The 115,343-nt window shown below is 32.6% G+C and carries 117 protein-coding genes and 1 other RNA gene (1 of these 118 only partly in view); 28 read left to right on the top strand and 90 right to left on the bottom strand.

Going from position 1 to position 115,343, the window contains the following annotated elements; all coding sequences use genetic code 11:
• Positions 1 to 117: 117 nt before the first annotated feature.
• The 7 genes from LQ679_RS05100 to LQ679_RS05070 all read right to left on the bottom strand — a co-directional run bounded on the left by LQ679_RS05100 (position 118) and on the right by LQ679_RS05070 (position 4,752).
• Positions 118 to 609: a hypothetical protein gene (locus LQ679_RS05100; protein WP_239762220.1), complete on the bottom strand. Its 492-nt coding sequence runs from the start codon at positions 607 to 609 to the stop codon at positions 118 to 120.
• Between the two features lie 25 nt (positions 610 to 634).
• Entirely contained in the window at positions 635 to 916 is a 282-nt protein-coding gene (locus LQ679_RS05095) for a hypothetical protein (RefSeq protein ID WP_239762219.1), read from the bottom strand.
• Positions 917 to 1,226: 310 nt separating this feature from the next.
• Positions 1,227 to 3,605, bottom strand: coding sequence for a phage/plasmid primase, P4 family (locus tag LQ679_RS05090; RefSeq protein WP_239762218.1), 2,379 nt, complete (start codon positions 3,603 to 3,605; stop codon positions 1,227 to 1,229).
• Positions 3,606 to 3,652: 47 nt separating this feature from the next.
• Entirely contained in the window at positions 3,653 to 3,844 is a 192-nt protein-coding gene (locus tag LQ679_RS05085; RefSeq protein ID WP_239762217.1) for a hypothetical protein, read from the bottom strand.
• Positions 3,837 to 4,130 carry a type II toxin-antitoxin system toxin TscT gene (locus LQ679_RS05080; protein ID WP_239762216.1) on the bottom strand — a complete coding sequence of 98 codons (294 nt, stop codon included), beginning with the start codon at positions 4,128 to 4,130 and terminating at the stop codon, positions 3,837 to 3,839. Before LQ679_RS05080 ends, LQ679_RS05085 begins: the two co-directional genes overlap by 8 nt.
• 1 nt (position 4,131) lies before the next feature.
• Positions 4,132 to 4,527, bottom strand: a complete 396-nt coding sequence (locus tag LQ679_RS05075; protein WP_239762215.1) for a TscA family type II toxin-antitoxin system antitoxin — start codon at positions 4,525 to 4,527, stop codon at positions 4,132 to 4,134.
• 12 nt (positions 4,528 to 4,539) lie between these two features.
• On the bottom strand, positions 4,540 to 4,752 hold the full coding sequence (locus LQ679_RS05070) for a helix-turn-helix transcriptional regulator (RefSeq protein ID WP_037588763.1): 213 nt from the start codon (positions 4,750 to 4,752) through the stop codon (positions 4,540 to 4,542).
• 182 nt (positions 4,753 to 4,934) lie between these two features.
• Between LQ679_RS05070 and LQ679_RS05065 the strand changes: the two genes are divergently transcribed.
• Both LQ679_RS05065 and LQ679_RS05060 read left to right on the top strand, forming a co-directional pair.
• Entirely contained in the window at positions 4,935 to 5,483 is a 549-nt protein-coding gene (locus LQ679_RS05065) for a helix-turn-helix domain-containing protein (RefSeq protein WP_239762214.1), read from the top strand.
• Between the two features lie 12 nt (positions 5,484 to 5,495).
• The gene (locus LQ679_RS05060) at positions 5,496 to 6,602 is read left to right on the top strand and encodes a tyrosine-type recombinase/integrase (RefSeq protein WP_239762213.1); all 1,107 of its coding nucleotides are present in this window, start codon (positions 5,496 to 5,498) and stop codon (positions 6,600 to 6,602) included.
• 130 nt (positions 6,603 to 6,732) lie between these two features.
• Here LQ679_RS05060 and ssrA read toward each other — a convergent pair.
• The 13 genes from ssrA to LQ679_RS04995 form a co-directional block, all read right to left on the bottom strand.
• Positions 6,733 to 7,089, bottom strand: a transfer-messenger RNA (tmRNA) gene (gene ssrA, locus LQ679_RS05055).
• Between the two features lie 79 nt (positions 7,090 to 7,168).
• Positions 7,169 to 7,636, bottom strand: coding sequence for an SsrA-binding protein SmpB (smpB, locus tag LQ679_RS05050; protein WP_037560253.1), 468 nt, complete (start codon positions 7,634 to 7,636; stop codon positions 7,169 to 7,171).
• 10 nt (positions 7,637 to 7,646) lie between these two features.
• Positions 7,647 to 9,995: a ribonuclease R gene (gene rnr / locus LQ679_RS05045; protein WP_239762212.1), complete on the bottom strand. Its 2,349-nt coding sequence runs from the start codon at positions 9,993 to 9,995 to the stop codon at positions 7,647 to 7,649.
• A gap of 35 nt (positions 9,996 to 10,030) precedes the next feature.
• Positions 10,031 to 10,771: an alpha/beta hydrolase gene (locus LQ679_RS05040; protein ID WP_025906374.1), complete on the bottom strand. Its 741-nt coding sequence runs from the start codon at positions 10,769 to 10,771 to the stop codon at positions 10,031 to 10,033.
• A gap of 89 nt (positions 10,772 to 10,860) precedes the next feature.
• Complete coding sequence (gene secG / locus LQ679_RS05035; protein ID WP_025906376.1) at positions 10,861 to 11,094, bottom strand: preprotein translocase subunit SecG; 234 nt, start codon at positions 11,092 to 11,094, stop codon at positions 10,861 to 10,863.
• Positions 11,095 to 11,163: 69 nt separating this feature from the next.
• The gene (aroA, locus tag LQ679_RS05030; RefSeq protein WP_204170657.1) at positions 11,164 to 12,507 is read right to left on the bottom strand and encodes a 3-phosphoshikimate 1-carboxyvinyltransferase; all 1,344 of its coding nucleotides are present in this window, start codon (positions 12,505 to 12,507) and stop codon (positions 11,164 to 11,166) included.
• A 1,146-nt stretch (positions 12,508 to 13,653) separates the two neighbouring features.
• On the bottom strand, positions 13,654 to 14,958 hold the full coding sequence (gene eno / locus LQ679_RS05025; RefSeq protein WP_025904549.1) for a surface-displayed alpha-enolase: 1,305 nt from the start codon (positions 14,956 to 14,958) through the stop codon (positions 13,654 to 13,656).
• Positions 14,959 to 14,989: 31 nt separating this feature from the next.
• Positions 14,990 to 16,522, bottom strand: coding sequence for a 2,3-bisphosphoglycerate-independent phosphoglycerate mutase (gpmI, locus tag LQ679_RS05020; protein ID WP_239762211.1), 1,533 nt, complete (start codon positions 16,520 to 16,522; stop codon positions 14,990 to 14,992).
• Positions 16,522 to 17,283, bottom strand: coding sequence for a triose-phosphate isomerase (tpiA, locus tag LQ679_RS05015; RefSeq protein WP_025904547.1), 762 nt, complete (start codon positions 17,281 to 17,283; stop codon positions 16,522 to 16,524). The genes gpmI and tpiA overlap by 1 nt, the downstream gene beginning before the upstream one ends.
• A 22-nt stretch (positions 17,284 to 17,305) precedes the next feature.
• On the bottom strand, positions 17,306 to 18,496 hold the full coding sequence (locus tag LQ679_RS05010; protein ID WP_239762210.1) for a phosphoglycerate kinase: 1,191 nt from the start codon (positions 18,494 to 18,496) through the stop codon (positions 17,306 to 17,308).
• Positions 18,497 to 18,610: 114 nt separating this feature from the next.
• The gene (gene gap / locus LQ679_RS05005; protein WP_025904545.1) at positions 18,611 to 19,621 is read right to left on the bottom strand and encodes a type I glyceraldehyde-3-phosphate dehydrogenase; all 1,011 of its coding nucleotides are present in this window, start codon (positions 19,619 to 19,621) and stop codon (positions 18,611 to 18,613) included.
• Positions 19,622 to 19,669: 48 nt separating this feature from the next.
• Positions 19,670 to 20,686, bottom strand: coding sequence for a sugar-binding transcriptional regulator (locus tag LQ679_RS05000; RefSeq protein ID WP_048539903.1), 1,017 nt, complete (start codon positions 20,684 to 20,686; stop codon positions 19,670 to 19,672).
• A 150-nt stretch (positions 20,687 to 20,836) separates the two neighbouring features.
• The gene (locus LQ679_RS04995) at positions 20,837 to 21,082 is read right to left on the bottom strand and encodes a glutaredoxin family protein (RefSeq protein WP_107565252.1); all 246 of its coding nucleotides are present in this window, start codon (positions 21,080 to 21,082) and stop codon (positions 20,837 to 20,839) included.
• A 177-nt stretch (positions 21,083 to 21,259) separates the two neighbouring features.
• Between LQ679_RS04995 and LQ679_RS04990 the strand changes: the two genes are divergently transcribed.
• Together LQ679_RS04990 and clpP are read left to right on the top strand one after the other, a co-directional pair.
• On the top strand, positions 21,260 to 21,430 hold the full coding sequence (locus LQ679_RS04990; RefSeq protein WP_159315299.1) for a hypothetical protein: 171 nt from the start codon (positions 21,260 to 21,262) through the stop codon (positions 21,428 to 21,430).
• 94 nt (positions 21,431 to 21,524) lie between these two features.
• The gene (gene clpP / locus LQ679_RS04985; protein ID WP_025904542.1) at positions 21,525 to 22,115 is read left to right on the top strand and encodes an ATP-dependent Clp endopeptidase proteolytic subunit ClpP; all 591 of its coding nucleotides are present in this window, start codon (positions 21,525 to 21,527) and stop codon (positions 22,113 to 22,115) included.
• 50 nt (positions 22,116 to 22,165) lie between these two features.
• On the opposite strand, the gene whiA is transcribed toward clpP, so the two are convergent.
• The 24 genes from whiA to LQ679_RS04865 form a co-directional block, all read right to left on the bottom strand.
• Entirely contained in the window at positions 22,166 to 23,110 is a 945-nt protein-coding gene (whiA, locus tag LQ679_RS04980; RefSeq protein WP_025904541.1) for a DNA-binding protein WhiA, read from the bottom strand.
• A 130-nt stretch (positions 23,111 to 23,240) separates the two neighbouring features.
• Positions 23,241 to 23,393 carry a hypothetical protein gene (locus tag LQ679_RS04975; protein ID WP_185805774.1) on the bottom strand — a complete coding sequence of 51 codons (153 nt, stop codon included), beginning with the start codon at positions 23,391 to 23,393 and terminating at the stop codon, positions 23,241 to 23,243.
• Positions 23,394 to 23,538: 145 nt separating this feature from the next.
• Positions 23,539 to 24,525, bottom strand: a complete 987-nt coding sequence (locus LQ679_RS04970) for a gluconeogenesis factor YvcK family protein (protein ID WP_191836336.1) — start codon at positions 24,523 to 24,525, stop codon at positions 23,539 to 23,541.
• Positions 24,522 to 25,427, bottom strand: coding sequence for an RNase adapter RapZ (gene rapZ / locus LQ679_RS04965; RefSeq protein ID WP_037588755.1), 906 nt, complete (start codon positions 25,425 to 25,427; stop codon positions 24,522 to 24,524). The genes LQ679_RS04970 and rapZ overlap by 4 nt, the downstream gene beginning before the upstream one ends.
• A 527-nt stretch (positions 25,428 to 25,954) precedes the next feature.
• Positions 25,955 to 26,902, bottom strand: a complete 948-nt coding sequence (gene trxB / locus LQ679_RS04960; protein ID WP_025904538.1) for a thioredoxin-disulfide reductase — start codon at positions 26,900 to 26,902, stop codon at positions 25,955 to 25,957.
• Between the two features lie 63 nt (positions 26,903 to 26,965).
• Positions 26,966 to 28,402: a hypothetical protein gene (locus LQ679_RS04955; RefSeq protein WP_204188842.1), complete on the bottom strand. Its 1,437-nt coding sequence runs from the start codon at positions 28,400 to 28,402 to the stop codon at positions 26,966 to 26,968.
• 8 nt (positions 28,403 to 28,410) lie between these two features.
• Positions 28,411 to 28,893 carry a DapH/DapD/GlmU-related protein gene (locus LQ679_RS04950; RefSeq protein ID WP_204188843.1) on the bottom strand — a complete coding sequence of 161 codons (483 nt, stop codon included), beginning with the start codon at positions 28,891 to 28,893 and terminating at the stop codon, positions 28,411 to 28,413.
• An 18-nt stretch (positions 28,894 to 28,911) separates the two neighbouring features.
• Complete coding sequence (gene lgt / locus LQ679_RS04945) at positions 28,912 to 29,730, bottom strand: prolipoprotein diacylglyceryl transferase (protein ID WP_037588753.1); 819 nt, start codon at positions 29,728 to 29,730, stop codon at positions 28,912 to 28,914.
• Positions 29,730 to 30,662 carry an HPr(Ser) kinase/phosphatase gene (gene hprK / locus LQ679_RS04940; RefSeq protein WP_025904534.1) on the bottom strand — a complete coding sequence of 311 codons (933 nt, stop codon included), beginning with the start codon at positions 30,660 to 30,662 and terminating at the stop codon, positions 29,730 to 29,732. The genes lgt and hprK overlap by 1 nt, the downstream gene beginning before the upstream one ends.
• Before the next feature lie 132 nt (positions 30,663 to 30,794).
• Positions 30,795 to 31,121, bottom strand: a complete 327-nt coding sequence (locus LQ679_RS04935) for an SHOCT-like domain-containing protein (RefSeq protein ID WP_126476656.1) — start codon at positions 31,119 to 31,121, stop codon at positions 30,795 to 30,797.
• A gap of 17 nt (positions 31,122 to 31,138) precedes the next feature.
• A complete protein-coding gene (gene uvrA / locus LQ679_RS04930; protein ID WP_037588752.1) occupies positions 31,139 to 33,973 on the bottom strand; it encodes an excinuclease ABC subunit UvrA in 2,835 nt (944 codons plus the stop codon).
• Positions 33,974 to 33,978: 5 nt separating this feature from the next.
• Positions 33,979 to 35,961 carry an excinuclease ABC subunit UvrB gene (gene uvrB / locus LQ679_RS04925; protein ID WP_037588751.1) on the bottom strand — a complete coding sequence of 661 codons (1,983 nt, stop codon included), beginning with the start codon at positions 35,959 to 35,961 and terminating at the stop codon, positions 33,979 to 33,981.
• Between the two features lie 132 nt (positions 35,962 to 36,093).
• Entirely contained in the window at positions 36,094 to 36,324 is a 231-nt protein-coding gene (locus LQ679_RS04920) for a DUF2198 family protein (RefSeq protein ID WP_025904530.1), read from the bottom strand.
• Positions 36,325 to 36,332: 8 nt separating this feature from the next.
• Positions 36,333 to 36,983 carry an HD domain-containing protein gene (locus LQ679_RS04915; protein ID WP_025904529.1) on the bottom strand — a complete coding sequence of 217 codons (651 nt, stop codon included), beginning with the start codon at positions 36,981 to 36,983 and terminating at the stop codon, positions 36,333 to 36,335.
• Positions 36,983 to 37,558 (bottom strand): TlpA family protein disulfide reductase, encoded by a 576-nt coding sequence (locus LQ679_RS04910; protein WP_037588750.1) that lies wholly within the window; start codon positions 37,556 to 37,558, stop codon positions 36,983 to 36,985. The genes LQ679_RS04915 and LQ679_RS04910 overlap by 1 nt, the downstream gene beginning before the upstream one ends.
• Positions 37,559 to 37,681: 123 nt before the next feature.
• Positions 37,682 to 38,566 (bottom strand): CHAP domain-containing protein, encoded by an 885-nt coding sequence (locus LQ679_RS04905; RefSeq protein ID WP_204188844.1) that lies wholly within the window; start codon positions 38,564 to 38,566, stop codon positions 37,682 to 37,684.
• 319 nt (positions 38,567 to 38,885) lie between these two features.
• Positions 38,886 to 39,206, bottom strand: coding sequence for a cytochrome c551 (cccB, locus tag LQ679_RS04900; RefSeq protein WP_025904526.1), 321 nt, complete (start codon positions 39,204 to 39,206; stop codon positions 38,886 to 38,888).
• 142 nt (positions 39,207 to 39,348) lie between these two features.
• A protein-coding gene (gene prfB / locus LQ679_RS04895) for a peptide chain release factor 2 (RefSeq protein ID WP_126476659.1) occupies positions 39,349 to 40,459 on the bottom strand; the annotation gives its coding sequence in 2 pieces (ribosomal slippage) (positions 39,349 to 40,386 and positions 40,388 to 40,459; 1,110 coding nt in all).
• Between the two features lie 12 nt (positions 40,460 to 40,471).
• The gene (secA, locus tag LQ679_RS04890; RefSeq protein WP_037588747.1) at positions 40,472 to 43,003 is read right to left on the bottom strand and encodes a preprotein translocase subunit SecA; all 2,532 of its coding nucleotides are present in this window, start codon (positions 43,001 to 43,003) and stop codon (positions 40,472 to 40,474) included.
• Between the two features lie 166 nt (positions 43,004 to 43,169).
• On the bottom strand, positions 43,170 to 43,742 hold the full coding sequence (hpf, locus tag LQ679_RS04885) for a ribosome hibernation-promoting factor, HPF/YfiA family (protein ID WP_037588746.1): 573 nt from the start codon (positions 43,740 to 43,742) through the stop codon (positions 43,170 to 43,172).
• A 48-nt stretch (positions 43,743 to 43,790) separates the two neighbouring features.
• Positions 43,791 to 44,324, bottom strand: a complete 534-nt coding sequence (locus LQ679_RS04880) for a ComF family protein (RefSeq protein ID WP_204173367.1) — start codon at positions 44,322 to 44,324, stop codon at positions 43,791 to 43,793.
• Between the two features lie 146 nt (positions 44,325 to 44,470).
• Entirely contained in the window at positions 44,471 to 45,757 is a 1,287-nt protein-coding gene (locus LQ679_RS04875; protein ID WP_239762209.1) for a DEAD/DEAH box helicase family protein, read from the bottom strand.
• A gap of 54 nt (positions 45,758 to 45,811) precedes the next feature.
• Positions 45,812 to 46,678 carry a fatty acid kinase binding subunit FakB1 gene (gene fakB1 / locus LQ679_RS04870; protein WP_037588743.1) on the bottom strand — a complete coding sequence of 289 codons (867 nt, stop codon included), beginning with the start codon at positions 46,676 to 46,678 and terminating at the stop codon, positions 45,812 to 45,814.
• A 132-nt stretch (positions 46,679 to 46,810) separates the two neighbouring features.
• Complete coding sequence (locus LQ679_RS04865; protein WP_239762208.1) at positions 46,811 to 47,266, bottom strand: hypothetical protein; 456 nt, start codon at positions 47,264 to 47,266, stop codon at positions 46,811 to 46,813.
• Positions 47,267 to 47,346: 80 nt separating this feature from the next.
• Between LQ679_RS04865 and LQ679_RS04860 the strand changes: the two genes are divergently transcribed.
• Complete coding sequence (locus LQ679_RS04860) at positions 47,347 to 47,997, top strand: YigZ family protein (protein WP_025904518.1); 651 nt, start codon at positions 47,347 to 47,349, stop codon at positions 47,995 to 47,997.
• A gap of 6 nt (positions 47,998 to 48,003) precedes the next feature.
• Here the strand turns inward: LQ679_RS04860 and LQ679_RS04855 are convergent, their stop codons facing one another.
• Positions 48,004 to 49,059, bottom strand: a complete 1,056-nt coding sequence (locus LQ679_RS04855; RefSeq protein ID WP_037588739.1) for a glycosyltransferase family 4 protein — start codon at positions 49,057 to 49,059, stop codon at positions 48,004 to 48,006.
• A gap of 256 nt (positions 49,060 to 49,315) precedes the next feature.
• Between LQ679_RS04855 and gdpS the strand changes: the two genes are divergently transcribed.
• From gdpS to pepT, 4 genes are all read left to right on the top strand, one after another.
• Positions 49,316 to 50,386 carry a GGDEF domain-containing protein GdpS gene (gene gdpS / locus LQ679_RS04850; RefSeq protein ID WP_037588737.1) on the top strand — a complete coding sequence of 357 codons (1,071 nt, stop codon included), beginning with the start codon at positions 49,316 to 49,318 and terminating at the stop codon, positions 50,384 to 50,386.
• 98 nt (positions 50,387 to 50,484) lie between these two features.
• Complete coding sequence (locus LQ679_RS04845; RefSeq protein ID WP_037588735.1) at positions 50,485 to 51,252, top strand: threonine/serine exporter family protein; 768 nt, start codon at positions 50,485 to 50,487, stop codon at positions 51,250 to 51,252.
• Between the two features lie 13 nt (positions 51,253 to 51,265).
• Positions 51,266 to 51,730 (top strand): threonine/serine exporter family protein, encoded by a 465-nt coding sequence (locus LQ679_RS04840; protein WP_025905428.1) that lies wholly within the window; start codon positions 51,266 to 51,268, stop codon positions 51,728 to 51,730.
• A 36-nt stretch (positions 51,731 to 51,766) separates the two neighbouring features.
• Complete coding sequence (pepT, locus tag LQ679_RS04835; protein ID WP_159315305.1) at positions 51,767 to 52,993, top strand: peptidase T; 1,227 nt, start codon at positions 51,767 to 51,769, stop codon at positions 52,991 to 52,993.
• 49 nt (positions 52,994 to 53,042) lie between these two features.
• Here the strand turns inward: pepT and LQ679_RS04830 are convergent, their stop codons facing one another.
• Entirely contained in the window at positions 53,043 to 54,164 is a 1,122-nt protein-coding gene (locus LQ679_RS04830; protein ID WP_037588731.1) for a glycerate kinase, read from the bottom strand.
• Positions 54,165 to 54,265: 101 nt separating this feature from the next.
• The gene (ytxJ, locus tag LQ679_RS04825) at positions 54,266 to 54,586 is read right to left on the bottom strand and encodes a bacillithiol system redox-active protein YtxJ (protein ID WP_025905425.1); all 321 of its coding nucleotides are present in this window, start codon (positions 54,584 to 54,586) and stop codon (positions 54,266 to 54,268) included.
• 176 nt (positions 54,587 to 54,762) lie between these two features.
• Here ytxJ and LQ679_RS04820 point away from each other — a divergent pair, with 176 nt between their 5' ends.
• Positions 54,763 to 54,996 (top strand): hypothetical protein, encoded by a 234-nt coding sequence (locus tag LQ679_RS04820; protein WP_025905424.1) that lies wholly within the window; start codon positions 54,763 to 54,765, stop codon positions 54,994 to 54,996.
• 43 nt (positions 54,997 to 55,039) lie between these two features.
• On the opposite strand, the gene LQ679_RS04815 is transcribed toward LQ679_RS04820, so the two are convergent.
• A complete protein-coding gene (locus LQ679_RS04815; protein WP_037588729.1) occupies positions 55,040 to 55,927 on the bottom strand; it encodes an EMYY motif lipoprotein in 888 nt (295 codons plus the stop codon).
• Positions 55,928 to 56,023: 96 nt separating this feature from the next.
• On the opposite strand from LQ679_RS04815, the gene LQ679_RS04810 reads away from it, so the two are divergent.
• Positions 56,024 to 56,545 carry a GrpB family protein gene (locus LQ679_RS04810; RefSeq protein WP_037588727.1) on the top strand — a complete coding sequence of 174 codons (522 nt, stop codon included), beginning with the start codon at positions 56,024 to 56,026 and terminating at the stop codon, positions 56,543 to 56,545.
• A 69-nt stretch (positions 56,546 to 56,614) separates the two neighbouring features.
• Positions 56,615 to 57,532 (top strand): UDP-N-acetylmuramate dehydrogenase, encoded by a 918-nt coding sequence (murB, locus tag LQ679_RS04805; protein WP_025905421.1) that lies wholly within the window; start codon positions 56,615 to 56,617, stop codon positions 57,530 to 57,532.
• Between the two features lie 44 nt (positions 57,533 to 57,576).
• Here murB and LQ679_RS04800 read toward each other — a convergent pair whose 3' ends face one another.
• The 8 genes from LQ679_RS04800 to nrdI form a co-directional block, all read right to left on the bottom strand.
• Positions 57,577 to 58,614 carry a ferrated catecholamine ABC transporter substrate-binding lipoprotein SstD gene (locus LQ679_RS04800; RefSeq protein WP_159315307.1) on the bottom strand — a complete coding sequence of 346 codons (1,038 nt, stop codon included), beginning with the start codon at positions 58,612 to 58,614 and terminating at the stop codon, positions 57,577 to 57,579.
• Between the two features lie 102 nt (positions 58,615 to 58,716).
• Positions 58,717 to 59,517, bottom strand: a complete 801-nt coding sequence (locus LQ679_RS04795) for an iron ABC transporter ATP-binding protein (RefSeq protein WP_037588723.1) — start codon at positions 59,515 to 59,517, stop codon at positions 58,717 to 58,719.
• A complete protein-coding gene (locus LQ679_RS04790; RefSeq protein ID WP_037588720.1) occupies positions 59,514 to 60,479 on the bottom strand; it encodes an iron chelate uptake ABC transporter family permease subunit in 966 nt (321 codons plus the stop codon). Before LQ679_RS04790 ends, LQ679_RS04795 begins: the two co-directional genes overlap by 4 nt.
• Positions 60,469 to 61,440 (bottom strand): ABC transporter permease, encoded by a 972-nt coding sequence (locus LQ679_RS04785; protein WP_025905417.1) that lies wholly within the window; start codon positions 61,438 to 61,440, stop codon positions 60,469 to 60,471. The genes LQ679_RS04790 and LQ679_RS04785 overlap by 11 nt, the downstream gene beginning before the upstream one ends.
• 126 nt (positions 61,441 to 61,566) lie before the next feature.
• Positions 61,567 to 61,983: a FixH family protein gene (locus LQ679_RS04780; protein WP_025905416.1), complete on the bottom strand. Its 417-nt coding sequence runs from the start codon at positions 61,981 to 61,983 to the stop codon at positions 61,567 to 61,569.
• 150 nt (positions 61,984 to 62,133) lie between these two features.
• A complete protein-coding gene (gene nrdF / locus LQ679_RS04775; protein ID WP_025905415.1) occupies positions 62,134 to 63,105 on the bottom strand; it encodes a class 1b ribonucleoside-diphosphate reductase subunit beta in 972 nt (323 codons plus the stop codon).
• Positions 63,106 to 63,133: 28 nt separating this feature from the next.
• Positions 63,134 to 65,239 (bottom strand): class 1b ribonucleoside-diphosphate reductase subunit alpha, encoded by a 2,106-nt coding sequence (nrdE, locus tag LQ679_RS04770; protein WP_126476669.1) that lies wholly within the window; start codon positions 65,237 to 65,239, stop codon positions 63,134 to 63,136.
• A complete protein-coding gene (nrdI, locus tag LQ679_RS04765) occupies positions 65,202 to 65,600 on the bottom strand; it encodes a class Ib ribonucleoside-diphosphate reductase assembly flavoprotein NrdI (protein WP_037588716.1) in 399 nt (132 codons plus the stop codon). The genes nrdE and nrdI overlap by 38 nt, the downstream gene beginning before the upstream one ends.
• Positions 65,601 to 65,975: 375 nt before the next feature.
• Between nrdI and LQ679_RS04760 the strand changes: the two genes are divergently transcribed.
• From LQ679_RS04760 to LQ679_RS04745, 4 genes are all read left to right on the top strand, one after another.
• On the top strand, positions 65,976 to 66,860 hold the full coding sequence (locus LQ679_RS04760) for a DMT family transporter (protein WP_037588714.1): 885 nt from the start codon (positions 65,976 to 65,978) through the stop codon (positions 66,858 to 66,860).
• Positions 66,860 to 67,360: a preQ(1) synthase gene (queF, locus tag LQ679_RS04755; protein ID WP_037588713.1), complete on the top strand. Its 501-nt coding sequence runs from the start codon at positions 66,860 to 66,862 to the stop codon at positions 67,358 to 67,360. Before LQ679_RS04760 ends, queF begins: the two co-directional genes overlap by 1 nt.
• Before the next feature lie 298 nt (positions 67,361 to 67,658).
• Positions 67,659 to 69,173, top strand: a complete 1,515-nt coding sequence (locus LQ679_RS04750) for a peptide MFS transporter (protein ID WP_239762207.1) — start codon at positions 67,659 to 67,661, stop codon at positions 69,171 to 69,173.
• A 982-nt stretch (positions 69,174 to 70,155) separates the two neighbouring features.
• On the top strand, positions 70,156 to 71,658 hold the full coding sequence (locus tag LQ679_RS04745; protein WP_037588709.1) for a peptide MFS transporter: 1,503 nt from the start codon (positions 70,156 to 70,158) through the stop codon (positions 71,656 to 71,658).
• Between the two features lie 39 nt (positions 71,659 to 71,697).
• Here LQ679_RS04745 and LQ679_RS04740 read toward each other — a convergent pair whose 3' ends face one another.
• From LQ679_RS04740 to LQ679_RS04715, 6 genes are all read right to left on the bottom strand, one after another.
• Positions 71,698 to 72,279 carry a 5' nucleotidase, NT5C type gene (locus tag LQ679_RS04740; protein ID WP_025905408.1) on the bottom strand — a complete coding sequence of 194 codons (582 nt, stop codon included), beginning with the start codon at positions 72,277 to 72,279 and terminating at the stop codon, positions 71,698 to 71,700.
• A 64-nt stretch (positions 72,280 to 72,343) separates the two neighbouring features.
• Positions 72,344 to 73,411, bottom strand: coding sequence for a histidinol-phosphate transaminase (hisC, locus tag LQ679_RS04735; RefSeq protein WP_126476671.1), 1,068 nt, complete (start codon positions 73,409 to 73,411; stop codon positions 72,344 to 72,346).
• Between the two features lie 102 nt (positions 73,412 to 73,513).
• A complete protein-coding gene (locus LQ679_RS04730) occupies positions 73,514 to 75,028 on the bottom strand; it encodes an ABC transporter permease/substrate-binding protein (RefSeq protein ID WP_037588706.1) in 1,515 nt (504 codons plus the stop codon).
• On the bottom strand, positions 75,025 to 75,987 hold the full coding sequence (locus LQ679_RS04725) for an ABC transporter ATP-binding protein (protein ID WP_191836349.1): 963 nt from the start codon (positions 75,985 to 75,987) through the stop codon (positions 75,025 to 75,027). Before LQ679_RS04725 ends, LQ679_RS04730 begins: the two co-directional genes overlap by 4 nt.
• A gap of 88 nt (positions 75,988 to 76,075) precedes the next feature.
• Positions 76,076 to 77,854: a DNA helicase RecQ gene (recQ, locus tag LQ679_RS04720; RefSeq protein WP_025905404.1), complete on the bottom strand. Its 1,779-nt coding sequence runs from the start codon at positions 77,852 to 77,854 to the stop codon at positions 76,076 to 76,078.
• 22 nt (positions 77,855 to 77,876) lie between these two features.
• Positions 77,877 to 79,748 carry an ABC-F family ATP-binding cassette domain-containing protein gene (locus tag LQ679_RS04715; RefSeq protein WP_107576943.1) on the bottom strand — a complete coding sequence of 624 codons (1,872 nt, stop codon included), beginning with the start codon at positions 79,746 to 79,748 and terminating at the stop codon, positions 77,877 to 77,879.
• An 85-nt stretch (positions 79,749 to 79,833) separates the two neighbouring features.
• Between LQ679_RS04715 and LQ679_RS04710 the strand changes: the two genes are divergently transcribed.
• Positions 79,834 to 80,649 carry a ZIP family metal transporter gene (locus LQ679_RS04710; RefSeq protein ID WP_037588700.1) on the top strand — a complete coding sequence of 272 codons (816 nt, stop codon included), beginning with the start codon at positions 79,834 to 79,836 and terminating at the stop codon, positions 80,647 to 80,649.
• Positions 80,650 to 81,083: 434 nt separating this feature from the next.
• On the opposite strand, the gene LQ679_RS14785 is transcribed toward LQ679_RS04710, so the two are convergent.
• From LQ679_RS14785 to LQ679_RS04680, 7 genes are all read right to left on the bottom strand, one after another.
• Positions 81,084 to 81,212 (bottom strand): hypothetical protein, encoded by a 129-nt coding sequence (locus LQ679_RS14785; protein WP_275589892.1) that lies wholly within the window; start codon positions 81,210 to 81,212, stop codon positions 81,084 to 81,086.
• A 101-nt stretch (positions 81,213 to 81,313) separates the two neighbouring features.
• Positions 81,314 to 83,254 carry a polyglycerol-phosphate lipoteichoic acid synthase LtaS gene (gene ltaS / locus LQ679_RS04705; protein WP_025904763.1) on the bottom strand — a complete coding sequence of 647 codons (1,941 nt, stop codon included), beginning with the start codon at positions 83,252 to 83,254 and terminating at the stop codon, positions 81,314 to 81,316.
• A 200-nt stretch (positions 83,255 to 83,454) separates the two neighbouring features.
• The gene (locus tag LQ679_RS04700; protein WP_239762206.1) at positions 83,455 to 84,459 is read right to left on the bottom strand and encodes a 5-oxoprolinase subunit C family protein; all 1,005 of its coding nucleotides are present in this window, start codon (positions 84,457 to 84,459) and stop codon (positions 83,455 to 83,457) included.
• A complete protein-coding gene (locus LQ679_RS04695) occupies positions 84,450 to 85,151 on the bottom strand; it encodes a carboxyltransferase domain-containing protein (protein WP_239762205.1) in 702 nt (233 codons plus the stop codon). The genes LQ679_RS04700 and LQ679_RS04695 overlap by 10 nt, the downstream gene beginning before the upstream one ends.
• Positions 85,152 to 85,191: 40 nt before the next feature.
• Positions 85,192 to 85,404 carry a hypothetical protein gene (locus tag LQ679_RS04690; RefSeq protein ID WP_025904760.1) on the bottom strand — a complete coding sequence of 71 codons (213 nt, stop codon included), beginning with the start codon at positions 85,402 to 85,404 and terminating at the stop codon, positions 85,192 to 85,194.
• A gap of 61 nt (positions 85,405 to 85,465) precedes the next feature.
• On the bottom strand, positions 85,466 to 87,214 hold the full coding sequence (locus LQ679_RS04685; RefSeq protein WP_239762204.1) for a bifunctional chorismate-binding protein/class IV aminotransferase: 1,749 nt from the start codon (positions 87,212 to 87,214) through the stop codon (positions 85,466 to 85,468).
• Entirely contained in the window at positions 87,192 to 87,794 is a 603-nt protein-coding gene (locus LQ679_RS04680) for an anthranilate synthase component II (protein WP_204173358.1), read from the bottom strand. Before LQ679_RS04680 ends, LQ679_RS04685 begins: the two co-directional genes overlap by 23 nt.
• Before the next feature lie 203 nt (positions 87,795 to 87,997).
• On the opposite strand from LQ679_RS04680, the gene queC reads away from it, so the two are divergent.
• The 3 genes from queC to queE are packed head-to-tail and all read left to right on the top strand — an operon-like array spanning position 87,998 to position 89,800.
• Positions 87,998 to 88,666: a 7-cyano-7-deazaguanine synthase QueC gene (gene queC, locus LQ679_RS04675; RefSeq protein WP_239762203.1), complete on the top strand. Its 669-nt coding sequence runs from the start codon at positions 87,998 to 88,000 to the stop codon at positions 88,664 to 88,666.
• On the top strand, positions 88,666 to 89,097 hold the full coding sequence (gene queD / locus LQ679_RS04670; protein ID WP_048539957.1) for a 6-carboxytetrahydropterin synthase QueD: 432 nt from the start codon (positions 88,666 to 88,668) through the stop codon (positions 89,095 to 89,097). Before queC ends, queD begins: the two co-directional genes overlap by 1 nt.
• Positions 89,090 to 89,800: a 7-carboxy-7-deazaguanine synthase QueE gene (gene queE / locus LQ679_RS04665; protein ID WP_119493789.1), complete on the top strand. Its 711-nt coding sequence runs from the start codon at positions 89,090 to 89,092 to the stop codon at positions 89,798 to 89,800. The genes queD and queE overlap by 8 nt, the downstream gene beginning before the upstream one ends.
• Positions 89,801 to 89,896: 96 nt before the next feature.
• Here the strand turns inward: queE and LQ679_RS04660 are convergent, their stop codons facing one another.
• Positions 89,897 to 90,565, bottom strand: a complete 669-nt coding sequence (locus tag LQ679_RS04660; protein ID WP_185805776.1) for a DUF1129 family protein — start codon at positions 90,563 to 90,565, stop codon at positions 89,897 to 89,899.
• Positions 90,558 to 90,896, bottom strand: coding sequence for a PadR family transcriptional regulator (locus LQ679_RS04655; RefSeq protein ID WP_025904753.1), 339 nt, complete (start codon positions 90,894 to 90,896; stop codon positions 90,558 to 90,560). Before LQ679_RS04655 ends, LQ679_RS04660 begins: the two co-directional genes overlap by 8 nt.
• Before the next feature lie 184 nt (positions 90,897 to 91,080).
• On the opposite strand from LQ679_RS04655, the gene LQ679_RS04650 reads away from it, so the two are divergent.
• A complete protein-coding gene (locus LQ679_RS04650; RefSeq protein WP_037589261.1) occupies positions 91,081 to 91,722 on the top strand; it encodes a hypothetical protein in 642 nt (213 codons plus the stop codon).
• A gap of 51 nt (positions 91,723 to 91,773) precedes the next feature.
• Entirely contained in the window at positions 91,774 to 92,022 is a 249-nt protein-coding gene (locus tag LQ679_RS04645) for a GlsB/YeaQ/YmgE family stress response membrane protein (RefSeq protein ID WP_025904751.1), read from the top strand.
• Between the two features lie 55 nt (positions 92,023 to 92,077).
• Here LQ679_RS04645 and LQ679_RS04640 read toward each other — a convergent pair whose 3' ends face one another.
• The 9 genes from LQ679_RS04640 to LQ679_RS04600 all read right to left on the bottom strand — a co-directional run bounded on the left by LQ679_RS04640 (position 92,078) and on the right by LQ679_RS04600 (position 101,208).
• Positions 92,078 to 92,809, bottom strand: coding sequence for a YwiC-like family protein (locus tag LQ679_RS04640; protein ID WP_239740035.1), 732 nt, complete (start codon positions 92,807 to 92,809; stop codon positions 92,078 to 92,080).
• 76 nt (positions 92,810 to 92,885) lie between these two features.
• Complete coding sequence (locus tag LQ679_RS04635; protein ID WP_107596457.1) at positions 92,886 to 93,713, bottom strand: aldo/keto reductase; 828 nt, start codon at positions 93,711 to 93,713, stop codon at positions 92,886 to 92,888.
• Positions 93,714 to 93,726: 13 nt separating this feature from the next.
• Positions 93,727 to 94,449 carry a pseudouridine synthase gene (locus LQ679_RS04630; protein WP_239762202.1) on the bottom strand — a complete coding sequence of 241 codons (723 nt, stop codon included), beginning with the start codon at positions 94,447 to 94,449 and terminating at the stop codon, positions 93,727 to 93,729.
• A gap of 245 nt (positions 94,450 to 94,694) precedes the next feature.
• Positions 94,695 to 95,012: a DUF3817 domain-containing protein gene (locus tag LQ679_RS04625; RefSeq protein WP_025904747.1), complete on the bottom strand. Its 318-nt coding sequence runs from the start codon at positions 95,010 to 95,012 to the stop codon at positions 94,695 to 94,697.
• A 3-nt stretch (positions 95,013 to 95,015) separates the two neighbouring features.
• Positions 95,016 to 96,362: a hemolysin family protein gene (locus LQ679_RS04620; RefSeq protein ID WP_025904746.1), complete on the bottom strand. Its 1,347-nt coding sequence runs from the start codon at positions 96,360 to 96,362 to the stop codon at positions 95,016 to 95,018.
• 234 nt (positions 96,363 to 96,596) lie between these two features.
• Positions 96,597 to 97,385: an alpha/beta fold hydrolase gene (locus LQ679_RS04615; protein WP_239762201.1), complete on the bottom strand. Its 789-nt coding sequence runs from the start codon at positions 97,383 to 97,385 to the stop codon at positions 96,597 to 96,599.
• A 203-nt stretch (positions 97,386 to 97,588) separates the two neighbouring features.
• Positions 97,589 to 99,520, bottom strand: a complete 1,932-nt coding sequence (locus LQ679_RS04610) for a PTS fructose transporter subunit IIABC (protein ID WP_037589266.1) — start codon at positions 99,518 to 99,520, stop codon at positions 97,589 to 97,591.
• A gap of 18 nt (positions 99,521 to 99,538) precedes the next feature.
• Positions 99,539 to 100,450 (bottom strand): 1-phosphofructokinase, encoded by a 912-nt coding sequence (gene pfkB / locus LQ679_RS04605; RefSeq protein ID WP_204258764.1) that lies wholly within the window; start codon positions 100,448 to 100,450, stop codon positions 99,539 to 99,541.
• Entirely contained in the window at positions 100,447 to 101,208 is a 762-nt protein-coding gene (locus LQ679_RS04600; RefSeq protein WP_126476684.1) for a DeoR/GlpR family DNA-binding transcription regulator, read from the bottom strand. The genes pfkB and LQ679_RS04600 overlap by 4 nt, the downstream gene beginning before the upstream one ends.
• Positions 101,209 to 101,381: 173 nt before the next feature.
• On the opposite strand from LQ679_RS04600, the gene LQ679_RS04595 reads away from it, so the two are divergent.
• Positions 101,382 to 102,575, top strand: a complete 1,194-nt coding sequence (locus LQ679_RS04595; protein WP_232193858.1) for a M20 metallopeptidase family protein — start codon at positions 101,382 to 101,384, stop codon at positions 102,573 to 102,575.
• Between the two features lie 70 nt (positions 102,576 to 102,645).
• On the opposite strand, the gene LQ679_RS04590 is transcribed toward LQ679_RS04595, so the two are convergent.
• A complete protein-coding gene (locus LQ679_RS04590; protein ID WP_025904740.1) occupies positions 102,646 to 103,554 on the bottom strand; it encodes an aldo/keto reductase in 909 nt (302 codons plus the stop codon).
• Between the two features lie 11 nt (positions 103,555 to 103,565).
• Positions 103,566 to 104,495, bottom strand: a complete 930-nt coding sequence (locus LQ679_RS04585) for a CobW family GTP-binding protein (RefSeq protein ID WP_239740032.1) — start codon at positions 104,493 to 104,495, stop codon at positions 103,566 to 103,568.
• Positions 104,496 to 104,696: 201 nt separating this feature from the next.
• Between LQ679_RS04585 and LQ679_RS04580 the strand changes: the two genes are divergently transcribed.
• Positions 104,697 to 105,143: a MarR family winged helix-turn-helix transcriptional regulator gene (locus tag LQ679_RS04580; RefSeq protein WP_025904738.1), complete on the top strand. Its 447-nt coding sequence runs from the start codon at positions 104,697 to 104,699 to the stop codon at positions 105,141 to 105,143.
• A 95-nt stretch (positions 105,144 to 105,238) separates the two neighbouring features.
• Here the strand turns inward: LQ679_RS04580 and cydC are convergent, their stop codons facing one another.
• A complete protein-coding gene (cydC, locus tag LQ679_RS04575; protein WP_239762200.1) occupies positions 105,239 to 106,906 on the bottom strand; it encodes a thiol reductant ABC exporter subunit CydC in 1,668 nt (555 codons plus the stop codon).
• On the bottom strand, positions 106,903 to 108,516 hold the full coding sequence (locus tag LQ679_RS04570) for an ABC transporter ATP-binding protein/permease (RefSeq protein ID WP_239762196.1): 1,614 nt from the start codon (positions 108,514 to 108,516) through the stop codon (positions 106,903 to 106,905). The genes cydC and LQ679_RS04570 overlap by 4 nt, the downstream gene beginning before the upstream one ends.
• A 160-nt stretch (positions 108,517 to 108,676) precedes the next feature.
• Between LQ679_RS04570 and LQ679_RS04565 the strand changes: the two genes are divergently transcribed.
• The 3 genes from LQ679_RS04565 (at position 108,677) to LQ679_RS04555 (ending at position 110,898) form a co-directional block, all read left to right on the top strand.
• The gene (locus LQ679_RS04565; RefSeq protein ID WP_025904735.1) at positions 108,677 to 109,522 is read left to right on the top strand and encodes an undecaprenyl-diphosphate phosphatase; all 846 of its coding nucleotides are present in this window, start codon (positions 108,677 to 108,679) and stop codon (positions 109,520 to 109,522) included.
• Between the two features lie 84 nt (positions 109,523 to 109,606).
• Positions 109,607 to 110,443 (top strand): hypothetical protein, encoded by an 837-nt coding sequence (locus LQ679_RS04560; protein WP_239762194.1) that lies wholly within the window; start codon positions 109,607 to 109,609, stop codon positions 110,441 to 110,443.
• The gene (locus LQ679_RS04555; RefSeq protein ID WP_239762241.1) at positions 110,443 to 110,898 is read left to right on the top strand and encodes a YaiI/YqxD family protein; all 456 of its coding nucleotides are present in this window, start codon (positions 110,443 to 110,445) and stop codon (positions 110,896 to 110,898) included. Before LQ679_RS04560 ends, LQ679_RS04555 begins: the two co-directional genes overlap by 1 nt.
• Positions 110,899 to 110,916: 18 nt before the next feature.
• On the opposite strand, the gene LQ679_RS04550 is transcribed toward LQ679_RS04555, so the two are convergent.
• Positions 110,917 to 111,168: a hypothetical protein gene (locus LQ679_RS04550; protein ID WP_078099953.1), complete on the bottom strand. Its 252-nt coding sequence runs from the start codon at positions 111,166 to 111,168 to the stop codon at positions 110,917 to 110,919.
• Between the two features lie 74 nt (positions 111,169 to 111,242).
• On the opposite strand from LQ679_RS04550, the gene LQ679_RS04545 reads away from it, so the two are divergent.
• A complete protein-coding gene (locus LQ679_RS04545; RefSeq protein WP_107576896.1) occupies positions 111,243 to 111,812 on the top strand; it encodes an LOG family protein in 570 nt (189 codons plus the stop codon).
• Here the strand turns inward: LQ679_RS04545 and LQ679_RS04540 are convergent.
• The 5 genes from LQ679_RS04540 to LQ679_RS04520 form a co-directional block, all read right to left on the bottom strand.
• A complete protein-coding gene (locus tag LQ679_RS04540; RefSeq protein WP_126476690.1) occupies positions 111,787 to 112,257 on the bottom strand; it encodes a 2-thiouracil desulfurase family protein in 471 nt (156 codons plus the stop codon). The two genes, LQ679_RS04545 and LQ679_RS04540, sit on opposite strands and share 26 nt — an antisense overlap.
• Positions 112,258 to 112,269: 12 nt before the next feature.
• Positions 112,270 to 112,809 (bottom strand): GNAT family N-acetyltransferase, encoded by a 540-nt coding sequence (locus LQ679_RS04535; protein ID WP_037589273.1) that lies wholly within the window; start codon positions 112,807 to 112,809, stop codon positions 112,270 to 112,272.
• Between the two features lie 68 nt (positions 112,810 to 112,877).
• Positions 112,878 to 113,210, bottom strand: coding sequence for a DUF779 domain-containing protein (locus LQ679_RS04530; protein ID WP_025904728.1), 333 nt, complete (start codon positions 113,208 to 113,210; stop codon positions 112,878 to 112,880).
• Positions 113,211 to 114,731 carry an acetaldehyde dehydrogenase ExaC gene (gene exaC / locus LQ679_RS04525; protein WP_103362177.1) on the bottom strand — a complete coding sequence of 507 codons (1,521 nt, stop codon included), beginning with the start codon at positions 114,729 to 114,731 and terminating at the stop codon, positions 113,211 to 113,213.
• A gap of 504 nt (positions 114,732 to 115,235) precedes the next feature.
• A protein-coding gene (locus LQ679_RS04520) for a GldG family protein (RefSeq protein ID WP_239762192.1) crosses the window boundary here: on the bottom strand, positions 115,236 to 115,343 show its final stretch. Its footprint extends 1,464 nt past the window's final position; only the last 108 of its 1,572 coding nucleotides appear in the window; its start codon lies beyond the right edge, outside the window — the gene reads right to left on this strand; its stop codon occupies positions 115,236 to 115,238.

Below are 115,343 nucleotides of genomic sequence, written 5' to 3'. Positions count from 1 at the left end.
TGCTTGCTTTTTGGTGTATTTCCTGATCTGCTTATTAATATAAGTATCGTTAGTATATTCAACATGAACTGGCAACCTTCTTATAATCATTAACGCTACCTTTTTGTGATTCACTGTTTATAACTCTCCTTTTAATTCCTTATACACTTTCGCTCGTTTCAACCTATCTCTTAAAACGTCATTATCCTTATCTCGATTTCTTTTTTCTCTTTTATCTTTAGCTACTTGAAATATGTTATGTCTCAATCCATTAATGATTTCCTCTGGATAATACTCACCATCTGTTTGAAAAAATTGATATATTTCTTGTCTTTCAGATTCATCGTAATTTTCCATAACAATGTTAAGAACTTCTAAATTAATTTTTGAACGTTTGATATATTTTTCTAAACTTTGCTTTTTTTCTATAATTGATAAAGCTAATGTTTCAATATGAACAGATTCAAAATAAATTCTATGCTCTATTAGATCACCCACTTGATGTGGATAATGATAGTCGTACATACTTTCTATATACATATTAGTGCTATTTATTTTCTGTTCTATAAAGTAAGGATTGTAAAATTTCAGTAATTCATAATCACTTATTTTATTTTTAAAATCTAACACTCTATCACCCACCATGAACTCTTGTTTAAGTAGCTTTTTCTACTGCTTCTTTTATTGCTTCCAGCGTTAAATCAAACTCCGGAATATACAATCTAGGTGCAATCAACTTTAAAATACTGATTACTTCTTCTGTATACTTAGTTGGTTTATCAATATTCCTATCGAATATTAATTGCTTTAAATGGTACTCACTATTTATAATTCTGTTTTTGTGTATAAAAGTTAATCCTTTAAAAGTTATAACCACATTCAATTTCTTAATAGTTGCTAACGCAGTATAGTATTCATCAGTTCCGACTTTTTTCATTATTAAATCCTCCTAATTTTGCTTTTGGTAACTGAAAAAGTCCTAAAAGTTACTGAAATAGATTTTTTCGGTTACCCTATTGAGCCTTACAGCCACATATTTTTAAATGACTTTGGTAACTGGTAACCGAAATTATCCACAAACTTCTATACCTTTTGTTACTCCTATATATTTAGGTATTACTTTTTTATAAGTACTTTATAAAAATTCAGTTACTCGGTTACTTTTATAGTCAAAACCCTTATATATCAATGTTTCAATGTGGTAACTGAAATAATTTTTGCAGTTACTTTCAGTAACTTCAGTTACCCTAAATAATTTTTAGTTTTTCATTCTCATATGATTTATAGTTTTTATTCTTTTCTGGAAAATCTAAATATGTTCTCATATTATTTAAATCTCCTATTTGTTCACATAAAACTTCCCAATCATATTTTCCTTGTGCATCTGTATTCCAACTGTCATCAAGATAGGCTTTAAATTGCTTATGGAATTTGCGATCAGATAAAGGATAATATCCATTATCATTACAGAAATCTTTGTAAAAACCATATACTATATATTTTGGTATCTTTCTTATATGCCATTCATCAAATACATTTAACTTGAAGTCATACACTGGATCATTATCTTGTTTATATAATTCCACCATGTCTAATGATGCCTTTGGTGTTATAAACTTATCAAAGTCTAAATTGATAGCCTTAAATAGTACATATTCAAGTACCTGCGTATCTTTTAGGTATTTCTCTTTAATATCTGTATTCTCAATTAAACCGTTAAAATCTGCCTTAAAAGGTACTATAAGAAGTCGTCTGTTTGTTCCTCCTGTTTTGTCTTTAAATCTAGGCATACCATTAGTTGATTGAATGACTGTACACCTAAATTCTGCTCGATATGGCTGTTTATTCTTCACATTTACAAGTACGGAATCACCTGTTACTACACTCTTAAAATTAGATGAATCCTCGATATTAATACCTACTGGCACATCATCACCAATAACAGCAGTTTTACCTTCTAAAACACTTAACTTAAATTCTTGTTCAAACTCATTAGCTTTCAAACCTGCAATGTTATTAAACCCTATTAAATTAGATAACAGTTGTTGGAATGAGCCTTTACCGTTATTGCCGTCACCAACTAGAAATATGGCTTTCTTTCTTGTGTAATTGCCATTCATAGCATCATTGATAACCTGCCATAACAAAGTGATGATTTCAGAATCACCACATGCTATTTCACTTAACCATTTATCAAAGTCCCAGTCTTTAATATTTGGTTGTTTAGCATTGTGAACATAGTTTGTTGATATTTTCGAAGTAAATACATAGTTAGGAGTAAAAGGTTCAAGTATGCCTGTTTCTCTGTTAAACACACCATTATTAACCGGTATTAAGTGTGGTTGTTCTGTTTGTCTAGTAACTTTTGCAGTGTTAGTTAAATGATAAATAACTTCTTCTGCTTTTCTCTCATTTAGTCTAGGCTCTAACCACGAAATGACTCTTTTTATTATCGTCCTGTTACGTGTATAAATACCTTCTTCTTCTTGATACATAGCTAATTTAGTATTTTCTTCTAAATCAAAAAGTCTAAATGTAAGTAAATCGTCCAATATATAAGCACATCTATTTGTCCCAATTGATGTTGGCTTTCGTCCGTTTTTACCTTCTTCTTCCCATACACTTATTAATCTTTCACGTTCTTGTTTACCAGCTTTCATCAACATATCTTTAACTGTAAATTCTTCATTCAAAATAATGTCAAAATCTGCGATAGCACTCTTATAATTTGGATCATAAACATTTTTACAACCTGCTATTGCTTTTTCTAAACTCATTTGACCGTAAGTTTTAGCACCTCTTAACTCGTCCCACTTCTCACGTAATAAGTCTGAATTTCTGAATATTCTGTCCATTTGAACTATATTCTTTTGTGTATAAAAAGCTAATGCATTTAAAAGTGATAAATCTGCCTCCGATTGTGAATCAAATAATTCTTGCCAGCCACCACTCATTAATTTACTTAACTTATCAGCTTCTTTACTTTTAGCCATTAATTGTAGAACTTCCGTATCATTAAGATTAGAAGGTGTTACATCGTCAATGATGGTGTCATTAGTAATGACTTCACGCTTGAAATATCGTTCTACTAATGTATTGATATATGATTGATCGCTTGAAATTTCTCTTGTGATACCGTCATTTACACCTGTAAATGTCATGAATCTTGAATGTGAGTATAATTCCAAATGTTCACTTTTATTTTTACGCTTAACTTCATCTGGTAAAGTACCTTTAAAATAAGCATGTATTCCAGTTCCAGATGGTGATACTTCCCACCATGTCTTGTCCATTACTTCTCTTGCGATATCCGTCAATGGCTCGTAAGTTTCACTGTCTATGTGGATATCGTCCAAATCTAAAACTATATAATCATCATCTTTAGTTAGTACAAATCCCACACCATCATAATCATTGAGATTTTCAACTGACTTTTCAAAATTTGACCATGAACTAGGATTGACTGATGATGCTTTTAATCCAATTAACTGATAAGGTATTTTATCGTATCCATTCTTTTCATTTAGTTCTGCCTGCCATAACACCCACTGTTCTAGGTGAGCCATTTCTGTTGGTACATTCTCAGTATTTACTTTTAAAATCTTTTCTTTTGTTGTGATTGCCACTATAACACCACCTCACTTTGTGTTAAAATTAAATTACATATAAATTTTTAATTATTTCTTGCCTTTTGTTGATTGCCGTCAACATTAGGCTTTTTTAATTCCAAAATATTCACGTATAAGTAAGCCAACATGCCTGTAATCAATACTGCGAAATAACATGCCGTTACAAAATCCACGCCCTTATAAATGAGTATCATTCCACTTAATAATATGAAGTACATCAAACCTATCTCACGCATTAGAATCACCTTCTTTAATCTTGATTAATTCTTCATCAAGTCGTTTAACTAATTTAGTCATTTCTTCTTGATATATGAGCAATAATTCATGAGATTGATTCGTTTTAATCCTCAATTCTAGATAAGATAGCCCAAATCTTTCAACATCTTCTTTATCTTCTAGATGTTCATCTTGAAAATAATCTTCTGTGATATAGAAATTACTTTGTACTAGATCACTGATTTTATCTTTTAAAATATTCAAGTCACTTTTGATATTTTCAATTTTCCATAAGTTATATTGCATTTTATTCAGCCTCCATATCAATATTTCCAGCTATTTGATCTAATGCCCACTCAAGTATTCCTATCAAATGTCTTTTGCGATCTATTTCGTGCCTTACTTCACCGTTTGCGTTAACTACGCTAAACTCGTATATTTCTTTTTTATCTTTTAATACGTTTTTAAAAGAGATTGTCACATCATCTAATATTTTAAATTCTTCACTCTCACTATCTAATTCGCATAAAATGTTTAATAATTTCTCTCTAAAAAGTTTTATCGCAATCTCTATAACCTGTGTTTCAGCTAGTCCGATTTCTGTAATAATGTTATAGCTTAGTGTAATATCTTCACTATGATTAATTACTTTATCCATATTTTTTAATACTTTTGATAATTGATTCCTTTGATTAGTTTTCATTTTTAAGTCCTCCTATGATCCAATTTTAATTTCATTACTAAATAATTCATCAAGTGTCATACCATATAACTCTGATAAAATCTTGCCTTCTTCGATAGTAAAACCAGCTTTACCTGATTCCTTCAATTGGAATCTCTGTGGAGATATCCCTAATTTTTTTGCCACAAATGCTTGTGATTGTTTTGCTTCATTTCTAGCAATATAAATATTCCAATTCTTTGTCATGTTAATTCCTCCCATCATTTATAACGCCGTTAGAGATATTTCAGTTTAAAAAATAAAACGATTAAATATCGCTATCAGCTATATAATGTAATAATAACACTTATTCTTTAAATTGCAATCATTTTATTTATTTTAATGTGTTTTTTGTTTTGTTTCTGTTATTATAATTAGGAGGTGAAAATATGACTATCGGTGATAATATAAAAAAAATAAGAAAAGAAAAAGGTTTTACTCAACAACAGTTTGCAAAAGAAATAAATATTTCTCAATCATATTTAAGCGATTTAGAAAACAATAGAAAAAATATAAGTACCAAGACACTAGAACTTCTTTCTGAAAAACTTAATATTAGTATGAATTATCTAACCACTGGTGAAAAAATGCTAAGAGATTTAACCGAAGATGAAATAGCAACCGAATTTTTTAGTTGGTCAGAAAAAATGAATGAAGATAAAAGGAGTAAAGTTCAAAAAATCTCGAATTTTTTTAATAATATTGATAATACAGATTTATCATTAATAGAAGTACAGTTTTTAAATAATTCTATTAAGTTTTTCCAAAATGCAACAAGTGATGAAATAAATTTCATGCAAGTTTTACTATTAAAATTAAATGAATATTACGATGCTAAATATCATGATAATTATGATAAAAATGAAATAGATAATGTGTACAACGATATAAAAAATAGTTTCGATGATTTCTTAAAAAAATACTTAAATGTTGAGTAGGAGTGATATTTATTGAATCACGATTTAAAAATTTCACACAACATATATAAAGATGCTAAACGTGGTACTTATTACTTTCGTATCAAATACTATGATGAAACAAATACACGTCAAGAAATAAGGCGCAGTGGCTTTTCGCAACGTAAAGAAGCAGTTAAGAAGTGCAATGAACTATTAGATGAATTAGAGGGCATAGGCAATATTGACACGTTGCCATTTGATGAATTGGTAATTGAATATGCTGATTGGTATTCAGCAAGACGTAAGCAGTCCAGCTATAAGGCACTAATGACACACGTTAATAATCATCTACTACCACACTTCAAGAAAACAGACGTATATCAACTTGATACAAAAGCAATTATGAAATTTCAAAATAAGAAATTAAAAGAGGGACACTCTGGGGAATATTTAAAGAAGATGCATGTATTTCTTGTATCTATTCTTAACCATGCTATGAAGTATCACGATCTAAAACAAAATGTAGCATCTCTTGTAGGTAATTTTGAGATAGAATCAAACAAACGATTGAACTATTGGACTGTTGAACAATTTAATGAGTTTGTGGAAGTATTGCCAACTATTCAACAAAAACTTTTCTTTAAACTGTTATTTTATACTGGGGCTAGAAAAGGAGAAATAAGGGCTATTACATGGCGTGATATTAATTTTAACGAGAACTACATACATATAGATAAAACTGATTATCATGGTACTGTAACAACGCCTAAAACTAAAGCAGCGATACGTGATATATATTTGCCACAACATGTTATGGACGATCTAACAGAATATCAGTCATGGTATAAGGATAATAATGTTTATAAAGATGATTATGTATTATTTGGAACGTTCTTTAAGTCATTCAGTGAATCTACTATTGATAGATGGTTTACGACTGCACTTAATATATTAGATGATAACCTACCAGACGGGCAAACATTCCCACGTATTGTTATCCATGAATTAAGACACAGTCATGCATCACATTTAATCAATCATGGTGCTAATATAATGATAATAGCCCAGCGATTAGGACATGCTGATACAACCGAAGTAATGAACAGATACGGACATTTATACCCTAGTACACAAAAAGAAATAGTAAAATATTTATAATTAATACACTCTAAAATCTAATATGATTTAGGGTGTATTTTTATGTGCTGTGCACTTTTTGTGCACTTTTTGTGCACTTTTTGTGCACTCAAAAATAAAAAGCCCATAACCACAAGGGTTATAGGCTATATAATGGAGACGGCGGGAGTTGAACCCGCGTCCAGAGATCCTGATACAAATGTTTCTACGTGTGTAGTCTAGTCGTTAAGGTTTCGCGTTGTCTCAGGGGACTGACACCCGAAGACAATGCTAGCTTGATTAATCTCTTCTCGTCAGACTTCAAACGGCAGTGACGAGCGTATCCTACTTAAGTTGAATCACGTTAACGGCACATAGGCGATGCGGTTAGGTGATGCAGAGTGCTATTACGCAGCTACTGCTAAATTATCTTGTTTGCCAGTTATTATAACTGTTGTGTTGATGACGAAGACAACCCTCCGACACGCTTCATAAGCTCGGGGACCCCTGTCGAATCCGTAACGTCCCCTCAATAAGAAATATACTTCCTTTTAACAGAAGTATATTTAATCTTAACAATTTTTGATTGATTTTTCAATACAAATTGCTTAATATCGTTGTTTCATTGCTCTTTCAACGTCACGTTTTGCTTCTTTTGCTTTTAATGCATGTCGCTTATCATAGTCACGTTTACCTTTAGCTACACCTAAAAGAACTTTACAGTAACCGTTTTTAATGTAGAGTTTAAGTGGGATTAATGCATATCCTTTTTCTCTTGTAATGCCAAAGAGTTTATCGATTTCTTTTCTTTTTAAAAGTAATTTTCGGTTTCTCAATGGATCATGATTAAATCGGTTACCTTCTTCATATGGCGCGATATGCATGTTATATACATACATTTCTCCATTAAATACACGCGCATATGAATCTTTTAAGTTTGCACTACCTCGGCGAATGGATTTGATTTCAGTACCTTGAAGTACAATACCCGCTTCAACCGTATCTTCTATTGTGTAATCATGGCTTGCTTTACGATTTTGTGCTAATGGTTTACTTTGAACTTTTGGCACATCCATCACCTACTTTCTATTTTTTCTTTCGTCTTGCTTTGTTTTTCACAGCTTTTGCTTTGTAATAAGGCTTTTTATTTTTCTTACCTTGCTTACCTTGATTGCCACCTTGTTTACCTTTAGCTCTACCTTTTTTATGCTTATTAGGTTTATCTTGTTCTTTAACTGTACCACGTTTTTTTGCTTTGATTGTTTTTTCTCTTGCTAAGCGTTCTCTATTCTTTTCAGCTATTGGCATTCCAACAATTTGAAAATCAATCATACGCTCATCAACGTTAACATTAATTACTTTAACTTCGACTTTGTCACCAATTCTAAATACTTTAGCTTGGCGCTCACCTATAATGGCCATATTACGCTCATCAAAGTTGTAATAGTCATCTGTTAAGTTAGAGATATGCACCATACCTTCAATTGTGTTCTCTAGCTCTACAAACATACCAAAGTTCGCTACTGAACTGATAATACCTGTAAACACTTCTCCAACGTGTTGAATCATATACTCTGACTTCTTCAAGTCATCTGTATCACGTTCAGCATCAATTGCTCTTCGCTCACGTTTAGATGTATGGTCAGCGATGTCTGGCAACATTTCTTCCCAATGTCTAATTTGTTTGCTGTTCATAGATTTTTCAATTAAATATTTACGAATTAATCTATGCACAATCAAGTCAGGATATCTTCTGATTGGAGATGTGAAATGTGTATAGTAATCTGCTGACAAGCCAAAGTGACCTAAATTATCTTCACTATATCTAGCTTGTTGCATACTTCTTAACATTAAAGTAGAAATAACCATTTCTTCTTTCTGTCCAGCAACTTCTTCTACAATTTTCTGTAATGTTGCAGGGTGTATGTCTTCACTTGAACCTTTAACAGCAAGTCCAAAGTTTGAAATAAATTCAAAGAATTGGTTTAATCTTTCTGCTTTTGGATTCTCATGGACACGATAGATAAATGGCACTTCGAGTTTACTAAAGTGTTCAGCAATCGTTTCGTTAGCAGATAACATAAAGCTTTCGATTAATCGTTCTGCATCATTTCTTTCTCTCACTTTAATGTCTGTAGGTATACCATCTTCATCTACCAATACTTGTGCTTCTTTAATATCAAAATCAATTTCCCCACGTCTTTTACGTTTAGCGATTAATTGTTTTGATAGTTGTTGTGCTAAATCAAGCATTGGTGTGATTTCTGAATACTGTTCACGAATGTCTTGATCGTCATTTTCAATAATGGCATTTACATCTGAATATGTCATTCTATAATCTGAGTGAATAACACTTTCAAAGATATCATGTCTGATGACTTCACCTTGTTGGTCTATTTCCATTCTACAACTCAATGTTAATCTATCTTCATGAGGGTTTAATGAACAAATACCATTACTTAATCTATGCGGAATCATAGGGATTACTCTATCGACAAGATATACACTTGTTGCTCTGTCATATGCTTCTTTGTCTAACTCACTATTTTCTGTTACATAGTAGCTGACATCAGCAATACTAACTGTAAGTTCTGTTAAGCCATTGTCTAAAGCTTTTACAGAGACAGCGTCATCTAAATCTTTTGCGTCTGCACCATCTATCGTGATTGTAAGTTCATCTCTTAAATCTCTTCTACCTTTAATTTCGTCTGGACTGATTTGATCTGGTACATTTTCAGCTTCTTGAATAACATTGTCAGGAAATTCAATATTAATACCATGTTGATATATGATAGATAAAATATCGACACCTGGATCATTCTTATGACCAAGAATCGCTTTAACATGACCTTCAGGATTATGCGTACCATCGGCATATTCAGTAATTTCTACTAATACTTTATGACCTTCAATTGCACCAAGATTTTTACCTTTAGGAATAAAGATATCTTGTGTAATACGTTTATCATCAGGTAATACGAAACCGAAATGTTTCGCTTCTGTATAAGTACCAACAACTTGCGTAATATTACGTGTCGTAATTGCTTTAACTCTACCTTCAATCTTACCTTTATGATCTCCACGAGATGGCACAACTTCTACTAATACTTCATCGCCATCCATCGCTTTATTAATTTGATTAGGTGGGATAAAGATGTCTTCTATTGTGTCATCTTCCGGTCTTAAAAAGGCAAATCCTTTTTTGTGTTGACTTAAAGTACCTTTTACAAGGTCTGATTTCTTACTTTTCTTCTTATATCTATCCGTTTTTGTTCTTTCTAGTTGACCCGTTTGTTCTAAATCAACTAGAACTTTAATTAATTCTTTAAATGAATCAGCATTACTAAGTCCTATTGCATCTTGAAATTCACTTACGGTCATAGGACTGTATTCTTTATCATTGATGATTTCTTCAACTTCTTCTCTTAGATTCATAGTGGGCCTCCTTTCTCGTTTATATTATGTGTGTCTTACTCGGACCAATCTAATGATTCTAAGAATTGATATACGTCTTCAAATACTTGTTCTTTTTCTTGTCCGATTGTTATAACATGACCAGATTCTTCATACCATTTAATATTTTTGTCATCAGAAGATGATTCATTATAAATAATATTAGCTGAATCAGGGTTAATCATTTCATCTAGTCTACCTTGTACAACAAACAATGGATCAAATACTTCGTCTACTTGATCTCTCACACCTTGAATTGTTTCTTGTAAATCTTTCAAAGTATTCGTAGGATGAAAATGTTTCATTTCTTCTTCAATTTGTTCAGGTGTTTTGCCTTCATATTTTTTAAATTCTCTAGCATAATCTAACACACCTTCAAACATCGTGCCTTCAGTTTTTATATACATAGGTGAGCACATTGTTACAATACCTTTTACATCTCTGTTTAAACTTAATTTTAAACTAAATACGCCACCTAGTGATAATCCAGCTACTGCTATTTCAGTATATCCTTTTTCTTCTAAAAAATCATATGCATCTAAACAGTCTTTAAACCATACATATGGACTTGATTCCAATATCTCTTCTGGTGGTCTACCATGACCTTCATAATGCGGAGCATATGATGTATACCCTTTTTTCTGTAAGTAACGTCCTAATTGTCTAACATCTGATGAATTACCTGTAAATCCATGTAAAAGTAATACTGCTCTTTTTCCTTCTTCAAAAAAGAAAGGTTTAGGTAATTGAATTCTCATGAATGACCATCCTTTAACATAATCTAGTTCTATTGTATCGTTTTTTTACTTGTATATAAATAAAAAAGTCCGACAATACAGTCGGACCACTACATTTTGAAGTAAGTAATTGCTAACATTAATAAGAAAAATAAAATTGCTAAAATAATTGTAACTCTGTGTAAAATTAAATCTATTCCACGTTGTTTTTGTTTTCCAAATAATTGTTCTGCTCCGCCACTAATTGCACCAGATAAACCAGTACTCTTACCTTCTTGAAGTAATACGACGGTAATCAATGCAATACAAACGATGATTAATAAGACGATTAAAAATGTATGCATGGACTCGGTCCTCCTGTCTATTATAACAGTAGCATTATAGCATATTTACAATATGCACTCAAGTTTTCATTAATGATACTCAACCGATATACCTAACGATGCTAACATTTCAAAATATGTTGGGCAAGTCTTTGATACACATGAAGGATCTAATAATTTAATCCCATCAACTTTAGTACCCATTAAACTTAATGACATTGCAACACGGTGATCATCATAAGTATCTAGAGTTGCTGCCTTTACATCACCTGGCGTAATAGTCCAACCATCTTGATGTTCAGTAACTTCAATACCTAATTTTGTTAAACTTTCTGTTAATGCAGATACACGATTACATTCATGATGACGTATATGTTCTACACCTGTAATTGTAATTGGACCATCAGCAAATACAGCTAAACTGCCAATTGTTAAAGCTTGGTCTGAGCAAGCATTCATATCAATTGTTAAGTTCCCTTTTAATTGTTCAGGACCAGAAATCACAACATAATCAGGACCTTTTTCAACAGTTGCACCCATTCTTTCAAGAATATCGACAACTTCTAAATCAGGTTGATGACTTTCCATATTTAAATGATTAATTTTAATCGTAGACTTATTAAGTGCTGCTAATGCCATGAAATAGCATGCTGTAGATAAGTCAGCTTCTAATGGTAAAGTAGCTGCTTCATACTCACCTTGTTCTACTTTCATATGTGTATAATCATCTGATACATCTACATGTATGCCAAATTGTTTCATCATTTCAATTGTAATATCCACATAAGCGCTTTGAACTATCTTAGTCGTAAGTTCTATTTCAGTTGGTTTGTTAAATAAAGGTGCCGCCATTAATAAACCACTGATAAATTGACTTGATTGATTACCAGCAATTGAAACTTTTCCACCCGTTTCCGGTGCACCTTTTATAGTTACTGGTAACTGACCTTCTTTTTCAAGATACGTTAATTGAACACCTAATTGTTTTAATGCATCATGTAAAGTCTTGTGAGGTCTACCAGCAAGTTGTTCAGTTGAAGTAATAGTGATTTCACTTTTCTCTTGAGTTCCTAAAATACCTGGTAAGAATCGAGCAGTCGTACCAGCAGAACCAATAAATACTTGTTGTTTCTCAGGTAACTCTGAACGATTAATACCTGTAATATGAAGTTCATCACCTACAGCTTCAACAGTCGCACCTAGTTTTTTAATTGTTTCCATACACCAGTATGTGTCATCACTCTTTAAGTATCCAGATAATTTAGAAGTACCCTTACTAAAACCAGCCAAAATAAAAGCACGATTCGTTACACTCTTACTACCCGGAATCATGACTTCTTTATTAAATGCTTCTTTAATAGGATGAAGAGATAATTGATCCACACCATCTAAACTAGACCAAGGTGATTTTGCACTTTTTAAATTAATCGTCATTATGATCCTCCTATAAAATTCATTGCCTCTATTATAGAACATTTTCAAATAGAATGAAATGATAAAATAGTATTGATTTAAAGCGTTAAAGAATTTGTTTGGTAATGTAGTTGTAGGAGATGAGAGGTATATAGTTTGTGGTTTAAATGTGTAGTGTGGGATTTAATTGTGTAGAGTAGGATTTCTTGGCTTTAATCGGTGAGAGGATACGATTTGGGGGAACTCTTGGCTTAAGTTAGAAGTTAAGCTATGAGTTAGGCGATCTCTTGGCTTTATTCAAAAGTTAAGCTACGACTTGGGCTATCCCTTGGCTTAAGTTAGAAGTTAAGCTACGACCTGAGGCATCTCTTGGCTTTATTCAGGAGTTAAGCTACGACTTGGGCTATCTCTTGGCTTAATTTAGAAGTTAAGCTACGACTTGGGCTATCTCTTGGCTTTATTCAGAAGTTAAGCTATGACTTGGACCATCTCTTGGCTTTATTAGGTAGTTAAGCTACGACTTGGGCCATCTCTTGGCTTTATTTAGGAGTTAAGCTACGACTTGAGGCATCTCTTGGCTTTATTCAGGAGTTAAGCTATGACTTGAACCATCTCTTGGCTTTATTAGAAAGTTAAGCTATGACTTGGACCATCTCTTGGCTTTATTAGGAAGTTAAGCTACGACTTGGACCATCTCTTGGCTTTATTAGGAAGTTAAGCTACGATTTGGGCTATTTCTTGGCTTTATTAGAAAGTTAAGCTACGATTTGGGCTATCTCTTGGCTTTATTAGAAAGTTAAGCTACGACTTGAGACATCTCTTGGCTTTATTAGGAAGTTAAGCTACGACTTGAGGCATCTCTTGGCTTTATTGGGTAGTTAAGCCATGACTAGTCAATTTTTTAAGCAATCAAAAATGTTCATTCCCAAAAAATCATATTTTTTTTGAAAAGATGTGTGTTTACTCCACCTTTAACTCACATATCCCGATAATCCACTCCGATAATCACCCAACCGCTCCGACCACTCCAGCCTTCCTCTATCCATATTCTCCACCAAACACCTCCCTACTTTACCCACCAAAATTTCTATAGCAACTATAAAAAGCCCAAAAGATGTGACGACATCTTTTGGGCTTTATGTGAACCATTTTTATTTATATGCTCAATTATTTTGATAAGTTATAGAAAGCTTTGATTCCTTCGAATTTACCTGTTTCGAATAATTCATCTTCGATACGTAATAATTGGTTGTATTTAGCAATACGGTCAGTTCTTGATAATGAACCTGTTTTGATTTGGCCAGCGTTAGTTGCTACTGCGATATCAGAGATTGTAGTATCTTCTGTTTCACCTGAACGGTGTGATACAACTGCAGTGTAACCAGCTTTTTGAGCCATTTCGATTGCTTCGAATGTTTCTGTTAAAGTACCGATTTGGTTAACTTTGATTAAGATTGAGTTACCGATACCTTTTTCGATACCTTCAGATAATTTTTCAGTGTTTGTTACGAATAAATCGTCACCTACTAATTGTACGCGGTCGCCGATACGGTCAGTAAGAAGTTTCCAGCCGTCCCAGTCATTTTCATCCATACCGTCTTCGATAGTGATGATTGGGTATTTGTTTACTAATTCTTCAAGGAAGTCTACTTGTTCTTCAGAAGAACGTTTAGCACCATTTTCACCTTCGAATTTAGCATAGTCATATACGCCGTTTTCGTAGAATTCTGATGCTGCACAGTCGAATCCTAAGAATACATCTTTACCTGGTTCTAAACCAACTGCTTTGATTGCTTCTAAAATTGTTTCAACACCGTCTTCAGTACCTTCAAATTTAGGAGCGAAACCACCTTCGTCACCTACTGCAGTTACTAAACCACGAGATTTTAAGATTTTAGCTAAGTTATGGAAGATTTCTGCTCCCCAACGTAAAGCTTCTTTGAATGATTCAGCACCTACTGGTAAAATCATGAATTCTTGGAATGCGATTGGTGCGTCTGAGTGAGAACCACCGTTAACAATGTTCATCATTGGTACTGGTAATTGAACACCGTTGAATCCACCAAGATATTTGTATAATGGTTGACCTAAGAAGTCAGCTGCAGCACGAGCTACTGCGATAGAAACACCTAAGATAGCATTAGCACCTAATTTAGCTTTGTTTGGTGTACCGTCTAAAGCGATCATTAATTTGTCGATAGAAACTTGTTCTAATACTGAGAATTCACCTTCAATGATTTCAGGTGCAATGATTTCGTTAACGTTTTCTACAGCTTTAAGAACACCTTTACCTAAGTAACGATCTTTGTCTCCGTCACGTAATTCTACTGCTTCATATTCACCTGTTGAAGCACCTGATGGTACTAAAGCTCTACCAAAAGCACCGCTTTCAGTTAATACTTCTACTTCTACTGTTGGATTACCACGAGAGTCTAATACTTCGCGTGCATAAATATCTGTAATAATTGGCATAATTAAAACTCCTTTATAAATTTATAATTTATTATTTAATTAATGATTCACCAGTCATATCTTCTGGTTTTTCTACTCCAAGTAAGTCTATAAGTGTTGGTGCTAAGTCTGCTAAGCGACCTCCACTTCTTACTTCTACCCCTTCTTTTGTCACAATAACAGGAACAGGGTTTGTTGTATGAGTTGTCATAGGTGATTCGTCATCTGTTAACACTTCATCAGAGTTACCATGGTCTGCTGTAATGATAGCTGTACCATTCATTGATAAAATTTTATCAACAACTTCACCTAAACATTCATCTACTGCTTCAATTGCTTTAATTGTTGGTTCAAGCATACCACTATGACCAACCATATCAGGGTTCGCAAAGTTTAAGATAATTAAATCTAAATCACCTTTATCTAACTCACTGATTAAAGCATCTTTTACTTCATATGCACTCATTTCAGGTTTCAAGTCGTATGTTGCAACTTTTGGTGAATCGATTAATACTCTTCTTTCACCTTTAAACTCTGCATGATTACCACCGCTCATGAAATAAGTAACATGAGGGAATTTTTCTGTTTCAGCAATTCTTAATTGATTTAAATTATTTTTCTCAGCTACTTCACCGATTGTATTTTTGATATCAACTGGTTTAAAAGCAACTTCGGCAATAACATCATCACTATAGTTTGTAAAAGTAACAAAGAATAAATCATCTAGTTTACGTTTAATTTCAAAACCTTCAAATTTTTCATTTGTATATACTTGGCTAAGTTGTGCCGCTCTATCTGGACGGAAGTTAAAGAATACCATAGCGTCATGGCTATTTACGCCAGTGTTTTCTACACCTTTTTCTTCGTCTTTAACGATAAATGGAACAACAAATTCATCTGTTAGACCTTCTTGATAATTAGCTTCTACACCTTCAACTGCAGTTGCATATACATGTCCAACGCCATTAGACATTGCATCGTAAGCTTTTTCTTCACGATCCCAACGTTTATCTCTATCCATAGCGTAATAACGACCAGAAATAGAAGCAAATTGACCTATACCTAGCTCTTTAAATTTATTTTCAGTTTCTTCAATATATTTAAGTGCTGATTTTTGATCAACGTCACGTCCGTCTAAGAATCCGTGAACATAAACTTTTTTAACACCTTGTTTTTTGGCCAATTCTAATAGTGCAAATAGATGTTTGTAGTGACTGTGAACACCACCATCTGATAAAAGTCCCATTAAATGTAGCGTTGAATCATTTTTTACAACGTGATCCATTGCTTGTTTAAGTGCGTCAATTTCAAAGAAATCGCCATCTTCAATTGATTTATTGATTCTAGTTAAACTTTGATAAACAATTCTTCCTGCACCAATGTTTAAGTGACCTACTTCAGAGTTACCCATTTGACCTTCTGGTAGACCTACATCTAAACCACATGCTGATAATTCGTTATGTGGATATTTGTTGTAATATCTATCAAAATTTGGTTTGTTGGCTTGTTTTACCGCATTACCATGCTCTTCTTCACGATTAGCAAAACCATCAAGAATGATAAGTGCTGTTGGTTGTTTAGCCATTATTTAGCACCTTCTAATAATGCTACGAATGAATCAACTTTTAATGAAGCGCCGCCAACTAATGCGCCATCGATATCTGATTGAGCCATATATTCTTTAATGTTTTCTGGTTTAACACTACCACCGTATTGTACACGTAAAGCATCAGCAGCTTCTTGAGAGAAAGCACCTGCAACAACGTTACGTACGTGTGCACACATTTGGTTAGCATCTTCAGAAGTTGAAGATTTACCAGTACCAATTGCCCAGATAGGTTCATAAGCGATTACTGTCGCTTTAACTTGATCTTCTGTGAAACCTTTAAGTGCTGCTTCAACTTGACCACCTACTACTGATTCAGCTTTACCTGCTTCTCTTTCTTCTAATGTTTCACCAACACAAATAATTGGTGTCATATTATGAGAAAATACAGCTAATGCTTTTTTATTAACATCTTCGTCAGTTTCGTGGAAGTATTCACGACGTTCAGAATGTCCTAAAACGACATACTTAACACCTAAATCTTCAAGTGCTGCTGGAGATGTTTCACCAGTGAAAGCACCATTATCTTCAAAGTATGCATTTTGCGCACCAATTTGTAAGCCTTGTGCTACGCCTTCTTTAGTTAAGTTAACAAGTGCATCTAATTGTAAAGTTGGTGCACAAATTACTGAATCTACCTCATTAGTATCTGGTAATGCTGGAAGTTCATTAACAAAGTCTTTTGCTTCTTGAACTGTTTTATTCATTTTCCAGTTACCTGCGATAATTGGTTTTCTCATGATATATAAACTCCTTTTATGATTATTTTTCAGAAATTGCTTCGATACCTGGTAATGCTTTACCTTCTAGATATTCTAGAGAAGCTCCGCCACCTGTAGAAATGTGTGTGAAATCATCAGCAAATCCTAAGTCCATCGCTGCTGCAGCTGAATCTCCACCACCGATAATTGTTGTAGCATCTTTTAAATTAGCGATTGCTTTACATACGCCAATTGTACCTTGTGCAAAGTTACTAAATTCGAATACGCCCATTGGACCATTCCAAACAACTGTATTTGAACCTTGTAGAGCTTCACTAAATACTTCAACTGATTTAGGACCGATATCCATTGCTTCTTGATCAGTAGGAATTTCATCAGCAGAAACAACTGTAATTTCAGCGTCATTTGAAAATTCTTTAGCTACTTTACAATCAACCGGTAAAATAATTTTATCGCCAGCACGTTCAAGTAAATCTTTAGCAAAATCTACTTTGTCTTCTTCAAGAAGAGATAAGCCGATTTCTTTACCTTGTGCTTTGAAGAATGTATATGCCATTCCTCCACCGATGATAACTTTATCAGCAATTGTTAATAAGTTTTCGATAACACCAATTTTATCAGACACTTTCGCGCCACCTAAAATTGCTACTAAAGGACGTTCAGGTTCACTTACAACGCCGCCGATAAATTTAATTTCTTTATCCATTAAGAAACCTGATGCTGTTTCAATATTAGATGCAATACCTACGTTAGACGCATGTTCACGGTGAGCTGTACCGAATGCATCATTGATAAATACATCACCTAATGAAGCCCAGTATTTACCTAATTCAGGATCATTTTTAGATTCTTTTTTACCATCAACATCTTCAAAACGTGTATTTTCAAATACTAATACATCGCCTTCAGATAATCTGTCGATTGCGCTTTCTAACGCTTCACCACGAGTTTCTGGTACGAATGTTACTTCTTTATTTAATAATTCACTTAAGCGTTCTGCTACTGGTTTAAGTGACAATCCTTGTTTATCTTCTTCAGTTTTCACTTTACCTAAATGTGAGAATAAAATAACTTTACCGCCTTGTTCGATAATGTATTTTATTGTAGGAAGCGCTTGAACGATTCTGTTATCGTTTGTAATTGCACCATCTTTCATTGGTACATTAAAATCTGCTCTTACAAGTACTTTTTTACCTTTTAATTCTACGTCTTTAACATTCTTCTTTGCCATGACTTGTCTTCCTCCTCTAGATAATAGAAAATACTTTACGATTAAAAATAAGCGGAGAAGCGTTGTGCTCCCCGCTTACTCATAAGCATAACCTATTTAGTTCAATTATTTAAATTATTTGTTAGCTTGAGCTGCTAAATATTCTAAAGTACGAACTAATTGTGAAGTGTAAGACATTTCATTGTCATACCAAGATACAGTTTTAACTAATTGACGATCTCCAACTGTCATAACACGAGTTTGAGTTGCATCGAATAATGAACCGTAAGTGATACCAATGATATCAGAAGATACGATTTCGTCTTCAGTGTAACCGAATGAATCATTTGTAGCATTTTTCATTGCTGCATTGATTTCTTCAACTGAAACTTCTTTGTCTAATACAGCTGTTAATTCTGTTACTGAACCAGTTGCTACTGGAACACGTTGAGCTGATCCATCTAATTTACCTTTTAATTCTGGAATTACTAAACCGATTGCTTTAGCAGCACCAGTTGAGTTAGGTACGATGTTTTGAGCAGCTGCACGAGCACGACGGAAGTCACCTTTAGCATGTGGAGCATCTAAAGTATTTTGGTCACCAGTGTAAGCGTGAATTGTCATCATTAAACCTTCAACGATACCGAATTCATCATTTAATACTTTAGCCATTGGAGCTAAACAGTTAGTTGTACAAGATGCACCTGAAACGATTTCTTCAGATCCGTCTAATTCGTCATGGTTAACGTTATAAACGATAGTTTTTAAGTCACCTGATGCTGGAGCTGAAATTAATACTTTTTTAGCACCTGCTTCGATGTGAGCTGAAGCTTTGTCTTTGTCAGCGAAGAAACCAGTACATTCTAGTACTACATCGATATCTAAATCGCCCCATGGTAATTCTTTAGGGTTAGGATTTTCAAAAGTTTTGATTTCTCTACCGTTTACGCGGAATCCGCCTTCGATAACTTCTACTTCGTCTTTGAAACGACCTTGTGTTGAATCATATTTTAATAAATGAGCTAACATTGCGTCATCTGTTAAATCGTTGATTGCTACTACTTCGATATTTTCAACTTCTTGTAATCTTCTAAATGCTAAACGACCTATTCTACCAAAACCATTAATTGCTACTTTAGTTGCCATTATGATGGCCTCCTTTTTATTTTTTATTCAAAAAGGTTAAATAACCTTTTATTCCAAATTGATTATTGCTTTTGCAGCACCTTCGTCGGTGATAAGAATTGTATTCTTTGGCGCAATCTCAAGATAAGCTTTTATCGCTTCTGCTTTAGATGTCCCACCTGCTACTGCAAAAATGTTTGTCTTTGTTGTTAAGTCTTCTAGTTGCAAACCGATTGTCTTAACACGATGCACGACCTCACCTTTGTCATTGAAATAATAACCAAAAGCTTCTCCGACAGCATGATGATGTTTCAATTGGCTTAATACTGCTTCAGAAGTCTTCCTTCTTTCCGCCATCTTCAGCGCATCACCAATACCGTGAATAATAAAATCTGAACGACGTATTGCATCTAGCACCTCAATAACTGCAGGTTCTTTCAGCAAAGTTTCGTATGAACTTTCACTCACTTGGTCTGGAACATACAAGACTTTATATGACCCACCTGTACGATTTGCCATGCTTGCGCAAATTGTATTCGCTTGAAACACAACGTTTTCACCCAAACCACCACGCGCTGGCGTGAACAAAATGTCTTTATCTAATGGATGTAATGACTCACTCACTCTTGCCATTGTTGAACCACCAGTTACTGATACTGAAGCATGATCGTATAATGACTGTTCTAGTAATTCAGCAGTAACATTACCCATTTCTGCTTTAACCATCTCATCTAAATCCGAATTACCTCTCACTATATGAGCTTTCACACCATATCGATTAAAAATTTCTTCTTCAATATGATTAAAACTAGAATAAAGTGTTAAATAATGTGATAAAGAATCAAGCGTTTGCTCGCCTGTTTCAGTCAATTTCATACCAGTTGACCGAACGCTGATTAAATCTTGTTGTTTTAAAATTTCTATCTCAGTTCTCAATACCCGTTCAGTGACATTCATAACATCACTCAACGTTCTTCGACCTATAGGCTGCTTCTTCTCGATTGTCGATAAAATATTAAAGCGTCGATACATCTTGTCAATCAAATCAGGAACTAGTCTATGTTGTACTTTTAGTAAATCTTCCATAAACAAGTCGCCTCCTCAAAGATTAACAGATGGGCAATATCTAACCTGGGTTAGACGTTTTTCGTCCCATGCGGGTCAAAAAAATAATATCTGTTTACAGTTTTATAATACACCCCTTATATATAGAATGCAAGTTAAAAGCGTTTCCTATTATTTCAATTGATTATATGCCTCTGTCAATGTGATGAAATCAATATTTCCTTCTTGTAGAACTTGTCCATCATATTCAACAACTGGAATTCTTAACATATATTTTTCAAGTAATGTATCATCTTCTTCAATATTAATAGTATCTATTTTTATTTCATGATCGTACGATTCTTTAAAAAATTCAATTTGAATCTTAGCATCTTCACATAAACCACAATTTGTTCCAACATAAAATTTAATTGTCATCCAAATCATCCTTTACAAAGTAAGCCTCCCCGAGACGAATCGAACGCCCATTTCAAGAACCGGAATCTTGCGTGTTATCCGTTACACTACGGAGAGATAAGTCTTAATAAACACTTTATATCTACTTAATATATTGTCGATATAATAGAATTATCAACTATTAAGGAGTGAAGCAAAATGAATACAACTCAAAGAGAGTATTTCATCAGAAAAAGATGTGACTATTTTAATATAGAAGTCACACAAATTCACTGCACACAGCTCGTTGATTACGGAAACTATTATATCATTTATGCTAACATTGACAACTCATATCACAAATTCCCAGTGTATAAATCAGCTATTTAAGTTATAATATTCATCAGTAGGTCATATTTTTTGACCATGTTTGACTTTGTAGTGTATGATATGGTCATTAAGATATTCAAAGGAGGATTAACTGATGAATTTAATACCAACAGTTATTGAAACAACAAACCGCGGAGAACGCGCTTATGATATTTATTCACGTTTATTGAAAGACCGCATTATTATGTTAGGGTCAGCTATCGATGACAATGTAGCTAACTCAATCGTTTCACAATTACTATTCTTACAAGCTCAAGATTCTGAGAAAGATATTTACTTATATATCAACTCTCCAGGCGGTAGTGTAACAGCAGGATTTGCGATTTACGATACAATCCAACACATCAAACCTGATGTTCAAACTATTTGTATCGGTATGGCAGCATCTATGGGTTCATTCCTACTAGCAGCTGGTGCTAAAGGTAAACGTTATGCATTACCAAATAGTGAAGTTATGATTCACCAACCACTTGGCGGTGCACAAGGACAAGCTACTGAAATTGAAATTGCAGCTCGTCATATTTTACGTACACGTGAGAAATTAAATAAAATTTTATCTGAAAGAACTGGACAACCAATTGAAAAAATTGAAAAAGACACTGATCGTGATAACTTCTTAACAGCTGAAGAAGCTAAAGAATATGGTTTAATCGATGATGTTATGCATCCAGAAGATATTAAATAAATATATTAATAAAGAAGCACCTGAGACATGAATTGTCCCAGGTGCTTTTTTTATTGTTGAATTGTCTCGCCGTTTCTAATTTTTTCAGCCATTTCATTTAATTTACGTAATCTATGATTAATACCTGATTTAGAAATTTTACCTGTGCTTACCATTTCACCTAATTCTTTAATTGAAACATCTTGATTATCTATTCTAAGTCTTGCAACTTCTCTTAAACGATCTGGCAAGTTATCAATACCAATTTCTTTATCGATGAGCTGAATGCTCTCAACTTGTTTCATGGCGGCACTCACTGTTTTGTTTAAGTTAGCCGTCTCACAATTGACTAATCGGTTAACTGAATTTCTCATATCCCGAATAATTCTTACATCTTCAAACTTCAAGAGTGCTTGATAGCCACCTATCAAACTTAAGAAATCGGAAATCTTTTCAGCTTCTTTCAAATAACTGATAAACCCTTTTTTGCGCTCTAATAATTTAGCATTTAAATCATATTGATTCATGAGTGCGGTTAAATCTGCTGAATGTTCTTCGTATAATGAAAAGATTTCAAGATGATAAGAAGAAGTCTCTGGGTTATTAACAGAACCCCCTGCTAGAAATGCACCTCTTAAATAACTTCTTTTACAACAATCTTTTTGTAAAATATCTTTATCTATTTCATGTTTAAACATGCCATCTTGTAAAATACCAAGCTCATCTAATATTTCTTTAGCTTTTACTTTTATTCGACTAATATATATATTATTTTTCTTAAGTTTCATTTTCTTTCTCACTAATAATTCAACTTCAACACCGAAGCATTTTTTTATTAATGAAAATATTCGACGTGCTATCGCTGCATTTTCAGTTTGTACATTTATAACAAATTGCTGATTAGATATGCTTAAATTACCGTTCATCCTAATCAAAGCTGAAAGTTCTGCCTTGGCGCAACAATCATCTACTTCAATTCTTGTTAATTCATTTTTCATTTCTGAAGCAAAGCTCACAGCAGATCATCCTTTCTTAGTTTATACGCACATAAAAATAATGATATGCCAAAAGACATATCATACGTTTTGCATCTATTTCATATTACATGGAATAGCCGGGCGTATCAAGTTTTTAAACTTGAACTTTTTATGTTTTACTTGAAGGTTCTTTAATAACTCCAAATAAAATCATCGCCAAACCAATGATTAAAAATGAAATACCTATCTGCTGATTTGCGATTAAACCTATGAGTAAAAATATACAACCTAATATCACCATTAATATTTGAACACTTTTCATGACCCATCACCCCGAATTGAAAACCCTTACATTTATATTACTCGATTTCCATAAAAAAATGAAGCAAATTGGACATGAATGAGTGTCTCATTTGCTTCATTAAAAATCATTATTTTCGTTTGTCTGTTTTCTCTTGAGTATACAATTATTTATCTTTCTTATATTGAATTGTACTGATTTCTCTTAAGGCTATTTCGTAAATGAGTTGTGCCAACACTTTATTGTTATGTCTAATGTATTGATGAGGTGTGATACTTACTAATTCATTATCATGAATACATTGTACACCCATTTCTTTCAATTTCTCACCATCAAATTCAACTTGTTTAGCTTCTTCTTGTTCATATCTTAATAAGATATCTTTATCGAAACGCTTATTTTGACATATTACAAAGTCAATAAATGATGCGCCTACATGGTCATGAATAGCTTTAACATGATCACTTACTGAATAACCTGTTGTTTCACCTTTTTGAGTCATAAGGTTACATACATATAATCTTTCCGCTTCAGTATTAACTATTGCATCTTTAACTTTATTCAAAATTAAATTAGGCATTATACTTGTATATAAAGAACCTGGTCCCATTACAATTAAATCCGCTTCTTCAATTGCATCTATTGCTTCTTTCATCGGTTCAATATCTTGAGGGGTTAAAAATACTTTTTCAATTTTCTTATCTGTCTTAGGAATTTTAGATTCTCCGACAATGATTTCACCATCTGACATAACTGCATTCAGCACAACACTTCTCGTTGTTGATGGAATGACTTGTCCTTTAATATTCAATAGCTTACTTAATTCTTTTACAGCATGTCCAAAATCATCCGTAATATTTGTCATTGCTGCTAACAATAAATTTCCGATTGAATGACTGCCAAGTTCTTCTTCTTCAAAACGATATTGGAATAACTTTTCAAGCATTGGTTCAGTGTCACTAAGTGCCGCTAATACATTTCTGATATCGCCAGGAGCAGGTATATCCATCACATCACGAATTTTACCAGTACTACCACCATCATCTGCTACAGTTACAATGGCGGTAATATCTATTGGATATTCCTTTAACCCTCTTGCTAATACAGAAAGACCGGTTCCTCCGCCAATTAAGACGACTTTTAATCTTTTCATGTTCTTGGCTTACTTTCAATATGTGCATCGCGATGTGATGTATACACAACATAGTCAAAGTTCTCTTTAATATCTTCCCCTAAACGTTTCGCAAGTGCTACAGATCTATGTTGACCACCCGTACAACCGATTGCAATCGTCAATTGGGATTTCCCTTCTTTCTTATAACCTGGCAACATAAACATTAACAGATCACTAAACTTTTTATAAAATGTATTCGTCTCTTTCCATTTCATCACATATTGATAAACTTCATCGTCGAGACCAGTCATAGGTCTTAACTCTTCAACATAATATGGATTTGGCAAAAATCGTACATCAAAAACTATATCTGCATCAATAGGCATACCATGTTTGAATCCAAAGCTCATCACTCTTACTTGAAATGTTGTAGAAGGATCTTCTTCAAATGCTTCTACAAGTTCTTGTTTCAATTCTTTAGGTTTCTTTTCAGTCGTATCAATCACAAAGTTACTGATACCTTTAATATCACTTAATAAAGATCTTTCTCTTTCAATTGCAGATAATAAACTACCTTCCTCACTTAAAGGATGTGTTCTTCTTGTTTCTTTATATCTAGAAATTAATTTTTTATCGCTCGCTTCTAAAAACAAAATATCTACTACTACTTTTTTCTCACTTTGTATATAATCTAATTCATCTCTTAAATTTCCAAAGAAATCCTTACCTCTTAAATCGATACCAATTGCAACTTTTGATAAAGAAGGATTACCCTGATCCATTAAATCAACAAATTTTTGCAATAATATAGGCGGTAGATTATCAACACAAAAATATCCTAAATCTTCTAAAGCTTGTAGCGCGACTGATTTACCCGCACCGGACATTCCTGTAACCACGAGAAGTTCATTTTTTACATTAGTTTTGTCGATAGGTTGCATAACAGTTCTCCTTTAACGATCATATATACTTTTATCTTACATGATTACACCACAAAAAACATTAAATAAATGGCCAATACTAGTGTATCTTTCCCGTAATATTAAGGTAATAATCACTTATGAAATAGCATCGATTATATTGATGTTTCGTTTTTGGGTCGATATTTATTTTTATCGGACTGAAAATCCTGTTTTCGGGTCGGTAAATTTTTTTATCGGTCCATATTCTCTATTTCTGGACCGGTAATTTTATTTATCGGTCCATATTTTCCGTTTCTGGACCGGTAATTTTATTTATCGGTCCATATTTTCCGTTTCTGGACCGGTAATTATTTTTATCGGTCCATATTCCACATTTCTGGACCGGTAATTTTCCGTATCGGTCCATATTCCACATTTCTGGACCGGTAATTTTCCGTATCGGTCCATATTTTCCACATCCGGACCTACCGATAATCACATTCCGCACCTACCATCCACATAAAAAAAGAGGCGGGACATGTGTCCTCGCCTCTTCACTACTCAAATTATATTAATTGTTCTTCGTCTTCTAATGATTCGATATATGCTTGTGCATTTTGTGCTGCGATACTGCCGTCACCTGTTGCTGTAACGATTTGACGTAATGTTTTTTCACGAACATCGCCTGCTGCATATACACCTGGTACTTTAGTTTCCATTTCATCATTTGTTTCGATATAGCCATTTTCATTTAAAATGCCTAATGATTCAAATGGTTTAGTTAATGGTTTCATACCGATATAGATGAATACACCATCAGCTTGGTGTTCTGACTCTGATCCGTCTTCAGTTGAAACTAATGTTACTGACCCTACTTTACCATCTTTTTCATTAATTGTTTTTAATGTTGTGTTCCAAATGAAATCAATTTTTTCATTTTTAAATGCACGGTCTTGAATAATTTTTTGAGCTCTTAATTCGTCTCTTCTGTGAACAATTGTAACTTTGTCTGCAAATTTAGTTAAGAAAATACCTTCTTCGACAGCTGAATCTCCGCCACCGATTACGTATAAGTTTTTCCCTTTAAAGAATGCACCGTCACATACTGCACAGTAACTTACACCACGTCCACCTAATTCTTGTTCACCTGGTACACCAATTTTTTTGTACTCTGCACCAGTTGCAATGATAATTGCACGAGCTGTTAATGTTTTGTCACCCATATTTACAACTTTATAAGAACCTTTATCTTCTATTTCTTTAATGTCACCATATTCATATTTAGCACCAAATTTTTGTGCATGTGTAAACATTTTAGTTGATAAGTCTGGACCTGTTATTAAATCAAAGCCAGGGAAGTTCTCTACATCTTCAGTGTTTGCCATTTGTCCACCTGGCATACCTCGTTCTATCATTACAGTTGATAAATTTGCTCTTGAAGCATACACTGCAGCAGTCATTCCTGCTGGTCCTGCCCCAACTATAATTACATCATAATCTACTTGTGTAGTCATTTATAAACTGCCTCCTCTTATTAATTCAGTAGAATTGTACATCATAATCATTACTATTCATAACTATATGCTCAAAATAGCATTGATCGCTTTATTCAAGCGATACGTCGTAATATGAAATGTATCTTTAATCTCTTTTTTAGTTATTTTTTTATTTAACATCTTTAAATAAATATAAATTGATGCTGCAACATAATGTTCAACTTGTTCAATCGATTCATTATCTGCAATGAGCATTTCTGCATGTTCAATCCATGATACAAAAATCTCTTTACCATATTTTTGATATGTGGATTGTTCGATAAGCTTCATACCTTTATCAATAAAGCCTAACTTGTTTAAATGTAAATCTTGAAAAGTATACGTTATATATAACCTTTCATAGTCTGGTAAACTTTCAAGAACTTCCCATATTTCATGAGACATAACGAGTTCTCTATGTTTCATATGCCCTAATAAAAAGATGCCATATAATCTATATCGATAGTCTTCGTCTTTTAATAAAGGTAACACATGACGGTCTAACATATCTTTGAGTTCATCAATTTTCCAAGGTGGCAATTGACTATGATATTGTACACTATCTTCAAATCTTTGCCAATGTCTTTTCGCTTCATCTAAATATCCTAAATGATAGAAGTTGTAACTTAAGGCGTGGTGTAATTGTGGCGTAGCAGCTTGTGCTTTTTTTAGAAGAGGCACTAATAATTGATTAGAAGGTTTATGCTTTCCTAAATAGCTTAGAACAACACCCAATTTAAAAGATTCTTCATCATTAATAGGATGTAATTTACTTAATTGATTCAGATATTGCTCATAACGTTCTAGCTGTTGCGTGTTGTATAGCAATAACGTCATATGACATAAAGCGTAAATATCAGAAGGATTATCTTCCAATATCGTTTGTAACAATATCTCCGCTTCGTCATATTGACTATTGTATAACATAGACATCGCTTTTAAATTCATAATATGTTTATCTTCTTGTAATTTAGCACGTTGTCTATCAATATATTCATTCGCTTCTTGTAACCTGCCATGTGAAAATAAGTATTGAAAAATATGTTGAATCACAAATCTTTCCGCTTCTTCTTCCACAATTGTTTGATCATTATACTTTACTTCAAACATTTGAATCATTTCTTCAAAATAATCTTGGTCGTCCTCTTCTGTTACATATCTCAACCCAAATAAAAATGCTTTATTAGGTTCATTCGTCTTTATATACATTTGACTTAAATAAAAATAATAATCTGTCACAAAATTTTCTTTCACAATTTGATCGAACATCATTTCTTCAGCTTGAGTATTTTTATTTAGCTCTACAAGACATTCAGCATAAGGCGGTATAATCACAAAATCATTAGGTGATAGTTCAAGCGCTTTTTTAAATAAAGACTCGGCATATCCGAAATCTTGTTCTCTCATTTTTTCCATTGCTTTATGATAATAGAAGTCTTTATCAAACTTTACGTGTATGACATTTGAATTTTCTCCCAACGACTGACTCACCGCCTTTTTTTAAGTTCCATAGGATTGCCATATGCCATCATATCATTAGGTACATCTTTCGTCACGATTGTACCACTTGCTATAACAGCATTATCACCTATACTCACGCCTGCAAGTATAGTGGCATTTGCACCAACTAAGACATTATCTCCAATGTTTACACGGCCAATTCTATATTCTTCGACTAAATATTCATGACATAGAATGGTTGCATTATATCCTATTACACAGTTTTTACCGATAGTGATAAGTTCAGGATACATAATATCAGGCGTTGCTTTATATGCGAAAGCTGTCTTTTGCCCAACTTTCATCTTAAGCCCTTTTCTGTATAGAAAATGTTTCCATTTAACACTCGGTAAATATCTACTAATTTCAATGATAATAACATTTTTAAACACTTTTATAAAACGTACTGTTTCATACATTTTCCATAATGGATTCGCACCATCTACTTTTTTAGTCTTTAATGCTCTCACATAAACACTTCTTTCACATTAGTTATGATAATAACCTTTAACATCTCTAAATTTTTTCGGATTATAACGTACTCTTCTATAAATAATACAAATAATAGAAACGACAATAATCACAATCGATATAACTTGAGCAATTCTTAAATGTTCAGTAAGCATCAAGCTATCCGTTCTTAAACCTTCTATATAGAATCTACCAATTGAATAATAAATTAAATAAGCAAAGAATGTCTCACCAATTTTCAAGTTTGGTCTAATGAGTAATAAAATAACAAAACCAATTATATTCCAAATTGATTCATATAAAAATGTTGGTTGATAATAAATACCGTCTATTTGCATATGGTTAATAATAAATTCAGGTATATGTAAATTCTCAAGAAAACTACGTGAAACAGGTCCACCGTGCGCTTCTTGATTCATAAAGTTACCCCATCTACCAATTGCTTGTGCCAAAATGATGCTTGGCGCGACAATATCAACCATTTGGAAGAATGACAAATTCTTTTTACGACAAATGATGAACCCTGTTAAAAAGGCACCAATCAATCCACCATGAATAGCTATACCACCATTCATAATAAGTGGTATTTCTGCTAAATGTTGACTGTAATAATCCCATTCAAACGCTACGTAATAAATACGTGCACAGATAATTGCCATTACGACACACCATATAATTAAATCTATAAGAGATTCTTCTTTTATTCCAACTTTTTTAGCAGTTCTTTGTGCGATTAGATATCCAATTAATATACCGGAAGCAATGATAATACCATACCATCGTATTGCTAGCGGTCCTAATTGTATCGCTACGGGATCAATGCCTAACACTTCCATTATTCATTCTCCTTACGTGCATTTTTCAAAATTTCTGCATTAAGACGATTATTAAACTCTTCAGCAGTATTAATTCCCATGTTGTTTAATCGATAGTTCATCGCAGCAACTTCAATAATAACTGCTAAGTTTCTACCCGGTCTAACAGGAATCGTCTTTTTAGTTATTTTTGAGTCTAAGATTTTTAAAGTTTCTTCATTCAATCCAACTCTGTCATATATTTTTTCTTTGTTCCATGTTTCTAAATTGATGTTTAACTTGATTCTTTTCTCCATCAAGATAGATCCCGCACCAAATAAAGTCATAACGTTGATAATACCAAGACCTCGTATTTCAAGTAAATGTTCAATGATTTTCGGTGCTTTACCGATTAATTCGTTTTTATTAATTTCTTTAATTTCAACATTATCATCGGCAACAAGTCTGTGACCACGTTTAACAAGTTCTAATGCCGTTTCACTTTTACCGACACCACTATCACCTGTAATTAATACACCTACGCCATAAACATCGACGAGTACGCCATGCAATGATGTTTCAGGTGCTAGTTCACGCTCTAAATATCCGGTTACTTGTCCCATCAATTTAGTCGTTGAAGACTCACTTTTTAAAAGTGGTGTATTATTTTCATTACAACTTTGAACGAGTTCTTCTGGTGCATCTAGACCTCGTGTGATAATAATAGCTGGTGTTTCAGGTCTACATAATTTAGCCATTCTACCTTTTTTCTCTTCATCAGGCAACAAATTATAAAACGACAACTCAGTTGTGCCTAATACTTGAATTCTATCTGATGAATAATGCGAAAAATACCCAGCCATTTCTAGACCAGGACGTGATATATCCGTTTCTGTTATTTTACGATGTAAGCCATTTTTCCCGGCAATAACTTCCAAATTAAATTGCTCTATTAATTTACTACTTGATATCATAGGGTTCACCTCTAGGTTAATATATATTAATTCTAATGAACTTTAACCTTAACTGCAATCATTATCAATATTACAACAGTTTCTGCAAATATAAAAACCCTAGAAACGTTTTATCGTTTCTAGGGAATAAATTTAAATATCTTTATTTTGGTCGTTATTTTTATTGAAATTTCTAATGATATTTCTTAAAGATTCATCTAATTGTTGAATAGGATCTTGACCTGTTCCTTCATTATCCTTAAACTTCTTTTCAAATTCAGTTTTCCCTGATTTGGCAGTTGTCTTAAATTTATCTAATAAGTCTTCAAATAAATTTTCAACATTTTCTTTAGATTTCTTATCAAATGGTGATGATGATTTTTGATTATGAGATGTTGCATCAAGTAATTTTACCGCTTCATCAACAGTAATTTTCCCACCTTCAATAAGGTCTAAAATTTTTAATTGTACTTCGTTCATAAATAACCCCTCCTGGTTTATGATCGATCTCGTTCTAAAATTGGTTTTAAGTATTTACCAGTGTAAGATGCTTCAACTTCTACAATGTCTTCTGGTGTTCCAGTAGCTATAATTTCACCGCCACCATCTCCACCTTCTGGACCTAAATCTATAATATAGTCTGCTGTTTTAATGACATCTAAATTATGTTCAATAATGATGACAGAGTCGCCATTTTCAACGAGTCTATTTAACACACTTAATAAACGTTTAATATCATCTACGTGTAAACCTGTTGTTGGTTCATCAAGTATATATAATGACTTACCATTAGATCGTCTATGAAGTTCAGAAGCAAGTTTCACACGTTGTGCTTCACCGCCTGATAAAGTTGTTGCGGGTTGACCTAGTTTAACATATCCTAAACCAACGTCTACTATTGTTTTTAATTTTCTATTTATCTTAGGTAAACTTTCGAAAAAGTGATAAGCATCTTCTACTGTCATTTCTAATACATCAGAAATACTTTTTCCTTTATAAGTTACTTCTAATGTTTCTCTATTATAACGTTTTCCATCACAAACTTCACATGGTACGTATACATCTGGTAAGAAATGCATTTCAATTTTAATGATGCCGTCACCTTTACAAGCTTCACAACGGCCACCTTTAACATTAAAACTAAATCTACCTTTTTGATAACCTCTCACTTTTGCCTCATTCGTTTGGCTAAATACATCTCTAATGTCATCAAATACACCTGTATAAGTTGCAGGGTTTGAACGTGGTGTTCTACCAATTGGTGATTGGTCAATATCTATAATTTTTTCAATTTCATTTACACCTTTTATAGATTTATGTTCACCTGGTTTTGTTTTCGTATTATACAATTGCTTTTGTAAACCTTTGTACAATACTTCATTAACTAATGAACTTTTACCAGAACCTGAAACACCTGTTACACATGTCATAACTGATAATGGGAAGTCTACATCGACATTTTTCAAGTTATTACTTGTCGCGCCTTTAACAGATATTTTACGTTTTGTAACTTTTCTTCGTTTAGATGGTACAAAGACTTTCTCTTTACCGCTTAAGTATTTACCTGTTAAAGATTGTTCATTTGCCATCACTTCTTCAGGTGTTCCACTTGCAACTACTTCACCACCATGGACACCTGCTTTTGGACCTATGTCAATTAAATAATCGGCAGCTTTCATCGTATCTTCATCATGTTCAACGACAATTAATGTATTACCCATATCTCGCATTGATTTCAATGTATCAATTAAGCGATCATTGTCTCTTTGATGTAAACCGATAGAAGGCTCATCAAGCACATATAACACACCAGATAATCTAGAACCGATTTGAGTTGCCAATCTAATACGTTGTGCTTCCCCACCAGATAAAGTACCTGACGCTCGATTAAGTGTTAAATATTCTAAACCTACATTATTTAAGAAAGATAATCTTTCATGAATTTCTTTTAAGATGAGCTTCGCAATTTTACGTTCTGTTTCATCTAAATCTAAATTATCAAAATGTTTGATTGCATTATAAATTGAATATCTAACTACTTCACCGATATGTTGGCCATCAATTTTGACAGAAAGTACTTTTTCATTTAAACGATAACCATCACAAGTTTCGCAAGTTTTTTCGACCATGTATTTTTGCATTACTTCTCTAACGTATTCAGATGGTGAATCATGGTATCGACGTTCAATATTATTTAGCACACCTTCAAAAGCCATTGTTCTTTTTCTTTCTGTTTTAACGCCATAATCTTGATTAAATTTAAATTCTATTTCATCATCATGACCTCTTAAGACGATGTTCTTTTCTTTTTTCGTTAATTTATTAAATGGTTTATCCATATCGATATTAAAATGTTCACAAGCTTGTTTTAATAAAGTTGGATAATAATTAGAACTGATTGGTTGCCATGGCAAAATGGCGCCTTCATTTAAACTTAATGTCTTATCTGGCACGACTAAATCAACATCTACAGTTAATTTACTTCCTAAGCCATCACAAGATGGACAAGCACCAAACGGATTGTTAAATGAGAACATTCTAGGTTCTAATTGGTCTACTGAGAAACCACAAATCGGACAAGCATGGTGTTCAGAAAATTTAATTTCATCACCATCAATAATATCAGCAACTGCATTACCGTCAGCTAATTCTAGCGCTGTTTGTAATGAATCAGCTAATCTTGCTTCAATACCTGGTTTAATGACAAGTCTATCAATCACGACATCAATAGAATGATTTTGATTTTTGTTTAAATCTGGAACATCATCTACATCTAAAATATCGCCATCTACTTTTAACCTTGCATAGCCTTTTTTAGCAATGTCTTCAATCAATTTCTTATGTGTACCTTTACGTCCTGAAACGATTGGTGAAAGAATTTGTATTTTTGTTCTTTCTTCTAACTCCATAACTTGATCGACCATTTGTTGAACCGTTTGTGATTTAATTTCAATACCATGGTTAGGACATATTGGTCTACCAACTCTCGCATATAATAGTCTTAAATAATCATATATTTCAGTTACGGTAGCAACAGTTGATCTTGGGTTTTTACTTGTTGTCTTTTGATCAATTGATATCGCTGGAGAAAGACCATCAATTAAATCTACATCTGGTTTATCCATTTGTCCTAAAAATTGTCTCGCATAGGCACTTAATGATTCTACATATCTTCTTTGACCTTCTGCATAAATCGTATCAAATGCTAAAGACGACTTTCCTGAACCAGATAATCCAGTCATAACAACAAGTTGGTCTTTAGGTATTTCTATATCTATATCTTTTAAATTATGTGCTCTTGCACCTTTTACGATGATGGATTTGTTTTTCATCTCAGTCACCTTTCTGCTTTTAGTTCAAATAATATATCTCTTAGTTCAGATGCACGCTCGAAGTCTAAATCTTTCGCAGCATCTTTCATTTCTTTTTCTATGCGCTCGATTGTCTTTTCTCTTTCTTTTTTCGTAAGTTTCTTAGGCGCTTTTTTAGTATCTTTTTCAGTTACTTCATCCGTTTCTACTGTTGCTGATATGACATCACGTATTTTCTTGTTAATTGTTTGTGGTGTAATATTGTGTTCTTCATTGTACGCTTCTTGAGTAGCACGTCTTCTACTTGTTTCATCTAATGCTGTTCTCATAGAATCTGTAATTTTATCAGCATACATAATCACTTTACCTTTATCATTACGCGCAGCTCGACCAATCGTTTGAATCAACGAACGCTCTGATCTTAAGAAGCCTTCTTTATCTGCATCCAAAATTGTAACCAGTGAAACTTCTGGGATATCTAAACCTTCTCTTAGTAAGTTAATCCCAACTAATACATCATAAACACCCATTCTTAAGTCTCGAATAATTTCTATTCTTTCTAATGTCTTTATTTCTGAATGTAAGTAATTCACTTTAATGCCGGCTTCTTTTAAATAAGTTGTTAAATCTTCACTCATTTTTTTAGTTAATGTTGTAATTAATACACGTTCATTTCTTTCTATTCTTTCATTAATTTCAGCCATTAAATCATCTATTTGATTTTCACTTGGTCTGACTTCGACAATTGGATCTAATAAACCTGTAGGACGAATAATTTGTTCAACCATTTCATCAGTATGTTCAATTTCATATGGTCCCGGTGTTGCTGAAACATAAACCAATTGTTTCGTTTTTTCTTCAAATTCTTCAAATTTAAGCGGTCTATTGTCTAAAGCACTTGGTAATCTAAAGCCGTGTTCTACTAAGACATTTTTTCTCGCTTGGTCACCATTATACATACCTCTAATTTGAGGAAGCGTTACGTGAGATTCATCAATCATCACTAACCAATCATCACCAAAGTAATCTAATAAAGTATATGGTGTAGAACCTTTTGGTCGTAACGTTAAATGCACAGAATAGTTCTCAATACCTGAACAAAAGCCCATTTCTCTCATCATTTCTAAATCATAATTGGTTCTTTGTTCAAGTCGTTGAGCTTCTAGAAGTTTATTTTCTTTTCGAAGTTCAGCCAATCGTTCTTCAAGTTCTTTCTCAATACGCTCAATCGCAACTTTCATTTTTTCTTCACGTGTTACGAAGTGAGACGCGGGATAAAATAGAAAATGTTCTCTTTCAGCAATAACTTCACCTGTTAAGTAATTCACTTCTCTAATTCTATCGATTTCATCTCCAAAGAACTCTACTCTGACACATAGTTCATCACGTGATGCAGGAAATATTTCTACAACATCTCCTCTAACTCTAAATGTACCACGTCTAAAATCTATGTCATTTCGTGAATATTGGTTATCGACAAGCTTTCTTAACAGTTCATTACGTTCCATTTCCATACCGACACGCGTACTTACAACTAAGTCTTTATATTCTTCTGGATTACCTAAACCATAAATACAGCTGACACTCGCAATAACGATAACATCATCTCGTTCAAACAATGCACTAGTAGCTGAATGTCGAAGTTTATCAATTTCATCATTTATAGAGGCATCTTTTTCAATAAAAGTATCCGTTTGAGGTACATATGCTTCAGGTTGATAATAATCGTAATAACTTACGAAGTATTCTACTCTATTCTCAGGAAAGAATTCTTTAAACTCACTATATAGCTGTCCAGCCAACGTTTTATTATGTGCAATAATCAATGTAGGTTTACCGACTTCTTTGATGACATTACTCATCGTGAATGTTTTACCTGTACCTGTCGCACCTAATAAAGTTTGATGTCTCTTGCCTTCGTTAATGCCTTTTACAAGAGATTTAATTGCTTCTGGCTGATCCCCTTGAGGTGAATAGTCAGAATGTATTTTAAAAGGAAAATGTTGCATAGGAACCTCCTCATTTTCTGTAATATATATATTTATTTTATCAAAAATTTGTAAAAATGACCAAACATTTGTTCGTTAATTTTAAAATTACATACAAATAAGAGGAAAAATCTAAATGATTATTCCTCTTATCTATCTTGATTCAATTTTATCTATTTTAAGTGTATCAACTATATAAAAGCCTGCTACTAAACTCAGTACATCTAACAACATAATAAGCTCATTGTTAAAAAAGCCTTTATAAACAGAAACACCAATTATAATGCTGGATACAAGTAATCCAATCCATTTATTTTGAGCAATTTGCGTGAAAATAATAACCATTAAACAAGGAAGAAACAAAGCTAGAATCGGCCAAATCATTCAATTCACTAACTCCTTTTTGTTTCACGTTTCTCAAGTATCGTCATTGTTATCTCTCTTAACTCTGAACGTGGTATAAATTTTTCTTGTAACATATCAGGTATAATATGTTGAATAAAATCTTGTACAGATGCTAAATGATCAAATTGCATGATTGTTTCCAATGAACTTTCATAAATTTCGAAGAATAAAGGTTCTGGATTTCTCTTTTGAATTTCACCAAAAGATTCATACAATAAATCAATTTTATCAGCAACACTTAATATTTGCCCTTCTATACTATCATCTTTACCCTCTTGTAGTCTATGTCTATATATATCTTGATATTGCTCAGGAAATTCTTCTGTTATAAATTTATCGATCATCTCTTCTTCAACTTGAGAGAATAATTTTTTAATTTCATAAGACGCATATTTCACAGGTGTCTTAATGTCACCTGTAAATATTTCAGGATAATCATGGTTCAAAGCTTTTTCATATACAAGTTTCCAGTCTATTTCTTGACCATTTTGTTCTTCTACTGTTGCTAAATATTGCGCTATTTTCGTTACTTTAAAGGAATGTGCTGCAACATTATGGTCTTGATACTTAAATTTACCTGGACATCTTACTAATTTCTCTAAATCAGATAAACTTTTAAAATATTGATGTACCCCCATTAAATTTCCTCCTTAACTTGTGTAACTAAGTTGTTTAGTGTCTTTTCAGATAATTCACCTAAATAGACTTTTTTGATTTCGCCATTTTTATCTACAAATAAAGTTGTAGGTATATTATACGATTTATATTTTTCTAGAAAATCATCTTGCGCAACGTAAACATCGTAATTCACATTTACATCGTCCATTAATTGTTTAGCTGGTTTTCGTTTATCTTTAACATTTAAACCAACTAATTCGACACCTTTATCTTCGTGCTTTGCATATTTTACAAGTTCAGGCATTTCTCGTTTACAAGGGTCACACCAAGAGGCAAATAAATTAATAACTGTAATATCATTTTTAGATGTTACCTCTTTTAATTGTTTTGATTTTTCAGTTGAAAAAACATTTACAGTTTCATTATTTACATTCATGCCTGTAGCTGGATGACTGTTTTGAAACGATTGTTTCCCTTGTTGCTCTTTAAACTGTTCGTTCGTTTGAAACTTATTGATATCTAATACTTTATAAACACTGATACTAATAATCAATAACAAAAGTATAACTAATATGATTTTTAACCTTTTTTTCATGTTTTCAAACCTCTACACTAACATTTACGTTTATTATATCAACTATAATGATAAAAAAAAGCAAATAGTTAAAATTCTTAAACTGAATTAACTACTTGCTTATTTATTAAGTTACTATAAAAACTAATGAATATAATTATATGAACCAGCTGCTGATGCTGAAATTGTACGTGAAGAAACAATACCTTCACCTTGATAATTCATTTCAGAAACTTGAATTGAACCATCAGCATTTACTTTATCAACATAAGCTACATGTCCATATCCACCTGCTGTAGATTGTAAAATTGAACCTGCCGCTGGGCTATTGTTTACAGTGTAACCTGCTTGAGCTGCTGCGTTTGCCCAGTTGTTTGCATTACCCCAAGTATTGCCAAGATCTGGACGTTTACTAAATGCATAGTACGTACATTGTCCAGAAGTATATAAATTGCTTCCGCCCCCTGAATTTGGTCGGCTGTATGAAACAGGTGCAGTGTTTTGTGTTGATTGATTTTCATTAAATGTAGGTGCAACATAAGCGACTGAATCTTCACTGTTGTACACATTGCCGTATGATGTTTGTTCGAATACGTATCTTAATAATGCATCTTCTTGAGCTGGAGATTCAGGTGCGTTAACCGTTAAACTAGTAGGTTCTGCAGTTGGTTCTGATGTTTCAGATGCAACTTTTAATTCATCACCAACAATAATTAAATCAGAAGATAAATTGTTCCATTCTTTTAAGTCTGAAACCTTAACATCAAATTTCTTAGCTATTTTGTTAAGTGTATCTCCTTCTTGAATTGTATAGATGTTATCTTCTAATACTTTTAATGTTTGTCCAACTGTAACATCGGTATCAATGTTGTTTAAAGATTTAATTTCTGACACTGATGTTCCATATTCTTTTGCGATATTGTCTAATGATTGTCCTTCTTTTACTTTAATATCAGCTGCATAGGCAGATGAACTTGCTAAAGTTGTTAAAGCTGTAACAGATGCTAATGTAATGAAAGTCTTCTTCATGATGACATATCCTCCCGAAGTGTATGTATTTACGTTTATATTTATTATTTATATGATGTTCCTCAATTAATACTGGAAATAATATAGCACATTTTTTATCTCAATATTGTTTTGTTACAAATCTGTAATATAACCGTTAACATTTTATAATTTTACTGATAAAAATGTTACTGAACACTGACATGAAAGTATTTTAAAAGGTGTTGTTAATTATTTACACATAATTAACAACACCTTTATTACTTATCATTATTCAATTAAAATACATATGTTTTTCACGGTAAAATTTCCAATTTATATGCAAATTGAATATAAATGATTATTTTTGTTTAGCTAACCATTTAGCAACTTCTTTTGCTTCTTTCTCATCTACAACTTGACTCGGCATATTACCTTTACCTTCGTTGATAATTTTTTCAATATCTGACTCAGACATTTTGGCACCGACTTTTTTAAGTGATGGTCCAGATGCACCATCTAAATCTTTACCATGACATCCTACGCAAGAATTGTTTTTAAAGATTTTTTCCCCTTGTGAACTGTATTCTTCTTTGCTGCTATCATCGCTTGATTGTCCACATCCTGCAAATACTAACGATGATAATGCTATTACAGAAATCATGCCCATTTTGATTTTCATGTATAACACTCCATTCATTTTATTATCAACTATATTTTACCATGTAAACCAGCGTCTGACATCATTTTGTTCAATAGTTCACAATTTAAATTATCATAAAAGCAGCTAGGATATTTAAATCATCCTAGCTGCTTGCTTTAAATTATTTTTCATTAATTTGGCTTCTTAAATATGCATCGATAAATGGGTCTAAGTCACCATCCATAACTGCATTTGTATTACCTGTTTCTTCATTAGTTCTATGATCTTTAACCATAGCATATGGATGAAATACGTATGAACGTATTTGACTACCCCATCCAATTTCTTTTTGTTCGCCTCTAATTTCATCTAGAGCTGCTGCTTGTTCTTCAAGTTCTTTTTGGTAGAGTTTCGCTTTTAACATTTTCATAGCTTGTTCTCTATTTTTAATTTGTGATCTTTCATTTTGACATGTTACAACGATACCAGTTGGTTGGTGTGTGATACGAACAGCTGAATCAGTCGTGTTGACGTGCTGTCCACCTGCACCAGATGCTCTATAAGTATCGACTGAAATGTCTTCAGAATTAACTTCTATTTCTATTTTTTCATTATTAAATTCAGGTGTTACATCACAAGATACAAATGATGTATGACGTCTTCCTGATGAATCAAATGGAGAAATACGCACTAATCTGTGGACACCTTTTTCAGCTTTTAAATATCCATATGCATTATGACCTTTGATAAGAATTGTGACACTTTTAATGCCCGCTTCATCTCCAGCTTGATAATCTAACGTTTCTACTTTGAATCCTTTTTGTTCTGCGAAACGTTGATACATTCTAAGCAGCATTGAACCCCAATCTTGAGATTCTGTACCACCTGCGCCTGGATGCAATTCTAATATTGCGTTATTTTCATCATGTTCACCATTAAGTAGTAGTTTCAATTCAAATTGATCGATGTCTGTTTGTAACGCTTTTAAATCTTGCTCAAGCATTTCGTGCATGTCTTCATCATATTCTTCTTGTAACAATTCAACAGTCGTAAGTAAATCTTCAATCTGTTGATTTAATGTATGAAAATCACCGACTACAGACTTTAATGCATTGTTTTTGTTAATGATGTCTTGCGCTTTATTCTGATCGTCCCAGAATGATGGATCAACCATCATTTCTTCGTATTCTTGAATGTTCGTCTCTTTATTTTCTAAGTCAAAGAGACCCCCTGATATTCATTAATTTTTCATTATTTTTATTTAATGTTTGTCTAATTTCCGTTAATTCCATAAAATTACTCCTTTATGCTTGACCATGACAGTTTTTATATTTCTTACCACTACCACATGGACATGGATCGTTTCGGCCAACTTGTTCATCTTTGACGATAGGTTTTGGTTTAACTTTTTCTTTACCATCATTCGCACTCACATGTTTAGCTTCACCTATTTCAACTTGTTCACGTTCAACTTGTTCACCACGATCAATAGTTGATTTAAGAATGTATTTACTTACTTCATCTTCTATTTCATTCAACATTGTTTCAAATAAATCCAAACCTTCATTTTGATATTCTCTAAGTGGATTGATTTGACCATAAGATCTTAAGTGGATACCTGTACGTAATTGATCCATTGTATCAATGTGATCAGTCCATTTACGGTCTATTGTTCTTAACACAATCATACGTTCAAATTCAGACATTTGATCACCAAAGTCTTCTTGTTGAGCTTTGTATTGTGTTTTAATTTTTTCTAATACAATTTCTACGATATCTTCATAATCTCTACCACGAATATCATCAACTTTAATTGCATCTTGTGGTACATATGAGTCTTCAATATATTGAACGAGTGCTTCAAAATCAATTTCTTCTTCGTTTGTTGCGAAGTGATAGTTCACGCCACGCTCTAATGATGATTTAATCATATCTTTAACAATGTCTTGTACATCGTCTTTTTCAATAATATCATTACGCTCACCGTAAATGATTTCACGTTGTTTTCTTAGTACATCATCGTATTCTAATAAACGTTTACGTGCATCGAAGTTATTACCTTCAACTCGTTTTTGAGCAGATTCTACTGCTCTAGAAACCATTTTAGATTCAATTGGTGTATCATCATTCATACCTAATTTACCCATTAAAGATTGCATACGTTCTGATCCGAAACGAACCATCAATTCATCTTGTAATGATAAGTAGAATCTACTTCGACCAACGTCACCTTGACGACCTGAACGTCCTCTTAATTGGTCATCAATACGTCTTGACTCGTGACGTTCTGTACCAATTACAGCTAAACCACCAAGTTCAACAACGCCTTCTCCAAGTTTAATATCCGTACCACGACCGGCCATGTTAGTTGCAATGGTTACTGCACCTTTTTGACCTGCATTTAAAATGATTTCCGCTTCACGTTCATGGTTTTTCGCATTCAACACGTTATGTCTAACGCCTTTTTTCTTTAATAGTTGTGAAATATATTCACTTGTTTCAACGGCAACTGTACCTAATAATACTGGTTGACCTGTCTTATGAAGCTCAATCACATCTTTAACAACCGCATCAAACTTACCTTTTTGAGATGCAAAAATTAAATCCGCTTCGTCTATACGTTGTATCGGTCTATTTGTTGGAATTTGCGTAACAGTCATATTGTAAATATTTCTGAACTCTTCTTCTTCTGTCTTAGCTGTACCAGTCATACCTGATAATTTATTGTACATTCTAAAGAAGTTTTGGAACGTGATAGATGCCATCGTTTTAGATTCATTTTGAATCTCTAGACCTTCTTTTGCTTCAATTGCTTGATGCAAGCCGTCAGAGAATCTTCGACCTGGCATTGTACGACCTGTAAATTGGTCGACAATCATAATTTCACCATCATCAACAACATAATCTTTATCTTTAAACATTGTTCTATTTGCTTTTAATGCAATATTAATATGATGCATTAAGTTAACATGTTTCACGTCAAACAAGTTCTCAATTTTGAACATGCGTTCAGCTTTATCAATACCTTGTTCTGTTAAAGTGATAGCTTTAGTTTTTTCATCATAACTAAAATCATCTTCACCTTTAAGCATTTTTACAAATACATTAGCTTGTGTATATAACGTTGTTGATTTTTCTGCTTCGCCTGAAATGATAAGTGGCGTTCTCGCTTCATCAATTAAAATTGAGTCAACCTCATCAATGATGGCAAAGTTAAGAGGTCTCATAACACGGTCTTTTTTATACGTAACCATGTTGTCTCTTAAATAATCAAATCCAAGTTCATTATTTGTACTATACGTGATATCTGCTGCATATGCTTCACGCTTTTGATTCGTATCCATTGAATTCAAATTAAGTCCAACTGATAAACCTAAGAAATTATATAATTGCGCCATTTCTTCACTTTGTGAACTTGATAGATATTCATTGACTGTAACAACATGAACGCCTCTACCTGTTAGCGCATTTAAATAAACTGGCATTGTTGCTGTTAATGTTTTACCTTCACCAGTTTTCATTTCTGAAATATCACCACGATGAATGGCAATACCCCCCATAATTTGTACTTTAAATGGTGTCATATTAAATACCCTTGTAGATGCTTCTCTTACGATTGCATATGCTTCAGGTAGTATTTTGTCTAAATATTTTTCTTGCTTTTTATAATCTTCTATTTCTGACAATTCTTTTTTGAATTGTTCTGTCTTCTCTCTTAATTGATCATCTGTTAATTTAGCAATTTCATCTTCTAAATTGATGACTTGATCTGCTAATTTTCCGAGTGATTTAACAACTCGTTTGTTACCATCAGCTATTTTTGATAAAAAACCCATTTTGTTCTCTCCTTCAACTAGAAAACTAGTAATCTTACAACAATATATCATAACACGTTTATATCTCTTTTTACACTATTTAAGATTACCACCTCTGTAGATGAAAAGCTATCAATAGCCAAAGAAACTGGTGCAGAAATTCTGCACCAGTTCGTGTAAATGATTTTTATTGTATTGAAGTTTCAATTAGTCCATATTTACCATCTTTACGTTTATAAACGATGCTTGTTTCATCTGTTTCTGCATCAGTAAAGATATAAAAATCATGTCCTAGTAAGTTCATTTGTAATACTGCTTCTTCAGAATCCATTGGTTTCAAAGCAAATTGCTTAGAACGAATGATCTCAATTTCATTATCGCTATCATTCTCTTCAACTTCTTCAGGTGCAGCTGAATCTGGACTTACTGCAAAGACATCTTTATCTCGCCCTTTATCGCGATACTTTCTATTAACCTTTGTTTTGTACTTACGTACTTGTCTTTCGAGTTTGTTAGTTATTAAGTCGATTCCAGCATATAAATCTTCATGTCTTTCTTCAGCTCTTAAAGTAACATCTTTCAACGGAATAGTTACTTCAATTTTACTTCTAGAATCCTGATAAGTTTTGATTTTAACGTGGGCTATCGCCTCTGGGACATTAGTAAAATATCTTTCTAGTTTACTTACTTTGTCCTCAATATAATTTCTTATCGGATCAGTCACTGTGATGTTTTCACCATGAATTTCAAATCTGATCATAAAACACCGACTCCTTTAACGCTCAATTTCTCTTGTGTTTCTTCCTACTTATATTTTATCATTATTTACCGCTCTTGCAAATGTTAAGGCATCTATTTTTCTGATTTTTCTAATAAATAAAAGTTCTGCTAAGCGGTGAATTGTTAACCCTGTTGTATAAATATCATCTATGAGTAATATTCTCTTATTTTCAAAGTCTATGTCTTTATTTATTTTAAATGGATTATGCTGAAATGACCTTTTTATTTTAGTTAATTCTGATTGCTTTTGCCTTTCTTCAGTTTCATAAATCTGCATATATTTAATTTTTTGATTATCCAACACGGTTGTTACATGATCGAATGTTCGCTGTTCTAACTTATTAGGATGAATGGGTGCCGGAATTACGTAATCATAATGCTTAAATAATTTCGGCGGTAATTGAAATACTTGATTGAGTGCAACATCCCCATTTAACTTATATTGTTGTATGAGCGCTTTGACAAGACCATCATAGTCATACAGTGTATAGAGTTGATTAATCAATGTATACTTATTTGAAAGCCACTGACAATCTAGACAAGTTTCCTCTTCTTCAGACATTATTTTTAAGCATCTTTTGCATCGTCTTGTTTCATGATTAAATGTTAAGTGATTGGCACATTGCTCACATATTATAGATTGCCTTGAAAAAAGATTTAGCAAATCGATCACTTCATTAATATGATTTTGACAAATTATGCACCTATTCAAATTAACCATCCTTTCTCTCGTGCTAAATTATTCATTGCAATAATTTCTCGTTTCGCCTGTATCATATTTCGTGTGATACCTTCGTGATAACACAATACCTTGCCGCTTGGACAAGATAATTTTCGACCTACACGACCTGCAATTTGAATGATGGCACTGTTTGTAAACTTTTCTGTGTGCACAATGACGACATCTAGTTTTTCTAGCGTAACGCCTCTTTCTAATATTGTCGTCGTAAACATAATGTCTATTTCATCATTTCTTAAACGTGTCACCTTTTCGTGCCTCATCTCATCATGACTGGATACACATTCAATTTTTGAAAAGTAGCATTGAAACACTTTAAATATTTGTTCCATATAATCAATATTATGAAAGAAGACAAATGTCTTTCTATTTTGTTCTATTTGGGATTTAAGAAACGCAAGTAACTTCTGATTGAGTTTATTTTCTTTAATGTTATTAAATTGAAATTCTGGAACTGGTAATGGATGTTTGTGATATCTTGCGGGGAGTTTAATTATTTGATTGTGATTAAATATAGAAAGAAGTTGTTTGTTAGGCGTTGCAGTTAAATAAATATGACTAGATTGCTTTGAAGAAGCTTTTCGAATGGTATGCATCAGTTGATTATCCATTTCTAACGGAAATGCATCTACCTCATCAACGATGACCACATTAAAATGTCCGTCATAGCGTATAAGTTGATGGACAGTCGATACGACAAACGAACTGTTAAACTGAGCGAATTGTCCTTCATACATTAAATCAATGTGTTCATCTTTAAATGCGTTTATTAGCCTTAAATAAACTTCTTTCACGACATCTACTCTTGGTGATACAACTGCAACATTCATACCATTTTTTCGAGCTTGCGATATACCTTCAAAGATCATTTCTGTCTTACCTGCACCTGTCACAGCATGGAGTAATAAATGTTCTTGCTTTAAAATAGCGTCTTTAATTTTAGAGGATGCGAGTTGTTGCTGTTCACTTAATTCAAAATCCAACTGATAACGACATTCTGATACTTCATGCAAACTCTCAATGACATAAATATCTTTACAACTTTGAACTTTACCAAGTGCAATACAATATCTGCAATAGGTTGTAATTTGCTCGCAATGGTGGCAAAAATACTGATAAAACAATGATTGTTCTTTGTTACCACACTGATTACATATATATTTACCTTGAACTAAAGACACGCCAGGTTTAGTATATTTAACTTTTTCAGTCGTTATATCATTTAAATCTCGGCATATACGTCCGTATAATTTCATACTAACCTCCATAAAAAAGCACAAAAAGCCTCGGCTTTTTGTGCTGTAGTTATATTATATACTTAAATCTAATTCGGTCGTTGTGAATCCTAAACCTAATGAACCTTCTCCTAAATGCGTCCCAATTACTGGTCCAAAATAACTCATAATAATTTGTGCATCAGGGAATTGTTCTTCAACTTGCGCTTTCCAAGAAAGTGCTGTCTCTTTATCATTTCCTTCAATAATAACAATAGATAAGTTTTTATAACCTTCAACTTCTTTAGCTAATTGTTCTTCAATACGTTTCATTGCTCTTTTCTTTGTTCTCACTTTATCGTAAGGGACAATTTTAGTATCAACGAAGTGTAACAATGGTTTCACTTGTAACATCGTACCGACTAATGCTTGTGCACTATTTAAGCGGCCACCTTTTTTCAAGTTATTTAAATCATCTACTATGAAATATGCATTTGTTGTTTGTTTCATATTCTCTAATTGTTCTAGAATATTATCAATAACTGTCATACCTTGCTCGATAAGCTGAGCTGCTTTTAAAGCATAGAAACCTTGTACTGAACAAGAGATTTCAGAATCAAATGCATGTACGTTTATACCTTCTACCATATCGTTTAACGTCACAGCTGTTTGGTATGTACCACTTATACCACTTGATAAGTGAACTGCAATCACATCTGTATATCCTTCGTCTCTCAAACTCTCAAGTAATTCCACATATTGACCCATAGCTGGTTGAGATGTTGTCGGTAATTGTTTTTCATTTCTCATTCTTTTATAGAAATCTTCTGTACTTATCTCTGACAATTCTTTATAAACTTCATCATTAAATATAACATTAAGCGCAATTGTTCTAATATTATATTTATCTATATATGCTTGATCTAAATATGCTGTTGAATCTGTTATAACAGCAATCTTCATAAAGTTATCCTCCTTGATTCTCTTCCATACTCATCATATCTAATTCTTGGTTATTTGAAAAGAAGTTTATAAACTAAATTGCTGCCTGTGCCATTTTAGAAAATTTATATGTGCCGTCCTTTTTAACAAGCGTCACAACTTCGTTAAATGTTTTTTCTCATCTTTACTTCCATTCTTAGGATGAGCTGTTGTTTCCACATTATAGAATACAACCACTTGATCTTTTTTCTGTTCTAAAAACTTAATATTGGATATTTTTTTATCAAATTTATAACTTTTCAGTGTATCTTTCAACACTTTTTCTTCCTCTTTAACGTCTAGTTGTTTTGAATCTGTGTCAATTGTTTTAATGTAAGCTTCTACATCACCTTCATTTAAAGACTTTCTATTTTTTTCAATAGCTTCTTTGACAGCTTTTTCAGTATCTTTATTTACTTGAATCGTATCTTTCGGATTTCCTTTTTCATCTAATAGGACACCTTGACTATCGTCCGCTTCGTCAGTCGTTTGCTTTTCTTCTTCTTTTGACCCACAAGCAGCTAACACGATAGACAACACTAAGCACAACATCAATAATTTATTCTTCAATTCATACAATCCTTTCCCGACTAATTTCAATAGTATATAATAATCGTAACAGATTACGATGTAAAGGGAGAAGTATTAACATGGCAGAAGGACTAATTACAATCAAATCAGCACATGAAACTGAAATTGTCATTAATAAATCGAGATTTATCGCGAGCATTCATCCTGCAGAAACTGAAGAAGAAGCGAAAGCATTCATACAACAGAAGAAAAAGGAACATCATGATGCAACACATAATTGCTCTAGCTATGTTATCGGTCCTACAATGCTTATCCAAAAAGCAAATGATGATGGTGAACCATCAGGAACAGCAGGCGTGCCTATGTTAGAAGTATTAAAAAAACAACAACTCCATAATGTAGTTGTTGTCGTTACAAGATACTTTGGTGGTATTAAATTAGGCGCAGGTGGATTAATTCGTGCATATGGAAGTGCAGTCAGCCAAGTTATTAAAGAAGTCGGCAGAATTATTTTATTAGATGCAATACCGTTCGAAGTAACATTAGACTATGATCAAACAGGACGTTTCGAACATGAGTTACAACAAACTGATTATCAACTAGTAGATACTGCATATACAGACAAAGTAACATACACCATACATGTAATAGCATCAGAAGAAGAACCATTTATAGATTTCTTAAACGAAGTCAACCAAGGTAAGTACGAATTAAACAGACAAGATATCATCGCACTACCATTTCCATATAATAAAGAAGAAGAACGCTAATCGACATTAGCGTTCTTTTTTATACTTTGTTCTTGTTAATAAATTTAATATTGGTCTGTAATTTACATTTACGAGTCCTGTAAATTCTACGATTAATTCTATTGTTATTAATATCATAATAAACATCATTAATACGCCGTATGGTGGTGATAAATAAAGGATGACACTTGATATGCTGAATAATATGGCAATCATATAGATTAATATGACGGTTTGCCTATGTGTATAACCTAAATCTAATAATCTATGGTGTAAATGCGATTTATCTGCTTGAACGATAGATTGACGATTATGTAGTCTACGTATTACTGCAAATAACATATCGATGAATGGTACTGCTAGTATAACCATTGGGAAGAATAGCGATATTAATGTAATGTTCTTAAAGCCTAATAGTGATAACACACCAATTATATAACCTAATAGTAATGCCCCACTGTCACCTAAGAATATTTTAGCAGGATGTGAGTTAAATACTAAGAATCCTAATAATGATCCTATTAACACACTACATATCATCATGATAAAGATGTTCTGCTGTAATATTGCGATAAATCCTATTGTTACTAAAGCGATACATGATATGCCTGAAGCTAAACCATCTAAACCGTCTATTAAGTTGATTGCATTCATTACTGCAACAACCCAGAAGATTGTCATTGGAATACTAAATATTCCAAATTCAATTACTACACCAAATGGTAATGTAATAAAATCTAATGTGACGTGGTTAAAAACGACGATTAAAGATACAGCAATTTGACCTGCTAATTTAACAAGTGGTTTCATATCATACAAATCATCTACTAAGCCTATAATATAGATAACAATCGCACCTAGTATAATAGGAATTGTTTCATGTTCTACTGGTTTCCCCCACCATAAACCGATGAGAAAAGATATTAAAATGACTGAGCCACCTAATACTGATACGGGTTTAGTATGAACTTTTCTAACGTTTGGCATATCAACAGCACCAATTTTAATAGAAAGAACGATAACTAAAGGTGTTAGTATTAAACTTACAATCATAGTTAGTAATATTAGTTGTAAAGTAAACATTGAGTCACCTTCATTTTGTAGTTGCACCGAATTTGATTAAAACATTACTTCTAGAATATCAAAATTTCATTCTACATGCTATAAAAAGAATAGTATACCACATTTTTGAAATCAAATATTTTTACGTATAAACTAGCTTTATACGCAAACATGTGAAAAAAGAAACTTTTTTAACAAAATAACCTGTTATATCGTGACAAAAGCAATCTAATAGATTACAATATCATATGGCTTACTAAATGAAGGATGGTGTTAAATGATACAAGCAATTATATTCAATATATCTGTAACTATTGCAGCATTTTATCTATACCATCGAATACAATATAGCGAAACGAGAACTGTGACTTTTTCACAAAATTATATCACCATCTTAATGACGGGTGTTTCAATATTATTAATATCTAATCCTATACAGTATCATGACTATGCATTCTCTTTAAGTTTTATACCTATTCTCTTCTTAGGAAGATTTACTAATTTATTTTATTCTGTTTTAAGTGCCGTAGTTATTGTACTATTTGACATATTTGTAATGGGTACACCTTTTTTAGAAGATATCCATTTACTGATTATTGCAATTGTTGTTGGGATGATAGGTCCTTTTCTTAAACAAAGTGATTTCGTGAGTATTCAATTATTGTATTTAATCAGCATTATGATTATTGCGATAACACTTATCTTTTTAAATCCTGATGCATGGCTCAATGAATGGTTGTTTCTTGTGCCAGTTTCCTTTATCCTAAGTATTATTAGTGCAAGTGTTTATAGAGACATTTGGATCTTGAAAAATTTAATTTCAAGATATGAAAATGAAGAATCCGTTGATTACTTAACAGGTTTAGGAAACGTTAAAGAATTCGATCGTTATTTAAATAAGACGACTGAACAAATAACTGAACAAGACCAATCTATGGCATTATTATTGATTGATATTGATGGATTTAAAGACGTGAACGATGCGTATTCTCATAAGGCTGGAGACGCTGTCTTAAAACAAATGTCGCAATTGTTAATCAACTATTTACCTAAAGATGTTAAAGCTTTTCGTAACGGCGGAGAAGAATTTTCAATTATTCTTGTTGGCGAAACATTAGATAGTGCTATTAAATTAGCGGAAAGCATTAGAGATAGCGTTCAACAATCTACTTTCCACTTACCTAACAAAGAAACAATTAAACTATCTGTTTCAATTGGTGTAGGCTATTTAAGTGAACAAGATAACAAATCGAAACGTCGCGTATTTAAAGATGCGGATGATATGTTACATGAAGCCAAATTACAAGGTCAAAACAAAGTAATGTTCAATCCAATTATTAAGTTATAAACTGAACATAGAATTGCCTCTAGCAATTCTATGTTTTTTGTTGAATTGTTTTTAATTTGATTATTTACATAAAATTCAATACGAAACTGGAGGTTACTATGGAAGAGATACAAGACTTCACGATTATAGATGAAAATAAAATCATTGATGTTGTCATGACTGCCGGTCGCATACTTTTAGAAAGTGGCGCAGAAACATATCGAGTTGAAGATACAATGGCAAGAATCGCTACAAGTTATGGTTTAGAAAATACACATAGCTTTGTAACATCTACTGCGATTATATTCTCGCTTAATGACAGAACAAACACACGTCTGATTAGAATAGATGAACGTACGACAGATTTAGAGAAAATTTCTTTAACAAATCAAATATCACGTAAGATAGCTAACAATGAACTCACGATTGATGAAGCTAAATCAGAACTGATCCATTTACATCATGCTTCATTACAATTTCCATTTTGGTTAAAAGTATTAGCTGCAGCGATAGCATCAGCCTGTTTCTTACCAATGTTTGGTGGTAAACAAGCTGAAGTCATCCCTTCATTCATTGCAGGTGGTGTTGGCTATTTAACGATGTCCCTCGTCCATAACACGATTAGAATTAAATTCTTCACAGAATTTATTAGTTCATTAATTATTGCTACAATCGCAACCATTAGTGTGAATTTCTTTATTGGCGTGAATTTAAGTTTAATTACAATCGCGTCTGTTATGCCACTTGTACCAGGTGTCTTGATTACAAATGCAATCAGAGACTTAATGGCAGGACAGTTGCTTGCAGGTATATCTAAAGGTGTAGAAGCGGCACTTACGGCATTTGCTATTGGTGCTGGTGTCGCAATCGTATTACTACTTAGTTAAGGAGGTGCTTTAAATGTTAGATTATATATATCAAATTTTGTTAAGTTTTACCGCAACGTTATTTTTCTCTGTCATTTTTAATGCACCTAAGAGACTATTAATAGCATGTGGTATTGTTGGCGCGATGGGCTGGATGATTTATACCATTTCGTTAGACTTTGGCATCGATAAAGTACAAGCATCATTCTATGGTAGCTTTGCCTTAGCGTTAATGAGTCATATTATGAGTCGTTATTACAAGCGTCCAATGATTATCTTTATAGTTGCCGGTATTATCCCTCTCGTTCCAGGAGGCTTAGCATATGATGCAACTAAAAACTTAGTTATCAATAATTATGATGTTGCCATTAATACAACACTACAAGCGACACTTATTTCTGGTGCGATCGCGTTTGGTATTTTATGTTCTGAAATCATTTTTCAAATCTATGTCAGAGCAAAGCATTCTTTTGCTTCTAAGAAACAAAAAAGCGTATAATAAATAACGTAAATAGATGTAAAGGGAGCGAGCAATTTGAAACAACGTCTAATTGATCGATTAACAAGATATGTAAAAGTAGATACACAAGCTGATGCAGCAAGTGAAAGTACACCATCTACTGAAAAGCAATGGGACTTAATCCGTATGCTTGAAGAAGAAATTAAAGCATTAAATCTTGAAGTTGACGTAGACGATAAAGGGTATTTAATGGCCACTTTACCGTCAAACTCAGAAAAGGATGTACCTACTATAGGGTTATTGGCACATATTGATACGTCTCCAGATTACCATGCATCAAATGTTAATCCTGTTATTGTAGAGCAATATAATGGAGAAGATATTACACTCGGTAATACTGACAAAGTATTAAGCACGAAAACTTTCCCACAACTTGAAAAAGTGATTGGTCATACATTAATGACAACAGACGGTACAACTTTACTAGGTGCTGATGATAAAGCCGGTGTCGTTGAGATTATGGAAGCGATCATTTACTTATTAGAACATCCTGAAATTAAACACGGCAAGATTAGATTCAGCTTTACACCAGATGAAGAAATTGGTAGAGGTCCACATCATTTTGATGTTGAACGATTTAACGCTGATTTTGCTTATACTTTAGATGGTAGCCTAGAAGGCGAATTACAATACGAAAGCTTTAATGCCGCTTCTGCAGTCGTTGAAGTTAACGGTGTAAACGTTCATCCAGGTTCTGCTAAAGACGTAATGGTTAACGCTAACACTTTAGCAATGGCATTTAATGATCAATTGCCAAGTGATGAAGTACCTGAACATACTGAAGGCTATGAGGGCTTCTATCACTTATCTGACATGTCAGGTACAGTTGAGAAAGCAACGCTACAATATATTATTCGCGATCATGATAAAGCACAGTTCGAACGTAGAAAAAATCATTTATTAGATATCGCAAAAGTATTAAATCATAAATATGATCAAGAACTGATTACTGTAACAATCAAAGATCAGTATTACAATATGGGTGAAAAAATCAAGCCACAACCTGAACTTGTGAATATACCTGAGAAAGTCATTAAATCATTAGGTATGACACCTATTATTGAACCTATTAGAGGCGGTACAGACGGTTCACAACTCTCATTCATGGGATTACCAACACCTAATTTATTTACAGGTGGCGCAAACTTCCACGGACCGTACGAGTATGCTTCCATTGATGTTATGGAAAAAGCAGTCCATACAATAGTCGGTATCGTATCAGAATTTGAACAACAGTCTTAAAACAATATATAAGAGCCTGAGACAATTACAGTGTCTCAGGCTCTTATTTTTATATATTAGCTTTTAATAATCTTAGCGATTGTGTAGTTAAATGTCTTAAAGCTATACCTAATTCTAAATCACTCATTGAATATTGATCTTTATTAAATACTTTATACATAGCTGTTACATCTTGTTCTAAGTATTGATCAAACTTTTCATCTGTTGCGCATATCGCAATATTGACTTTTTGATATTTGTTACAAAGTTCAGCAATTCTAACAGACGTCGTTTCTAACAATTGTTGATTAGGTTTCAAACCTTCACCGAAAACGATTAAGTCAGCTTGTTCAATCAACTTATCTAAATAAGTAAGCTCATTTACGACGTCTCCACCTGTAACAAGTTGCGCGTCCCATAGACTATTAAACAAGGCAGCTAAGCCACTTCCTGCACCACCGCGTTCTTCTTTACCTAATAAGATTTTATGTTGGCTCTTAAATAGTTCACTTATATACCATAAAGCATTATCAATTGAGACAGCATCTTCAACAGCAATTTGATTGATTGCTTGTTCTTTCATGATGCGACTATTCTTACCATAATACTTCGATTCAAAGTCTGTTATGACTTTGATATTTTTATCTTTTAACCTTTTATCTAAATCATATAAATCAATTGTTCTTATATATTTAATCCATTTAGCACCTTTGCTAACATCTATAAAACTACCTTCAGCATCAAAGAATTTAGCACCTAATGCTTGTAACATACCAAGTCCACCGTCGTAACTCGCAACATCACCGACTGAAATTAGCATCTCTTTGCTGTCTTCATCCAGCGCTTCTAAAATCACTTCTCCTAGTCCAAATGATGAAGTTTCAAGTGGTTTAATAATATCCTCACTTGACGTTAAGACTTTACCCGCTTCTATAACGATGATATCTTTCTCTGTTACTACATATGAAGACGACTTTGGTCTCATATAGGCGTCATGATGGTCCACTGAATATTTAGTGCCAGATTGCCATAATAATACTGAATCTATAACTTCTCTTTGACCATTAAATAATGGGACTTGTACTATATCTGCTTCATTAAATTGAGACTTTATTGCTTCTTCGACAAATCGATTTGCATGGTAACTAGATAAAATACTATCAAACTCATCCATCGCAACTAATACTCTCATAATTTTCACCTCATGCTTTTTATCTTAATTCATTATACTGTTTTTTACTTCAATTAACAAAAAAACAAACAGTCCAATCAGACTGTTTGCATATGTTTCACTTACTCTTCTGCTTTCGATAAACTTGCGACTGTGATATTTTCATGATCTGCATCCCATTCAGCGTTACCATTAACAAAGTAAAATGCTTGTGGGGATTCATGTTTGATTCCAGTTTTATCAGCTATATAATCAGACAATTCTCTTTCTTCTTGAACAATTAAGTAATAACCATCCATATCTCTTTCATATAAGAATTTGTTAAATTGATCATATGCACTTGCTGAAATAGGACAAGTACTGCTATGTTTCATAACAAATACGTTTGGATTATCATTGAGTACTTTTTCAAATTGATCGATGGAAGTTAATTTCACGACCATTTTAATTCACCTCTATCATAATTTAACCAATACAATTGAACACTATATCATTTATCCATTTATATGGCAAATTCTATTTTTAATAATTATCTTTATTATCTTTACCCGTAATCTATAATATTAACCACAAGACAATTTTGGTATACTTGTTAATATATATTAAGGAGGTGCGAAATTTGTCCAAAAATACTTCACCCGTACTTATTAAAAGATGGGGTATGATTGATACGATCAATGCATGTTTACTTATTATTTCTGTCTTATTTTTATTTGATTTTAAAAACCAACCTGCATTATCGTATATTCTTGTAATAGCATTTTCTATATGGTTCATTTCACTTATAGGTAAAAATATATATTTATCAAAACGCAACAAAGACAAACCTAAAGATCCAATTGATAAGCAATAAAATAAAACACACCGATTACATAAAACAATGTATTTGGTGTGTTTTATTTATCTAGTCTATCTATCGCTTTGTTGTACTTTTCATCTTTACCTAAGTAACTAAATTGCGAACTTACGCCATTTTGTACTTGGACTTTTTGAAGTTTATCTTCAATAAGAATACCTTTTTTACGTTCTTTATAGTAATTAATTAAAGTATAATACACTTCAATTTGAGCTTGTCTCATCTCATTGACACGTTTAGATGAAATATTCGTTTGATTCAGTGATTTAATGTTTTTAGAAAATAGCGGGATAATATCTTTCTCAATATAGTCCGCTCTATCTTGCACATTTTGAGTATCATTTAAATATTTAGCTTTCGTACTTAATTCTTCACTATTCTTATCAATAACAGAAACAAGTGCATCATAATCTTCTTTATCTTCAGGATTATTTTTAGCTAATTTAGCATTTTTCTCTGCATCTGATTTATTCTGTTCGAATACATCTGTATAGTCTAATATTTTCTCATTAGATTGGATGGATTGTTTAAATAATGAAATGTACTCATTTAATTCTTCTAACGTTTTTTCTTTCTTTGCTATATTACTCATGTAAATATTATGAGCATCTTGAACCTCATTTGTGCTTACATTTATATTATGAGCTTGTTTACTAAGATCTTTAACTTCAGGTATAATTTGCTTTTCAAGTTTATCTTGAAGTTCATTCAATTCTTTGCGTTTTTCAACTGTTACTTCCGTACCAATAAGTTGATCTAACTGATTTAATCTTAATTTATCTATATCTTTCAGAATTGAATTCTCTTTTTTATAAATAGGTTTCATTTCCCTTTTATACTTTTGAAGATCTGAATGTAATTCGTTACCACAAGCTGCAATAATTAAAACAAGAACAAATATCATTAAATAAAATAATTTAATTTTCATCATTGCACCCCTGTTTCACTTGTATTATACATAATTTCATGGATAATGAAAATGTTATATAGTATATTCATGCATGGATTTTAGAAAGGAGCTATTATGCTTAAACTTCCACAACCCTTTATTCAACTACAATCATCAGATGATTTTAAACTAAATTTTGAAAGTATTCAACAATTATTAATACATTTACTTGATACGCCAGTGATAGATGTATTCCATATCGGTGGTACGAAACAAACACAATATGTTACAGAACCCATCGTAGATGTACTTGTTACAGTTAAGTCTCTTCACGATATAACAAGCCTTGATGAAAAAAGACTCAATTATCACCGCATATATCGATTACATAATGGTTACAATAAAAAAGTCATGATGGCTCAATTCCAAGACATGATAAGCTTGAAGCAAACAGCACGTTTACATATTGTTGAACAAAACAATCAAATGTTATATGATTATTTAACTGTAGAGTCACTTTTAACAAATGATATAGATGTCATACAATCATTTGAATCATTTAAGAAAGCTGCTTTACTTGAAGCAAATAGTATAAAAGATTACGAAGCTCAAAAACAAAAATGGTTTCAACAACTTGTTCAAAAACATAAAAAATAACCCATTCGCTTAAGATGATAAATCTTGATATAATAATGTGAGAGCATAATACAGAAAGGACGTCGTGCGTTGGAGAATCATACAATTTTGGAGGAGCTTTCTAAATTTCTCCCAAAATCCCTTATAAAAGTAAATGAGCCACTTAAAAAATATACTTTTACAAAAACTGGTGGCAATGCAGATTTCTACTTATCACCTACTTCATATACAGAAGTACAAAAGATAATAGAATTTGCTTATAACAATCAAATTCCACTTACATTTTTGGGGAATGGTTCTAATATTATCATCCGTGATGGTGGTATAAGAGGAATTGTTATAAGCTTATTACAATTCGATCAAATAACGGTGAAAAATCAATCTATTACATGTGGAAGTGGTGCAGCAATTATTGATGTTTCAAGACGTGCAAGAGATCACCATTTAACTGGTTTAGAATTTGCCTGTGGTATACCTGGATCTGTCGGTGGCGCAGTATATATGAACGCTGGTGCATATGGCGGTGAAGTCAAAGATTGTATCGACCATATTAAAGCAGTAGATGATACTGGTCAGTTGCATATCATTAAAGGTGAAGACTTAGAATTGGACTATCGTACAAGTATTGTTCAACGTAAACACCTAGTCGTACTAGAAGCAACTTTTAAATTGCAAGATGGTGATATTCATTCCATTCAAGCTACTATGGATGATCTTACACAACGTCGTGAAGATAAACAGCCTTTAGAATACCCTTCATGCGGAAGTGTGTTCCAAAGACCACCAAACCACTTCGCAGGTAAACTTATTCAAGACGCTGAATTACAAGGCCATAGAATAGGTGGCGTAGAAGTTTCTACCAAGCATGCTGGATTTATCGTTAATGTCGATAACGGAACAGCTACAGACTATGAGAACATCATTAAACACGTTCAAAAAGTCGTTAAAGAAAAATTTGGTGTAGAACTTAAAAGAGAAGTTCGAATCATCGGAGAACCTTTAGAGTAAGTAAAAAAGCATGGGACATCGCGTCCCATGCTTTTCTTATGTTATTATTCTAAACCTTTAATAACTTCGTCTACTTGTTTTTCAGTTGTTCTTACGCCACCTGAAGCTAAGTACCATAATTGTGCATCTACGTTAACAACTTTATTGTTTTTAACTGCATCTACATCTTTAATTACGTCGTTTGATAATGCTTGCTTAGCAGTTGATTTACCACCGATTGCTTGACCTCTGTCCATAGCATAGATGATTCCAGGGTTTTTCTCATTGATATATTCATAACTGATTGGTTGTCCGTGACTGCTTGCTTTAATATCTTTATCTACTGGTGTAACACCTAATACATCAAAGATTAAGCTACCAAATCTAGCACCTGGACCGTATGTAGATAATTCACCTTCGTTAACTAATAAGTACATTGCTTTGTCGTCTGATTTTTTAGCTTTATCTTTAGCAGATTTTACTTTTTTATCTAAATCAGCATTTAATTCTTTTGCTTTGCTTTCTTTGTCGAAGATTTTACCTAAGTTAGTTGTGTTTTCTTCTACTGATTCTAAGTAATTGTTATCATCTGCGCCAATGTATAAACGTGCTGCATCTGGTGCTGCTTTTTTCAATTCATCTTGTACTTCAGTTCCAGCTGTACGACCAGAGAATAAGATTAAGTCTGGTTGAATTTCTGCAACTTTATCGTAGTTTACTTCTTTAACTGAACCTGTGTTTACAATGTCGTCACCTTTAAATGCATCTAAGAATTTTGGTAATGATGCGCCACCTTCACCTTTAGGTACACCTTTAACTGCATCTTTAGCACCTAAAGCTTCAACTGTATCTAAAGCACCGTAATCTAATACTACAACTTTTTTAGGGTTAACTGGTACTTTTACTTTTTCTTCTACAGTTTTTGAATCACTGCCATCTTTCTTTTCTCCACGAACTTGATATTTCGATTGGATTTCTACTGTTTTAGACTCACTCTTAGTATCATCTTTTGATGATTTTTCTTTACTACTTGAATTACTTCCACATGCTACAAGTACAACTGATAATACTGCAATTAAAATAAAACTGAAAACTTTTTTCATTATCGATGTCTCTCCTTCAAATATTATGATAAATTATGTGTCCAAAACCCTATTGCCCAACAAACTACGAACATCACTCCTTTCAATGTGATATCAATTTTGCTACATAGCTAATGTTTTAATTTCTTCTTCTTCGATGTATTCATCATCAAAATAGACACAAATACGTTGACCATTAATTTCTTGAATTTTAATTTCTAAGTCATAAATGTCACGTAATACATCTTCATTAATAACATCGTTTTTAATACCAGCGATTTCAACTTTACCTTCTTTGATCGCGATAATTCTATCTGAATAGCATGAAGCAAAATTAATATCATGTATAACAATTACAATTGTCTTGTTCATTTCTTTCACAAGTCTTCTTAAGATTTTCATAATCTGTACAGAATGTTTCATATCTAGATTGTTTAATGGTTCATCTAATAGAATGTATTCTGTATCTTGAGCTATCGTCATCGCGATATAAGCTCTTTGTCTTTGACCGCCTGATAGCTCACTTAAGTATTTATCTTGAATTTCAGTGAGTCCTAAATAATCTAGCGCTTTATCAATCATATCTTGATCGTCTTTTTTTAATTTACCTTTTGAATATGGAAATCTTCCGAAACTCACAAGTTGTCTTACTGAAATCTTAAGTTCTGTATGATTAGCTTGTTTTAAAATTGCTAGCTTCTTAGCAAGCTCATTACTTTTCATTGAAGCGATATCTTGATCGTCTATCGTAATTTTACCGTTATCTTTATCGATTAAGCGGCTAACCATAGCTAAGACCGTACTTTTACCTGCCCCGTTTGGACCAATGAATGATGTGATTTTCCCTTTTTCAATTTCTATATCTACTTCATCAACAACTTTATGATGATGATAAGCTTTTGTTAATCCTTCGACTTTAATCATGCTACATTACGCTCCTTTAAAATTAAGAATATAAAGTAAATGCCACCTATAAAGTTAATCATGATGCTGATTTCTGTATTACCTTCAAACACGTGCTCCACGACCCATTGACCTAAAAATAAGCTGATCCAACTGATGAGTATTGAAGCCGGTAATATGTATTTATGTTCGAATTCTTTGATGAATTCATGTGCTAAATTCACGACAAGTAGACCTAAAAATGTAATGGGGCCAACGAGTGCTGTTGAAATTGTAACAAGTAGTGCAACCATAACCATCAACCATCTCGTTACATTTGTATAATTAACACCGAGGTTAATAGCTTGATCTCGCCCTAATGACAATACATCTAAGTAGTTCTTTATCTTAAAAGCAATGAATATCATAATTAATAAAACAATGCCTGATATCGTAAGTAAACCTTCATTTATTGCACCAAAGCTTGCGAACATTGCACTTTGTATTGATAAGAATTCTTCAGGATCTATCATCATTTCAATAAAACTAGATAAACTTGAGAAGAATGTTCCAAAAACAATACCTAATAGTAATATGAAGAATACATTTTGATCTTTAGACCTAAACAATATTTGGAATAAGAATAAACTAAATAGAATCATACCTACCAATGTAATTAAAAAGTTAAGATGATTATTGAGTACGACAGTCGATGTGGAACCAAATAAAAATATTAAAGACGTTTTAATAAACATATAGACTGCATCTAAACCAATTATGGATGGTGTTAAAATTCTATTATTCGTGATTGTTTGGAAAATTACCGTTGAAACTGCAATACTGCCACCTACTAATAACATTGCGATAACTTTTCTAACACGTCCGGTTAATTGATACTCCAATATATTAGGATTAATGTTATAAAGTAAATAAAGTGCTGCAATTAATAGCGTTAACACAGATAAAAGGATTAATTTATGTACGGGGGTTAATTTATTGAGCATTTCTAGAACGTCCTTTCATCAGCAATACTATAAATATGAAACTACCAATAACACCTATTGTTAAACCAATTGTAATTTCATAAGGGAATATAATTAATCTTCCAATAACATCACAAATCATCACAAACAATGCACCAAATACTGCTGTATGCGGCAATGCATTTTTCAAATGATCTCCTCTGAATATTGAAACTAAGTTAGGAATAATTAATCCTAAGAATGGCATCATACCAACTGTTACAACAACAAGTGCTGTAATAATTGATGCAATGATAAGTCCAATATTGACGACTTTTTGATAATTAAGTCCTAAATTCACACTGAAATCTTTACCCATACCAGCAATCGTAAATTGATTCGCAAATATAAACGCTAAAATCAATAACGGAATACTAATGTAAAGAATTTCATATCTACCACTTGTAATAATTGAGAAATTACCTTGCATAAAATTACCAATACTTTGTACAGCATTTGTACGTAATGCAACAAAAGAAGAAAAACTCGACACAATGTTTCCGAGCATGATACCAACTAACGGTATAAAAATAACATCTTTAAATTGAATTCTACGGAGAATTTGCATAAATAGCATTGTTCCAAATAAGCTTAATAATGTAGCAAATAATAATTTAAGTAGTATATTGGCTTCTGGAAACGCGATAAGAGAAATTAATATACCTAATCTCGCCCAATCCATTGTCCCTGCAGTTGTTGGAGAAACGAATTTATTTCTTGTTAACTGTTGCATAATCAGTCCACAAATAGCTAATGAACTCCCTGAGATAATAATACTGACTGTTCTCGGAATTCTACTCGACACTAAAATGTTCTTCTGTTCGTCAGTTAAATTTAATATATGTAAAGGTTTTACTTCTGAAACACCTATAAAAATAGAGAAGAACGTTGCAATTACTAATAATATAATCAAAACATCTAAACGCATTAAAAACTTTCCCATGACACACCCTACTTCTCTTTAGTTGATAACGATTATCATTATCTCTATTGTAATGAAGAATATGACTAAATGCAATGCTATTTATAAAAAAGAGTGATGGAATTAAATTCCATCACTCTTTTATAATTATTTTATATTAATGTCTTTGTTTGGCATTGTGTGTTGATCTCTAGCAGTAACATGACTTGTTACATTGTATTGACCCGCTTCTTTAAATTTATATTTTAAAGTATACACACCATCTTTATTTTCTTTAACTTTCTTCATTTCTGAAGATTTTTTATCCCCATCTTTAACGATTTCAAACATCACTTCATCTGCATCTTTTACTTTTTCATCACCAAGTGTCACTTTTGCAGAAAGCTCTACTTCTTCACCACTTTTAGCTTCTTTAGGCACATCTAAAGCAACTTCCAAAGCTTGAGGTTTATCAGAAGACTTATGTTCTGAATGATGATGCTCATCCTCTTTCTTGTCATTTCCACATGCTGCTAGCACAGAAATGACCAATACAGTTAATACCCCTAGTAATATTCTTTTCATGAATATAACCCACCTTTCAATATATTATCTTCATTATAAACAATAAATATCACATAAATTCCAATAAATATTGAAAAATATGTTAACTTTTGATTTCTCATAAAAAATAGCCTAGGACAAGATACATGTCCTAGACTACTACTTAATATTTTACTTTTCATCAAAGATGAAGTCTTCATCTTTAAGTGCTTCTACATTTAATGCTAGTACATAACCGTCACCTTTAACACTGAAGAAGTCATGGTTTTTAGTACTTGTATTTAATGCATTCTCAATAATTGGGTTGAACGCTTTTTCTTCGTAATATGGTTCAAATCCTAAATTAGCTAATGCTTTATTCGCATTATATGTTACGTAGTTCATAACATCATTTGTTAATCCTATTTCATCATATAATGTTTTTGTATATTCGTATTCATTCTTATAGAGTAAATCAAGCATACGATACATTTCTCTATCCGCTTTAATTTGTTCGTCTTGTGACAATTCATTTTTTAAACTTTGTGCATCTAGTCCAGTAAATACACCGTGGATAGATTCATCTAGTAAAATTTTACGGATGATTTCTCCTGAAGTTGTCATACGGCCTTGTCCAGCTAAATATAATGGATAGTAGAAACCTGAGTAGAATAAGAATGTTTCTAAGAACACACTTGATACTCTTGCCATGTATTGATCATAAATTGAAGCTTCTTTACCCCATAATTTATGATAATTACCTACGATCATTTCTGATTTATATTTCAAGTGTGGTTCTTCAACAACCCACTTATCTAATAATTCATTTGTTTCACTAGATGGTAATAATGTCGTGAATATATGTGAATAACTTTTCGCATGTATTTGTTCCATCATACCCATAAATGAATACACTGCTTTTTTACGTAAGTCTTTAGTATGCATCATGATTAGAGGCATGCCATCATCAGCTTGATGTGTATCTAATCCAGTAAGACCAGCTAATGCCTTTTTAAAAGCATTTTTTTCAGGTTCTGTTAATGTTTCCCAACTTGCTATATCTTTAGATACTTTAAATTCTGACTCAACCCACATTTGTGAGATGTTTTGACGCCAAAACATATTCGTCATATCTTCTTGTGTATTCCAATTTACTGCCTTCATATTAGATCTCCTATCTTAATTAAATTGATTAGATTGCGCAACTTGTACATTCTTCAACGCTTAATAATTTATTTCGTGTATAGTAAAGTGATTTTAAGCCTTTATGGTGAGCATATACGTATAATCTTGAAAGTTCACGTGTTGAAATCTCTGAATTTACATATAAAATTGTAGAAATACCTTGGTCTACATGCTCTTGAATCGTTGCAATTAAATCAATTAATTTCATTTGATCTGTATTAAATGCTGATTTGTAATACCACATTGTTTCAGGTGATAAGAATGGCATTGGGTAAAATGTTTCTGCATTACCATATGTTCTTCTTTCAATTTGGTCAACAATTGGCATAACAGAACTTGTCGCATTTTGTACATATGAAATACTTTGTGTTGGTGCAATAGCAAGTCTATATGCATGGTATAAACCATGTTCTTTAACAGCTTCTGCTAATGCTTTCCAATCTTCTGTAGTTGGAATATCGAAACCTTCAAATAATGCCGCAACATTATCGTATTCAGGTTTAATATCTTGTTGGATATATTTTTCAAAGTATTTACCTGAAGCGTAATCAGATTTGTCGAAATCTACATATGTTTCTTGTCTTTCTTTCGCAATTTCCATTGAACGTTCAATAGAATAGTAGTTCATCATCATGAAGAAGACATTTGCGAAGTCTTTAGCTTGCTCTGATTCATAACCAATTTTGTTTTTAGCTAAGAAACCGTGTAAGTTCATAACACCTAAACCTACAGAATGTAACTCATTGTTTGCTTTTCTTACACCTGGTGCATTTTTAATATCTGTATCATCAGATACAACTGTTAAAGCATCCATACCAATATGTACAGAATCACGGAATTTCTTAGATTCCATCACGTTTACAATATTTAATGAACCTAAGTTACAAGAAATATCACGTTTGATTTCATCTTCAGTTCCATAATCGTTAATAATTGACGTTTCTTGTAATTGGAATATTTCTGTACATAAGTTACTCATTTTGATTTGTCCGATATTAGAGTTAGGATGTACTTTATTCGCATTATCTTTAAACATCAAATAAGGATAACCTGATTGTAATTGCGTTTGAGCAATTGTATTTAACATATCACGTGCATCTTTAGCTTTTTTTATGATATTAGGATTTGCAACTAGCTCATCATAATATTCATCAAGATTAATATCATCTAGTGTCACACCATATTCACGTTCAACAGTATGTGGTGCAAACATATAGAAATCTTTACCTTCTTTAGCTAAATCAAAGAATTTAGATGGAACGATTAAACCAGTAGAAATAGTAGATAATCTAATATCTTCATCTGCGTTCACTTTTTTAGTATCTAAGAATTCTAATACATCATAATGGAAGATGTTTAAGTATACTGCACCCGCACCAGGTCTTTGGCCAAGTTGATCAGCATAACTAAAGCCACCTTCAAGTGATTTAGCAACTGGTAATACCCCTTTAGCGACACCTTTAATGCCTTTAATAGCTTCACCACGTGCACGTAATTTAGATAAGTTGATTGCTACACCGCCACCAATTTTACTCAATTGTTTAGCTGTTGAATCAATAAAGTTAATTGAATTTAAGCTATCATCTACTTCTAATAGGAAACAACTTACTAACTCCCCACGTCTAGCTCTACCAGCATTTAAGAAAGTTGGTGTTGCAGGTTGAATACGTTGTTCAATCATACCTTCAACAAATTGTTTAGCTTGTTCAACATTACCTTTAGCTAAATATAAAGAAACAATAATAACGTGTTCTTTATATGTTTCAAGGTATTCTGATTTATCATTAGTCTTCAAAGCGTAATCTTTGAAGAACTTACTAGCTGACATGTAACTTGCAAATTGAAAAGGAATTGAATCTGCAAACTGGTTAATCTCTTTTAATGATGCCTCACTATATTCTTTAAATAAGTCATAATAAAAGTCTTGTTCAACTAAAAAGTGTAAGCGTTCAATAGGATCATTGAATTGAATTGTTTTTTCTGCAATTTCTTCTAAATATACTTCTAATGCTTCTTGATCTTTTTCAATATCGAAAAAGCCGTCTTCTCTTCTCTTTGTTACTTTATTGTTTAATTCAATATGATTTTTCTTTTGCTTGTTTATCATTTTCATAGAGATTAACCACCTTTTCCTTAAATTCATCTGCTATAGCTTGGTTACCGTGTAACTCAAATTTCATCAATAAAGGGACATGATATTGATTCGCGATTTCTTCACTAGCTTTCGCGAAATTCTGTCCCCAATTTCTATTTCCACTACCTGCTACTGCTTTAAGATTATGATGATTCACTTTCAAAAAATCTTGTACAGTATCAGGTACTTGGCCAAATCCAATTGTACCTGTAACCATTATAAATGGTTCATTTATTTCATTTGTCTTGTTTGCCTCAGTGAGAGCCATTGTGTCAGACAATCCTGCTCTCTGTATGAACCGTCGTACATTACCAGTTAAAGAGTAATAAATTATCTTCATAAACTTTCACCTACCACATGTAAATGCTTATTCAACTGTATAAATGAAATAAAAAATACAAAAAAATGAACACTTTATTCATTTTTATTTCAAATGCACAAAACACAAGATATAGTGTTACGTTTTATAAGCACATACTATATTATGTGATTCATTATAGCACTTTAAATGATTCATAACACTTATAATACCTTAAAAATTTTAAAAAAATAGGGTTGACTTTCTCCTTGTTTCGACTAAGCGTTGCTATATCAACATTTGAAAATTGCTTTCATAAAAATTTATTTGTCGAAAACAATCACCGAACAAGTCATATACTTTTTAAAGTGAATTATGATAATATATGTTCATTGATAAAAAATAGAAGGTGTTTACATGAATTCCACAGTAAAAGGAATAATTGCAATACTCATTTCTTCGATTGGTTTTAGTTTAATGGCAGTATTCTTCAGATTATCTGGTGACTTACCAGTTTTTCAAAAATCACTTTTCAGAAATCTCATCGCAATGATTGTACCGATTTACTTTGTCATGAAGTATAGAGCACCATTTTTCGGTAAATTAGAAAATCAACCGTTACTCATTTTACGCTCTACACTTGGACTTATTGGTGTATTACTCAATATTTATGCGATTGATCACATGGTTTTAAGTGATGCGGATATGTTAATGAAATTAAACCCATTCTGGACTATACTACTTTGCGCGATATTTTTAAATGAAAAAGCACGCAAATATCAAGTAATTGCAATGATTGTAGCGATTCTTGGTGCATTGTTTATAATTAAGCCTACATTTGATTCAGATATGATGCCAGCAATTATCGGTTTATTATCTGGAATTTTTGCTGCAGGTGCATATACTGCCCTACGACCTTTAGGACAACGTGAAAAATCATATACAACAGTATTTTACTTTTCATTCTTTTCTACGGTCGCATTAATTCCATTTGTCATCTTTACATTTGAACCAATGACACTTTCACAAGTCATCATATTATTGTTATCAGGTGTCTTTGCAACAGTTGGTCAATTCGGTATAACAATTGCCTATAGTTTCGCAGCAGCAAAAGATATTTCAATATTTGTATACGCATCTGTCATATTCAGTGCCATACTTGGTTTCATCTTATTTAAAGAAATACCAGATTTACTCAGTTATCTAGGATACATTATTATATTCTTAGCAGGCTATTACATGTTCAAGAAAGCCCAAAGAAATCCTAAACCTAAAGAAGCAATTAATAAAGGAGAATCATAATGTCAGAGGGAAGAAACAAAGACGAATTAAAAGATATTACGTTATTAGGGAATCAAAACAATCAATATCATGATCAATACAAACCTGAAGTATTAGAAGTGTTCGACAATAAACATCAAGGTAGAGATTACTTTGTAAAATTCAATTGTCCAGAATTCACTTCTTTATGTCCTATCACTGGACAACCTGATTTTGCGACAATTTATATTTCATATATACCAAACGTCAAAATGGTAGAATCTAAATCATTAAAATTATACTTATTCAGTTTTAGAAACCATGGTGATTTTCACGAAGATTGTATGAACGTTATTATGAATGATTTAATAGAATTAATGGATCCCCATTATATAGAAGTTTTAGGTAAATTCACGCCACGCGGAGGTATTTCTATAGACCCTTATACAAACTATGGAAGACCAGGTTCTAAATACGAAAAAATGGCAGAGTATCGTATGATGAACCACGATTTATATCCTGAAAATATAGACAACAGATAATAATTCAATATATATAGCCGAGTCATATTCAACATGACTCGGCTTTTAATATACATAAATTTCACATTTCAAAACATATTACTCACCAATTAAGAAAACGCTTACAAATTTAAAAATTTGTTCACATTTATTTTAAGCCTTGCCACTATTGACGCTATTATTTTTAATAGTCATTATTGTAAGAATATTGTTAATCTTTACCTTGTGTTTATTTTGCGAAAGCATTACAATTTAACATGTGCTAATTTTAAGTACATCTATAAAATTGAATACAGTTTATTATGAGGGGAAGTAAAAAATGGGTAACAAACATTATACTAAAGAGGAAATTATCCAAAGTACACCACGTACAGGTTTCTTTGGTCATCCTAAAGGCTTGGCTACATTATTTCTTACCGAATTCTGGGAAAGATTTAGTTATTATGGAATGAAAGCTATTCTTGCCTACTACATTTACTATTCAGTAGCAAAAGGCGGCTTTGGTATTGATCAAGGTTTAGCACTTCAAATCGTCTCAATCTACGGTGCACTTGTTTATATGAGTGGTGTTATCGGTGGATGGATTGCTGATAGAATTACTGGTACACGTCATGCATTATTCTACGGTGGAATACTCATCATGATTGGTCACATCTTATTATCACTACCAAATAATTTTACATTGCTATTAATCGCGCTATTATTCTTAATTATTGGTACAGGATTATTGAAACCAAACATTTCTTCTACAGTAGGTTTATTATATGAAAAGAATGACCCAAGAATGGATTCAGCATTTACTATTTTCTACATGTCAATCAACTTAGGTGCTTTAATTTCACCATTATTAATCGGTTGGTTACAAGTAAACGTAGGCTTCCATGCTGGTTTTGCAGTAGCAGCAGTTGGTATGTTCATCGGTTTAATCATTTATTTCATCACAAACAAGAAATATTTAGGTTTAGCTGGTATCGAAGTACCCGATCCATTATCATCTTCTGAAAAGAAAAAAATGATCAAAATTGTTGGTATCACTGTCGTAATTATCGCAATTGTTTGTTTCATCCTAAGTCTATTCGGACAATTAACATTGCCTAATTTCGCAAACTTTATTTCAATACTTGGTGTTGCTCTACCAATTTACTATTTCGTAAAAATTTCATTAAGTAAAAAGACGGAAGATTATGAACGTACACGTGTATATGCATATATACCATTATTCATTGCAGCAGTAGCATTCTGGATGATTCAAGAGCAAGGTTCTACAGTATTAGCACAATTTGCAGATACTAAGACACAATTAAGCATGGCTAAATTAACAGGTGGCGCAATTGATTTTAATATACCAGCAGCTTGGTTCCAATCACTTAACCCATTCTTCATTATTATTTTAGCACCAGTGTTCTCAGTATTATGGGTTAAATTAGGTAAATTCAACCCACCTACTGTTTATAAATTTGCAATAGGTGTATTCTTAGCAGGACTTTCATATATTATTATGGTCGTTCCATTATCAGATACATCAACATTAATTAACCCAGTTTGGTTATTTGCAAGTTTCTTATTAGTAACATTAGGTGAACTTTGTATTTCACCAATCGCATTATCAACAACGACTAAATTAGCACCAAAAGCATTCACAGCTCAAATGATGAGTGTTTGGTTCTTATCAAACGCTATGGCTCAAGGTTTGAATGCTCAAATGGTAAAAATTTATACAAGTATTAGTTCAAATGATTATTTCTTATACTCAGGTATATTCGCTATCATCATTTCAATCATCTTACTTGTAGCAAGTCCAAAAATTAAAACATTAATGGCCGGCGTAAAATAAGAACTAGCCAATTACGAGGTAAGGACAACAAAAGTTGTCCTTGCCTTTTTTAGTATTAAGAAAGTTTTGATTGGTGGGAGTTAGAATTCTGTAACTTCCATTATTCTGAATTGTGGTAATTAGAATCCGCTAACTTCCATTATTTCGAATTGTGGCAGTTAGAATGCTGTAACTTCCATTATTCTGAATTGTGGTAGTTAGAATCGGCTAACTTCCATTATTTCGAATTGTGGTAATTAGAATACTCTAACTTCCATTTTTCTGAATTCTGGTAATTAGAATGCTCTAACTTCCACTATTTCGAATTCTGGTAATTAGATTGCTCTAACTTCCACTATTTCGAATTCTGGTAATTAGAATGCTCTAACTTCCACTATTTCGAATTCTGGTAATTAGGTGGACGCTCTCTTACGGACATTTCTCAGAATTCTGTCCCTAACAGCATCTCTTACGGACATTTCTCAGAATTCTGTCCTTAACACCACCTCTTTCGGACATTTCTCAGAATTCTGTCCCTAACAACGCCTCTTTCGGACATTTCTCAGAATTCTGTCCCTAACAATACCTCTTATGGACATTTCTCAGAATTCTGTCCCTAACAACCTCTCTTACAGACATTTCTCAGAATTATGTCCCTAACACCCTCTCTTACGGACATTTCTCAGAATTATGTCCCTAACAACGCCTCTTACGGACATTTCTCGGAATTCTGTCCCTAACAACCTCTCTTACGGACATTTCTCGGAATTCTGTCCCTAACGACATCACCAAGATTCCATACATAAATCCTCCCCCTCCCTGTATCTGTTACACAATCAACTAATATGTGTAAAAATACTTATTAATGATATATTAATTATTTTAGAATATTCACAATATTAGAACTTATTAAAATTTTATTGAATTTACTAACATATAGGGTTAAAATGTTCTTTAAACTTACCTGACAATCGGGGGAAGTTTAGAAAGGAAGCGATTTTTTATGGGCAAAATGACGCGAGAGGAAATGGTTGAAACTGTCCCTCAATATGGATTTTTTGGACATCCTCGCGGCTTAGGTATATTGTTCTTTGTAGAATTTTGGGAACGTTTTAGTTATTATGGAATGCGTGCAATTTTACTGTATTATTTATACTTTACTGTCAGCCAAGGCGGACTAGGTTTAGATAAAGTTACAGCTCAACAAATTATGGCCATGTATGGTTCATTAATATTTATGACAGGTATATTAGGTGGTTGGGTAGCGGATAGATTACTCGGCTCTCGTAGATCATTAATGTACGGTGCAGTACTTATTATGCTAGGTCACTTAGTATTATCTTTACCATTTGGTTTAGGTGCATTTCTTATTTCTATGATATTAATCATTGTAGGTTCGGGACTTATGAAACCAAACATTTCAAATGTTGTGGGTGGTTTATATCATAAGAATGATAATAGATTAGATGCAGGGTTTGTTATCTTTTATATGTCAGTTAATATGGGTGCTTTATTATCACCACTTATTATCGACAAAGTACGTGTAAGCGTTGGTTTCCACCAAGGATTCTCAATCGCAGCTTTCGGTATGCTTTTAGCTTTAGTAGCATACATTCTATTCCAAAAAAGAAGTCTTGGGGAAGTTGAAAATCATCCTTCTAACCCACTCAATCATAAAGAAAAAGTTAAATACGCTAAAATGTTTACATATAGTGCAATCGGTATTGTTATTCTTTTAGCTATTTTATATTTAACAGGTCATCTTACATTTAATTCAATCAGTTTAATTGTTTTAATTATCGGTATCGTTATACCATTTGTTTACTGGACAATTATGTATAGAAGCCCTGATATAGATCAAACAGAAAAATCAAGATTACTTGCGTATGTACCATTGTTCTTAGCTTCTGTTTTATTCTGGAGCATTCAAGAACAAGGATCAAACGTACTTGGTGTATTCGCGCAAGAACATACCCAATTAGATTTAAATGCATATGGTATTAATTTCGTGATACCAGCAGGTTGGTTCCAATCTATCAACCCAATCTTCATTGTTTTATTTGCACCAGTTATTTCATTCTTGTGGCAAAAATTAGGTAAATACAATCCTTCTACACCACTTAAATTTGTAATTGGTTTAGCGTTTGCTGGTATTTCATTTATTGCTATGATGATTGCAATGATGATGCAACAAGCAGAACTGATGAATCCAATTTGGTTAGTACTCAGCTTCTTCCTATGTGTTATTGGGGAATTATGTTTATCACCTACTGGATCAAGTGTTTCAGTTAAACTTGCACCAAAAGCCTTTTCAGCACAAATGCTTAGTCTTTGGTTCTTAACAAATGCAACAGCACAAGGTATTAACGGACAATTAGTTAAATTGATTGAACCGTTAGGACAACAGAACTACTTTGGCTTAATCGGCGCAATCGCTATTGTGGTTTCACTTATTGTATTATCAATGACGCCAAAAATTAAAAAACTTATGCAAGGCATACATTAAAGTAAAAGACATCAGCTTCCCAAGCTGATGTCTTTTACTTTATTTATATGATTCTGATAAAGATTCTTGTTGTTTATTATATTCCCCGTTTTCACCTAAGAAATATGCTTCTACTTCTTTCCAGTTTTGAACTTTTGGCCATTTATCAATATCAATATTATGATCTGCTGCATACATAATTGAATGATTATTGAAGCTTTCAAGTTGTTTAGGATTATCATCAATTAAATAATCTGTATTGACGATACCTTTATCTCCACAAAATACAAAGTGTTGAGGGTCTAAGAATGGCATATGTTCTCTTAGCCAAGCGTATTTATCAGCAAATGATGTTGGTACGTCCATCGCTGCTGTAACAATATAAACGTCATAGTATTCATTTAACTTCTGTACAACTTCTACAGCGTCTGGAAATACTTCTAAGTCTCTAAAAAATCCATCTTCTCTTAAAATACTTGTCAAAATACCTTGATGTTCAGGCATCATATTACGGATTTTAGTACCTTTAAGTTCTTCCATAGTAACATTAGAAGAAGTTTCTTCATTGTAACGTCTTAAAAGTTTTTTTATTGTGTCAGCTAGCACTTCATCCATATCGATACCAATTGTTTGCTTCGTCATTATACCTTCTCCTTTATATATCAATGTCTACTAGTATACCAAAGAACGTACTGCCTTTCCTTTATTACGAACTGTGTGTTTTAAAGAATTCTTCTAATACTTGTATCATCTTATCGTTATGTTCACTAAAGCCCATCGTAATACGTACACCATTTGGGAATGGTCTCGTAATAAAGCCTTCTTTTATTAAATAATCATATAATACTTGAGGTTCGTTTGTATTAACGTATATAAAGTTCGTTTGGCTATCATAAATATGTTCTTTAAAAGATGCATTTAAGAATTTTTCAATTTCATGACGATTCTTTGTTGTAATGTCTTTTAAGTAAGCTTGATCTTTAATTGCGGCATCTGCTGCAACAGCTGAAAGTGACGTTACATTGAATGGTAATCTGACAATATCTAATTGGTCTAATAATGATTCATTAGCGATTGCATAACCAATACGTTGTGCTGCTAATCCATACGCTTTAGAAAGAGTACGTAAGACAACGACTTGATTATATTTTGAAAGTAATTCTAAACTATTTGGCATGTCTTCAGCAACAGCAAATTCTATATATGCTTCATCTATTAAAACGATAATATCATCTGGTACTTTTTGAATAAATGCTTCTATAGCATCATGAGGCAAATATGTACCTGTTGGGTTATTCGGATTACAAATCCAAATCAGTTTCGTTTTATCTGTAATTTGTTCATACATTGCATCTAAATCAAAATATCCATCTTTAATTGGTGTTGTTTTAACTTGGGCACTTTCAATAATAGCATGATGTCTATACTGTCCAAATGTCATGTCACTCGTTAAGATTTCATCATCTTTTTCAAGAACTGCTCTTGAAATAATCATAATCACTTCATCTAAACCTGAGCCAAAGAATATTTGTTCTTTCTTCACATTGAGAAATGTACTTAATGTTTCTTTCACTTCAAATTGTTTCACTTCTGGATAGTAGAATAATTCGTCTAAATTAGCTTTGATTGCTTCTTTAACATTTGGTGAAGGACCATACAAATTCTCATTTGAAGCAAGTTTGACCATGTCTCCATCTATGCCGTACTTTTCTTTTAATTGTCTCGGAGATAACCCCGGTTGGTATGCTTGTAATTCACTTAATTGTTGCTTCATTTTTAGACCTCCAAGTTGAAATATAAAAACGGTAAATCGAAATTTACCGTTTGTTAATTTATTAGTATTATAGACCTAATCATTTTCATAAATCAATGGTATTTAATCAATCAAGTCATTCTTCTGTAAATATTCTTTCGCGACTTGATAAGCATCTTCATCCTTGATTGTAACTCTATAATTCATTTCTTGCATTTCTTCATCAGATATTTTGCCTTTTAATTTATTCATAGCTTTCACCACATCTGGATGCTCTTTAATTGTTTCTTTTTTCATAAGTGGTGCACCTTGGTATGGTGGGAATAATTTTTTGTCATCTTCTAAGACAACCATGCCATATTCTTTAAGCTCTGCATCTGTTGAATATGCATCGATTAAATCAATATCATTACTTTCAAGCGCTTGATATCTTAATTTAGGTTCCATTGTTTTAACATCTTTAAAGTTTAAATCATATTTCTTTTGAATACCTTTGTAACCATCTTCACGGTCATTAAACTCTAAAGTGAAACCAGGTCGTATTTCATCTTCAACCTTACTTAAATCTGAAATAGTTTTAATATTATGCTTTTCAGCATATTCTTTTTTAACTGCTAAAGCATACGTATTATTATATTTCATCGGTTCAAGTAATTGCATATCAAACTTTTTATCAAGGCTATTATTAGCTTGATTATATACTTCTTTCTCAGTTGTTGATTTAGGTGTTTCTTTCGTTAACTCACCTAGAACTGTACCTGTGAATTCTAAATATCCATCTATTTCGTCAGACTTTAATGCATTAAATAGGAAGGAAGTCTTACCCATACCTGCTTTAACTTCAACAGTGTTGTCAGTTTCTTCTTCAATTAAAATCTTATACATATTAGTGATAACTTCTGGTTCAGATCCTAACTTACCTGCTAAAGTAATTTTATCACCTTTTTGAGCAAATAAAGGTATCGTCACAGATAATAAGAATATGACTAATATTGTTCCAAGTATAATTAAAGATTTTTTGTATGAAATTCTTTCTAAAATTCTTAAAAATACATCAAAGAAAATTGCTAAAATAGCTGCAGGAATTGCGCCTAGTAATATAAGAGATGTATTATTTCGATCAATACCTAATAATATTAAATCCCCTAGACCACCAGCACCTATTAAAGCCGCTAATGTTGCTGTACCAATAATTAATACCATAGCTGTTCGAATACCAGCCATCATAACTGGCATTGCAAGTGGTAACTCAACTTTAGACAATCTTCTACCAGTCTTCATACCTATACCACGTGCCGCTTCAATCAATGAAGGGTCTACTTCTTTAATACCGGTATATGTATTCCTTAATATCGGTAATAACGCGTATATAACAAGTGCAATAATTGCCGGTATACGCCCTATACCAAATAACGGAATCATTAAACCTAGTAAAGCAAGAGATGGTATTGTTTGTAATACAGCTGCAATGTTAATAATAACTTCGGCTAGCTTTTTAGTCTTTGTCAGCAATATACCTAACGGAACTGCGATTACGACTGCGATTAAAAGTGCAATAAATGATAATTGAATATGTTCAATTAACGTTTCTAAAAGTTGCCCTTTACGGCTTGAAAGTGTTTCGATTAAGGCATTCATGAAGAAACACCTCTATTCTTTTCTGCTAAATAACTAAACACATATTGTCTTGTCACAATATGGCTTGGTGCTGCATTTTCTGAATCCATCACAATCGCTTCGTGTTCTGCTAATAATCCATATATATCGTCAATCGTTTGATCTGGTGATACTTTAGGATATTGATCAATAGATTGCGTATTTACTTCTGAAATTGGTTGCGCAATATCACCTAACTTCACTTGTTTCAATACATGCGCATCCACATTACCAATAAATGATTTTACGAAATCATTCTTAGGGCGATGAATAAAGTCTTCTGTCGTTCCAATTTGCTCCACATGTCCTTGGTTCAATAAGCAAATACGGTCTCCCATTTTCATGGCTTCTTCAATATCATGCGTTACAAAGACGATTGTTTTTTTAATTTGCGATTGAAGTTCAAGTAAATCATCTTGTAGATTCTTTCTACTAATTGGATCTAGTGCACTAAATGGTTCATCCATTAAGACAACTGGCGGATCGGAAGCAAGTGCTCGAATAACGCCAATACGTTGTTGTTGTCCTCCAGATAGCTCACTTGGATATCTATCCCGATATGTTTCAGGATCTAAACCAACCATAGTAAGTAATTCATCTACTCTATTTGCAATATCTTTCTTTTTCCATTTCTTCATCTCTGGTACTTGCGCAATATTTTCTTTAATCGTCATATGCGGGAAAAGTGCGATTTGTTGAAGAACATACCCAATATCCCATCGCATCTCCGCAACATCATAATCACTTATTGGTTTATCGTTAAAATATATAAATCCTTCTGATAAAGGTATTAACCTGTTGATCATTTTAAGTGTTGTAGTCTTTCCGCACCCAGAAGGTCCTATAAGTACAAAAAATTCACCTTCATTAATATTAAAACTTACATTATCTACTGCTTTCTTATCCCCGTATATCTTTGAAACAGCTTCAAACTTAATCATTAATAGACACCACATTCCTCTTTTTTATCAGTGCTAGAATTTCTTCTATATTATTTACCCTAATTTCACAATAAAATGCCTATTCTTCTTAAATGGGTTGTTTATAATTTTTAATGGTTTCAATAAATATCGGACAATAGTGTTTCAATTTATAACTTCCAATACCGTCTATTAAAATCATTTCTTTTTTAGATTCAGGTAATCGTTTAGCAAATTGCTCTAAAATTTGGTCAGAAAATATAGAAAGTGGTGAAACTTCTAATTCTTTACTTAAATCTTTTCTAACTTCTATTAATCGATCAAATAAAGATCTATCAACATCTGTAATCGTTTGGATATCAACTATTTCTTTCGGCTTAGATTTAAATGGCGTTGTCATAATTTCAACTTTTCCACGCAATACATCCATTGCATCTTGGTCAACACTTAATATTTCTTTATGTTCATTTAAATAGCCTTTATAACGCAATTCATCTAGTAAATGATGACATTCATTCGTCGTATAATCTTTTAAAATGCCATAAGTACTGAGTTCATCATATCCTAAAGATGTTATTTGAGGTGTTTGTTCCCCTCTTAATACTTGAATAATCATATTACGTTTTTCTTTTTGTTTTAACCTTGCGATACAACTTAATATTTTTTGTGCTTCAGTTGTCATGTTATAGGATTTTTCTGATTGTAAACAACTAGAACATCTGCCACACTCTTCTAATTTTTCATCAGGATTAAAGTAATGAATCATCATCGCTTCTAAACATTTAGTCGTCTTCGTATATTGAATCATTTGTCGAAGCTTTTCGCCTTGCTTTTCTTTGTATTCATCGTCTGCCGAACTTGAAGAAATGAAGAATTTTTGAAGGTCTATATCACGGTCTGAGAATAATAAGATACATTCACTGTCTAACTGATCACGACCAGCACGACCAGCCTCTTGATAATATGATTCGATATCTTGAGGCATATTATAATGAATCACGAATCTAACGTTTGATTTATCAATCCCCATACCAAAAGCATTTGTTGCAATTGCTAATTTGATATCATCTTCAATGAATTTACGTTGTGCACGTTCTCTTTCATCTTTTGGTAATCCTGCATGATACATCACATTTTTAATTTCTAAATCATCAAATGTTTCACTTAATTGTTCAACTTGTTTTCTAGTAGAACAATAAATAATTCCTGATTGATGAATATTTTTCTTCACATAATCTTTAACAAAATTAAGTCTCTGATATGTATTGTTCACTTTAAACGTTAAGTTCTCACGTTTAATAGACGTTTCAACAATATCACTTTCAGCAATTCCTAATTTTTGAGAAATATCTTCTTGTACTTCTTTAGTAGCTGTTGCTGTTAATGCCACCAATCTAAAATGATGAGGCAAGCTCATAACATGTGTGATCACTTCTTGATAACTTGGTCTAAAATCATGTCCCCACTTCGAAATACAATGTGCTTCATCAAATGCGATGAGCTGTACATTACATTTGTTCAACATTTGTATAAACTGTGGTTGATTAAATCTTTCAGGTGCAATATATAGAAATTTCAACTGTCCTGAGACAAGTTCATTCTCTACTCTTTTTTTCTCTTTGGCTGTTAAAGTACTGTTTAAAAATTCAGCTTTGATACCCATCGATCTCAAGCTATCAACTTGGTCTTTCATTAATGAAATCAATGGACTAATCACAATCGTTAATCCATCTAAATATAGACCTGGTACTTGATAACAAATCGATTTACCGCCACCTGTTGGCATAACACCTAAAGTGGGACGATGATCAATAACTTTATCAATAATTTCTTTCTGTCCATCTCTAAATTGTTGATATCCGAAATACTCTTTTAAAATATTTTGCATCTATATATACACCTCTATACGCTTATAATCTGTCTGATAAGGATGACCAACGCATATAATCTTCTTCATATTGCGTTTCAATTGATGTCTTTTCATTTGCGAGTTCATTTAATTTTTCATAATTTGTAGCATGTTCAACCATTTCTTGGTCAATTTCTTCTAATCTTGTTTCTATATATTCGATATTTTTCTCGAGTTGTTCTAGTTCACGCTTTTCTTTGAACGATAATCTAGCAGAAGTCTTAGGTTTCGTTTCTGTTTTTTGAACTTCTTTATGTTGTTGTGTTGCTTTTTTCTCAAGCTCTCTTTTATATTCTAAATAGTCTTCAAATGTACCTAGCATAGGTTCGATTTGTTGATCATGGATATACCAATATTTATTGGCCACTTTATTTAAGAAGTATCTATCGTGACTTACCGTTATAACTGTTCCACCGAACTCATTAATATAAGCTTCTAATATTGTTAAAGTTTCAGTATCTAAATCGTTTGTTGGCTCATCAAGAATTAATACATTTGGTTCGTGAACTAATAGTTTTAATAAATATAAACGTTTTTGTTCTCCACCTGATAATTTATTAATTTGAGTGCCATGCGTTTGACTTGGGAATAGAAATCTTTCTAACAACTGCGTAACAGATACAACTGTGCCATCTTTTTCTTTAGCAACCTCACTTTCTTCTCTTAGATAATCAATCATTCTCTTATCTGAAGTTAAACTTTCATCTTGCTGTTTAAAATAAGCAATTTTTACAGTTTGACCAGTAATGAGATTACCTTCAAAAGTTTGATCTAACCCACTAATAATATTGAGTAATGTTGTTTTACCTGCACCGTTTTCTCCAACAATACCAATTCTATCGCCTTTTTGAATAATCGTTGTAAAGTGTTCAAATAACTTTCTATCTCCAACAGATTTAGAAATATCGTCTAACTCAAATACTTGTTTACCAAGGCGTGAATGGGCTAAATTTAAACTTGCTTCACCTTGTGTTTTTCTATTTGATAAATCTTCTTCTAACGTATTAAACCTTTGAATTCTCGCTTGTTGTTTCGTTGATCTAGCTTTAGCACCTTGTCTCATCCAATGCAATTCTTGTTTATACAGCGCTTTCTTTTTAACATGTTGTTGTGCTTCAATTTCTTCTTTTTCAGCTCTTGCTTCAATATACGCTTCATAATTACCTGGATAACTTGTGAGTTTACCATTTGAAAGTTCAACAATTCTTGTAGAAACTTGATTTAAGAAATGACGATCATGTGTAACAAACATGATTGTATGGGGATATTGTTTAATATAGTTAACAAGCCATTCAATTCCTTCAATGTCTAAATGGTTTGTCGGTTCATCTAATAATAATAAATCTGGTTTACGTATTAATTCTTTTGCTAGTGCAACTCTTTTTTTCTGTCCACCACTTAATGTAGCTATTTTTTTAAGATAGTCATTTATACCTAGTTTTGATAGAATAGTTTTAACGTCTGCACTGTAATCCCATGCATTTAATCTATCCATATCAGATTGATATTTCATCATAAGATCTAAATCTTTAGATTCACCAGTCTGTTGATATTGATTTAAAGCATTTTCATATTTAGAAATCACTTTCGTCATTTCAGTTTCGTTATTTAATACTTCATCGATTACAGTTAAAGATTCATCAAGTTCAGGCTTTTGGCTTGCATATGCAATTTGATATTGGTTAGGATAAGATGTCTTCGCATCATAATCATCATCAATATTTGCAATAACTTTAAGCAAAGTACTTTTCCCTGTTCCATTGATTCCAACTAAACCAATGCGTTCTTTGTAAGAAATGGATAAATCTAAATCATCAAAAATAATTTTGTCACCATATTGCTTATTAAGTTTTTCAATTTTATATGCTTCCATGAATTAACATCCTTTAGTATTCTCAGTTTTCAATTAATATATTATACACTTTTTTTCACACAAAAGATATGAAGGAGCAAAAACTATGCAACAGATTTTTACAGAACTACCACCATACTTGCAAGCATTATTCGCAGGTATCATCACATGGCTGTTAACAGCATTCGGTGCATCGTTCGTTTACTTGTTCAAAAATATAGACACAAAAGTTATCAATACAATGCAAGGATTTGCTGCAGGTGTCATGATTGCAGCTAGTTTTTGGTCTTTATTACAACCTTCTATAGAACAAAGTTCACATTCAGCAATGCCTTGGTTACCAGCAGCAATCGGCTTTCTTTTAGGCGGATTGTTTATTAGACTATTAGACTTTGTCATACCTCACGCACACCAAAATGCAGTTGATAAAAGTCAGCGAGTAGAAGGACCAGATACTAAATTAGGAAAAAACACTTTGCTGTTTTTAGCAATCACATTGCATAACATTCCAGAAGGTATGGCTATCGGTGTTGCTTTCGGAGGTGTTGCAACTGGAAATGAAGGCGCAACATTATTAGGCGCACTTGGATTAGCAATCGGTATCGGTATACAAAACATTCCAGAAGGCGCAGCACTCTCGATGCCAATCCGTGCATCAGGTTTATCAAGATGGAAGTCATTTAACTATGGTCAAGCTTCCGCTTTAGTAGAACCTGTATTCGCAATGTTAGGTGCATTACTAGTTGTCATTGCAACACCAGTATTACCATATGCATTAGCATTCGCAGCCGGCGCAATGATATTTGTCGTTGTAGAAGAACTCATCCCCGAATCACAGTCAGGTAATAACACTGACTTAGCAACATTAGGATTAATGGGTGGATTCACAATAATGATGATACTAGACGTCGCTTTAGGTTAGATAGAATAGAAATCCCAATCGTGAGGACGATTGGGATTTTTTCATTGTTTAATGTGTTGGTGTGCGAGTGTTGTGGGATATGTGGGGGTTGTGGATATGTGGGGGTTGTGGATATTGGATAAATTGGAGCTGTTGATGATTTTGGAGATGTCGATGTTGGGAATCTCTTGGCTTAAGTTGGAGTTAAGCTACGACTTGGGCTATCTCTTGGCTTTATTAGAAAGTTAAGCTACGACTTGGACCATCTCTTGGCTTAAGTTAGGCGTTAAGCCATGACTTGCGCTATCTCTTGGCTTTATTAGGAAGTTAAGCTACGACTTAGGCTATCTCTTGGCTTTATTAGGAAGTTAAGCTACGACTTGGGCTATCTCTTGGCTTTATTCAGGCGTTAAGCTATGACTTGGAGTTTTTTAAATAATCAAAAGTGTTCATTTCTATATAATCATTTTATATTTTTGAAAAGATGTGGGTTTACTACCTCTTAAACTCACATCTCCTACTAAATCATACTTCTCCACCCTATATCCTGTATCGCCCACATCATCTTCTATCTCATAATCCATATTAAAAAGTACTTTTCCCAGTCACCACCCCACAACCCCCATTTCCAACACAAAAAAGTACCACAAAATCTCATGATTTTGTGGTACTCATATACTCATAATTATTTTTCTTGATAGCCGTTACCGGATTTGTATTCATAGTTTGATGGCTTAACTTTCTTGAAGTCAGGGTTATCATAGAATCTGAATAAGTCTCCGTGTAATAACTGATCTGATAATTCGAGTTCTTTTTCGACGTTATTTTTATTTTCTTCTAAATCTTTAGGTTTCGTCTTCATAGGTTTATTAGTCTTATTATCGTACACAGTGCTACCGATTGATTTATATTCTGGCGTTATAAAATCACCATTTCTAAATGCAACTGTTTGATCGTGTCCTTTAGCTAATAAGTCTGTACCAAACATAATGTAGTTGTTTGATTTAATACCTAATACATCTAATAGTGTAGGCATTACATCAGTTTGGCCACCGTATGTTTCATCGACGCCACCTTTAAGACCTGGCACTTTCATAAAGAATGGTGTTCTGTTTAAGTCCATGAATTTAGCTGGTGTGATTTCATCTTCACCAAGTAAATTAGCCATTGCTTTATTATGGTTTTCAGAAATACCATAGTGGTCTCCGTAAATGATGATTACTGAATCATCATATAAACCTTCTTTTTTAAGTTCTGTCATGAATTTTTCTAATGATTCATCTAAATAACGAGCTGTTTGAATGTATCCATCTAGAGTTGCACTACCTGTATCTGGTTTCTCTATCGTTGCGTCTTCTTTACTCAATGTGAATGGGTAATGGTTAGTCAACGTAATTAAATGAGAATAGAATGGTTCTTTTTGTTCTTTTAGATGTGCAATGGATTCATCAAAGAATACTTCATCTTTTAAGCCTAAGTTTTCAAGATTTTTTTGTTGCATATCATAATAAGTTGCATCATAGAACTTATCTACACCAAAATGCTTGTACACTTGATCTCTGTTCCAGAATGTTTTGTAATCACCATGCATAACTGATGTTTCATAGCCGCCTTGTTGATTTAAAATTGCTGGTAGTGATTGATAAGTGTTGTCACCTTTTAATGAGAATGCTGAACCTTGTGGTAAACCGAAAATACTATTATCCATCGTTAATTCTGAATCGGCTGTTTTACCTTGTCCCGTTTGATGGAAGAAGTTTGGATAGTATTTGTAACCTTTATCACCTTTAGCTAAAGAGTTTAAATAAGGCGTTACTTCTTCACCATTAACTTTGAAGTCAATTAAGAAAGATTGGAAACTTTCTAAGTGAATTTTAATAACGTTCTTGTCTTTAGCGATACCAAATGTTTCTTTGTTAGGTTCTTGATACTTCTGTTTTGTATAATTTTTAACTTGTGTTAAATCATCTTCACTTGCTAATGCTTTTTGTGAATTATTTTGAATCGTTTTAACCCCGTCGTAAACTGTAAAGTTATATGGTCCTAAATATTTAACTAAATATTTATGGTCAAATGTACGTGTTAATAATTCTGGTCTATCTGATTCAGCAAATGCTAAGTTTAAGAAAAACAGTGCTACAGCTACACCCATAACAACTGGGACAAATTTCTTAGGAAATGCTTTAACTGATAAATTATTTCTCTTAAAGATCAACACAAATAAGAAAATAATCGTATCTGTGAAATATATAAAATCGTACCAAGAGAATGAACTATATACTGCACCAGACATTGATTCTACGTTACTTACTTGATTCAAAGTACTAAATGTTAAGAAATCTGAAAAGAATCTAAAGTACACGACGTTCGCATATAGTAAGAACGATAGTACAAATCCAGCGATAAAAATAAACCAGAACGACTTTCTTCCCTTAAAGAATAAGAATACGCTCAATATTAGCGCAATCAAGCTGTATGGGTTCATTAATAAAATTAAATTCTGTACGAGTCCCTTAACCCCGAGTGACAAATCTACATAATAGGCAAAATAAGTCTTTAGTGAAATTGCTAAAATCGTTAGCAAGAAGAATGTAAAGACGCCTATCTTCCTATTTTTAGTTTTCATACTGTTCCTCCGTATCTCAACTCATATCAATTTTCATTATTATTTCATTACATATTATTGAAGATTGTAATATTCTTGTAATATTTAATGTACAGTATTATAATTTATACTATTTTACAATAAATTTCAACTAAAAACCTAAAATAGAAATAAGAAATGTGTAAAAAGTGCACACAATAGACACAATTCACACATGTAATTTATTTGTTTAATTCTTCATTTAATTTATATCTAATGCCGGTTTTTATTTGTTTAACGAATTGAGCATGTTTTCTCATATTGCGTTCCGCTTCTTGTATTGTTAATTTCTTAAAGATGAGTTTTGAACCTTGCTTTTTTTGTGCTAATTTATCGATATGATAAGAAGCAATTGTTCCAATTTGAGGATAGCTCGATAATGATTGATGATCATTCAACATTACGACCGGTTGATTCCCTTCATTTAATAGAACAGTACCTTTTTTAACACTTAAAAATGATTGATCGACGATTCTACGATTAATAACGGAGTTCCCTTCTAATGTTAATCCTGTTCGGTTAAAGCGATTAGATACTTTATAAACTTGACTCTCTAGATGTTTGATTTCCGCTTCATTAAAGTGTGTCATACCTTCTCCCGATATAACATGGAATATATCTGTTAAATAATTTAACGCTAATGTATATTGGTCAACGCCCCATGAAGCTGTTTTGCTATCTTCTAGATTTTCAAATAGCTTTTTTTGTAAAGGTGTGTAGTTACGGCACATTTCAATTTCATCGCCTGCTTGTAAAGTACGACCGTGGTAGCCACCCATTTCTAAACGGATACTTGTAGATTTTGAACCTAACCATTCTTCAGCAACAATACCACCTGCAATTGCTAAATAACCTCTCGTACCTTTTGAAGCTTCAGCAAACTTTAATACTTCACCTTTATCCAGCAAATGAATTTTATATGGTGCTATTTTCTTACCATCTACAAATGCTGGGAAGTTAGCTCCTGTAAATGCGATTAAAGTTGGTTCTGTAAATTGGATAGACGGCAACTTAATCGTCATTTCGATTAAAGCTTCGCCTTCTTCATTACCTACAAGCATATTAGCGAGTCTATGGTTTAATTGATCGATTGAACCATTTTTAACAATGCCAATATGTTGTTGTTTTTGCCTTCCTAAATCTTGAATCGAAGAGTATAGTCCAGCTTCTCGAATAATTAATGACATGGCTTATACCCTCCATCCTTGCTTTGTAGTTGATCTACAATATTTAAGATGACATCATCACCAAAATTAAGCTTACAAATATTATTTTGTCTATCGTATATTTCAACATTCGTCCAACCAATGACTGGCCACTCACCACTTGTATCAGTTGTCGTAATAAATAATTTATCTCTTTCAATACACAATGATCCTTTAGGGATAAATTGTTTGAACTGTGCATTACCTGAATGCAATCGATGACTTAAACCAGATAAATAAGGACATCCTGGAGTATGACCTATCATTGAAACAAAATACGTTCTAGATTCTAACACTTGTCTTTGTTCTTCTTCAGACAAGTCCGTTAACGTATCAAAATCCGGACCATATTCGCCACCTACAATGACATCTATCATAATCGATTCCTTTGTAACTTCTCTATCATTAATGTCTTGCTTTTTCTGATAAATAATACGTTCTACAAATTCAGTCATATATTTAAATGGCTCATTGATATCATGGTTCATCATCATGCTATAAGGATGATACACAACCATTAAACTATTTTCACTAGGTATAACCTCATCTATAAAAGGCATATCTTGACCCAATATTTCTAATCTAAATTCATTAATTTCATGCGTTAACTGTCTCGAAGGTTCACGATCGCTCATTACAGTTAATGCAGAATCGCCCTTAGGATATATGCGCATTTAAGACACCTCATTCTATTCTGCTATATATAAAGCATCATTATTTACGATAAAATACATCTGTTAAATCAATAAATACATGTGTTAATTGATTTACAAATAAGCCTACAAAAACAATTGCAACGGCAAATCCAATATATAAATACGCAAAACTTTGCTTATTTTTTTCTTTTCTCAATTCACTTAAAACGATGCGCTTTAAGTAGAATGCAATAACAATCACTATTACTAAATATAATAATGTTAAGAACATCTATTTTCACCCGTCCTTATATGATGTTTACTATTTTACTATTTGTATCTTTATATTACCATCATAATTTTAAATCTATTTTTGTCCATTCTCGCAAACTATTAATCATGTATATTTCACAATTTGAATTTTCGATATCTTTGATTAACTTTTCCACAGTAATATTTTTTTCTTCGATAAGGTTATCTTCTAATAACGCTTGCCTCATACAACCATTTAAAAATTGTCCATGATATGGAGGTGTGATATATGCATCACCTATTTTAATAACGACATTACCAATATCAAATTCTGTTATTTCATTCTCTCCATTATAATACAATATGACATCTGTATCATGATTATGTTGAAAATGATGACGTTCAGTTGTTTTGTGTATCGTATAAATAGAAGAAACTGGTGTACTCGGTAACAACTGAGCTGTTAAAGATTGAGTTGAATCGACTATTGGTGAAGTTTCAGCATTAAATGTACCATCCGAATTTAATTCAACTCTTAATTTATATGTGCCATCCACATAAGTATTAACCATGTCGTTAAGCATAGTTTCCCATTCGTCTTTATTAAATCGAATATTTAACGCTTTAGCACTCGTAGAAATTCTGTGCGTATGTTCGTGACGTCTTTGGACTTTTCCATTTTCTAATCTCATCGTTTCAATAAGATTTACATGTCTGCTTTCTAATATTTTAGATTTCATTTTGAATTCCTCAATTTCAGCTTCAGCATTTGAATCTATTGTGATACCAGCTCCAACGCCATAAACTGCTCTTTCTGAATTTGAATGTATCGTTCTGATTGGAACATTAAAAATCATTCTGTTATCAGGTAACAACAAACCTATCGTTCCACAATATATGCCTCTTGGTCTATTCTCTAGTCGTTTGATAATGGCCATCGTTGATTCTTTTGGAGCACCTGTTATCGAACCACATGGGAACAATGCTTGAAGTATATGAAATAATGATTGTTGTGATTTCAATTGACTTCGAATCGTGCTAGTCATTTGATATACCGTTTGATAAGGTTCGATTTTAAATAAATCAATGGCATTAACCGTACCAACTTCAGAAATTTTACTCAAATCATTTCTAAGTAAATCTACAATCATGACATTTTCTGCTCTATCTTTTTGAGAATGCTTTAGTCGTTCATAATTTGCTTGATCTTCTGCTTTATGATTCCCTCTCGAAATTGTACCTTTCATAGGTTTCGTTAATACTATATTTGGCATCTGTTGATAAGGACCATATTGAAAGAAAAGTTCTGGTGAAATGGATATAATCGTTTCATCTTCAAGTTCAATATATGCTTGATAATCTCCATTAGCATCCTCTGTAAGTGATTGGTAATATTCATATCCATGACGAATCGGTTCTGATTCAAGTTGTGTCGTATAATTAACTTGATACGTATTTCCTAGTCTAATTTCATCTTGAATAGCATGTATATTGTTTGCTAAACGTTCATCTGAATCTGTTCTTCGCCATTCAATATGTTCATTTATATATGTATGTTGCGTTTTATCATTAAAGTGTGAGACAGGTTGTTCGAATACTTGAATATTTCCATAATGATGTAACGCTTTATAAACATTTAACGCTGAATCAAAAGCTGCTGCACTTTCATATGGTAAAGTCATGACAACATAGTATCCTTCTTTTTGATAGCGCTCCGCTTCATGCACAAGCTCTGATACTTCTTCAATCGTTCTTGCATATTTAATGACAATTGGATTCTCAAATTTATAATCTAATTTCTCTTCTTTTTGACTGTCTGAAATATACTTAAATTGTATATGTGTCTTCAATCTCTACACCTGCCTTTACTAAGAAATTCGCAATTTGTTCTAATCCATATTCACTTAATATTGCTTCCGGATGATACTGAACCGCTTCAATAGGTAAATGTTGATGTCGTATAGCCATTGGAATACCTTCTTCTAACCATGCTGAAACCGTAAACCCTTCAGGTATATGGTGTTTATCTGCTATTAAAGAATGATATCTTGCCACTTCAAATGATTCAGGCAATCCTTCAAAAATACCTTTCCCATCATGTTTAATCGTTGCTGTATGCCCATGAACAGGACGTGGACCTTTTACGACTTTGCCACCAAAAGTAGATATCAATAATTGAAAGCCAAGACATACACCTAATATGGGTATATCTGTATAAATAGATTGAAGAAACGCCTTTAACTGTACATAATCATCTGGATGACCAGGGCCAGGTGAAATGATCATAGCATCTGGATTGATTGCACGTACAACATCACAATTTGCCTCTTCAGATTTCAATATTTTTATTTGTTCATTTTTTGTCAGTATATTAATATACTCGATAATGTTATATGTAAAAGAATCGTGGTTATCTATCATTATAATCATATGTTTATTCGCTCTTCTTTCGTTAATTTCATGTCAATCATACCATATACTAAACTTGCTTTTACAATTTGATTATATTATCATTTGTATATTCAATAAACTAAGAGGTTACTAGCTTACACCCTCTATAAAAAACTAGACACCTACGTCTACCTTTTTATAGAAGGCAGGCTTTTTTTATGCCTTTATAAAGGAGAAACACTATGTCAGAAACATTAAAGAATGAAAAAGCAGTTGTTGTGTTCAGTGGCGGACAAGATAGTACAACATGCTTATTCTACGCGAAAGAACATTTTAAAGAAGTAGAATTAGTGACGTTTCAATATGGCCAACGCCATGATTTAGAAATTAAAGTTGCTGAAGATATCGCTAAAGAACAAGGATTAAAGCATCATATTCTAGATATGTCATTACTTTCACAACTATCCCCTAATGCATTAACAGACCATTCAATGCAAATAGAAAATGATGAAAACGGCATACCTAATACATTTGTGCCAGCACGTAATTTACTATTCTTATCATTTGCAGGTGCATTAGCATACCAAATTGGTGCTAAACATATTATTACAGGTGTTTGCGAAACAGACTTTAGCGGGTATCCAGATTGTAGAGATAGCTTTATTAAATCTATGAACTTATCCCTTAACTTATCGATGGACAAAGATTTCGTCATTCATACACCGCTCATGTGGATGAATAAAAAAGAAACTTGGGCACTAAGTGATCAATTAGGTGCATTAGACTATGTTAGAGAAAAAACATTAACATGTTATAACGGTGTGATGAGTGATGGTTGCGGTGAATGTCCTGCTTGTAAATTAAGAAAACAAGGATTAGACCAATACCTAGAAACGAAAGGAAGTTTATAATGTTACAACAAATCTATCCGAGCGTTCAACACCCTTATGCTTTCGAACTAAATAAAGACTTTAATTTTTCAAGTGCACATTATATTCCACACGAAGAAGCCGGTAAATGTATGAATGTACATGGACACACATATTTTGTTAATTTAACAATTGCTGGAGACGAATTAGATAAAATGGGATTTTTAGTGAACTTTAGCGAATTAAAATCATTAATTCATAAACGTTATGATCATCAACTTTTAAATGACTTTGAAGAATTTAAAGATCATAGTCCTTCAACTGAACAAGTTGCTCAAACTATTTATAATATCGTTCAAGCATCTCTAGATAAACGTGATAATCAACCTAAATGTGTACAAGTATTTGTGAGAGAAACACCTACAAGTTACGTCGTTTATCGTCCAACTAAGAAAGGTGACAACAATGCCTAAAATACCAGTGTTAGAAATCTTCGGTCCAACGATTCAAGGTGAAGGTGCAGTCATTGGTCAAAAAACGATGTTTGTTAGAACAAGTGGTTGTGATTATAGATGTAGTTGGTGCGATTCAAGTTTTACATGGGATGGCTCTGCTAAAGATGATATTCGATTACTTGAACCAGAAGATATTATTTCAGAATTAGATCAACTCGCTCCAAATAAATATCAACACGTTACGATATCAGGTGGTAACCCTGCTCTGATAAAAAATATCGGACCTTTTGTAGAAGCACTTAAAGCAAGAAATATAAAGACCGCACTTGAAACTCAAGGCTCTAAATTCCAAGAATGGATGACACTAATCGATGACTTAACGATTAGTCCTAAGCCACCAAGTTCTGGTATGAAACCTAATTTAACAATACTAGATGAAGTTATCGCACAATGTGTAGAAGAAAGTCTTTCACTCAAAGTTGTGATTTTCGACGAAGCAGACTATCAATTTGCTAAAGATATACACAAACGATATCCTTCTATCCCATTCTATTTACAAGTAGGTAATCCATATCTAGACGATAGCGTTTCAAACCATACTGAAAAATTACTCGAAAAATATGAACAACTGATCGATAAAGTAATGAATGATACTTTAAATGATATTTTTGTTCTACCTCAGCTACATACACTGTTATGGAGCAATAAAAAAGGTGTTTAATATTTCCTAGGAAATAGCATACACAATATAAAATAAGCACATCACTTACTTGAAAATGCTCATTAAGTGATGTGCTTATTTATTTTAGTCTATTATTTATACAGCTTTTGGCTGTCTTTTCATAACTTTATATATAACATAAATCGCAATCCCTAATATAAGGAAGATCCACCAAGGAATATAAACTTTCATCATATCTTTAAATACAAGATTAGGTACTAATATTAGAATTGCTGGTATAACACCAACTAATAGTCCAGCATATGCTGATTCTTTTATTTTCTTATATTTAGATTTATCAAAGATATATCTTTGGATAATATTGAATAATGCTTTAACAATAAAGAATCCACCTATTGGTACAATAAGTAATAGGAAAAGTGTAGATATAAGTGGTGTCTTATAATCAACAAATATACCTACGATACCTGTAATAACAAAATATATACTATAGAAGTAAGCTACACCCATTCCTACCATTTTTAAAATTGCTTTATTAGATTCATTCGGTAGTTCGTTTAATATATCATCGGCATGACCTTTAACATCATGACCGAAAAATTCAATTGCAGTTGTGCCATTTGAAACAGCTTCTAATAAATGATCAAGAACATCCATTAATATGACTTCTGATTCATGTTCATTTACGCGCAAGTCTGTTCTAACATATAACAAGAAATCTTCATAAACTTCTAAATCCGTTTCATTTAGCTGCTTTCTCTTCTCGTTGTTTTCTTTGATGAGTTGTTTAGTAGTTCTAGACATCTTCATTGCTCCCTTTTAACAATTTAGTAATAGGATCCTTAATTTCAAGCCATTCTTTTCGTACGATTTCTAATTCTTCGCGACCTTTATCTGTAATATAATAATATTTTCTTTTAGGTCCTTGTTCACTATGCTTAAACTCACTATAAATAAAATCCTTCTTCAATAATCTAAGTAAAATAGGATATATCGTTCCTTCACTTACATCGGTAAATTGATGTTCATTTAATTTGCGAGATAATTCATAACCATATACTGGTTGAGATTGTATGATAGATAAAATACAAGCATCTAATAACCCTTTTCTCATCTGTGTCTTAATTGTCGACATCTTAATAACCTCTTCCAATTTTTACAGCTATTTTGTATTACAAGATAGCTTACTTTTATACTATTAAAGTTTCATTCATTTGTCAAAGGGTCTTTAATTTTTTCACAAAACATATATTTAGTGATTATATGTTTAGAAATTGTTATAATTCTTAGATGAGACTATTTTAAGGCAGGAGACAGATATGGCATTCCTCGTTTCAATTAATATCATTCTGTGTATCGTCTTGATGTCATATAACTTTGTAGTAATGAATAAGAAATCGCGTATCAATCATTACGCTATTTCAATCACAATTGCTTTGAATGGTTTAATATCCTTTATAATCATCAAAGAAATCAACTTCATCACGATTGCAGTAACGACTATGTTACTTATATGGGCATTTTTACATACATGGATTCAAATTAAATACGTTCCAAACTACATTGAAAATCAATATTTCGTACTTTATATCATTACGATTGTATTTAGTATGTCTTTAAACATTGTTTATTTAGATAGTACACTTTCAATTTATCAATCTGTACCTTATTTAGGTGTCAGTTTATTTATATTTGGCCAAATCATTGCTTATTTATCGTTATTCACAGAACCTATTGAATCAGACGGTAAAAGGCTCGCAAAAATTTACCAAAATGGTATATATCGATACTTTATTCATCCACGTTTAGTTGGTGAGATATTATCGATTGTGGCGTTAATATGTATGATTGTCCTTACGCCCCATTGGTTTCTATTAATACCAGTGTTCCTTTTTTATATTATGTTTATTTTATGGCAAAAGTTATTCAAAACTTCTTATTATGTTTCACATAGTGAATAACAGGGTACTTAAATATAGAAATAAGAAATATAAATAAGGAGGTACACTCAAATGGGCTTTATATTAATGTTAATCGTAGGTGGCCTAATAGGTTGGCTAGCAGGTGTTATATTAGGTAAAGATATACCTGGCGGCATAGTCGGTAATATTATTGCCGGTTTAATTGGTTCAGCGATTGGTGGTTCTTTACTAGGAGATTTAGGTCCAGTATGGGGTGGCGTCGCAATCATACCAGCACTAATCGGTTCAATTATTTTAATTCTTGTATTATCATTTATTTTGAAATTAATCAAAAAATAATTAATCTTCAATTAATAGATAAAGTTAAAGCAACCATCCGCGGATGGTTGCTTTTTTAATGTAAAAATATCGATCCAACTACTAATACAAATACTGAATTAGCTATTTCAATTAAACCTACATGCATAATTTTTATTTTCTTACCATATAGAACGACTGATCGTATTAAACTCGGTATATACATCAACATAACTAATGGATGTATAAAGAATCCTACAACAACTATACATAAATGATAAATCCAAGATGACCATTTATATTTTACGGATTTTTTCTCTCTAATCATCGTCTTAACGTATAAAATTGTACCAAAGAAATATAAGAAACTTAAAATAAAGACTGGTAACCAAGATTGTACATCTGTTATAGATACATTTAATAAAGCGCTGATCACACCAAATAAACAGAATATCAAGACAGCTATTAAATCATTAGTAAATGCTCTTTCATTTTTCTTTTTAGCAAAATAGGCATTTAATAGTGATAAAGGTACCATCAGTAGAAAAATCCATATCGTAACGGGTTTATGTAATACGATTGGTACAAATGATATGACGACAATCAAAGCAAATATGCCTGCCGTATAAATATAACCTATTATTTTCTTCCTTTTCTTTAAGTAGAAGAAAATTTGGTCACTCATGAAATAAGATGCCAGTACACCTAAATACAATAATAAATGAAAGTATGTAAATCCAGTTGCTGCAATTCCGAATGCGATTGGTAGTACAATCATTGACCATACGCCATGTTGATTTGGTTTTTTAAATTTAAACAAATAAAACACCTCCACAGTTTTATTTTACTAAAAGATGCATATGAAATACATCTTAATTCAAACAAATCTGTGAAGGTTCTATATTTTACTTCATATCTCCAATTTTAACTTCATCTGGATCTCTAAATTGTCGTTCATCTGTATTTAATTGGTCGATTTTGGCTAAATCTTCATCACTCAATTCAAAATCAAATACATCAAAATTCTCTCTGATTCTATTATCATTTTGAGATTTTGGAATAACGAGTCTACCTTGTTGTAAATGCCATTTAATAATAACTTGGGCAACAGTCTTGTTATACTGATCTGCTATACTTTGTAAATCTGCGTTATTTAACCATTCCCCACCTCTCATTAGAGGACTCCATGCCATTAATTTAATTCCTTTACTTTCGCAATATGCTTGTAATGCTTTTTGATTAAATAACGGATGAAACTCAACTTGGTTAACTGCAGGGACAACTTCAGTTTCAGCTAATAATTGATCTAAATGATGTTCTTTAAAATTACATACACCAATTGCTTTAATTTTGCCTTCTTTATATAACGTTTCTAATGCTTTATACGTTTCAATAAATAATCCGTCTGCAGGACATGGCCAATGAATTAAATACATATCGATATACGTAAGTTGCAATGATTCTAATGAGTCATTAAACGCTTTAATAGTCGCATCATACCCTTGGAAGTCATTCCATAATTTAGTTGTAATAAATAAATCTTCTCGCTTAATATTAACTGTTTTTAAAGCCTCGCCTAATGCTTTTTCATTTTTATAAAACCAAGCTGTATCTATCGCACGATATCCTGCATCAATTGCAGTGTGGACGACTCTCTCAACATCTGCATCTTCAATTTTGTATACGCCTAAACCTAATTCTGGTATCTCTACATTGTTATTTAATTTAACCATTTTATTATCCCCTTTATTTAGATGTCATACGGTCTCTTTTAGGTGTATAAGCGAGCGAACGTGTCAGTTCTTCAAATTCTTCTTTCGTTAAATCACGCCATTCACCATATTTAATACCATCAAGCTTAATATTCATAATGCGAATTCTTTTTAATTTTTTTACATTATATCCTAACGTTTCACACATACGTCTAATTTGACGATTCAAACCTTGTGTTAAAACAATTTTAAATGTTCTATCATTAATTTGCGATACTTTCGCTGGAAGTGTCTTTTGATTTAAAATTTCAACACCATCAGACATTTGCTTTAAGAAGTCTTTCGTTAAAGGCTTATCTACTGAAACGACATATTCTTTTTCATGATGATTTTCAGCACGCAAGATTTCATTAACGATATCTCCATCACTAGTAAGGAGTAATAATCCTTCTGAATCTTTATCTAATCTACCAATATGAAAAATTCTTTCATGGTGATTGACGTAGTCTACAACATTACCTTTAACATGTCTCTCAGTAGTAGATGTAATACCACGCGGTTTATTGAGTGCTATATAAACATAACCTTTATCAATTGTAATGACTTCACCATCAACCTTCACAACATCCGTACTTTCAACTTGAGACCCTAGTGTCGCATATTCGTCATTAATTTGAACGCGATTAGCACTTATCCATTTATCAGCACCTCTCCTCGAACATACACCAGTTTCACTTAGAAATTTATTAATTCTCATAAAAATGATTCCTCTCTCAATCTATCTACTATATTCCCTATTTTACATGATGATCTTCATTAAAACAAAACAGTGTGTGTCTATTTTGGACTTCTGACGACTTTTGTATAGGCTGTCTTAGTTACACTTCCACCGACTTTTGTTACTAACGGCCTCCTTAGTTACACTTCCGACGACTTTTGTAATTGATACAATAAAAAAAGAGCACAGGATCCAAATGTTTGTCCCATGCTCTTCGTATCAATTTATGATTGCGTTATCTTTTCATAAGATTTGCCATTTATAAAGAAATGATCAAATATAAATGTTCCAAAAGGAATAAAAGCTGTTATAAAAGCAATGACTGGCCACTTTATATGAATTCTAACAATCAGTGCCATTACCAATATCATAATGACATACATTGAAAATAATCCACCATGTATCATGCCTAATACTGAAACTACATTTGGATTACTCAACATATACTTGATAGGCATTGCTATAAATACTAATAACAGTAATGATCCACCTTCTAAATATCCTGTAAACCTAAATAATGATGTTAATGTAGTTTTGCTCACGTTTTAATCCTCGTCTTCTTCGTCTTCGTCAAAGATACTTTTTCTTTCTTTTATAAAATCTTTGTGTAAAGCAACTGTCTTAATTTGGTGATTTTCAACATCAATGACAACCCATTTATCATATTCTGTATCGACATAGTCGTCTTTTTCAATTTCTGGGTTATGTGCTTGTAACCAACCACCGATTGTATCAATATCGTCTGAATCTACAAATTCAATTCCGAATTTTTCTTCTAGTTCTGATAAAGTTACACGTCCATTAATTTGGTAAGTATCTTCACCAGTTTGAATGATATCATTTACTTCATCATCATCAAATTCATCACGAATTTCACCAACGATTTCTTCTAATATATCTTCCATCGTGATGACACCAGCTGTACCACCATATTCATCAATAACTAACGCCATATGAACATGATCTTTTTGCATTTTTACTAATGCATCACTAATTCTTGTAACTTCGTGAATAAGTGGTAAGTCATGTACGTAGTTATTAATTTTAATTTGTTCACCTGAAGCGTATTCTGTTAAAAATTCTTTAACATTGATAAAGCCTTTAATATGGTCTTTATCGCCATCTTCAGTAATTGGGTAACGTGTGTAATGATGTTCATTTATAATTTCTAATAATTCTTCAATATTAAATGGTTCTGTTAATGTAACCATTTGTGTTCTAGGTACCATGATATCTTTTGCTAATCTTTCATCGAATGAGAAAATATTTTGCATATAAGCTAATTCAGTGTGGTTGATTTCACCACTTTGATAGCTTTGAGTCATGATAAGCTTTAATTCTTCTTCTGACATTGCTTGTTCTTCGTTAGTAGGTTGAATACCTATTGCTCTAACTAGAATACGTGCTGCGCCATTCATTGACCAAATTAACGGTTTCATAACGATACCGAAATAATATAATGGTCGGCCGAAGACAAGTGTAAGTCTTTCTGCCTGTTGAATTGCTACCGTTTTTGGTGCTAATTCACCAACTACTACATGGATAAACGTTACAATTAAGAAACTGATCGCTATGGAGAAAGTTGTAGTTAATGCGTCTGGCAAGTTAAAGAAGTCTAATACAGGATGTATTAAAACTTCAAATGTCGGTTCACCAATCCAACCTAATCCAAGTGATGTTACAGTAATACCAAGCTGACATGCAGATAAATAATAATCTAGTTCTTTGATCATTTTATGTACAATTTTAGCTGATTTACTTCCTTCAGAAATTAATTGTTCAATTCTAGTTATACGCACCTTTACAAGCGCGAATTCAGATCCTACAAATACCATTGTAAATGCAATTAATATAAAGAATACAATAAAGTTTATTATGGTCGAAATTTCCAATTAGTTCCCTATTTCTAGGGATTCACCTCCAAATATTTTGCGGTGACGCTATGGCCACCTTTGTATGATTTTGTTCAATAAGTTTATTTATGATATACGTTTTCAAAACTAAATCCTTCCCATTTAGCGTCACCTCCCCCGATATTAGCATATTATTTTTAGTGTACCATATTTTTATCTCAATTTAAATGATATAAGAAAGAATGTAAATGTAGAAGTCTACACATACATTCTTTATATAGTCGTCGTTCCAACGTGTTGCATGATAAATTTAGAACTAATTTTATTAAAAGCTTCTGGTTGATCAATATTACATACGTGACCAGCTTGCTCTATTATTTCTATTGAAAAGTTTTCATTTTCTTTAACGAGTCTTTCTACTGGTGGCATAAATAAATAGTCTTCTTCTCCCATGATAAAGAGCGTTGGAATATCTCTTGTTGCAACTTGTAAATGTGCTAAATAAGGATTCACAAGCTTCGTTAATTTAACCCATTTAATAAATTGTTTTTGAGACACTTTCTTAGCTTCATTCACAAATCTTAATCTTGATTCTTCATGAGCTTTCCTAGGCATAATAATGTATGCAAATAATTTATAAAGCAACATATACGGCACAAAATTCATAATTGTACGGCCGATTGCTAACAAGAATTTAGTCCTTAAATTCACATTAATGATGGCCCCACCTAAAACCAATGTCGTTATTCTCTCCGGATATGATTGCGCCATTGTTTGACCAACAATTGTGCCAAGGCTCATACCAATAATATGTGTCTTGTCTATATTTAAATAATCCAATACATCTACAACTTCTTTTGCTAAATGTTCAAATGAATCATTTTTCTTCCATTCTTTATTCGCAGACTTCCCATGTCCTCTTAAATCTACGAGTAATATATTAAAATGTTTCCTATAATATCTCATTTGTTTAAACCAAATCGAAGAACTACCACCAGCTCCGTGTATCAACGTAACCCATTCTGCGTCATTTGATTTAATAATTGTCTTGTAATATAACATTGTTCACATCTTTCCCTATGTTTACCATTTTCTACATATTATAATAATTTAATTTAATCATATAAAAATTTCCCCAACTTTTCAATTTTAAACATGTTAAATCAGCATCATACTTTTGGCCGAGGATTTAAGGTAATGATTAAAAAAGCTGTCTACAAAGTCACAACTCTGTAGACAGCTTATAATTTAATACGATATATTGATTATTCTACTTCTTCAGCGATTTCAAGTTGCTCTTTCGTTAATTTAGGTTTAATAACACCATAAATAATTGCTGCAACTAATGCACCGATAACTACTGCTAGTAATGTTTGTAATACATGACCGAAGTCAGTTGCAAATATAACAAAGATACCGCCATGTGGTGCTTGAATTCTTGAACCTAATCCTAAAGCTAACGCTCCGCCAATACCTGAACCAACCATCATTGATGGAATGACACGTAATGGATCTGCTGCTGCAAATGGAATAGCACCTTCTGTAATGAATGATAATCCCATCACATAGTTTGGAATAATAGAACCTTTTTGTGCTTTAGTAAATTTCTTTCTAAAGATTAACATCGCTGTTGCAATTGCTATTGGTGGAATCATACCACCAACCATAGCTGCCGTAATTGCTGCTGCATTTCCTTCTGTTAACGCTGCTGTCGCAAATACATATGCCGCTTTATTAAATGGACCACCCATATCTATTGCCATCATTGCACCAATTACTAAACCTAATAACATAATATTAGAACCAGATAAGTTATTTAATCCATCTAATAATAAATTGTTTAACCATGCTGTTGGTGGATTCACCACGTACACCATAAGTAATCCAGTAAGTGATACTGATAAAATTGGATAAATTAATGTAGGTTTTAAACCTTCAAACATTTGAGGTAAGTTCTTAAATACATATTTGATACCTTCTGTTAAATAACCTGCAAGGAAACCAGCGATAATACCACCTAAGAACCCTGAACCACCTGCTACTGCTAACATACCGCCGACTAAACCAGATGCGAAACCAGGTTTATCTGCAATACTTCTAGCGATGAAACCTGCTAAAATAGGCACGATTAATTTAAATGCACTTTCGCTACCAATCGACCATAAATTAGCTGCAAATTCGTTATATTGTCCACTCTTTGGATCAAATGAGTTTTCACCAAATAAGAATACGATTGCCATCAAGATACCACCAGATATAACGAGTGGTAACATATTAGAAACACCATTCATTAAGTGTTTATATATCGTCTTAGATACACTTTGTTTTTCATTGCTAGCAGCACTACTTTGTTTCGTACCTTTAGCTACGAATGGTTTACGTGATGTGTCTTGCGCCATATTGATTAATTCTTCTGGGCGTTTAATACCATCAGCAACCGGAACTTGAATTACATTTTTACCATCGAAACGATCTGTTTCAACATGCACATCCGCAGCTACAATGATACCTGATGCTTTTTCAATTTCTTCATCTGTTAAGTGATTTTTAATACCGCCTGAACCATTTGTTTCAACTTTAATAGGTACACCCATTTTTTTAGCTTGATTTTTCAACGCATCCGCAGCCATATAAGTATGTGCAATACCTGTAGGACATGCTGTTACAGCTAATACAAGTCCTTTTTCTGAATCCGCTTCTGCATTCGTTACAGCTGCTTCTTCTGAAGTTTCATCTGAAGCTTCATCATCATGCTTATTAATGATATTTAATACTTCTTCTTTACTTTTCGCTTGTAATAACTCTGCTCTTACATCTTCATCCATCAAAATACCTGAAAGTTTAGCAAGGGCATCTAAATGTGTTTGTGCACCACCAGCTGGCGCAGCAATCATAAAGAATAAATGAGCTGGTTGCATATCTAATGATTGATAATCTACACCTTCAACAGATTTACCAAAAGCAATCGCTGCAGACTGTACAGCATCTGTTTTAGCATGAGGAATCGCAATCCCTTCACCAATTCCTGTTGTACTTTGTGACTCTCTTGCATGAATCGCTTCTTTAAAAGTTGCTTCATCGCTTAATTTCCCAGCGCTGTTTAATTGTGCAACTAACTCATCAATGACTTGATCTTTACTTGTTGCAGAAAGATCCATTGCAATGGTTTCCTTCGTTAATAGTTCTGTAATTCTCATTTTAATAACCTCCCTATTTTAAACATGTTTAATGATTACTTTAGAAATTATTTTTTCTATATCTTCTTTATTAGCTAAATCCGCATTAAATGCTGTTGCTGTACCACAGCTTACTGCCAATTTAAATGCTGATTCTATGTCTTTGCCGACTTCTAATCCTGCTACCATACCAGCAACAGTACTGTCACCTGAACCAACTGTATTCACAACTTGACCACTTGGTACGATAGCTTTTAATCGTGTTTGTTGATCCACATAAATAGCACCTTCTCCACCGAGTGAAACGATGACTGCTTGAGCACCTTCATTCAATAATTGCTCAGCACATTCAATAACTTCTTGATCTGTTTCAATTTGTTTATCAAATATTTCTTCTAATTCATGTTTATTTGGTTTAACAAATTTCGGATTATACGCTAGTACTGATTTCATCAAATCTTTCTCAGCATCAACGATTAAATTTGCACCAGTTTGTTTAAGTATTTCTGCTACTTCTTGATAGACTGGATTTTGTAATGAACTTGGCACACTGCCCGCAATTATAACCGTATCTTCTGATTGCGTATTTTTCATTTTCGTTAAAAATTCTTCATAGTTATGTGGTTCAATATTTGGTCCCGGACCATTGATTTCAGTTTCTAAACCAGATTTTAATTTCACATTGATTCTTGTATCATCTTTAACCTCTACGAAGTCAGTTAAGATGTTTGCTTGATTAAGTGCATCTTTAATAAAATCTCCAGGAAATCCACCTATAAAACCTGTTGCTGTACTTTTGATATCTAATGTTTGAAGTACTCGAGAAACATTGATACCTTTTCCACCAGCAAACTTGTTTGTTTCATGTGCTCTGTTTAATTCACCTACTTCAAATTGATTGGTAAACATTACATAATCAATTGATGGATTAAACGTAACTGTATATATCATTTTTGTCCTCCGTTAATGTTATATTTTTCTTTAAATTGATTTAAATTATTTAATGTTTGAATCGCTTTTTGTGAAGTTAGTATCTCTATTGATTTATCATATGTTACTTCCGCAAACGATACTTCATTAAATTTAGAATGATCTAACAAGACATATACTTGAGATGCTAAATGAATGGCCGTTTCTTTCATTTCTGATTCGTAAGGGTCTGGTGTCGTTAACCCATAGTTCAAATCAATGCCATTCATACCAATAAAAGCTTTGTCAAAACGATATCTTTCAAGGGATTTAACTGCATTTACGCCTATATTCGCAAATGTCGTTGCCTTTACTTCTCCACCTGTCATATAAACAGAAATGCCTTTTTCTAATAACGGTCTTACATGTGTTAAACCATTTGTCACAACGATAATATCTTGTTGTGTAATGAACGGAATCATTTCTAAAGTAGTTGTCCCAGCATCTAAATATATCGTATCTCCATCTGAAATTTGACTGACAGCTAATCGTGCAATCTCTCGTTTTTCATCTTGATGTCGCGATTCTTTATCTGTCATATTACGCTCTTCATGGCGCTTTGTTATTTGAGTTGCACCACCATGAACTCTTTTGAGCATACCTCTTTCTTCAAGTTGAGATAAATCTCTCCTAATTGTTGATGTACTTGAATTCGTCAAATTAATAAGTTCTTGTAGAGATACTGTTTCCCGTAGATTAATCTCTTCTAATATTAATTGATGTCTTTCAGTCGTTAACATACAATCTCCCCTATTCCTCTACATAATAAAACGTTTTCATTTCATTGTCAATCACTTTCGTTCACAATCAACCAAAATCAACCAAAATTTTTTAGTTGTTTTATAAGTGCAATCATTTTATACAGTAAAAGATTACTGTTATACTTTTCTAGTATAATTTTAGGAGGTAAATCATGAATAATTTAAAAGAAAAGCTTTTTAACCTAATTGAAAAGAAAGAAAGTGCCATGATTGATATTAGAAGGCATTTGCATCAACACCCAGAACTATCATTTGAAGAAACGCAAACTGCTGAATATATTAAATCATTTTACGAAGGCAAAGATGTTAAAGTAACACAACCTTTAGAAAAAGAACATGCTATTATTGTAGAAATTAAAGGTGGTCAAGAAGGTAGAACGATTGGTTTAAGAGCTGACTTTGATGCTTTACCTATAACAGAAGAAACAGATGTTCCTTTCAAATCACAAAATGAAGGTGTTATGCATGCTTGTGGTCATGATGCTCATACTGCTTATTTAATGGGGCTTGCAGATGCACTTATTGAAATTAAAGAAGAATTACCTGGCACAGTTAAAATCATTCATCAACATGCTGAGGAGAAACCTCCTGGTGGTGCTAAAGCACTTGTAGAATCTGGTGTACTTGACGATTTAGATGAAGTTTATGGTATCCACATCGTTCCAGTAGCTGGACCAGAATTTATTGGTTACAATAAAGGACCTTCATTCTCAGGAAGTTCAACATTCAAGTTGACGATTAATGGTTTAGGCGGACATGCAGCAAGTCCACACAAAACACATGACGCATTAGTTGCTGGGACAAACTTTGTAAATGCTATTCAAACGATTGTATCAAGACGTATTGATCCATTAGATATGGGTGTCGTTACGATTGGCGCATTCGAAGCACCAGGTGGATACAACGTTATTCAAGATAGCGTTACAATCAAAGGTACTGCTAGATATTTAAACCCTGAATTAGAAGAAACAATGTATCAAGAAATCAAAAAAATTGCAGATAGTGTTGCAGTGGGCTTCGATATTGAATATGACTTAGATTATCAATTTGGTTATCCTGTACTTTACAACCACCCAGAACAAACTGATAAAGTAGCAGAAATATTATCAAATAGTAAAGGCGACTATTTCCAACAATTAGTTGAAATACCTCAAGTTACAGGTTCAGAAGACTTCGCATACTATCTACAAAAAATTCCTGGTTCATTCTACATTGTAGGAAGTAAACCTGAAGGAGTAACAGAACCATATATGAATCATCACCCTAAATTTGATGTGAATGAAGATTGCTTGCAAGTTGCAGCAAAATCTTTAGGAGAAATTACATTAAACAGACTAGAAAAATAAATATTAATCTAAAAAAATGAGGCTGAAACCTGTATATTGGTTCTAGCCTCATTTTTATATCATTATCATACTATAATATATCTTCACCACGTGATGCGACATAAATATCGAACCACTCTTGATCTGTTAATTGTAATTTCGTAGCATTTACAGCTTCGTCAACTCTTTCTATCTTACTTGAACCTACAATTGGCATTACTTTTGATGGCAATCTGAGTAACCAACTGTAAATCACTGTGCTCACTGATACGTTATATTTTTCTGCTAATGGTTGTATAACTGCCATAATGCGTCTTGCTTTTTCATCATTTTGATCAAATAATTTACCGCCAGCTAATGGACTCCATGCCATTACTTTAACATCATGTTGCAACATTCTATTTAATGTACAATCTTCAATATTTTCGAGTTGATATGGCGATACTTCAACTTGATTGACTGAGATATGCGACATTTCTTTCTTCAAACTCTCATTTAACAATTCATATTGATTACATTTAAAGTTTGAAACACCAAATGCTTTTATTTTTCCTTGCTCAACTAAATGCATCACTGCACGCGTTACTTCATCTGGATCCATTAATGGAGATGGACGATGAATCAGTAGCGTATCGATGTAATCCGTCTTAAGATTTAATAGCGATTTATCAACTGATTCAATAATATGATCATAACTTTGATCATATCGATGACCAGTATTTTTAGCGATTTGATCATTCGGTAAAATAATACCGCATTTTGTGACGATTTCAATTTTCTCTCTTAAATTAGGTGTTAATGCTAATGCATCACCAAATAATGATTCACATGTATAATTACCATATATATCCGCATGATCCATTGTTGTAATGCCTCTATCAACTATTTCATGTATGAAATCATTTAATTGTTGATTGTTATAACCCCATTCATTCAATCTCCAAAAACCATGTACAATTCTAGAATAACTAACATGTTTATTTATACGAATTCTTTCCATCCCATCATCTCCTAAGAAAAATTCAACATATCTAACTTGTTACGAATACTTGCTTTATCTATAGATTCACCTATTATGACAATTGTTAAAGGCATATTCATTATTTCTGGTTCATATTGAGGTACCCCAAATGCATATTGAAATAAATAAGTTTGTTCTGGTTCTTCTCTAAATTTAACAAATCCTTTAATTCTAAGAATCGAATCAGGTAATTGTCTTAAGAAATTCATTAATAATTCCATTTCTATCGGACCACTAAATGTATAATTTATGGATTGAATACCGTGATGATGACTATGTTTAGCTTGAAGTGACAAAGCCTCATTTACAGGTATTTCAACACCATCAATATTTGAAAACTGCGTAAAGTGTAGGATTGGTTGATGCTTAATCGTTTGTAATGACGTTTCTAATGATGCTTTTTCTTCAGTAGATAATTCATCAGACTTATTAATAATAATCAAATGTGAATATAACATTTGTTCTTCCATTAATTGTTTCGTCTGAACGGTATATCTCGATCTTTCTAAATATCTTTTCCCGTCCATTACACCAATAATTGTTGGCATTTCAACTTTATCTACTAATGAAGGGTTTTGACATGCATCCACTACTTCTACAGGATGCGCAATACCAGTTGCTTCAATTAATACAAGATCAGGCTGGTCTTTATGATATAAATTATGTAATACAACTTCAATATCATCTTTCAATGAGCAGCATATACAACCATTTAATAAACTTTGAGTAGAGACATCATCACCTAACAAATTGCTATCAACATCAAAAGAACCAAATTCATTCATAATGATTGCGACCTTCTGGCCAGATTCCTTTGCCTTCATGATGAGTCTTTGAAGTAATGTTGTTTTACCACTACCTAAAAAACCTGTCAAAATTGTTACTGCCATTTTATTTTTATTCTTCATACTTTGACTCATATTCAAACCACCTTTCTGTAATTATATGATATAAGTTCAGAAACTACAAAGACTTAAAGTTTATCTTATAACTTATACTTTAAATATTTATAAATTACACACCACTAAAATATTTACAAAATAAAATTATTCATTATATAATGAATTAGGAGATTTCAAAAAATTAATGAACCATTGCATTTGTAGTTTGGGGGAAAGATTATGCCGGATAAATTAGATATCCAAAACCAATTGTGTTTTAATTTGTATAATGCGCAACGACAAGTTAACCGCTATTATTCAAACAAAATTTTCAAGACGTACAATATTACATATCCACAATATTTAGTATTAACGATTTTATGGGAAACCGCACCGGTCAATGTCAAAAAGCTTGTAACAGACTTAGCCCTAGATACAGGTACTGTATCCCCTTTATTAAAAAGAATGGAAAATTTAGATTTAATTAAACGTGTACGTTCTGAATTAGATCAAAGAGAAGTGTTTGTTCATCTAACAGAAAAAAGTGAACAAATGAAACCACATTTACACCAAGCTTCACATTTAATTCAAGATGTATCAGAGTTAAATGATGAAGAAACTAATCAATTAAACAACTTATTACAAAAATTGATCAATAATGTAGATAAAATCAATCAAGAAAAATAATACAGCAAGCATCTATCATCTTGCTCAAAATAAATAAGCATATCACGCAACTGAATGCTCAGTTTAAAGTGATATGCTTATTTTTTGTTTGTTAGTTATTCTAATTGTTCATTATATTGAATAACTTTATATAAATAACCTTGTTCTTTAATGAGTTGAGAATAACTACCTTGTTCAATGATATGTCCTTCATTCATGACGATTATATGATCGAAGTTTTGTAAATATTTCAAGTTATGCGTCACAATCACAATTGTATCATCTTTATTTAATAAGAGATTCATAACATTTTCTTCATTTTCTTCATCTAATGAAGCTGTTGGTTCATCAAGCAACCATATTTGTGCTTTTCTTAATAATAATCTTGCTAATGATAAACGTTGACGTTCCCCACCTGAAATATTCTCAGCGTTTTTAGTTAGCTGCTGATCTAAGTTTAAATGATTTAAATTTACGGCGGCAAGAACGTTTGTCATCAGCTCATCTTCTACTTCAATTAATAAATTCTCTCTTACTGTGCCTTCGAAATAATGATTATGTTGCAACATTGTATTGATTTCATTCACATAATCTTCTTGAATCACATGAGACAACTGTTCATTTTTATAGGATAAAGTACCCTCGTTCACACTATATAATCCCATTAATATATTAAGCATCGTTGTCTTACCTGAACCTGAAGGACCTATAATAGCTACATGATCCCCTTTATTTATTTCAAAGTTAATTTGAGATAACGTTTCTCTTTCTTGAAAATCATATTTAAACATTACATTCTCTGCTTTATACAATGCATGATTTTGAACTGAACGTTCTTGAGGCAATTCAAATGATTGATTGATGACTTCTTCTATATTTTTAAGACTTCGCTCTGTATCCGCTTTGTAAAAAGCAACATTAGTCATCGGGATAGCTTGTTCAAATAACGTAATTGTAATCATTAATATACTCGCAAAGAATACAGCGTTTAATACACCTTCTTGAATTTGCCAAATACATAAGATCGTCATACACCAAATACTCACCATCGATGATAAATTCAGCATAAAGTCATAAGAACTTAAAAATTTCTGTTCTTTATATTTTTTATCTTCATATTGATATTGTTTATTTAACACTTTCTCTTTAAATGCACGATATTGTTGAAATCTTTTTAATTCTGAACGTCCTTTTTCAAAATCAAAATATTCAGCAACATATGCTTCTTCACTTTGTTGAACAGCTTCAGCCAAACTTTCAGCTCTTTTAGCTGATAAATAAGGGATGATGATGACTGACATCAACATTGAAAGTCCTATAATCACACCTGCATATATATTGAAATTAATCATCACGAGTATTGTTATAAATGTTGTTATAATAATAACAATTGGTGGATAATATACTCTGAGTAAAATATTTTGTAATCGTTCAACGTGGTTTACCATTTGCGTTAATAAATCGCTCGAACGGTATCTTCTAAATACGTTTGGAACGATTGGAATGAGTTGATTAAACAAGCTAACACGTATATCTCTCAACATTGTAAATGTAGAACGATGCGAATATAATCTTTCGAAATATCTAGTTATTGCACGAACAAAACCGAATAACTTAATAGATACAATTAAAATCATTAATGCATATAAAGGTGTTCCAAGCGCACTTTTAGATATCATATATCCACTTAAAGCAAACATTCCAAGTGCAGTTAGCATGCCAAATACGCCTATTACAATAGAAAGATAGAAGTCTTTATCAAATTTAATTTTTAATTTTTTCATGACGTAGCACCACCTTTTTGAGATGCGTCATATGATTGAACTGTTCCATTATGAATTTCTATATAATCAGTGGCATATCTCAACACTTCTTTTCGATGTGCGATTGTGAGAATAGTCTTTTGATGCGCAAATTGGTTAACAGTTTGCACGATAAGTTGTTCGGTTTCAATATCTAATCCAGTTGTCGGTTCATCAAAAATAACCACATCTGGATCAAGTAATAGTAATCTGGCTAGTTCTATTCTTCTCATTTCTCCACCAGACAACATTTCATAACCATCACCAATCATAGTATGCATACCTTTAGATAATTGTTTTACTTTTTCAAGTAAACCCACTTCAGTTAACACTTCACTAACACGATTTTCATCATAATTTTGGAACATCGTGACATTTTCATACAAAGATGCACTGAAAATATAAGGTCTTTGGGATAGATACCCCATTTTGAGTGGTTTTTTATAAATAATCTTACCTTCATTGGGATTCAATTCATTTAACATAAGTTTGATTAATGTCGATTTACCTGCACCACTCGGTCCAATAATTGCAGTATGATGATTTTCTTTTATACTTAAATTGATTTGATCAAATGCAAAATCTTTACGATCTGGGTAAGTGAATGATACATGATCAAATTGAATGATATCTTCATCATTCATATTTGAATCAATATGAATGTTTGAAGCTTGTATAGATGCTTCATTATTCATATCTTCAATCAATTCAATATAACCTTCACTTTGTTTACCCGTATGGAAAGCTTGTCCTAGGTCTTTAATCGCATTATAAAATTCTGGTGCTAATAATAAAGTAATAATGGCAACTACAAAAGATACATCGTGAAATACGATTAATCTCAAGCCCACTTCTAGCGCAACTATACCTATTCCAAGCATCGAGATAAATTCCAACATTAAGCCTGATAAGAAGGCACTTTTCAAAATTTCCATTGTTAAATCTCTAAATGACGTACTAGATTTATAGATTTTTTCAGTCGTTTCATGTGTTCGATTGAAAAGTTTTAACGATACGAGACCTTTTATTAAATCTATAAATTCTGCTGCAAATTGATCTAACGATTGCATTTGGTCTTTCGCTTTATCACGAGTTCTCAGCCCAAATACAATATAGAACAGTGGAATAAACGGCGCTGTAATCATCATAATTAACGCAGCTGGCCAATGAATAAAGAGTAATGTAACGATAATCGATACTGGGATAATGGTTGATTTGAAGACTTGAGGCAAATATGATTCATAAAAAGGATGTATACCCTCAACCACTTCAGTAATCATTGTTATTTTAGTTCTATCTGTTTCATTATTTATCAATTGATGTCTAACATCTCTTTTAACTTTATATGAAAGTTTTTGTCCTGATAATTGATTAAGGTAGTTAAAGCATGCTCTTAAAAGCAATACAATGAGCAAGATTGCTAGCCATAAATAAAGTTGTTGTCCATTTGATTTTACGACGAGCATTTGGTTAATAATTTTTCCTAAATATATATTTTGAAATACGACTGTTAAACTTAATAAAAACGAAGCGAGAAACATAAATATTTGCAACGTTTTATAATGCATACTATACTTTGTTAAATCTTTCACAATCTCACCACCTTGTTCCATTATAACGCCTTTACGAAAAAAATAAACTAAAATGTATTATTAAATATTAGCATATTACAATGTAATATTTGGTACAATGATGATACGGTGATTGTCTCTAGATAACCACAGACTTTCATAAAAACAGAGGAGCAAAGCTATGTTTATATTAGAATTAATAAAAGCCATTATATTAGGTATTGTTGAAGGTTTAACAGAATTCGCACCTGTTTCATCTACAGGTCATCAAATTTTAGTAGATGATATGTGGTTAAAATCTAAAGCCTTTCTTGGAAGCGAATCAGCATTCACATTTAAAGTTGTGATCCAATTAGGTTCGATCCTTGCAGCTGCATGGATATTTAGAAATCGATATTTTGAAATGTTACATATTAAACAAAATGAACAGCAAAAAAGAAAATTAAAATTGTCACATATTATTGTCGGGCTTGTACCAGCTGGTATTCTCGGACTATTATTTGATGATTTCATTGAAGAACATTTATTTAGTGTCCCAACTGTATTAATCGGTTTATTACTTGGAGCTATATATATGATTGGTGCGGATATGTATTCTAAACGCGTCACAAATCCACACAAAGTAGATGATATGAACTATCCAAAAGCATTTGTAATTGGCCTATCTCAAGCAATTGCATTATGGCCAGGATTTAGTCGTTCAGGTTCAACTATTTCAACAGGTGTCTTCTTAAAGTTAGATCACAAGGCAGCTTCTGACTTTACATTTATTATGGCAGTACCTATTATGTTTGCAGCAAGTGCAAAAGCGTTACTTGGAAATCTACAATTTATAACATTAGATCAAATACCTTTCTATATTGTAGGGTTTATCGCATCATTTATATTTGGACTGATTTCAATCAAATTATTCTTAAAACTGATTAATAGAGTAAAATTAATACCTTTTGCGATTTATCGTATTATTTTAGTTATTATTATTGCTATTGCATATTTCGGTTTTGGAATTGGTCAGAATATCGGCTAACACATCGTACCAATCGTTTGAAGATTATGATATAGGGTATTGGAGTAAGATATATTATAAGAAATAACTACGGAGGAATGACTCATGAATGATAAAGTTAAATTAATTGTTAACACATTACCACTTGTATTAGTACCATTAATTAGAGAACGCAAAAAAATAAAAGAACATCCAGATGTTAAACATGTAACTGAGACGACTGTTGATTTTTCACATAAAGTAAAAGATAAAACAATCGAAACGAAAGATAAAGTTGCAGAAAAAACACAACCTGTAAAATCATATGTCGTTCAAAAGAAACGTTTATATGAGTACAACAAACAAATGAAACAACCTTTTAAAGAAGAACAAAAAGAAGCAAAACAACAACAAAAAGAAATTGTTCATTTAGATAAAAAACTTCAAAAAAATATCGATGCTCGTAAAAAAGAAGAAGAAAAAGCACAAAAAGAAAATAAAAAAGCGCGTATTAAAGAACTCACACACTACCAAAAGCTTGAAGAACAACAAGCTAAAAAAGGTGAAAAACTTCAAAAAGAAAACGAAAAAGATGTATCTAAGTTAGATAAAAAGTTACAAAGTAATATCGAAGCACGTGAACAAGAAGAACAAAAATTAGAGCAACAAAACAAAGAAGAACGCATTAAAGAAATAAAGAAATATGAGGGACATCAAATGAACACAGCAACTACACAAAGCAGTCATGCAAAATCAATCAACGACGTAAGCTCTAAACAAGCAAAACCAAACATTCAAGAATTAGTCAATGAAAGAGTTAGAAATGAGAAAGAAGAAAAATCTAGTCATCTTCTATTTAATCAACATAGATCGTCTATGTCTCAACATATCAGTCAATTTCCATATGATGAACATACATCTGAACATAAAAAATCTAAAAAAAGATTTCGTCGCAATAAATGATTAACAGAATTATTATAGATGGAGATGCTTGTCCAGTTACGGATGATATCATTCGCTTAACTCAACATACAGGCATCTCTGTTCTTATTATTAGAAGTGTTAACCATTTTTCACTAACAGAATATCCCGATTATGTTTCAACAATATATGTTGATCATGGTGCTGATAGTGCAGACTTTAGAATTGTCAAATTGACGCAACCAGATGATATCGTTGTAACGCAAGATTACGGACTAGCGAGTCTTCTATTAAATAAAGCCCTTCACGTTATCCACCATAAAGGTTACGAGTATACATCTCAAAATATTGAACAACTGTTAACGCAAAGACATATTTCTGCTAAAGTACGTCAACAAGGTGGTAGAACGAAAGGTCCTAAAAAACTCACACAAGAAGACCATAAAGTTTTTTCAGAATTTCTATCAAAATTAATAAAAAAACATTCTGGACAATGATAATCGTCCAGAATGTTATTATTCTATCATTTGTTTTTTAGCTTTTTCTAAATTAACTTTATCTGTTTCTTTCATTTGTTCTAATTCTAAACGCATCTTATCTGTTTCTAATAAGTAGTTCTCATGCTTTAATTTTTCAAGTTCTAATTCATCTTTAACACGTTGGGATTTAATTTTTTCTATTCTAACCGTTTTACTTTGATGGTTTTTTATAAGACCCGCTACTGATGAAATAAGCACAATAAGCACGACCATTAAAAATATATTCACAGTTATACCCCCTTCTTAAATAATAGAAGTATCTTTTAAGTTATTATACTACATATGTGAGAGGAGTAATATATATGAAGAAAATTGCTGTTTTCTGTGGTGCAAGTAAGGGAAATGACCCAATTTATACAGAACAAGCTTATGCGTTAGGTAAATATTTAGCCGAAAATAAATATGAATTAGTATATGGTGCCGGATCAACTGGCATGATGGGAGCAGTAGCCAATGGTGTCATTGACCATGATGGTATTGCTATTGGCGTAATGCCAAGATTTTTAGGAGAACGTGAAATCGCTCATGAAAATTTATCAGAATATCATGTTGTCGAAACAATGCATGAAAGAAAACAAATGATGTCTGATATGGCTGATGCATTCATTATGTTACCTGGTGGTGCTGGTTCTTTAGAGGAATTCTTTGAAATTTATACATGGTCTCAAATAGGACTACATCATAAACCAATTGGTGCATTAAATACTAAACAATTTTTCAATCCATTAAGTTTAATGATTGATCATTTAATATCGACTGAATTTATCAGTTCAGATTATAAAAATTTAGCGATTATTAAAGAAAATATCGATGATTTATTTAGTGCTATGAAAATGGCACAACCCGTTAAACTTCGTGATTATCAAAAATAGTTAAAAATGTTTTTTCATCATAGACATTAATATCATTTAATGTAAAGAGGGCTGTCGTGACACCGACACCTTCTTTTTTATTTCCCGTAAATGTACCATCGTATATAACAGTACTACCACATGAAGGACTGTCACTTTTCAGAATAACTGTATCGGCATTTAAATCTTTAATAATAGAGAGTGCACGTTTAGCGCCTTCTTTAAATTGTATTGTGACATCACGACCTGTAACAGTCATGACCTTTGCTTGGTCATTCCACACATCATAACCATCTCCTCCGATGATTTCTGCTGGTTCTCTTGGAACTTGTAAGCCACCTAATATTTCAGGACAAATACTAATCGCTTTCTTCTCATCTATTAAATTCTTATAGAATAAATCCAACTTATGGTTGCCATCATACCTTACTTTTTCTCCAACTAAACATGCACTAATAACGATCATATCATCTACTCCTTACAATACTTTATGATATAAAACATGTGCTGCTAAATCATCATCATGTATGACTTTTGGATGTAAGAAATTCCTAATATGGTTCATTTCTAATTTTTCCATGACTCTTCTGGAAGGTTTATTAATTTCCGACGTAAAACTATACACTTCATCGATACCTTTTGATTTAGCATACGTTAATACCGCTTCCGCCGCTTCTGTTGCTAACCCATTACCCCATACATCCTTATCCATGCGCCAACCTATTTCATAAAAAGGTAATTCTGGGAAACTTAATTCGCTACCTTCTGGAATATAATTCAAACCTACCATACCGATAAAGCTTTTAGTTTCTTTTAATTCCACAGCAAATAAACCAATTTCATGTTGATCGATGACTGATTTCATTTGGTTAATCGTATTTTCAGTCGCACGATAGCTCAATATATCTGGAAAGTATCTTCTTACTTCAGGACTTGCATTCATACTTTGAAATAATGCAACATCCTCGTCTTTCCAATTTCTAAGTATTAAACGTTTTGTTTCAATGTAATGTTTCATTTCATTCACCCAACCTTTATCATATTCAAAAAAGGATGTACTAATATTTTAGCACATCCTTCAAAAAATTATGATCTTACTGAACTCCTAATGTGAAACCTCTTCCCAGTTGGGCCTTCTATACTAAACATACCGCCTCTTCCATCGACAACATCGACTTCTAAATTCGTATGTTTCCAATATTCATATTGCTTATTATTCATATAGAATGGGACACCTTCAATTTCACCTAATTTCACATCTACATCTCCAATAATTAATGTTCCTTCAACAAATAACATTGGAGAGCTACCATCACAACATCCACCTGATTGATGAAAAATAAGGTTTTCACCATGTGTTTTCTTTAATTCTCTAATGAGTGATTTGGCTTTTTCAGTAGCAGTGACTTGTTCAGTCATTTAGAACAGTCCTGCAGGCTTCTCGTCATAACTCACGAGTAAGTTTTTAGTTTGTTGATAATGTTCTAACATCATCTTATGGTTCTCACGGCCAATACCACTCATTTTGTAACCACCGAAAGCAGCGTGAGCTGGATAAGTATGGTAGTTATTCACCCATACACGACCTGCTTGGATACCTCTACCAAAGCGATATGCTTTATTTTGGTTTCTAGTCCAAATACCTGCACCTAAACCGTATAAAGTATCATTCGCCATTTCTAAAGCTTCTTCATCATCTTTAAATGTTGCTAATGATAATACTGGTCCAAAGATTTCTTCTTGGAATATTCTCATATTTTGTGTGCCTTTAAATATCGTTGGTTCAATATAGAAACCATTTTCTAATTCTCCAGCTTCTTCTCTTACATTACCACCAACTAATACTTCTGCACCTTCTTGTTTACCAATGTCTAAATAGCTCTTAATTTTTTCAGCTTGTTCTTGTGAAGTTTGTGCACCAAGCATTGTTTCTGGATCTAGAGGATTACCTGTCTTAATTTGTTTTACACGTTCGATACATTTTTCGATGAATTTATCATAAATATCTTCATGTACCAATGCTCTTGATGGACATGTACATACTTCACCTTGGTTAAGTGCGAACATAACCAACCCTTCAACAGCTTTATCTAAGAAGTCATCATCTTCATCCATAATATCTTTGAAGAAGATATTTGGTGATTTACCACCTAATTCAAGTGTTACTGGAATTAAGTTTTGACTCGCATTTTGCATGATGATACGACCAGTAGTTGTTTCACCTGTAAATGCAACTTTATTAATATTTTCATGTGTTGCTAAAGCTTGTCCTGCTTCTGCACCAAAACCATTTACAACATTAATCAAGCCTTCTGGTAATAAGTCTTGAATCAGTTCAATAAGATGTAAAATAGATACAGGCGTTTGTTCTGCTGGTTTAAGTACAACAGCATTACCTGTAACGATTGCTGGCGCTAATTTCCAAGTAGCCATTAATAATGGGAAGTTCCATGGAATAATTTGACCTACAACCCCAATAGGTTCCTTAAAGTGATACGCTACTGTATTGTCGTCAATTTGAGAGATTGCCCCTTCTTCTGCTCTGACCACACCAGCAAAGTATCTAAAATGATCCACAACTAATGGTAAATCAGCTGCTAGACATTCTCTAATAGGTTTACCATTATCAAATGTTTCAATAACTGCTAATTCTTCTAAATTTTCTTCAATACGATCTGCTATATCTAAGAGTAATTGCGAATGTTCAGCTGGCGATTTTTTCGCCCACTCAACTTGTGCTTTATGCGCTGCTTTAACTGCTTCATCTATGTCTTCTTTTGTAGAACGAGGAATTTTTGCATATACTTCACCAGTAACTGGTGATCCATTATCAAAGAATTCTCCATTTTTAGGATCCACCCATTTACCACCGATAAAGTTCTGATACTTGTCTTTAACTTTGTATTTTGCATTTGCTGCAGTTGGATATTCAAAAGCCATATTAAAACGCCTCCCTTAAATTAATTACACTTTAATTTTAATCTAGGAAAACGCTTACATCAAATAAAATGCATTTTACATTATTAATAAAAATTTAAATAAAAAGTTACAAATATCTATATATAAAAAGCGTCTGGAGCATAAACATATGCCCAGACGCTTTATTATCTTATTGAGAGAGTGTGCTAACTGTCAGAATTCCGAATTCTGGTAATTAGAATGCTGTAACTTCCATTATTTCGAATTCTGGTAGTTAGACTGCTGTAACTATCATTATTCCGGATTCTGGTAATTAGAATGCTGTAACTTCCATTATTTCGAATTCTGGTAATTAGAACGTGCTAACTTCCATTATTTCGAATTCTGGTAGTTAGACTGCTGTAACTTCCATTATTTCGAATTCTGGTAGTTAGACTGCTGTAACTATCATTATTCCGGGTTCTGGTAGTTAGGTGGGTGCTCTCTTACGGACATTTCTCAGAATTCTGTCCCTAACAGCACCCGTTATTGTACGTTCAATGTTGTTTTAGCTATCACGTTGCCGCCTGATAAGACTTCAACTTCTACTTCGTTATCTGCTTCGTTTGCTATTTTGGATTTAAAATACCAATC

Origin of the sequence: Mammaliicoccus sp. I-M35 (genome assembly GCF_022386455.1) — a bacterium.
Classification (GTDB): domain Bacteria; phylum Bacillota; class Bacilli; order Staphylococcales; family Staphylococcaceae; genus Mammaliicoccus; species Mammaliicoccus sciuri_A.
The sequence above is the reverse complement of the archived record's forward strand: the minus strand, read 5'-3'. Positions and strand labels throughout refer to the sequence as shown.

Coding starts and splice junctions, on each gene's coding strand:
- LQ679_RS04785 (WP_025905417.1), bottom strand. CDS start 61,440: ATGGGAAAGTTTTTAATGCGTTTAGATGTTTTGATTATATTATTAGTA.
- clpP (WP_025904542.1), top strand. CDS start 21,525: ATGAATTTAATACCAACAGTTATTGAAACAACAAACCGCGGAGAACGC.
- nrdI (WP_037588716.1), bottom strand. CDS start 65,600: ATGAAGATAATTTATTACTCTTTAACTGGTAATGTACGACGGTTCATA.
- smpB (WP_037560253.1), bottom strand. CDS start 7,636: ATGGATGTGCCAAAAGTTCAAAGTAAACCATTAGCACAAAATCGTAAA.
- LQ679_RS04660 (WP_185805776.1), bottom strand. CDS start 90,565: ATGTCTAGAACTACTAAACAACTCATCAAAGAAAACAACGAGAAGAGA.
- queF (WP_037588713.1), top strand. CDS start 66,860: ATGTCAGAGGGAAGAAACAAAGACGAATTAAAAGATATTACGTTATTA.
- LQ679_RS04810 (WP_037588727.1), top strand. CDS start 56,024: ATGCTTAAACTTCCACAACCCTTTATTCAACTACAATCATCAGATGAT.
- lgt (WP_037588753.1), bottom strand. CDS start 29,730: ATGGAAGTGTTAGGCATTGATCCCGTAGCGATACAATTAGGACCGCTA.
- aroA (WP_204170657.1), bottom strand. CDS start 12,507: ATGACGATTAATTTAAAAAGTGCAAAATCACCTTGGTCTAGTTTAGAT.
- LQ679_RS04740 (WP_025905408.1), bottom strand. CDS start 72,279: ATGACGAAGCAAACAATTGGTATCGATATGGATGAAGTGCTAGCTGAC.
- eno (WP_025904549.1), bottom strand. CDS start 14,958: ATGCCAATTATTACAGATATTTATGCACGCGAAGTATTAGACTCTCGT.
- gap (WP_025904545.1), bottom strand. CDS start 19,621: ATGGCAACTAAAGTAGCAATTAATGGTTTTGGTAGAATAGGTCGTTTA.
- LQ679_RS04615 (WP_239762201.1), bottom strand. CDS start 97,385: ATGTTATATTACAAGACAATTATTAAATCAAATGACGCAGAATGGGTT.
- LQ679_RS04875 (WP_239762209.1), bottom strand. CDS start 45,757: ATGAAATTATACGGACGTATATGCCGAGATTTAAATGATATAACGACT.
- queE (WP_119493789.1), top strand. CDS start 89,090: ATGCCTAAAATACCAGTGTTAGAAATCTTCGGTCCAACGATTCAAGGT.
- cydC (WP_239762200.1), bottom strand. CDS start 106,906: ATGAAAAAATTAAAAATTAAATTTGATAAAGACTTCTATCTTTCTATT.
- LQ679_RS05075 (WP_239762215.1), bottom strand. CDS start 4,527: ATGAAAACTAATCAAAGGAATCAATTATCAAAAGTATTAAAAAATATG.
- hprK (WP_025904534.1), bottom strand. CDS start 30,662: ATGATATCAAGTAGTAAATTAATAGAGCAATTTAATTTGGAAGTTATT.
- LQ679_RS04745 (WP_037588709.1), top strand. CDS start 70,156: ATGGGCAAAATGACGCGAGAGGAAATGGTTGAAACTGTCCCTCAATAT.
- LQ679_RS04880 (WP_204173367.1), bottom strand. CDS start 44,324: ATGTCTGAAGAAGAGGAAACTTGTCTAGATTGTCAGTGGCTTTCAAAT.
- LQ679_RS05040 (WP_025906374.1), bottom strand. CDS start 10,771: ATGAGAATTCAATTACCTAAACCTTTCTTTTTTGAAGAAGGAAAAAGA.
- LQ679_RS04540 (WP_126476690.1), bottom strand. CDS start 112,257: ATGATCGTTATTAGTGCATGTTTAGTTGGAGAAAAAGTAAGGTATGAT.
- rapZ (WP_037588755.1), bottom strand. CDS start 25,427: ATGCAACCTATCGACAAAACTAATGTAAAAAATGAACTTCTCGTGGTT.
- LQ679_RS04680 (WP_204173358.1), bottom strand. CDS start 87,794: ATGATTATAATGATAGATAACCACGATTCTTTTACATATAACATTATC.
- LQ679_RS04630 (WP_239762202.1), bottom strand. CDS start 94,449: ATGAGAATTAATAAATTTCTAAGTGAAACTGGTGTATGTTCGAGGAGA.
- LQ679_RS05085 (WP_239762217.1), bottom strand. CDS start 3,844: ATGCGTGAGATAGGTTTGATGTACTTCATATTATTAAGTGGAATGATA.
- gdpS (WP_037588737.1), top strand. CDS start 49,316: ATGATACAAGCAATTATATTCAATATATCTGTAACTATTGCAGCATTT.
- nrdE (WP_126476669.1), bottom strand. CDS start 65,239: ATGAAAATGATAAACAAGCAAAAGAAAAATCATATTGAATTAAACAAT.
- queC (WP_239762203.1), top strand. CDS start 87,998: ATGTCAGAAACATTAAAGAATGAAAAAGCAGTTGTTGTGTTCAGTGGC.
- LQ679_RS04690 (WP_025904760.1), bottom strand. CDS start 85,404: ATGTTCTTAACATTATTATATTTAGTAATAGTGATTGTTATTGCATTC.
- LQ679_RS05000 (WP_048539903.1), bottom strand. CDS start 20,686: ATGGAAGATTTACTAAAAGTACAACATAGACTAGTTCCTGATTTGATT.
- LQ679_RS04915 (WP_025904529.1), bottom strand. CDS start 36,983: ATGGGGGTACATCAATATTTTAAAAGTTTATCTGATTTAGAGAAATTA.
- LQ679_RS04905 (WP_204188844.1), bottom strand. CDS start 38,566: ATGAAGAAGACTTTCATTACATTAGCATCTGTTACAGCTTTAACAACT.
- LQ679_RS04970 (WP_191836336.1), bottom strand. CDS start 24,525: ATGAAAAGATTAAAAGTCGTCTTAATTGGCGGAGGAACCGGTCTTTCT.
- LQ679_RS05070 (WP_037588763.1), bottom strand. CDS start 4,752: ATGACAAAGAATTGGAATATTTATATTGCTAGAAATGAAGCAAAACAA.
- LQ679_RS04645 (WP_025904751.1), top strand. CDS start 91,774: ATGGGCTTTATATTAATGTTAATCGTAGGTGGCCTAATAGGTTGGCTA.
- LQ679_RS04585 (WP_239740032.1), bottom strand. CDS start 104,495: ATGAGTCAAAGTATGAAGAATAAAAATAAAATGGCAGTAACAATTTTG.
- LQ679_RS04610 (WP_037589266.1), bottom strand. CDS start 99,520: ATGAGAATTACAGAACTATTAACGAAGGAAACCATTGCAATGGATCTT.
- gpmI (WP_239762211.1), bottom strand. CDS start 16,522: ATGGCTAAACAACCAACAGCACTTATCATTCTTGATGGTTTTGCTAAT.
- LQ679_RS04710 (WP_037588700.1), top strand. CDS start 79,834: ATGCAACAGATTTTTACAGAACTACCACCATACTTGCAAGCATTATTC.
- LQ679_RS04730 (WP_037588706.1), bottom strand. CDS start 75,028: ATGAATGCCTTAATCGAAACACTTTCAAGCCGTAAAGGGCAACTTTTA.
- LQ679_RS04580 (WP_025904738.1), top strand. CDS start 104,697: ATGCCGGATAAATTAGATATCCAAAACCAATTGTGTTTTAATTTGTAT.
- secA (WP_037588747.1), bottom strand. CDS start 43,003: ATGGGTTTTTTATCAAAAATAGCTGATGGTAACAAACGAGTTGTTAAA.
- uvrB (WP_037588751.1), bottom strand. CDS start 35,961: ATGCAACATTTTCCTTTTAAAATACATTCTGACTATTCACCTCAAGGG.
- LQ679_RS04830 (WP_037588731.1), bottom strand. CDS start 54,164: ATGAGAGTATTAGTTGCGATGGATGAGTTTGATAGTATTTTATCTAGT.
- LQ679_RS04990 (WP_159315299.1), top strand. CDS start 21,260: ATGAATACAACTCAAAGAGAGTATTTCATCAGAAAAAGATGTGACTAT.
- ytxJ (WP_025905425.1), bottom strand. CDS start 54,586: ATGGTCGTGAAATTAACTTCCATCGATCAATTTGAAAAAGTACTCAAT.
- exaC (WP_103362177.1), bottom strand. CDS start 114,731: ATGGCTTTTGAATATCCAACTGCAGCAAATGCAAAATACAAAGTTAAA.
- LQ679_RS04790 (WP_037588720.1), bottom strand. CDS start 60,479: ATGCTCAATAAATTAACCCCCGTACATAAATTAATCCTTTTATCTGTG.
- LQ679_RS04560 (WP_239762194.1), top strand. CDS start 109,607: ATGAATGATAAAGTTAAATTAATTGTTAACACATTACCACTTGTATTA.
- LQ679_RS05010 (WP_239762210.1), bottom strand. CDS start 18,496: ATGGCAAAGAAGAATGTTAAAGACGTAGAATTAAAAGGTAAAAAAGTA.
- LQ679_RS04860 (WP_025904518.1), top strand. CDS start 47,347: ATGGCAGAAGGACTAATTACAATCAAATCAGCACATGAAACTGAAATT.
- LQ679_RS14785 (WP_275589892.1), bottom strand. CDS start 81,212: ATGGATTATGAGATAGAAGATGATGTGGGCGATACAGGATATAGGGTG.
- LQ679_RS04815 (WP_037588729.1), bottom strand. CDS start 55,927: ATGAAAATTAAATTATTTTATTTAATGATATTTGTTCTTGTTTTAATT.
- LQ679_RS04935 (WP_126476656.1), bottom strand. CDS start 31,121: ATGAACGAAGTACAATTAAAAATTTTAGACCTTATTGAAGGTGGGAAA.
- LQ679_RS04650 (WP_037589261.1), top strand. CDS start 91,081: ATGGCATTCCTCGTTTCAATTAATATCATTCTGTGTATCGTCTTGATG.
- nrdF (WP_025905415.1), bottom strand. CDS start 63,105: ATGAAGGCAGTAAATTGGAATACACAAGAAGATATGACGAATATGTTT.
- LQ679_RS05065 (WP_239762214.1), top strand. CDS start 4,935: ATGACTATCGGTGATAATATAAAAAAAATAAGAAAAGAAAAAGGTTTT.
- pfkB (WP_204258764.1), bottom strand. CDS start 100,450: ATGATATATACAGTTACGTTTAATCCATCAATTGATTATGTAATGTTT.
- LQ679_RS04530 (WP_025904728.1), bottom strand. CDS start 113,210: ATGACTGAACAAGTCACTGCTACTGAAAAAGCCAAATCACTCATTAGA.
- LQ679_RS04715 (WP_107576943.1), bottom strand. CDS start 79,748: ATGGAAGCATATAAAATTGAAAAACTTAATAAGCAATATGGTGACAAA.
- LQ679_RS04800 (WP_159315307.1), bottom strand. CDS start 58,614: ATGAAAAAAGTTTTCAGTTTTATTTTAATTGCAGTATTATCAGTTGTA.
- LQ679_RS04920 (WP_025904530.1), bottom strand. CDS start 36,324: ATGATTTGGCCGATTCTAGCTTTGTTTCTTCCTTGTTTAATGGTTATT.
- LQ679_RS05080 (WP_239762216.1), bottom strand. CDS start 4,130: ATGCAATATAACTTATGGAAAATTGAAAATATCAAAAGTGACTTGAAT.
- LQ679_RS04975 (WP_185805774.1), bottom strand. CDS start 23,393: ATGAAAAGTGTTCAAATATTAATGGTGATATTAGGTTGTATATTTTTA.
- LQ679_RS04995 (WP_107565252.1), bottom strand. CDS start 21,082: ATGACAATTAAATTTTATGTTGGAACAAATTGTGGTTTATGTGAAGAT.
- LQ679_RS05095 (WP_239762219.1), bottom strand. CDS start 916: ATGAAAAAAGTCGGAACTGATGAATACTATACTGCGTTAGCAACTATT.
- rnr (WP_239762212.1), bottom strand. CDS start 9,995: ATGAATCTAAGAGAAGAAGTTGAAGAAATCATCAATGATAAAGAATAC.
- LQ679_RS04910 (WP_037588750.1), bottom strand. CDS start 37,558: ATGAAAAAAAGGTTAAAAATCATATTAGTTATACTTTTGTTATTGATT.
- hisC (WP_126476671.1), bottom strand. CDS start 73,411: ATGAAGCAACAATTAAGTGAATTACAAGCATACCAACCGGGGTTATCT.
- LQ679_RS04725 (WP_191836349.1), bottom strand. CDS start 75,987: ATGATTAAGTTTGAAGCTGTTTCAAAGATATACGGGGATAAGAAAGCA.
- LQ679_RS04795 (WP_037588723.1), bottom strand. CDS start 59,517: ATGATTAAAGTCGAAGGATTAACAAAAGCTTATCATCATCATAAAGTT.
- LQ679_RS04545 (WP_107576896.1), top strand. CDS start 111,243: ATGAAGAAAATTGCTGTTTTCTGTGGTGCAAGTAAGGGAAATGACCCA.
- LQ679_RS04840 (WP_025905428.1), top strand. CDS start 51,266: ATGTTAGATTATATATATCAAATTTTGTTAAGTTTTACCGCAACGTTA.
- secG (WP_025906376.1), bottom strand. CDS start 11,094: ATGCATACATTTTTAATCGTCTTATTAATCATCGTTTGTATTGCATTG.
- LQ679_RS04535 (WP_037589273.1), bottom strand. CDS start 112,809: ATGAAACATTACATTGAAACAAAACGTTTAATACTTAGAAATTGGAAA.
- LQ679_RS04700 (WP_239762206.1), bottom strand. CDS start 84,459: ATGTCATTAATTATTCGAGAAGCTGGACTATACTCTTCGATTCAAGAT.
- LQ679_RS04655 (WP_025904753.1), bottom strand. CDS start 90,896: ATGTCGACAATTAAGACACAGATGAGAAAAGGGTTATTAGATGCTTGT.
- LQ679_RS04635 (WP_107596457.1), bottom strand. CDS start 93,713: ATGGTTAAATTAAATAACAATGTAGAGATACCAGAATTAGGTTTAGGC.
- fakB1 (WP_037588743.1), bottom strand. CDS start 46,678: ATGAAGATTGCTGTTATAACAGATTCAACAGCATATTTAGATCAAGCA.
- hpf (WP_037588746.1), bottom strand. CDS start 43,742: ATGATCAGATTTGAAATTCATGGTGAAAACATCACAGTGACTGATCCG.
- LQ679_RS04855 (WP_037588739.1), bottom strand. CDS start 49,059: ATGTTTACTTTACAACTAATATTACTAACTATGATTGTAAGTTTAATA.
- trxB (WP_025904538.1), bottom strand. CDS start 26,902: ATGACTACACAAGTAGATTATGATGTAATTATAGTTGGGGCAGGACCA.
- queD (WP_048539957.1), top strand. CDS start 88,666: ATGTTACAACAAATCTATCCGAGCGTTCAACACCCTTATGCTTTCGAA.
- recQ (WP_025905404.1), bottom strand. CDS start 77,854: ATGCAAAATATTTTAAAAGAGTATTTCGGATATCAACAATTTAGAGAT.
- uvrA (WP_037588752.1), bottom strand. CDS start 33,973: ATGAAAAACAAATCCATCATCGTAAAAGGTGCAAGAGCACATAATTTA.
- LQ679_RS04590 (WP_025904740.1), bottom strand. CDS start 103,554: ATGGAAAGAATTCGTATAAATAAACATGTTAGTTATTCTAGAATTGTA.
- LQ679_RS04565 (WP_025904735.1), top strand. CDS start 108,677: ATGTTTATATTAGAATTAATAAAAGCCATTATATTAGGTATTGTTGAA.
- LQ679_RS04600 (WP_126476684.1), bottom strand. CDS start 101,208: ATGTTAACGACTGAAAGACATCAATTAATATTAGAAGAGATTAATCTA.
- LQ679_RS04845 (WP_037588735.1), top strand. CDS start 50,485: ATGGAAGAGATACAAGACTTCACGATTATAGATGAAAATAAAATCATT.
- cccB (WP_025904526.1), bottom strand. CDS start 39,206: ATGAAAATCAAAATGGGCATGATTTCTGTAATAGCATTATCATCGTTA.
- LQ679_RS04780 (WP_025905416.1), bottom strand. CDS start 61,983: ATGAAAAGAATATTACTAGGGGTATTAACTGTATTGGTCATTTCTGTG.
- LQ679_RS04760 (WP_037588714.1), top strand. CDS start 65,976: ATGAATTCCACAGTAAAAGGAATAATTGCAATACTCATTTCTTCGATT.
- tpiA (WP_025904547.1), bottom strand. CDS start 17,283: ATGAGAAAACCAATTATCGCAGGTAACTGGAAAATGAATAAAACAGTT.
- LQ679_RS04695 (WP_239762205.1), bottom strand. CDS start 85,151: ATGCGCATATATCCTAAGGGCGATTCTGCATTAACTGTAATGAGCGAT.
- ltaS (WP_025904763.1), bottom strand. CDS start 83,254: ATGAAAACTAAAAATAGGAAGATAGGCGTCTTTACATTCTTCTTGCTA.
- LQ679_RS04750 (WP_239762207.1), top strand. CDS start 67,659: ATGGGTAACAAACATTATACTAAAGAGGAAATTATCCAAAGTACACCA.
- LQ679_RS04595 (WP_232193858.1), top strand. CDS start 101,382: ATGAATAATTTAAAAGAAAAGCTTTTTAACCTAATTGAAAAGAAAGAA.